Genomic DNA, 96,183 nt, shown 5'->3' on the forward strand with positions numbered 1-96,183 from the left:
GGTCAGCGGCATCACCGACCGCGACTGCAACCGAGATGGCCATGCAGCGCTGCCCGGCGGAACCGAAAGCCGCAGCGGCCAGATGGTCGGCAGCGTTGTCCAGGTCGGCGTCGGGCATCACGATCGCATGGTTCTTCGCCCCTCCCAACGCCTGGACCCGCTTTCCGTGCGCGGTGGCAACTTCGGTGATGTGCCGGGCCACAGGCGTGGATCCAACGAAGGAGATAGCGTCCACGTCCGGGTGGGTGAGCAGTCCGGAGACGACGTCGCGGTCACCATGCAGGACCTGGAAGACGCCGTCGGGGAGGCCTGCTTCCTTCCACAATTCGGCCATCAGCATGGCTGTGGACGGCACTCGATGCGAGGGCTTGAGGATAAACGCGTTACCGGTGGCAATGGCCATCGGAGCCATCCAGAGGGGCACCATAACGGGGAAGTTGAACGGGGTGATGCCGGCAACGACGCCCACCGGCTCCCGGAAGGAGAAGACGTCGATGCCCGTGGAAACCTGGTCGGAATATTCGCCTTTGAGCAACTGTGGGATGCCACAGGCAAACTCAATGACGTCGAGGCCGCGGCCGATCTCGCCCTTGGCATCGTTGAGGACCTTGCCGTGCTCGGACGTGATCAGTTGGGCGAGCTCTTCGACGTGGGACGCCACCAGCTCACGGAATTTGAAGAGCACGGCGGTGCGCTTGGCCAGGGAGATGTCGCCCCAGGACTCGGCTGCCTTTTTTGCTGCTGCCACCGTGGTGTCAAGATCGGCGGCGCTGGCCAGTCGCAGTTCGGCCGTCACGGCTCCGGTGGCCGGGTTGAAGACAGGCTTGGTGGCGGTGCCGCTGCCGGCTGCCTCAGCGCCGCTGATGAAATGGTTGATGATGGTCATTACTGCTCCTGAAGTAGGTGGTGCTGCCCGGCATGGACGTCGTTGACTGTGCGGGGCAGGCCGGTGGCGAGTGATTCCTGGAGGGCCAGGCGGACGGCAAGGTTCTGTTCTGTCAGTTCCCGGTGGATGACTTCGGGGCCGGAGTTGCGCACCCAGGCACTGAACCGTTCGATTTCGGTTCTGAATTGGTCTTCGCCGATGTCAAACGATTCCGTTCGCCCGTCGCGCAAGGAAACGGTGACGCGTGCTATTTCGCCGGGGTCGGGGTCGAAGGCCTTATCGAGAGTGATCTGCCCTTTGGTTCCAACGACTTGGAAGGTGTGGGTTCGTGGCCCTTCGAACCCGCAGTCCAGCGTGCCCAGGACGTCACCGTAATCAAGGATCGCCGCCACAGTGGTTTCCACGGCGTCGGTTCGGCTGGTGCCCTTTCCATAGACGGACTCCGGGGCGCGGCCCATGACCATGTTCATGATGTCGACGGCGTAACAGCCGACGTCGTTAAGCGCACCCCCGTCCATGCCAGGCTGGAGCCGGACCTCACTGTTGGTTCGGTCCATGGCGAAGTGGAAACGCGCGTGCAGGGAGACCAGCTCGCCGATCCTGCCCGAATCGATGAACTCTCGTACTTTCTGGTGCTGCGGATGGAAGCGGTACATGAACGCTTCCATGAGGTTCACGCCATTGCGTTCACACGCTTCGATGACCCTGCGGTAGTCGTGGGTGGTGGCGACCAGCGGTTTCTCGCAGAGAATGTCCTTCCCTGCTTCGGCGGCCGCAACAATCCAGTCAGCGTGCAGCGAGTTCGGGAACGGCAGGTAGACGGCTTCGATGTTTGGATCAGCCAGAAGCTCCTCGTGGGATCCATACGACGATGGAATGTCGAACTGTGCAGCAACCTCCGCAGCTTTGCCGTTGGGGCTGCTGATGGCAGATGCCACGGCATTCCGCGCCCTGCTCATGGATGGCAGGAAACGTCCTTGTGCGATCCGTGCCGTCGTCAGCACTCCCCAGCGGACCGCGCTCACCCTCCGATCTCCGCATCAAGGTGACGCAGGAACTCAACGGACTGGCGGACGTCCCGGACCGGCCCTTCGTCCGTGGGTTCTGAAGTGAGGATGGTGTCCTGTTCCATGGTGAACCAGCCCTGGTAGCCGGCGTCCAGCAGGTCCCGGACGATCCCTGCGATGCCGACGTCACCTTGCCCGAGAGGCACATACATGCCTTCCTTGACTGCGTCCGTGTAAGAGATTTCGCCGGCCTGGACGCGCCGCGCTACCTTCGTCCGCACGTCCTTGAGGTGGGTGTGGCCGATGCGTGCCGCGTAGTCGCGGACCAGCAGTCCGGGATCGGTGCCGCCGATGAGCAGGTGGCCTGTGTCCAGGCAAAGGTTGGCTGCCGTGTCGTTGAGGACGCGGTCCACATCCGAGGTGGTCTCAATCATGGTGCCTACATGCGGGTGGACCACCGCTTGGATTCCCTTGTCCGCAGCGGCCTTGACCACGGCGTCAAGGTTCCGGCCGAACAATTCCCACCCTTCGGCGTCGAGCACGTGGCGCTGATCGTAACCGGCAACACCGGTCTCAGCTGCCAGGACCATGATGCTGGCTCCTGCGGCCTCGTAGGCATCCAGTTCAGCAGCGACCACTTCCAAGGGATTCCTGGACGGATCATGAAGAATGACCGGGAAGAAGCCTCCGATGGCCTGCAGCTTGTGCTGTTTCAAGACCTCGGCGCGCCGGGCTGCTTGTTCGGGCAGGAAGCCGGCTGGCCCAAACTCGGTGGCGCTGATGCCCAGTGTGGTCATTTCGGACAGGACCTTATCCGCGTCGAGTTGGTGGCCCCATCCGGGGACTTCACAGACTCCCCACGAAATGGGTGCTGCGGCGAGGCGGCTGGTGATGGTGCTCAATCTGATCCTCCAAGTACGTTCTGGTCCCAGTCGATGACTGAGCCTGTGACTACACCGCTCCTGTCGGAGAGGAGAAAAACAATGAATTCGGCGATCTCGTCCACTTGTCCGAGCTTTCCCATGGGGACGGATGCGTTGGCCTTCTCCAGCCAGTCATCCCCCGCGCCGTGGAACTTCTTTTGTGTTTCGGCTTCGCCATCTGTGGCGGTCCACCCGATGTCCAGGCCGTTGATGCGGATCTTGTCCCAACGGTGTGCGTGGGCGGCATTTCTGGTAACGCCAGCCAGGCCCGCCTTCGCCGCTACGTACGGCGCCAGATACGGCTGCCCGCCGAGTTCCGCGATGGAAATGACGTTCAGGATGCTTCCTGGAACACCCCTGCTGCGAAGATGCTTGATGGTCTCGGCCATGACGAAAAACGGAGACTTCAGGTTCACCGCCATGTGGGCATCAAACAGCTCTGGCGTGGTGTCCAGCATGGTGCCTCGGGTAGTCAGGCCGGCCGCATTGACGGCGCAGTCGAGCTGCCCGAACGCCGCTACCGTTTCCAGGACAGAGTTCCGGGCTTGTTCAACATCAGCGAGGTCTGTCTTGATGAACCGGGTTTCAACCCCGGTAGCGGTGATTCCGGCAGCGAGCTGCTCGCCCGAGTCGGCGTTCCGTCCGGTGATGGCAATGCCGGCGGCTCCTTCCTCAGCAGCACGTCGTGCGACACCAGCTCCCAGTCCCTGGGTGCCTCCGCTGATGAGGATCACTTTGTCCTTGAGGAGTGCCATTGTTATGCCTGCCCGATTTTCACAACACGCCCGGAGCGCGCCGACTCTTCTGCCGCGTTCGCCAGCAGGAGTGCTTGGAGTCCGTCGTCGAATCCTGGACTGCAGGCCGTGCCGGAACGGACAGCCGATGCGAAGCTGTCCAGCTCGCTGCGGTAGGCCTCGGCGTAGCGCTCCAGGAAGAAGTTCAGGTAGGGGTCGGCTTCTTCCGCGCCGGCCGCGGTGAACTTCCGCACGCTGGTGGGGGTGAGGTTGCCGGCGGTAAGCATGCCTTCGCTGCCGAAGGCTTCGAGGCGCTGGTCATGGCCGAAGGCGCTGTGGCGGGAGTTAATGATGGTGATCTGTTCCCCGTTGCGGCCACGCAAGGTGATGACCACGGAGTCAAAGTCCCCGGCTTCCTCGATGTAGTCGCAGAACAAGTTGGAACCGGTCGCTGAAACTTCGATGATCTCCGGAACGAAGAACCGGGCCATGTCCAGGTCATGGATGCTTTGATCCCGGAAGATACCTCCGGAACTGGCGATATAGGCGGCCGGGGCGGGTGCAGGATCGCGGCTGATGATGGTCAGTTGCTCCAGCTTGCCGATTTCTCCGGCTGCCACGCGGGACTGGACGGCGGCGAAGTTGGGGTCAAAGCGGCGGTTGAAGCCGAGCATGAGCGGCGTTTCGCTGCCGCGAAGGCTGTCCCGGCAGGCCAGGACGCGGTCCAGGTCCAGGTCGATCGGCTTCTCACAGAGTGCTGCCACCCCGTGTGCTGCCGCCCGTGAAATGAGGTCGACGTGGGTGCTGGTGGGCGAGCCGATGATCACAGCATCCAGGCCATCGATGGCGAAGACCTCGTCAGCAGTTGCGACGGCCGCGGCGTTGGTTCCAGCGGCAAGAGCCTGCGCACCGTCGATAAACGGGTCCGCGATGGCAACCAGTTCAAGCCCGGGATTGGCCAGGATGTTGCGGGCATGGACTTGGCCAATGCGGCCTGAACCGAACAGCGCTACCTTGAGGGGACGGTCAGCAGACATTGATGGGGTCCTTTCCAGAGGGGTGCCCGGCGTTGAGCGGGCGTGGTTTATGTTTTTGAGAACTGTCATGGCGTCGCCACAGCTGCTGGTTTCCGGCCGGCGAGGACATCCACTGCGCCCTGGGCGGCGTCCCTGACGGTGTGCGCCATGCCTTGGCGGGTGAAGCCCATCAAGTGCGGGGTAAGCACTGCATTGGGATGGTCAAACAGCGGATGATGCGTGGGTGGTTCGGGGTCGAAGACGTCCAGGCCGAGCCCGGACAACTGCCCGGACTTCAGCGCCTCGTACGCGGCATCGAGATCGATCAAGCCGCCCCTGCTGCAGTTGATAAGGACCGCCCCAGTCTTCATGGCCTTCAGCCGCGAAGCATCCATGAGGTTCTGGTTCTCGGCTGTCAGCGGTACGTGCAGGGTGGTGAAGTCACTGCCGGCCAGCAGTTCCTCCACGCTGTCACAGCGGATCGCGGCCGGGATCTCGGCGTAGGGATCGTAAGCCAGCACTTTCAGGTCAAATGCTTCGGCAATGCGGGCAACACGGCGGCCGATACGGCCATACCCGATGATTCCCAGCGTGAATCCCTCCAGATCACCAACCACGACGTCGGCGCGATGCTCCCAGCGACCCTCGCGAACCAGCGCAGTCAGCGGAGACAGCTTCTTGACCAGGGACAGCAAGTGGGCGAAGACGCCTTCAGCCACTGAGGCCGTATTGCTTCCGGGCGTGATAACTACCGGGATGCCGCGGCGGTGGGCCTCGGCGAGGTCAACGAGATCAGTGCCCACGCCCGTTCTCGCAATGACTTTGAGAGCGGGCATACGGTCCAGCATGTCCCGGTCCACGCGAAAGGCGGCCCGTACGATTGCTGCCTCAGCAGTGGCAAGATCCTCTGCCGTGGGGTGTTGGACGAGTCGCTGGTTTTCCGAGAGCAGCGGTTCAACCAGATCGGGTTGGACGCTGCCAAGAGCGACAAAGATTTGGGGTGTGGTTAAAGGAGCCATCGTCATCCTTGAAGATGTGGGTGTGGGAGCGCTGCTGGATGTAGCCCAGCAGCAGGGAGAGGTGTGGTTAGAGCCCGAGCAGGCTGGACGTGCGGACCACCAGATGTGGCGTTACGGGGTGGTGCGCAAAGCCGTTGCCCTCGCCGTGGATACGTTCCAGGAGGGTTTTGGCCCCGGTGACGCCAATAGTTGAGCTATCCGGGTCCACCGTGGTCAGGCCGAGACGGGGCATGGCGCCCAAGGCAATGTTGTCGTAGCCGGTGATGGCCACGTCAACTCCCAGCTCATCGGCGGCTGTCATGGCGCCGAAAGCGGCGAGGTCGTTGATGCAGGCAAGGGCCGTGGGGCGTTCGTGCTTGGACCGGGTGGAGCCCAGTGCCCGCTGGGCGGCGACGTAGCCGGATTCCTGGAAGAAATCAGTGTCCACCACGGTGATGTGGCGGGACAGGCCGTGTTCTTCCATGGCTGCCGAGTAGCCGTCCACGCGGGCACGGCCCACCGAGCCGCCCAGTCCGCCCAGATGCACAATGTTTTCGTGACCTTGAGCGATCAGGTGCTCAACGACCATCGCCATGCCTTGGGTGTCATCACTGCGGACCACATCAGCGGTGTCGATGTAGTCCGGTCCGCCACCGGCAAACACCACGGCTCCGCCCGATACTGCGCGGTTGAACGGTGCCTTGTCCGGCACCGTTCCCACCACCAGCAACCCTGCCACGCGCAGGTCCCGGAACGCCTGGAGAATGGATTGGTCCACTCCCCTGTCGGCCGCGGTGACAGCACTGAAGAGGACGGTGTGACCAGCCTCTTCCAGCACTGTCCTGGCGGCGTCGGCAACATCGAAAGCCCAGGGGTTGTGCATGTCACTGACCAGAACGCCGATGGTTCCGCTGTCCCGGGTTGCCAGGGAACGGGCGGCGAGGTTCAGCTCGTAGCCCATCTCCTCCACAACCTTCAGCACCCGCTGGCGGCGCTCGTCACTGACACGGGGTGAATCGCGCAGGACGAGCGAGACCAAGGACTTTGAAACACCGGCACGTTCTGCCACGTCCATGATCGTTGGCCGCCGGGCGGATGAAGAGGCCATGGTTATGCCCGCGCTGCCGTTGTGCCGTGGATTTCCTCGATCTTCTGCCACTGACCGGACAGCGACGACGTTTCGGCGGCACTGACAATCGCTGCAGCCGACGCGGCATCGTGGATATTGGAGTTTTCCTGCGCTCCGCCGGCGACGGCTACCAGGAACTTCTTGGCTTCAATGACTTTGAGGTCGTCAAAGCCCATGCTGTTGCCGGGGCCGGGCTGGAAGTAGGAGTAGTCACCGTGGCGGGGGCTCGCGTTAACGGTGGTGTAGCCCTGTTCCTCGTTATTGCGGCCCAGGCAGACTTTGAGTTCGTTCATGCGTTCGAAGTCCCACTTGAGTGAACCTTCGGTTCCGTAGACCTCGATCTGGTAGCCGCACTCGGGTCCGACGGCGACACGGGAGGACTCGATGGTGCCGACGGCTCCAGCGCCGACTGCGGACGGGCCGAATCGGACCAGCGCGGCGGCATAGTCCTCATTTTCGACCTCTCCCATTTCACCGTTCTCTATCACTGCGAAGTGCGTCCCGGATCCCATTGCCAGCTTGGGGCGCTGAGTGTAGACCGTGCTGGTCAGCGCGGTCACCTCGGCGATGGGTCCAACTACATATTGGCACAAGTCCGTTGCGTGGCTGAACAAGTCTGCCAGTACGCCTGTTCCGGCGAGTTTTCGGTCGAATCGCCAGGACAAGGCACCATTGGGTTCGGAGGCGTAGCCCGAGAAGAACACGGCGCGGACATTGGTGATCCGGCCGAGCTTACCTTCAGCTACCAGCTTCCGTGCGTGCTCAACGGCCGGAGCGTGGCGATAGTTGTAGCCGATGGATGTCACGACGCCGGCCTCCAGCGCCGCTTCCTGCACGGCTGCCGTTTCGTCGTAGCCGCGTCCAACGGGCTTTTCGATCCAGAAGTGCTTTCCGGCCTTGGCCGCTGCGATCCCGATTTCGGCATGCAGGAAGTTGGGGGCACAAATGGAGACAACGTCCACATCCGGGTGGTTCAGGACATCGTTGTAGTCCGTGGTGCCTTCGGCGAATCCGAGGACGTCGCGGGCGTAGTCCACCCGGTTCGGGGCCGTATCCGCCGCGATGACGAGCTTGGTTGTCAGGCCAAGGTCTGGGTATGCGTAAGGGACGGTCTGGTAGGCGCGCGAGTGGAGCTTACCCATCCATCCGACGCTGATGAGGCCGACACCGATGGTGCGCGATTCTGGGCTCACGTTCATGCCTTTCTTGTTTGACATCTGTTTGGTTAGTTGCGTGCGGTGTCGAAGGCGTCACGGAACGCCGCCGCCATGATGGTGGAGTCAGAGCCGATGGCTACGAACCGGAAGCCTTGCCGGACGTATTTCGCTGCCCCGTGTCCGTCCACGGCGAGGATGCCTGCCGCTTTGCCATGTGCTTCGGCTGCGGCCACGACCCGTTGCAGCGCCTCCTGGAAGGGATTGCTGTCCAGTTGCAGCGGGACCCCCAAGGCGTAGGACAAGTCCAGCGGACCAACGAACAGGACGTCCACACCGTCCTGGGCTGCGATCTCTTCCACGGTGTCCAGTGACTCCAGGGTTTCGATCTGGATGATCCCCACAGTGCTCTGCTGGGCTGAGCTCAAAGGAGCCCGGTCCATCCCCCAACGGCAAGAACGGTTATAGGTTGCCACGCCACGATCGCCGTGCGGCGGGTACAGCATGTGCCGCACGGCGGCTCCCGCTTCCACCACACTGTTCAGACGCGGCACCATGATCCCGGCCGCACCTTGGTCCAGGACACGTCCGATGCGGATCCGCTCGCCGCTCTCCACCCGAACGATGGTGGGCACTCCGTAGCTTCCGGCGGCCAGGACACCGTCCCGAACGGAGTCTTCGCCGCCCGAGCCGTGTTCAAGGTCCACCAGCACCCAGTCGGCGCCGGAAGCTGCGCAAACCTCAGTGGCAATGGTGGAGGACATTCCGACGAACGTCCCCACGGTGACTTCTCCAGCTGCCAAGCGGCGCCGCAGCTTCCCGCCGTCCAGAGGGCCGCCGTCGAACAGTTCCGCGCTCATCCGAACCACCGTTGGCTGCTGCGTGCTGTCTCGTAATCCGAGCGCAAGGATTGAACCCATTCTTGGTCCGAGACTTCCGCCGGGGCCACGTCCCACCAGACGTCGCCGCCGGGCAGGTCCACGTGGGGAACGGTGGGAACCACAATCACCACGGGGCCCGCGGTGTTGCGGGTGGAGGACAGTGCTTCCCGCACCTCGGCGGCGGTGGTGGCGCGGATGGCCAAGGCGCCGAGTCCTTCGGCGATCTGGCGCAGGTCCACCTTGAGGTAATCGCCGTCCAGCCGGGCCTTTGGGGCGTCGTCGACGGCGACAATTCCGCCGGTGGTGCGGTAGCGGAATTCGTTGCCGAATTCGCGTCCCATGCGGTTCATTTGGAGGCGGTGGATGACTTGGTAACCATGGTTTTCGGAGACAACGATGGTGACGTTGAGTCCTTCCTGGGCCGCGGTGAGGATCTCGGTGGGCGCCATGAGGAACGTGCCGTCGCCGATGAAGGTGACCACACGGTTCTCGTTATTGCCTTCGGCCAGGCGCACGCCCATGCCTGCCGCGATCTCGTAACCCATGCAGGAGAATCCGAATTCCAGGTGGCAGTTACGGTTTCCCGTGGCGTCCCAGACCTTCTGCAAGTCACCGGGCGGGCCTCCGGCTGCCGCGATGATCGTGTCGCCGGAGCGGGCGTGTTCCTGCATGAGGCCAATGAGCTGCGGCTGGGTCAGCACCGCTCCCGTGACCGGAGCGTCCGGGTGATCTTCCGGACGGTAGGCGGTGTCGGCGTCGAGCCACTTGGCACGGATGGGTTCCCATGAGGCCTTTTCGGCGTGGACTGTCTCCTGCCAGGCTTCGCTGGTGGAGTGGCCTTCCAAGGCCTCGGCAAGCGCTTCCAGGCCCAGGCGGGCATCGGCCAGGATGCCTGTGGCGCCTTGTTTACGGGTATCGGCGTCCACGATGTTCAACGCAGCGAACCGGACGTTCGGATCCTGGAAGATCGACTGCGATCCGGTGGCGAAGTCCGTCAACCGTGTACCGACGCTGAGCACGAGGTCCGCCTGCTTCACCAGGGTGTTGGAGGCGAAGTTGCCTTCAAGCCCGACACCACCCACCTGCCACCATTCGTTTTTGGTCACGGCCCCCTTGCCACCGAAGGTTTCCACCACTGGAACGCCAATTTGTCCGGCCAGTGCTTCCAGGGCAGCGTGGGCGTCGGAGTAGTGGATGCCGCCGCCGGCGATGATCACCGGACGCTCGGCGTTGCGGATGAGGCGGGCGACGTCGTCGATCTCTTCCAGGTCCGGCAACGGCCGGCGGATCTTCCAGTCGCGGGGTTCGAAGAATTCCGCCGGGAAATCATAGGCGTGGGACTGGACGTCCTGGGGCAGCGAGATGACCACTGCTCCCGTGTCGGTGGGGCTGGTCAGCACGCGCATGGCCTGCGGGAGTGCAGTCAGGAGCTGTTCCGGACGGTTGATCCGATCAAAGAAGCGCGAGACCGGACGGAAGGCATCGTTGACCGTGGCATCGGCTTCCGTGGGGTGCTCCAACTGCTGGAGCACCGGACCCTGATGGCGCGTGGCATAAGTATCGCCCGGCAGGAGCAGCAGTGGGATCCTGTTGACGGTTGCCAAGCCTGCGGCGGTGACCAGATTCAATGCGCCCGGGCCAATGGAGGCCGTAACGGCGAGTACGGCCTGGCGGCGGCTTGCCTTGGCGTACGCAGTGGAGATGTGGGCCAAGTACTGCTCATGGCGGCCTTGGATGAACGGCATGTCATCGGCGAGTTGGTCCAGTGCCTGGCCCAGCCCGGCCACGTTGCCATGGCCGAAAATCCCCAGCGCGGCGGGAACCAAGCGACGGCGGACACCGTCGGCCAGAGAATACTGCACGGAGAGATACTTGACGACCGCCTGGGCGGTGGTGAGCCTGATGGTTTGAGATGGTGTGGTCATTGCCTTATTTCCGATTCGGGGTTGGTTTACCAGGAGCGTCCGTGCAGGATGATCGTCTTCTCTTCGGTCATCTCCTCGACGGCCGAGCGGACGCCTTCCTTGCCGATGCCGCTGCCTTTCAGGCCGCCGTAGGGCATGAGGTCCGCGCGCCACAGCGGGGTCCAGTTGACGTGGATGTTGCCGGCGTCGATCTGCCGCATGGCCTGCACCGTGGTGGCGACATCCCTTGTGAAGATGCCGGCGCCGAGGCCGTACTCGTTGTCATTGGCCATGGCGATGGCCGATTCCATGTCCTGGGCTGAGGAAACGGCCACGGCGGGGCCGAACAGTTCGTTCCGGCTCAGCTTTGACCGTGGGTCGACTCCGGCCACGACGGCGGGAGTCACCACGGCGCCGTCGCGCTCGCCTCCTGTCAGGACCCGGGCTCCGGAGTGGCGGGCCTCGTTGATGGAGGCGTGAACCCGTGCCGCTTCTTCCTCGGAGATCAACGAACCGATCCGGGTGTCGTCTTCCTTGGGGTTGCCCACGGAGATGGCTTCCACTTTGGGAACCAGCGCGTCCAGGAAATCTGCTTCAACACGGCGATCCACGATGACCCGCTGCACGGAAATACAGACCTGCCCGGAATTGATGAAACCGCCTGCCGCCACAGCGCTGGACGCCAACTCGAGGTCGGCATCGGGCAGGATAATCACCGGGCAGGAAGCACCGAGTTCGAGCGAGAGCTTCTTCACGCCGGCGATGTTGCTGATGCGGGTTCCGGTGGCGGTGGAGCCCGTGAAGGACACCTTGCGCACTCGGGGATCCGTGACAAGAACATCGCCCAGGGTGCTGCCAGGCCCGGTGATGACGGACAGCGCCTCCGGGGGCAGGCCGGCGTCGACGAAGCACTGTGCCAGCTTCAGCGCCGTCAGCGGCGTCGCCCGGGCAGGCTTAAGGACGACGGCGTTTCCGGCTGCCAGCGCGGGTGCAATTTTGTGCAACACCAGCAAGGCGGGGTAGTTGAAGGGGGTAATCGCGACGACGATCCCCACCGGTTGCCGCAGGGTGAAGCCAACTTTGTCCAGCCCCGTTCCTGCGTTGGCGTCCAAGGGGAGCGTGGAACCGTAGAGCTGGCTTCCCTCGTAGGCGGCCAAGCGGATGATGTTGCCTGAACGTGACGCCTCTCCCCTGGCTTCCGTGATGGGTTTTCCGGTTTCAGCGCTAATAGTCTGGGCGATGTCCTCAGCCCGTTCATCGGCCAATGCCGCGGCGCGGAGCAGGATGTCGACCCGAACGTGCGCAGGAGTGGTCCTTTGCAGGTGGGCGCCGATCTCTGCCCGGTCAAGGGCATCTTGGGCGTCTTTGACCGTGGCGACCGGGACGGTGTCGATCGTCCTGCCGTCAAACGGTGAGCGGACCTCCTCCGACCTGCCGTCAGCTGCCTTGCGCCAGTTTCCGGCTATTAGCATTTCCATGGTTGCTCCATCCAGGGGTTGTAAACGTTCGCTGTTACGTCTGCGCTCAGTGGCGCTTGGTGTTGCTTTCCGGTGCGGCGTCGGCCACTCCGGCTACTTCGGCTTTGACTTCGTTGAGTGCCTCGGCGTGACCCCCGAGTTGCTCCAGCTCGTGGGCCAATTCGGCCAGTTCGGCTCCGCCGGCCATCTGGGCCGTCAGTTCTTCCAACGTGATGTCCTTCTTCTCGTAGTAACCGATGGACTTGCCACGTTTAAGCAGCAGGAACCGATCGCCCACGGGGAAGGCGTGATGCGGATTGTGGGTAATGAAGATGACGCCGAGTCCGCGGTCGCGCGCCTGCAGAATGTAGCGGAGCACCACACCGGACTGCTTGACGCCCAGAGCTGCAGTGGGCTCGTCCAGGATCAGCACCTTCGCGCCGAAGTACACCGCCCGGGCGATGGCGACGCATTGGCGTTCACCACCGGAAAGCTGGCCGATTGGCTGTTCCACATCGCGGAGGTCAATGCCCATCTCGGCAAGTTCCTTGAGCGTGATGTCCTTCATCTTCTGGACATCCAGGCGTCGGAAAGGACCCGCGCCGGTGGTCAATTCGGAGCCGAGGAAGAAGTTCCGCCAAATCGGCATGAGTGAAACGACGGCGAGGTCCTGGTACACAGCTGCAATACCGGCGTCGAGCGCTTCGCGCGGCGAGCCGAGCTTGCGGTCCTCGCCCATGATCCTGAAAGAGCCTTCGTCGTGCTGGTGCAGGCCGGCAATGATCTTGATCAGGGTGGACTTGCCGGCACCGTTGTCACCCAGGACGCAGGTGACGCGGCCGTTGTCCACGGCCATGGTCACGTCCCGGAGAGCGATGACATTGCCGTAGTGCTTGCCCACGTTCTCCAGCGAAAGCAGGTGCACCGGTGTGTGCGTCAGCGGGTCCTTTTCATCCTTCAGCAGGGTCTGCTGGTCAATTTGCTGTGAGTTCATGATGGCTACTTGCTTTCGGCTCGACGCTTGACGATGAGGTTCACGATGGTGGCCAGCAGAAGCATCAGGCCAAGGAAGAACTTGAACCAGTCCGGGTTCCACTGCGCGTAAACAATGCCCTTGTTGGCCATGCCGAAGATGAACGCACCGATGGCGCCACCCACTGCTGAGCCGTAGCCGCCGGTCAGGAGGCAGCCGCCGATGACTGCGGCGATGATGTAGAGGAACTCGTTGCCTACGCCTTCGCCGGATTGCACTGTGTTGAAAGCGAAGAGGTTGTGCATTCCCAGGATCCAGCCGCAGAAACCGACAGCCATGAACAGGCCGATTTTGGTCTTGGTCACCGGAACACCCACAGCGCGGGCAGCGTTGGCGTCGCCGCCCACCGCGAAGATCCAGTTGCCCACCCGGGTGCGGAGCAGGACCCAGGAAGCCACTATCACCAGGGCAATCCAGATAAACACCGTGACGTTGACGTCGACTCCGCCGATCTTGACGCTGGACGCGAAGATTGCCCGTGCGGCGTCGAACCCGTCGATGTCCGAGATGGACGGCGTAGCAACGGCGCCGCCGATCAGGCGGGTCAGGCCGAGGTTCAGGCCCGCGAGCATGAGGAAGGTTGCCAGAGTAACGATGAAGCTGGGCAGCTTGGTCTTGACCAGGATCCAGCCATTGATGAACCCGATGCCCAGCGAGACAACCAGGGCAAACAGGACTCCCACCCAGATATTCATGCTGAAGTACCAGCTGAACATGGAGGCGGACAGTGCAGAGGTGATGACGGCGACGCCGGTGGAGAGATCGAACTCGCCGCCGATCATGAGCAGGGCAACGCCCACGGCCATGATGCCGATCGTGGAACTTCCGTAGAGAACGGTTGCCAGTGAACTGGGCTGGAGGAAGACGGGTGCGATTGCGGAAAAGAAGATGAACAGGACGACGGCCCCAACGAGGGCACCGATTTCCGGGCGGACCAACAATTTCTGAAAGGTGTTCCGGGTGCTGACGCGCTCATCCGAAGGGGCGGTTAGGACAGCATTGGCCATGATTTACTTACTCCTTTGGCGTGGGATGCCGGGCAGTTGGGGCCCGGCATCCCGACGGTTTCTTCGTGGTTAGCGGATACCGGCCTGGGCGAATGCGGTGACGTCCCCGGCGTTGCTCTTGTCCACCACGGCAGGGCCGGTGTAAACCTGCTGGCCGCCGCCCACTTTGAAGCCACCAACCTTGCTCAGCCAGATGGCGTCAACGCTGCCGTAACCCTGTAGGTACGGCTGCTGGTCCACCGTGAATTCAACGCTTTCGTCTTCGATTGCCTTAGCCAGTTCGGCGTTGAGGTCGAAGGAAGCAACCTTGATCTTGCTTCCGGTTTCCTTGACAGACTTCACAATGGTGAGCGTGAAGGGAGCTCCGAGGCCGACGATGGCGTCGGCGTCGGGTGTTGATTGGAGCTTGGCAGACACGGTGGACGAAACCGAGGTCATGTCGGCGCCGTTGACGTTGAGGATTTCGGTGCCCGGAACGTTTTCCTTGATACCGGCGCAGCGGTTCTCGAGGCCTACGTGGCCCTGCTCCTGGATGACACAGATCGGGTGCTTGATGCCTTCCTCGGCCAGTCGCTTTCCGACCGTCACACCAGCGAGTTTGTCGCTCTGTCCGAAGTGGGTGAAAGCACCCAAGGCCTTGGATTGGTCCTCTCCGGCGTTCATGCTGACCACTGGAATGCCGGCGTCGACAGCCTTCTTGACGACGTCCTTCAGCGCATCCGGCTTGGCCAAAGTGACCACAATGCCATCCACTTTCTGGTCAATGGCCTGCTGCACAAGCTGCGCCTGGCGGCCGCCCTCTGCGTCCCCGCTGTAGAGAAGTTCCACGTTGTCCTTCTTAGCCGCGGTTTCGGCGCCTTTGCGGACGATGTCCCAGAAAGTGTCTCCTGCCGCAGCGTGGGTGATCATAGCTACCTTGATGCGCGCTGTGTCTACTGCTTGGCCTGCGGATCCGCTGTCCGCCCCGGCTGCCTCAGTCTTGCCCCCGCCTGCAGAACATGCCCCCAACGCCAGGAGCGGTACAACGGCCAGCGCCAGTGCGCCCTTCCGCAAATTGAACTTCGCCACGTGAAATCTCCTTTGATTCGCGTATTTTCACCGTTACCCGCACTGCTGCGCCTTGCGAAGGCATGGTGGGAGAACGGAACAACGTCGATGTGAACGGATGTGATCCACCTCGCTTTGTGGAACGCTCCAACGCTAAATCAAGGCTTGACCAAATGTCAATGGAGCGTTCCAATTGAGTTATGACCTCGCCCAACACACCACAATTGATTGCCTCCTGCTGGACCAGCGCAGGCAATGTTGCCCCGCTCAGCAAGCCCGAGAACAGCCCGGTTCCCATCGAGGAGCGCGTTGACGCCATTGCCACAACAGGATGGGCAGGGCTTGGCCTTGCCCACGACGATCTTTTGACCATCAGGGACACCACAGGCTTCCCGGAACTACGGAGAATCTCAGACCAAGCCGGCCTCGGCCACGTGGAAGTGGAACTGCTGAGCAGCTGGTGGGACGATTCCCGCTCCCATGAATGGAGGCCTCAGTTCGACCTCCTGCTCGACGCCGCCGAAGCCCTGGATGCCAGCTTTATCAAGGTGGGAACCGCCATGGGTGAAGGCCTCGAGGACTACACCCGGTTCGTGGCGCCATTGCAGCAAATCACCAAGGAAGCCGCCAACCGTGGGACCCGCATTGCGTTGGAACCCATGGCCTTTTCCATGGTGGATTCGATCCCCCACGCAGCAGATCTCATGCGCTCCGTGGACATGCCCGAGTGTGGGCTGGTGGTGGACTACTGGCACGTGTTCCGGCACGGGACAACGCACGAAGAACTCGCACAGAAGCTCACGGTGGACCAGATTTTCGGAGTCGAGTTGAACGATGCCGACGCCGAAGTCCGCGGCACACTATTCGAAGACACCAGGGACCACCGTCGGCTTTGCGGCCAAGGCGATCAGGACGTCACGGGGTTTATTACTACTCTGCTGGACATCGGTTTCCATGGTCCGTGGGGCGTGGAAATACTTTCCAATGCCCACCGCGCCCTCCCTGTCCGCGAGGCTCTCGCCGTCGCGCACTCAACGGCGTTATCTTGCTTTCCGAACTGACACGTCCTTCACCTGAAACCGGCAGGCAGGCGCACCTCCACGACGATTGGGGTCAAAGGGTCAGTCACGTGGCGCTGCCGTAACAAGGCGCGACAACTCAGAACCCGGTGCCGCGAGACGGTCCACAGCGTAGAAGACGAACTGCTGCATCGCGGCGGCAGCCGCCGAAGGTCCGACGTCGTTGCGTCGGGCAAGGTTGACGGTGCGCGTCAGTGAGGGACGCACCAAACGTGCGCTACGGAGCCCGGGGCGGTCGATGACCACCATCGCGGGCACCACCGCCACGCCCAGCCCGCGTTCCACGAACCGAAGTACGGCGTCCATTTCCCCACCCTCGACGGCGATCACGGGCTCAAACCCGGCCGCGGAGAACGCAGCATCGGTTGCCCTACGCAGCTCATAACTGCGGTTGAACGCCACCTGCGGCTCGCGGGAGAGTTCCTCGAGAGTGAATTCTTCCGGCGACCCTGATGTGGCAGCTGAAATGACCACCAGTTCTTCGGATAACAGTGGGACCAACTCGGTGCCCGAAACGGAGGGATCTGTTCCCCGCGTGACCACCAGGGCCAAATCCAACGCGCTTTCGTTGAGGGCCTCCACCAGAAAACGCGAACCGCCTTCTGTGATGTGCAATTCCACTCCCGGATGAGCGCTGCGGAAGGCGGCCAGCACATCGGCCACCAGCGAGACGCACAACGTTGGTGGGGCGCCGAGGCGAACGCGGCCGCGGCGCAATCCTGCCAGTTCCTGGATCTGGTCCTCGGCTGCTTTCGCATCGCCGAGCATGCGGCGGGCAATGGGCAGGAGTAGCTCGCCCGCGTTTGTCAGTGTCACCCCTGCGGGCCGACGGTGAAAGAGCGCCGTACCAAGATGGGCCTCAAGTGTGGCGATCTGTCGGCTTAGAGAGGGTTGTGCGAGGTACAGCTCCTCGGCCGCGCGTGAAATGCCCGACGCGGGCAACCATCTCGAAGGAGCGCAACTGTTCCAGCTTCATGATCATAGCATAAACGCATCAGGCCAAGCAGGATAATTCATTGGAGACATCGGGCCTGCCCTCCTACCGTGGTGGGTATGAACTTTTCATCTTCTCCAGAACGTCTCATGTCCACCTCAGTGCTTGTCATCGGCACCGGCGGCGCCGGCCTGCGCGCCTCGATTGAACTCGCCCAGAGAGGGGTTGAGGTGCTGGCCGTGGGTAAGCGGAGAAAGCACGATGCGCACACGAGCCTGGCGGCCGGCGGCATCAACGCCGCTTTGGGCACCATGGACCCGGAAGACAGCTGGGAGCAGCACGCCGCCGACACTTTGCGTGAGTCGTACTTCCTGGCCGACCCGACCATCGTCGAAACTGTCGCTCGGCACGCTGCCCGCGGTATTGAGGACCTCGAGCAATGGGGGATGCCTTTTGCACGCGAAGAGGATGGCCGCATCTCCCAGCGCTTCTTCGGCGCGCACAAATACCGCCGCACTGCCTATGCCGGGGATTACACCGGACTGGAGATCCAGCGCACACTCATGCGCCGGGCGGCAGAGTTGAGGGTTCCCATCATCGACACCGTGTACATCACCCGGCTATTGGTCGCCGACGGGACCATTTTTGGGGCCTATGGATTCGACATCATTGATGGCACGCCAATAGAGATCCACGCCGATGCCGTCGTCCTCGCCGCAGGCGGCCACACGCGCATCTGGCGCCACACCTCCTCACGACGCGACGAGAACACCGGCGACTCCTTCAGGCTGGCGGCGCTGGCGGGTGCCCGGATACGCGACGCCGAACTGGTCCAATTCCACCCCTCGGGCCTGCTTGAGCCGGACGACGCCGCTGGGACATTGGTCTCCGAGGCGGCCCGCGGAGAAGGTGGAATCCTCACGAACGCACTCGGTGAGCGCTTCATGGAACGTTACGACGCCGAGCGAATGGAGCTCTCCACCCGTGACCGGGTTGCACTTGCCGGATTCACCGAGGTCGCCGAAGGCCGTGGGACTGAAAAAGGCGGGGTTTACCTGGACGTCTCCCACCTGCCGCGGGAGACCATCATGGAAAAACTGCCCCGGGTCTACCGCACCCTGATCGACCTTCAAATGCTGGACATCACCACTACCAAGATCGAGATCGCGCCAACCGCCCACTACTCCATGGGCGGGGTATGGGTTGCACCGGAGGACCACGGGACAGGAGTAAAAGGACTGTACGCCATCGGAGAGGCATCCTCGGGCCTGCATGGAGCCAACCGCCTCGGGGGAAACTCGCTGATTGAACTACTCGTCTATGGGCGAATTACCGGTGAGCATGTGGCCGAATATGTACGTTCCCGCACCGACGTCCGTCGGGATCCAACAGCTGTGGGGCTGGCCCGCAACGAAATGCGCGGCCTGCTGAACGGGGAAGGTACAGAGTCAGCGCGCCGTCTGCAGCGTGAACTGCGCAATCTCATGACCGAACACGCCGGTGTGGTCCGCACCGAGCAGGGGCTGCAGGAGGGACTCAGGAAGCTGGCCGATGTGGAGGAACGCGCCCGCTTCGTTACGGCGCACCCGGACATCGCGGGGTTCGACGACCTGGCCCACGCCTACGACCTACTGGGCTCCCTCCTCGCCGCACGAGCTACCCTGGAGTGCGCGCTGGAACGCCGCGAAACACGGGGAGCGCATAACCGGGCAGACTTCCCAGCGCTGGATCCGTCACTGCAGGGCAACTTTGTCTGGTCCCCCGGCGGAGGCGTCACCTTCGAGCCCTTGGCCCCGGCTCCAGACTCCTTCCGGGCCTTGGCCGAGGCCCATGCGGAGGACTCCGTCGCTGGCAAGCTTGTCGAGTGAAGCGCACCCGCCAGGTTCCGTTCCGGGCAGCGACGCCGATTTGCCTTTAGGCTGACTTTTGCGAGTGATCCCAACCATGACGACGGAGGACGACCATGACCGAATCAAATACCCATGCCCGGGCTGAGAAGTTGAAGGCTCTGCATGAGGCACCGGAAATCCTGAGTGTGGTCAACGTGTGGGACGCCATCAGCGCCTCGACCGTTGCAGCCCTTCCCGAGACGAAAGCCATTGCCACCGCCGGGCACTCGATTGCGGCCGCGTATGGCTACGCCGATGGGACCATGCCCCTTGATGTCGCGCTGGATGGCGTGAAGAGGATCGTCAACGCGGTGGACCTTCCGGTCACAGCAGACCTCGACGACGGCTATGAAGACCCAGCCGAAACAATCCGTCGCGCAATTGGCATCGGCGTCGTGGGCGCCAACGTCGAAGACCGCCTGCGTCCCTTCGACGAAGCCGTCGCCCGAGTGAAGGCGATCGTCGACGCCGCCAACGGCGAAGGCATCGCGTTCCAGCTGAACGCACGCACCGACGCCATCGCGAAAGGCGGTGACCGACCAATCAAGGACAGCATTGAAGACGCCATTGCCCGTGGTCGCGCCTTCCTGGATGCAGGCGCAGCACTGGTATTCGTGCCTGGCGCCCTGACACGCGACGTCATCGAGCCGCTCGTCGCAGGCCTGGGACACGGCAAGTTGTCTGTGATCGGCGCCCCCGGAGCGCTTCCCGCAGCCGAGCTCCAGGAACTGGGCGTCGCGCGGGTTTCCTATGGTCCTTTTACCCAGCGGGTCGCCTTGCGTGCGCTCCAGGATCTCGCCGCCGATCTGTATGGTTCCGGCGTCATCCCCAAGGACACTCCGGCCCTGAACTAGAACATGGAAACCGGTCCGGCATCACCCACCGGACCGGTCACGGGCCAGATCGCGTGCCGATCACCGCGGCCGACACAGGAACCGGGTTCGGCGTCGCCGCTCAGTGGTGCAGCCGCATGCGTTGGAGCACGGTGGCCGATATTTCTTCCACGGACATGGACGCGGAGTTGACGTAAGGGATGTTGTTGGCCCGGTACATGTCCTCGGCGTTGCGCAGCTCAAAGGTGCACTGGTTCAGCGAGGCGTAGTTGCTTCCCGGCCGGCGTTCCTGCCGGATTTGGCTGAGGCGGACGGGCTGGGAGGTCAGCCCGAAACATTTGTTCGCGAAGGGCAGCAAGGGTTTCGGGAGGGTCATGGTGTCAAAGTCTTCCTCTACCAGGGGGAAGTTGGCGGCGAGGATGCCGTGCTGCAGGGCCAGGTACATGGTGGTGGGCGTTTTCCCGCACCGCGACGGGGCGATGAGTATCAATTCGGCCCGTTCGAGCGCCCGAAGTGACTGACCGTCGTCGTGCTCTATGGCGTATTCGACGGCGGCCATGCGGGATTGGTAGCGGACGGCGTCGCCCACGCCGTGGGCCTGGCCGGGTTTGCCGTTGGCCTGCGCACCAAGGGTTTGTTCGAGTTGTCCGATGTGGGCTCCGAACAAGTCGAAGAACTGCCCGCGGCTCCGGGAAAGGATCGCCCGGATGTCCTGCCCTACAGCAGTGGAAAAGATGACCGGCAGGGATCCGCTGTCCGCGACCCGATCGATCAGTGCCACTACCTCGCGCGCTTGCTCGACGGTGGTGATGAACGGGATGGTGCGCCGTTCCAGCCGCTGGCCCGGGAACTGCGTCAGCAGCGTATTGCCGAGCGTTTCAGCCGTGATCCCCGTGCTGTCGGAAAGGAAGAACACCGTGGGGGCAGGCGCGGAGCCTGCCCCCACGGTAATGTGGTCTGCCATTTAGGCGGTGGTGCTGGTGGTACGTGTGGTGCGGGCCAGGCGCAGCCAGGTCTCGGTCACGGCATCGGGATTCAGCGAAATCGAACTGATGCCCTGTCCGAGCAGCCACTCAGCGAAGTCCGGGTGGTCGCTGGGACCCTGGCCGCAGATCCCCACATAGCGGCCCTTGGCGCGGCACGCCGTGATCGCCATCTCCAGCAGCTTGGTCACAGCCGGATTCCGCTCATCGAAGCCTTCAGCAACCAGGGCAGAGTCGCGGTCCAGTCCCAGGGTGAGCTGGGTGAGGTCGTTGGAGCCGATGGAGAACCCATCGAAATACTCCAGGAACTCATCGGCCAGAAGTGCGTTGGCCGGAAGTTCGCACATCATCACTATCTCCAGCCCGTCCTCTCCGCGGCGGAGCCCGTTGGCGGCGAGGAGTTCGGTCACGCCGCGGGCCTCGTCCAAGGTCCGTACGAACGGGACCATGAGTTTGATGTTGCTCAGGCCCATCTCGTTGCGGACGTACTTCAAGGCTTCGCATTCGAGTTCGAACGCCTGACGGAACGAGGATGACAGGTACCGGGACGCGCCACGGTACCCGATCATCGGGTTCTCCTCCTCCGGTTCGAAAGCCGGACCACCGATGAGGTTTGCGTACTCATTGGACTTGAAGTCCGAGAGCCGGATGATGACCGGTTCCGGTGCGAACGCCGCGGCAATGGTGGCGATGCCTTCGGCCAGGCGGCGGACATAATAATCGCGGGGACCGTCATAGGCGGCGGTCTTTTCCTGGATCTGCCGGACAGTGTAGTCATCCAAGGCAGCCGGACGCTCGATCTCACCTGCCACCGCCAACAAGGCGTTGGGGTGTACGCCGATCTGCCGGTTGATGATGAACTCCAGGCGGGCCAGGCCCACGCCATGGTTGGGGAGCTTGGAGAAGCTGAACGCCTGTTCCGGGGTTCCCACGTTCATCATGATCTTCACCGGAGCTTCCGGCATGGTCTCCACACTGGTCTCGTGCAAGGAGTACTCGAGCAAACCCTCATAGACCAGCCCGGCCTCGCCCTCCGCGCAGGACACCGTGACCGGGGCCCCGTCTTTGAGGATCTGGGACGCGTACCCGGTACCGACAACGGCGGGGATTCCCAACTCCCGGGCAATGATGGCTGCGTGGCAGGTCCGTCCGCCACGGTCAGTGACAATAGCGGCGGCCTTCTTCATGATCGGTTCCCAGTCCGGATCCGTCATGTTCGCCACCAGGACATCGCCCTCCTGGAAGGATGCCATCTGATCGATCGAGGACAGCACCCGGACCTGTCCGGCACCGATCCGCTGACCGATCGCCCGGCCTTCCACCAGCACCGTGGAACGTTCCGCGAGGGTGTACCGGGACGTGGTACCCGCAGCTTTACGGGACTCGACGGTTTCCGGGCGGGCCTGAAGAATGTACAGCTCACCATCCACACCGTCCTTGCCCCACTCAATATCCATCGGACGGCCATAATGTGCCTCGATGGCTACTGCGTGCCGGGCGAGCTCCTGGACTTCGGCATCGTTCAGGCTGAAACGGCTCCGCAACTCCTGCGCCACCGGAACGAAGTCAACGGTCCGGCCAACTTCCACCGAATCCGTGTAGACCATCTGCACGGCCTTCTCCCCCAGACCGCGCTTGAGCACGGCCGGCCGCCCTGCTGCCAGTGCTGGCTTGTAGACATAGAACTCATCAGGGTTCACAGCACCCTGCACCACGGCCTCCCCCAGCCCATACGAGGACGTGATGAACACAGCGTCAGTGAAGCCAGTTTCGGTGTCCATGGTGAACATCACCCCGGAAGCGCCGACGTCGGAACGCACCATGCGCTGAATACCGGCCGAAAGCGCCACTTCAGAATGGGTGAAGCCGTGATGTACCCGGTAGGCAATGGCCCGGTCGTTATACAAGGAAGCGAAGACGTCCTTGATGGCGAGCAAGATGTTGTCGATGCCGCGGATGTTCAGGAACGTCTCCTGCTGACCGGCGAATGAGGCGTCCGGAAGGTCCTCGGCCGTGGCGCTGGAACGCACGGCCCACGACACGTCCCCGCCGTGCTCCCGCGTGAGGCGCTCATAAGCGGTCCGGATGTCTTCTTCGAATCCGGCCGGGAACGGTGTGTCGCGGATCAGGTGACGGATTTCCTGGCCCACCTTGGCCAAAGCGGTGACATCGCTGCTGTCCAGGCCTTCCAGGATGCCTTCGATCCGGGCATCCAACCCGGACTCCGCCAGAAAGCGCCGGTAAGCGTCCGCCGTCGTCGCGAATCCGCCAGGAACTTTCACACCGGCAGAGGCGAGATTCCGGACCATTTCGCCGAGTGATGCATTTTTGCCGCCAACCTGGTCAAGGTCGGACAAGCCAAGCTCAGAAAACCAAAGAACGTTAGTCATAAATTGTGTCCTCCATTGGGCACGCTCTGACAAGCGCTAAAAAACTAGGTCATGCAAGGATCAAGGCTCAAGCTCAGTGGAAGCAAATAGATGTGACTGGCGCAACATATGCGCGATGTAACGAAAGGTCATCAAGGGCATGGAGCGCAGACCGGGGGTGTATGAGGGGTCAGGGTGGTTCCCCAATATCAGGTTTGCCTGCAGCAGCACTCGGTCCTAGAGGTAGTCTCCGCCATGTTCGCGGGCAATCTCCAGAAGGGTTGAATGGAAGGCTACCTCTGCGGGCGCATACACCTTGTCCTGGCGCTGGGCCAGAAGAACCCGTCGCCGGGGTGCGTCAGCGCCGAGGCTTAGGGTCCTTACATCCGGGTGCTGCAGGGCCACTGCTGTCTTGGGGACCATCGCCACACCCATCCCGACGCTGACCATGGCTTGGGCCTCTTGGTAATCGTTGGCCAGGAAACCTATGTTCGGTTCGAAGCCGGCGTCGTGAGCGGATCGTTGAAGTACCTCAACCACTGGGTGGGCCTCCGCACGGACTATCCATGACTCCTTTCGGAGGTCTTTCATGGAGACTTCATCACGATCTGCCAAGGGGTGCCCCTTGGCCACGAGGATCACCGTGCTCTCCTGGAAGACTTCAGTGATGCGAATGGATTCGTCGTTGAACCGGTTCCACGGGTAGTCCCAGAGCAAGCACAGCCCGGTCACTCCGGATTCCAGGTCCGAGACGAGTTCGTCAAAGCGGGCGCTGCGCACTGACAAGGCAATAGCGGGGTAGCGCTTCTTGAACGCGCGGATCACCAGCGGCAAAAAGGAACCGGCCAGCGTGGGGAACGTCCCCACGGTCAACGAGCCGCGGTTCAAACCGGCGATCTGACCCAGGTCGGACCGGGCCGCACGCATCTGCCCGACGATCTTTCGCGCGTGTCCTGCCAAGACCTGACCGGCCTCAGTGGGAACCACACCGCGGGACCGGCGATTGAGGAGAGGTTGCCCTACCTCCTGCTCCAGCTTTCGGAGCTGCTGGGAGACGGCGGAGGGTGAGTACATCATGATGTCGGCCGCGGCCGTGATGGATCCTTGCTCAACCACCTCCACCAGAAGGGCGAGCCGCCGAATATCAAAAAGATTCAGATTCTCATCGTTAAGCACTGCTACACCCTTCCCTATATTTGGTTCATTCTACGCATCCTCACCACCTTTAGAGCGCTCTGGGGCGTCGCTACCATCAGTTCAGCAATCTGCAACCATATTCCCACCCGCTTTTGGCAATGAATGAAGTATCCCTAAACTCCCCCTCATATTTTGAACATTGTCTTCATATGTGATCCGCATCATCCTCGTAACAGGCACAAGAAATTTGCACGATGCCACGAGAGGCAAGGAAGCACAATGAAGATCGAAGCTGAATGGATGCGCGGAGGCACCAGCAAATGCTGGGTCTTTGAAACTGAAGACCTGAACAGGGCCAGCGTCAATCTGGACGACCTCCTGCCCCGGCTCTTCGGAAGTCCCGATTCCCGGCAGATCGATGGCGTAGGCGGCGCTACTTCAACCACCAGCAAGGCAATGATCCTTCGCCGCCCGGAGGACCATGGCGTGGATGTCGAGTTCACTTTCGCCCAGGTGGGCATCGAAGAAGCCGCGGTTGACTGGGGCAGCAACTGCGGGAACTGCTCTGCGGTTGTGGGTCTCTACGCCATCGAGAAAGGGTGGGTAGTTCCTGACGGCGATTCCACCCGGATCGTCACGCGGAACACCAACACCGGTCAGATCATCATTCAACGGGTTGCAACTCCCGCAGGCGCCCTGCCGATCGCACCGAACGCGCAGATGCCCGGCGTCGTTTTTCCCGGCTATAAAGTGGGGCTCGGCTTCCAGAATCCGGCAGGCAAGACCACCGGGCAGTTGCTGCCCACGGGCGCAGCAACCGACACGATGGTGGCCGGAGGAACACGCTGGACTGTTTCGATGGTGGACGCCGGCGCGCCAGTTGTCATGGTGCGGGCTGAGGAACTTGGACTGGACACTGCCCGCTACGAGACGTGGAAAGCCGGAGTTGAACTGCAACTGGACACCCTGGACGTCATTCGCCGCCAGGCAGCAGTCCGAATGGGTATGGCTGCAACTCCCGCTCAAGCCGCGCGGGCCGTTCCCAAGCTTGCAATCGTCGGCCCGCCCGAAGGGCCCGACGCCGAGGCCGACGTCAACGTCATGATGCTCTCCATGGGTAAACCGCATCCCGCCCTGGCGATCACCGGCAGCATCGCGCTGACGCTGGCTGCCCGCACGCCCGGCACGGTGCTGAACACCATCACTGGCAACACATCCGAAGCAGTCCTGAAGCTCAGGACCCCTGCCGGTGTCATCGAAACCTGGAGCGAAGGACATGAAGGATCCCTACTGGTGGGGGTCGACCGAACAGCGCGCACCATCGCTTCAAGCATCATTCACCTCCCGGAGACTCTCGGCAACGTCGTCGAAGCCTCACTAGCAACAGCCACTCGATGAGGAGAAAACACCATGGCTAAGACTATTTTCAAACCAGCTCCCGAGGCCGAGAGCGAGATCCGGGAACAGGGTTCCCAGCGCACCAACAACCGCCGCCGTATCCTGCTGATAACGGTTGCCGCTTCTGTCATTCTGGGTCTGGTCGCCATCCTGTTCGGGGGTGCCATCTTCAACCCGGCGGCTACCCCGGAATCGGAGCCGACCATGACCGCCACCCAAATCATCCCGCTGGTAATCCTCGTGGTGATGTTCGTCGTCGCCACCAAATGGCCACTGAACATCGGTGTTATGGGACTCGTGGCTTCCTTCGGCGTCGGCTACTTCATGCTCGGCATGACCGATAAGGAAATCCTGGCCGACTTCCCCGCCAACATCGTGATCACGATCATCGGCGTCACCTACTTCTTCAGCATGGCCCAGCGCAACGGGACCATCGACATCATCGTCCAGAACTGTGTCCGGCTGGTGCGGGGCAAGACCCTGCTTCTGCCGTGGGTCTTCTTCCTTCTGGCAGCGTCCCTCACAGCATTGGGCACCTTCTCACCCGCCGCCGTCGCACTGCTGGCACCTGCCGCTATAGGCCTGGCCTACGAATCACGGATCCACCCCGTCCTGATGGGCGCCTTCATCATCAACGGCGCCCACGCCGGAGGCTTCTCCCCGCTCTCCGTGGCTGGAGTCCTGGTACATGACATCGCGGTGAAGAACGGCTTTCCGATCTCCCAGGGCGCACTTTTCGCGGCGAGCTTTGCCCTCAATCTGATCCTGTCGGTGCTCACAGTGGTGCTGTTCGCTCTCCTGGGTAAGCTTCGCGACGGCGCTGGCGGCCAGCACGCCGACCTCGAGACGCGCACCACCCGGCCGCATGGCCAGCAGATCCTCACCCTTGCGCTGATCGTTGCCATGCTGGTTTGCGCCCTGGGATTCCACATGCCCATCGGTTTCGTAGCCCTCTCTGCCGGACTTTTGCTGGCGCTGGTCAACATCAAGGAACACCGGACCTTCATCGGCGGTGTCTCCTGGTCCACCGTGCTGCTTGTGGCCGGCATGATCACGTACGTTTCCCTGCTCCAGCACGTGGGGGTCATCGATACCCTCGCTGAGCAGGCATTGGCACTTGGAGCACCGCTCCTCATCGCCCTTGTGCTCTGCTACGTCATCGGCGTCGGCTCAGCCTTCGCCTCCTCCACCGCACTGCTGACGGCCTTCATCCCGTTGGCCGGTCCTCTCCTGGCAACGAGCTCGCTGAGTGCATCGGGAACAGTGGCTGCCCTCGCCATCGCCGCAACCGTTGTGGATGTATCCCCCTTCTCCACAGACGGTGCCTTGGTGGTAGCCAACGCCCGCGAGGACGACCGGCAGCGTGTCTACAAGCAGTTGATGATGTACGCGGGCGGAGTAGTCCTGGTGGCACCCGCACTCGCCTGGGCCTTGTTGGTACCAACCGGCGTCATGTAAGCCTCACGGCCAAAAAAAACTGCCGGCATCATTGATCGGCCGGCGCGGGGAATGCGCCTTGCACACCTATCGCAACAGGTAGCCCGAGAGACGGGCGCAAAAGCGCAAATCCCACATACCTCCTGCAGGGCAGCCACGCCGGCGGCCCTGCAGGGGGTATTTTCTGGCGGGGGTACGCGTCCTCCGGCCGCGGAGGAGCACTGGCGATTTCGGGAAGCCATGACGCTGACGACGTCGGCTTCCGCCCTTACACCCCGACGGAGCCTTCTTCGAGCAGCTGTGATAAGTGGTTCATTAATCGCCGACCATGCGGGCTGTGGCTTGAGATTATTCGCGAAGAGAATCCCTTGCAGGAATTCAAGACGGCGATGCAAGACCTCAAGGATCAAGGCTGGGAACTGGGAAACTAGGCGGACGCCCGGGATCACAGCAGTTCAGTCGAAATCTGTAAGAAGAGTGTGAAATAGGTCGCGTACTCCGCGTTTCACAACGCAATGGGCGTTCCAGAGTGAGCCGGAAGATTCCCGAAGTGACCGCTTTAAAAGGAGTCCAGAGGCGGCTCTCGCCCGGGGCGAACACCCCCGGATGGCAGTGGCCGGGCACGACACGAACGGCAACCAAGAGCAAGTAGTGCGTTCAATCGAGTCAATGGGCGGCACCGCTATCTCCTTGGCGGGAGACCTCGGCGACCCGGAGGTGCCCGGCAAATTGGTCGACGCCGCGGTGGCTGAGTTCGGGGGGCTGGACGCACTGATCGCCAATGCGGGTATTGCCAATCCTGGAGCGATCTGCGATGTGTCCATCGAGGACTGGGACCACATGTTTTCCGTCAATCTTCGCGGCGCGTGGCTCCTTGCCAAAGCCAGCCACCCGCACCTGCGGCCGAGCCGGGGTGCCGCCTGCTTCACCTCGTCAATGTCAGGTCAGATCCCCCACGCCGGATCAGGCGCCTACAGCCCCAGCAAAGCTGCGTTGACAATGCTTGCCCAAACACTCGCCCTGGAATGGGCGCCTGAAGGAATTCGCGTCAACGTTGTCTCCCCCGGCATGACTCACACCCGAATGACCGAAAAGATGTACGCGGATCCCCACATCAAGAAGGCAAGGGAAAACATTATCCCCTTGGGACGAATTGGAGATCCCATGGACATTGCGAATGTCATTGAGTTCCTTGTAAGCCCGCTGGCCGGCTACGTCACCGGGCAAGACATTTGTGTTGATGGCGGCTTCACAAAGTCCATCCTGAGCCATATTCCGGGACGGCCAAGCTCCAGGTCCTGAGGCATTGGGGCGCCGAGGAGCAGAAGGCTTGCCGATCAAAATCCACTCATCCCCACACAAATGCACTTAAAGGAGGCGCCGTGTAAAGGAGGCGCCGTGTTCATGGCATAGAACATCGTGGATGGCACGGAATGGACCGCCGCTGAGTTTGCGGTTCTTCTTCCACCAGAACAAAAACTGGCCCGGCAGGAACTAGCCTGCCTGTCTTGTGACGGCCCCGCCGTTTTTCGGGCAGGACCGAAGCGTCGGCCGTCGTTCGCCGCGCAGCACCAGCATGGATGCCAATTAAATGCGCCAGCGTGGAGCGCTTTCAAATACTTGGCCGGCCAGGGATACGCCCCAGCCTGAATGCCGGACAGCAATAGATCGAACGTCACCATCGAGTGCAGGAGTTGAGGCAAGGCGCCCTGACGCAGCCGCGTTGACGTGGAACATGCGATCAACGCGGCTGCCGGTGCGATTAGCGCTTCATGAGCTCACGTAGCGCCGTTGTGACGGACTCGGGATCCTCCTCTGCCATGAAATGCCCGGCATCTAGCGTCCGGTGTTCAAGGTCAGACGCCCACTTGCTCCAGAGCGCGGCGGCGTCGTACCCGAGGACTGCGCCCCAGTCTTGTTGTATGACGGTGACGGGCATGCCCAAAGTATGGCCTGATTCCCTGTCTGCGCGGTCGTGCTCGACGTCAATGCCGGCTGATGCCCGGTAGTCGGCAACGATGGAAGGCACGGCATTCGCTGATGCTGACAGGTAGTGGTGCCGGTAGTCGGCGGGAATGGCTTCGGGATTGGAGGTCCATCCGTCCAGGAAGGACGCGAAGAATGTATCGGCGGTCGCTTCAATCATGGGCTCCGCGACGCCGGCCGGCTGGGCCATCAGGTACAGATGCCACGCGACTTTTGCGTCTGCCCCGTGAAGAATGTCCCACATATCCAGCGTCGGCAGGACATCCAATGTCAACAGATGGCTCACATTGTCGGGGTGATCAAGGCCCGCCCGGATTGCGACCAAGGCGCCGCGATCGTGGCCTGCCAAGGCAAATCGTTCGTGGCCGAGTGCTCGGGCAACGGCGACCACATCCGCTGCCATGGTCCTCTTTGAGTAGGTGTGCTCGTTGGATTCTTTCGGTTTGTCACTATCGCCGTAACCGCGCAGGTCGGGAACAATCACCGTGTGGTCTGCTGCCAGCTTCGCGGCAACATGGCGCCACATGTGATGTGTCTGCGGGAAGCCGTGCAGGAGCACTACAGCAGGTCCGCTTCCGACGACGGCGACGTTGAGTTCTACGTGCGGCGCTGCAGGGACGCGGTAGTAGCTTGCTTCAGGGAGCAATTTCAGGGACATGATGTCTCCGTTCCTTGTTGGTGTCTCCACTTTCCCGTGGGCGAATCAGTGCTGAATCAGTGGGGCGCCGCTTCCGCCCGACATGAGGCACGGCGCGCACTTTGATTACGATGAATTCGTGAGCTGCCCTCAATTCCGCGTCCTCGGTCCTATCCAGGTAACTGTTGACGGTGTAGTGCGGCAGTTGTCCAAGCGACGGCACCGGGAGATCGTTGGGATACTTCTTTCTCTCCGGGGCGGGGTAATCTCCACCCAAGACCTCATCGCGGAACTCTGGGATGACGCACCCCCGGCTGGTGCGGTGGGAGCCGTCCGAACGTTTGTCGGTGAGCTTCGCCAAATCATTGAACCGAATCGTCTGCCGCGGACTCCGGCCAAAGTCGTGGTAACTGTCGGCGATGGCTACTCATTGAGGTTGAGTGCCGACGCCGTTGATGCATGGCGCTTCGAAGCTGCCGTGGAATCAGCGGTAACGGCCCCGCCGGAGAAAGCCGATTCGTTGCTTTCGGCCGCGTTGGCTGAATGGCGAGGGGAGGCTTTCGAAGAGTTCGCTGAGCGGCCGTGGTCGCATTCCGTGAGAACAAGATTGGGCGACCTGCGGTGCTCTGCCGTTGAGCGCTGCGCAAACGCACGGCTCGCCGCTGGACGGGCGCACGAGGCCGTGCCACTGCTCGAAGGGCAGGTAACGGCCGCGCCGTGGCGTGAAGAAGGGTGGGCGTTGTTGGCCTTGGCTCTCTACCGCAGCCAGCGGCAAGGGGACGCCTTGGCGGTACTGCGCACTGCGAGGAAGCGCCTCAGACGTGATCTGGGGGTCGATCCCGGCCCGGCGCTTTCAGCTCTGGAGATTCAGATCCTGCGGCGGGACCCGAGCCTGGAGTTGCCCGAACCGACGGGGTTGGGCATGACGGCAGCCGCCTATTCCCGGAGTGGCACCCGGGCTCAACTCGAGGCTTCGAACGCGGTGCTGGGCAGCCTTGCGGTCACGGGTGACGTGGAGACTGCCCAGACACAGCGAATCGCCACGATTCGCGCGGCACAGTCGGCCGACGATGCCGAACTTACTGCCCGGATCATTGGCGGTTATGACATTCCGGGAATATGGACGCGCTCCGACAACCGGGAGGCCGCAGAAGTCGTTGTTGCAGCTGCTGAACATGCACTCGCTTCAGCCGCGCGAATCTCTGACAGGACACGCGCCCGCCTGCTGGCCACCATCGCCATGGAATCACGCGGCACAGCCCACCGGCAGGCCGAAGCCCAAGAAGCAGAATCAATTGCCACGCGCCTCGGCGACGAACAACTTCATTGCTTCGCCCTCAGCGCCCGATTCATGCAGGAGTTCCACAGGACAGGCTTGGCAAAGGAGCGCGCTGACATCGGCGCCCAGCTGACAGCTCTAGCCATAAGCGCCGACTCACCCACCTTCGAAATCAATGGCCGCCTCATCCGCATGCAGGCCCTCTGCGCTCTGGACGACATCCCTGCGGCCAACGCCGAAGCCGACGCCGTGGACGAACTCGCCGCACGACACGAAAGACCGCTCGCAGCAGTATTTACCGGCCGGTTTAGGTCGGCTTTCATCGAAGACACCGACCCTCCACTGCCAGATGCAATGCCCGGCTTCACTCATGGCCTGGCGGCTTTGACCAGATTCACCCGAGAGATGCACCAGGGATCGCACCTAAGTGACGGCGACTTCGGGCCCTATGAGCCATGGGTCCGGCCACTACTCATGCTGCGGGCAAACCGACGTCAGGACGCCATCCAGGCCCTCCGGACTTTGCCCCTTCCTCCCAACGACCTCTTGCTCGAGGTCATGTGGTGCGTTATTGCTCAAACCGCCGTAGAGCTTGGCGACACCGCGACCATTCAGCGGACTTTTTCCGCCCTTGCTCCGGCCGGTGGAGAACGAGCCGCGGGTAGCGGTGTTGTAGACCTCGGCAGCGTAAAGAGGTTCCTGGAACTGCTCGAGGCTGCTCAAACAGACTAGGAGTCCAGCACCTTCCGCGAACCGCTGCTTTACAGAAGGGCTCCGCCGGAGACTTCGATGCGTTCGGCAGTAATCCAACGCATGTCATCGCTGACGAGTGAGGCGATGGCATCCCCGATTTCTTCCGGGTGGCCCACCCGTCCGAGTGCTGTCTGGGAGGCGAGCACCTTCCGAAGCTCGTTGTTGTCCCGCATGGCTCCTCCGTTGAAGTCAGTAGCGCTAGGGCCCGGGGCAACCGCGTTGATGCGGATCTTCCGTGGCCCTAATTCCAGGGCGAGACTCCTAGACAGAGCTTCCACCGCCGCTTTCGAGGCGGAGTAGGCCGACGTTCCCGGGCTGGCATGGCGGGTCAGTGACGTTGAGACGTTGATGATCCGGCCTCCGTCGGACATGAGGGGCACGAGTGTTTTGATCAGGAAGAACGTTCCTTTGAAATTGGTCCCGACAACTGCGTCAAAGCTTTCTTCTGTGGTCTCTTCAAGAGTGCCGAACATTCCGACTCCGGCATTGTTGACGAGTACATCCAACGATTCCCGGTCCCAGCGTGACCGCAGAGTTTCCTGCAACCCATCGGAGAAGCCTGGTAACGTCCCGATGTCCGTTATGTCCAGCGGTACTGCTATGGCGTCGCTTCCCGCGGACCGAATCTCATCGACGACGGCAGCTGCGGCTTCTGACCCGCTACGGTAAGTCACTACGATTTTCGCGCCCTTGGACGCTAGAGCCAGCGCGGTACTGCGGCCCAGTCCCCTGTTTCCACCCGTCACCAGCGCAACAGTGTTCTTCATTGTCTTCATTGTCTTCCTCATTTCAGCTAGACCTCATGCAATAAGTAAGTAAGTAAGTATTTACTTTTATAGTAGAGATGAGATCGTAAGTAGGCAAGCAACAGGAAGGAAAGTCCATGGCACAACGCGACGCGGGGGCAACGAAAGCCCGGATCCTTGAAGCGGCCGTGGAGGAATTTGCCAAGCATGGCCACGCCGGAGGGCGAATTGAGCGAATCTCCGCAAGCTCCGGCACTAACGTCCGCATGATTTACGCATACTTTGGCGGCAAGAGCGGACTGTTTGATGAGGCGTTAGCCGCCTCTCTTGGCGCCATGGCAGCGGCGGTCCCTCCTCGCCCCGAAGACCTTCCCGGGTGGGCCGGCGACCTCTTCGACTATCACCAGCGTGACCCCTCTGCACTTCGCATCAGCTTGTGGGCTCAGCTGGAGCGTCCCGAGGCGGCATCCGAACCCCTGCAGAGTTACTTGGACAAGACCTCGATGCTTTCCGGGACGCCCGTGGGGTCGTTGAATGCCGTCGACCTGCTAGTGGTGATATATGCGGTCGCGCAGGCGTGGCAGCTGGCCCCGGCCGGTCTGCTGAAAGCGATTTACGCAGATCCCAGCAGCGCAGAAGCCGTAGCCTCCCAGCGGCAGGCAGTCATAGACACAGTCAGGCGCATCACCACTCCAGAGTCTGCCGCGCCCGGAAATTCGTCCGGGTAGAGACTTCCACGGCCTCGACGCAGGACGGCCCCCCGCATCTGGGAGGACCGTCCATCGGTTGGCTAAGCCTTAGCTCAGCTACGGCGATACGCATGAGCGAGAGTGCGCCTAGGAGCCCCTCGACATTGTGCCGAGCGTAATCCTGCTCGGAGTTTCCGCCCCGAATATGATGCGCTGGTGGGCTGTTACCGTTTCGGACGAGTCCGCGGCCCGGAGGCCGGTGTTCAGGTTCCTGTCCCAGCGAGGGTGGCAACTCGACGTGACTTGAATCCTGATCCTGTCTCCTGCGTTGAACGTGCAGGCTGTTGACCAGAGGTTGATAACGAACTCTTCAGTCTGGCCCGGGACCAGCGGCTTCCGGCCCGGCCCCGCACGGAAGACTCCGTCGCCGCTGCAAGCGTCCCGCCACGATGCACGGACGATTCCGTCGGACAGTCCAATGGAGAGGCCGTCCGGGGTGACCCGGCATAGGCGGACAACGAAGTCAGTATCCACGGCACTTGAGCTCGCAAACAACGTGGCTGATACTTCCCCGAAAACCGTCACTGGTTCTTCCAGTGGCGACGTCGTAAAGGTCAGCACATCATCGCGGCTCTCCACCGCGGCTTGATCCGCAGGCCCGGCCAGGTCAGCCCCAAGGTGCATGGTCGCTCCCCCGGTGGTCGGAACGGGATCGAGCGGGTCATAGTGGTATGACACTGCTCCAGTCGCTCCTGGCGTCTCCCCAAGCGAACCTTCAGGACCCAGGAACAGGTCAAGCTGAGTGTCGGGTTCAGGCAGTTCATCGAATGCACGCCATCGGTTCTCGCCCATGACGTAGACAAGGACGCCGGGCAGGTGTGGGTCCGGCGCGTCGTTGAGAACGTGGTCGAACCAACGGGCATGAATCGACGACAGGTCTCCCAGTCCATTGACGGCCATTGATGAGGCAAGGGCGCCGAACGCCACGTCGGGGTAGGTGGCCGTGAAGTTGGTGTGACTCCATGGACCCACAATGAGCTGGGGACGCAGAGCCTGTCCTTCACGGGACGCATCCAGTTGCAGCCGGTACTGCTCCAAGGTGTTCGGCAGGAAGATATCGAACCATCCGCCGATGTGGAGCGTTGGCAGCGGGACAGGCCCGGCCGCTGGACTGTCCCAGGCAAGCGAGAGTTCCCCTCCGGGTTCCTCACTTGCCGAGGGAAGGATCACGGACTGCAAGAACCCGTTGGCCCGGGACTTCACATCGTTGATCGGGAGGGCTGCGTATGCCGAGCCGTCCGCGAAACCGGCATCCAACTCCGCCCAAATCTCGAGCTCGCGAGCCAGACGGGCAGGGTCCCCTGCACATTCACGGCGTATCTCCTCGAGGGCGATCGATCCGTGTCCCCACGCTAGCCGGCTCCCTAATTCAAAAGCGCCGCCACGGAAGAGTGCCCCGTTGTCCGCGTTTCCAGCAGCACAGATTCCCGGCGCCAGAGCCGCAAGGCCCCGAGGTCGACGGCGGGCGGCCCGCCACTGCGTTTCGGCGAAATAAGAGCGTCCCCACATCCCCACGCGCCCGGAGGAATATGGCAGGTCCGCGGCCCACTCAACTGTTTGGGCGCCGTCGTCCGCTTCATGCTCTCCCGGCACGAAGGTGCCATCAGAACCATGGCGTCCCCGTACGTCCTGCAGGATGACTGCGAAACCATGGGCTGCGACAGTGGCCGGATTGAAGTATGCGGAGTTCACTGCGAGGTCCCGGCCGTAAGGCGTTCGGGTGAGCAGGACCGGAAACCGGCCCGGGGTGTCCGGGCGGTACACGGTGGAACGGAGAATGACGCCGTCACTTAGTTGGGTCTGGACATCGTTTTCGATAATGACTTGGTGCTTCATGGTTTCAGTCCGCCTTCTTGCCAAGGTCCTCAGTGGCCGTCCGGTAGGTTTCGCGAACAAACACCAGAGCCACTAACGCCGAGACGAGACAGCACGCCGCGGTGAAAACTGCCACGGGGAGCCACCCATCGGGACCGGGCCGGACAATGGCTGCGGCGATAGCCGGGGCAAACCCGGTCAGGATGAGGCCCAACTGGGATGAGATGGCGGCTCCGGAATAGCGGATACGGGTTTCAAACATCTCCGCCACCATGGCGGGCCCCAGCGGGTTGACCATCCCGTAGCCAACTGACATGAGAACGACCCCGCTGACGAAGACCATCGCAATGTTTGAACTGGAGATGGCCCAGAAATAGGCAAAGACAGCTGCTGCGCAGGTAATATTGCCGGCGATGAACACGGGTTTACGGCCAATGCGATCGGCAAGGATGCCGAAGAGCGGCTGGACGCCCACGCTCAACGCAGCGGTGACGATCGTAACAGCGAGCATGACGCTGGATGGCACCAGCTGTTCTTTCGCTGCATAGGAGAGGCTGAAGGCAGAGAAGATCGACGAGACCACTGCCCACACGCCGAAGGCCATGACCTTCAGAACAGTCCGCCAGTGGTCACGAAGGACAACCTTGGCGGGAAGCTCCAAGGCTTTCGAGTTCTCCACTTCGTGTTTGAACACCTCCGCCTCGGGCAGCTTGCGGCGAATAATGAAGCCGGTCACGGCCACGATGATGCTTGCCAGGAACGGGATGCGCCAGCCCCAGGCAAGCAGATCTTCTTCGGGCATCAAGGAGACGAGAAGGAACGCGAGCGAAGCGAGAGTGATTCCTGCCGCTGCTCCGGTGTTGACCCAGCTGGCGAAGAAGGCGCGCCTGTTTGCCGGTGCGTGCTCGAGGGAGATCGTCACCGCGCCCACTGATTCGCCGGCTGCTGAGATTCCCTGCACCACCCGCAGCAATACCAGGAGAACCGGCGCGAGGGCGCCAATTGCCGCCGTCGGTGGAAGGCAGCCAATCAGAAAGGTTGCGATGCCCATGCTGACCAGCGTGAAAACGAGCATTTGTTTACGGCCAACGCGGTCTCCAAAATGGCCGATGACGCCGGCAGCCAGTGGCCGCACTACGTAGCCAATGCCGATGGTCGCCATGGACAGCAACTGACCCAACGCTGGATCGATGCCTGGGAAGAAAATCTTGTTGAAAACAAGCGCGGACGCTGCGCCGTAGATAAAGAAGTCGTAGTACTCAAGCGTGCTGCCAACAAAGCTGGCGACGGCGGCCTTACGGGCATGCTGCCCCGTGGGCGCCGCAACAGTGGCGGCAGTGCTGATGGGACCTGCGGTCATTGCGGATCTCCTCATAGTTGCTCTGGGAAGGGGTGGAGTGCATGTCTGACCGGTGGCGACGTCGATGTCGGCAGCCATTTTAGTGGCGTGCATCACTCCTGAACTATGGTTGCGTTAAAAATCACGTCCGTCAATAAACATGCAAAGTTATGCCGAATGGGTGAGACTGGAGTGTGCGAACTACGGGTGAGAAACCAGGACCAGCGGCGGTGGATTTTCCGCGTCCCCAAAGAGGAAACGCCAGCCAACACGTCCTCGTCACTCTGCTGGCCGAGTTCTGGAGGAAAACGGACCTATGGCTTCCCGCCCGCGTGGTGGTCAGGCTGGCCGAGGATGTGGGCCTGTCCCGGTCGGCGGTGACGACCGCACTCAGCCGCCTCGCCGCGCGCGGGGTCCTTGAAAATGATGGTGGCGGCCGCGCATCGCGTTACCGGTTTACTTCCGCGGCCCGGGAACGGCTGGTGGTTGGGAACCAGCAGGTCACCGAATTTGGGGACCCGTCCGCTGGCTGGGACCACCGCTGGACCGCCGTGGCGTTCACAGTGCCTGAAACCGACCGGGATATCAGGGAAGCGTTCCGGGCAAGGCTGCGGTGGCTGGGTTTCGCCCCGATCTATGGTGCGTTATGGTTTTCGCCCAGGGATCTGGTAGCGCGAGTAACCGAGACCGCTGAAGGGTACAACGTGGACGACTTCATGGCTTTCCGGGTTGAGGACGCCGACCTGGAGGGTCGCCGCCCCACACTCGTCAACAGCGAAGAACTGCCGGCGCGCTATGCCGCCTTCGCCCACACAAACGAACAGCGCTTGAACGCCCTTCGCAAACAGGATGGGGACTCCAAAGAGGTATTCCGCATGCGCATCGAAACCATGGACGAATGGCGCGCCTTCCCATGGGACGACCCCGGCATGCCATACGAACTGCTCCCGCCGGAATGGCCCCTTCGACAGGCCCGCTCCACATTCATAGAGGTCTACAACGGCACCACCGAACGCTCGGAACAGTACCTGCGCCGCGTCCTCACCGAACTGGCACCAGAGGCCGTACCGGGAATCAGCATGTCCGGGATCGCCTGAAGAGCTCGTCCCTGCCCGGATAGAGCCAGTGGAGGTCCACATCGCTGGCCTTAACGACGCCGCTGGCCGAAACGAACTTCTCGACCCGCGCCCGGGCCGAGGCGACGTCGGCAGTTCAGGCAGCGCTCGCGATCGTCGCCAACTCCACGAAGCCGGACCCTTCTCCAGGCGAACGCAGAGCACAACGATCTTGCTCGGAGTCAGCCGGGCAGTTATCGCTCGATCTTTGCCCACTTAACTTTCGTGGGAATATTTCTTGAGCGCGCTCAGTTATGAGCGTAGTCACCAAAGCCAGTCGACCCATCGGCCGGGTGCGGTGATGCCCTGATACACCGAACGCCAAAGGACCAACCCATGACCCTTTCATCTCTGTGGCAACCCCTGACTCTTGGTCGCGTGGACCTCTCCCATCGGCTGGCACTGGCACCCATGACCCGAAACCGTTCCAACCCGGATGGCACGCCGGGCGACCTCGTGGCCGAGTACTACAGGCAGCGCGCTTCCTTGGGATTGATCATTACCGAAGGAACACAGCCCTCACCGGACGGCCAAGGCTACGCCAACACGCCGGGGATTTACTCTCCCGAGCATGTGATGGGCTGGCGTAACGTCACCGAAGCAGTTCATGCCGAGGGCGGAGCCGTGTTTATCCAGCTCATGCATGCGGGTCGGATGTCCCACCCGGACAACACCCCGCACCACCGCCAGCCCGTGGCGCCGTCAGCCATTTCAGCCGGGCAGGACATTTTCACGCCGGCCGGCCCCCAGAAGACGCCGACACCCAGGGCGCTGAGCGCAGAGGACATCCAGGCCACCATTGATGACTTCCGTCACGCGGCGGCCTCGGCCATCGCAGCCGGTGCCGACGGAGTGGAAATCCATGGGGCCAACGGATACCTCCTCCATCAATTCCTATCGCCCAACTCAAACCACCGCACGGACCACTACGGCGGATCAGTGGAAAACAGGTCAAGGTTCGTCATCGACGTGGCACAGGCCCTCTCCGATGAAATCGGGCCAGACAGGGTGGGCATCCGCCTCTCCCCCGCCATGCCATTAGGTGGAATCGACGAAGGTGACACGGACAGCGTGCGGACCCAGTACCGGCACCTGGTCGGCGAGCTCGCATCCCTGAACCTGGCGTACCTGCACCTTCACCATGTTGGAGATGACGAACTGCTCCGCAGCCTCCGGGATATGTGGCCGACGGCGGTGCTCGTGGTCCGCTATGGACGTAACCGCGAGCAGATTGCCGACGACGTCGCGGCCGGCTTGGCGGACATCGCGCCGCTGGGCCGTTTCGCACTGGCCAATCCAGACATCGTTGAACGTCTGCGCTTGAATGCCCCCTTGAATGAGGTAGATCCCAGCACCCTCTACGGCGGCGGCACCAGCGGATACACCGACTACCCAACCCTTGCCCACGCCTGATCCCACACCACCCAAAGACCATCCAGGCCAACCGGCGTGGACGGAAATCCACACAAGGAAGTTCGTGAAATGCAATCACTCAATGGCGCAGTCGTCCTCGTTACCGGAGCAAACGGCGGCATCGGAACCCACTTCGTCCACGCCGCCCTGGCACGCGGCGCCAGTAAGGTATACGCCTCCGCGCGCACCCCCCGCACTTGGGCGGACGAACGGATCGTCCCACTGACCCTCGACATCACGGATCCGGTGTCAATCCAGGCCGCAGTCGCGGCAGCAGGCGACGTCACAGTCCTGATTAACAACGCCGGAGCCTCCGTGGCAACCCTGGGCATCCTTAGCCACACCGACGAGGAAATCCGCACCAACGTAGAGACGAACTTCCTCGGCCCGCTCTTCCTCGCCAGGGCGTTCGCTCCGATCCTGTCCGCCAAGGAACATTCCGCGATCATCGATATCCACTCCGCCATGAGCTGGTACGCCGTCGGCGGCATCTACAGTGCCACGAAGGCCGCCCTCTGGTCAGCCACCAATTCACTGCGCCTGGAGCTCGCCCCCGACGGCGTCCACGTGGTGGGCGTCCATGTGGGCTACGTCGACACAGCGATGGCTGCGCACACCTCCGACCCTAAGATGGACCCGGCCGAGCTGGTTAGCAAGGTGCTGGATGCCGTGGAAGCCGGTGATTACGAGGTTCTCGCCGACGCGACGTCCGTGCAGCTCAAGGCCGGACTCAGCGCCCCCATCGAGGCACTCTACCCCCAACTCGTGTCCAGCAAATCCTAGTATTTACAACCGCGCCGTAGTGATGGCTCAAACCCATCACCACGGCACGTTGTCTTTGCCCTTGATTTTTAAGTTGAGTGCACTCATAATTGAGTGAAGTCAATTTTATTCAAAAGGAGCATCGTCGCATGCGGGCATTCGTTATCACCAAGTACAAGGAACCGCTGCGCGAAGCCGAGGTGGCAGAGCCTACCGTCGGTGAACGGGACGTGCTGGTACAGGTTCACGCCGCCGGCCTGAACCAGCTGGACGAAAAGATCCGCTTGGGCGAGTTCAAGCAGATCCTTCCCTACAAGCTTCAGCTGGTCCTCGGCAACGACGTAGCCGGCACCGTGCTGAGCGTCGGGGAAAAAGTGACGGGGTTCAAGCCCGGTGATGAGGTCTACTCACGTCCCCATCAGGACCGCATGGGAACATTCGCTGAACGCATCGCCATTGCGGAAGAAGACCTCGCGCTCAAGCCTAGATCGGCCAGCATGGAAGAGGCCGGCTCACTGCCCCTCGTGGCTCTTACAGCATGGCAAGCCCTCGTGGAGCAGGGCAAAGTGCGCCAGGGACAGAAAGTTCTCATTCATGCCGGCGCCGGCGGGGTCGGCTCCATCGCCATCCAGCTCGCCAAACATCTCGGCGCAACCGTTGCAACCACCGCCAGCAGCTCCAATGCCGGATTCGTACGCGGCCTGGGCGCCGACGTCGTTATCGACTACGTCACCCAGGACTTCGAACAGCTCCTGAGTGGATACGACCTGGTGCTGGACAGTCTCGGAGGGGACAACCTGCACAAATCACTGCGAATCCTCAAGCCTGGTGGCAAGGTGATTGGCATCGCAGGGCCGCCCGATCCGGCCTTCGCCCGCGCCGCCGGGCTCAACCCCATACTGCGCCTGGCAATCACCGGGCTCAGCAGCAAGGTTAGGAAGCAAGCCAGGAAACTCGGCGTTAGTTATGAGTTCCTCTTCATGCGCGCCAGCGGCGACCAATTGCGCCAGATCAGCGCACTGGTGGACGCCGGCATACTGCGTCCCATTGTGGGGAAAGTTTTCACCTTCGTCGAGGCTCCAGAAGCCTTGCAATCCCTGGCCGCAGGCGGATACCGGGGCAAAGCCGTACTCACTGTCACCAACTGACCGGGCGGCGGCCACATTCACCCAGAGAATCCAGGAGAACCACCATCATGGGCACCACCGACACCCCAGAAGAAGCAGTAGTCACCTCGTACTCAAAGGCACCTGCTAAAACCGTCACCTCCGAAGGTGTCAGATACTCATATCGAGAGCTTGGCCCGAGAGGTGGCATCCCCGTCGTGTTCTTCGTGCACCTCGCTGCCACCCTGGATAACTGGGACCCCCGCATCGTCGACCCCATCGCCAAGAACCGACGCGTGATCGCATTCGATCAGCCGGGAATAGGCGCTTCCACGGGAAAAGTGCCCAACAGCATCGACGCAATGGCCGACGATGCCTACACCTTCATCAACGCTCTGGGGTTCGAAAAGGTAGATGTGTTCTCCTTCTCGCTGGGCGGCATGATCGCACAGGATCTGGCCCTCAAACATCCCGAACTCGTCCGAAAGCTCGTGCTGACGGGAACCGGACCACGAGGAGGCAAAGACATCGACAAAGTGGTCGGCACCACCTATTGGGACATCTTCCGGGCAACGCTCACGAGGTCAGACCCCAAGGAGTTCCTGTTTTTCAACCGCAACACCACCGGCAAACTCGCCGCGAAAGAGTTCATCAAACGCCTTCACGAGCGGACCGGGAACCGTGACAACCCAATCAGAACCCGCGCCTTCCGGACGCAACTTAAGGCAATCCAGAAGTACGGCCGATCGGCCCCGTCCAACCTCTCCGCCCTGACGCAACCCACCCTGATCGCCAACGGCGACAACGACCGCATGGTTCCATCATCCCTCTCCGAGGACCTGCACCAACGCATCAAAGGATCCGAATTGATCATCTACCCTGACTCCGGCCACGGTGGCATCTTCCAATACCACGCAAGGTTCGCACCCGCCGTCGTCGACTTTCTCGGCCCCTGACCACAACGCCGCGACAACTGGAAGGTCCGCTGTACCCTTGTCCACGCTGGCCCACCCAACCCCTCAGGCTCTATAACGCAGCCTCCCCGGCAGAGACCGTCGGGGCAAGAAGGACCATCTACCTCCCCACAGGTTCGATATACAATATTGAGTCCAGTCAGTTTAATTCCGGAGGAATCTATGCCTGTCACGTCCAAGCCCCCAGGGCGGCGGGAGCGGAACAAACAGGAAAAGCTGGACCGCATCACCGCCGCAGCCGCCGAACTCTTCGCCAAATACGGGGTCGAAGACGTCACCACCCAGCAAATCGCCGACAAAGCAGACATCGGCACCGGAACCCTTTTCCTCTATGCCAAAACCAAAGGCGAACTCCTCCTCCTGGTCCAGAACACCAACTATGCCGAAGCCCTCGAACGCGGCCGAGCACATGCAGAAACCATCAAGGATCCCCTGGACGCAGTGATGTCCATCGTGAGACCGATCGTGGAGTGCAACCGAACCCAGATCGACAACGGACGCTACTACTTGCGCGAGATGGTCTTCGGGGACCCCACTGAACCGCACCACAACGCGGCCCTATCTATCGTGGGGCAAACCGAGGAAGCCGTCGCCGCCATACTGGACCGCGAACGACCGCCCGGTACGGGTGACCCCGCCACCACAGCGCGCATTGTCTCGGCGATAATGTTCGTCAGCATGGCGGCAAGTGGGAACGCCGGATTGGACCTCGAAGCGCTGGTGCAGAACATCAGGAAACAAATCAGCCTCCTGATACGCCGCTGAAAGTCCGGTACTAATCCGCTTCAAGGTATCCGCCATGACGTTGACAGCGCGGAGTCTGCAGTGGTGGGTTCCTTGCTCGAAAAATGCGCGCCCCTCACCATGTCCCTTGCAAACTAGTGCCTGGGTGTACCGCTGGATTGACGTGGAATGAGGGTCGGCATGGAGCGCCGGATGAGTGGTTCCTTCCCGGGGTTGACGATGAGGTCGACGGCGGTGGCGGCGATTTGGTCCAGGGGAACGTGGACCGAGCTTAGGGGTGTGGGCAGCCGCGCTGAAAGGGGTGTGTCGTTATACCCGACCAGGGCGAGATCCTCCGGGATGGCGATGCCGTTGCGATGGGCTGCAGCCATGACACCCATGGCAATGTTGTCGTTGGCCGCGAAGATCGCTGTAGGCCGGTGGCTGGCGCCGAGGAGTTCATCACCGGCGGCATAGCCGTTTTCGATGCCGTAACCCGCTGCAATCAGCCAGTTGGCGGGTGCGTTGATGCCGGCTTCTTCCATGGCCCTGCGGGCCCCCGTGAGACGGGCCTTACCGGAAGATGTGAAGTCAGGGCCGGTGACCACTGCTATGTCACGGTGGCCAAGGTCGATGAGGTGGCGCACGGCCAGGTAACCGCCCACTTCGTCGTCTCCGAGCGCTGATGGGCTGATGCCGTCGGTACGCAGTACCAGGGCATGTGCTACCCGGCGTTCACGCAGAAGGAGGGGAAGTTTGTCATCGAGCCGGGCCGTTGCCAGTATCAATCCGTCCACATTGCGGCCCAGCAGGGTTTCCGCTGCGCGGCGTTCCTCGTCAGGGTCATCACCGCTGGTGGCAACCATGGCGAAGTAGCCACGGGAGGCGGCAGCTTTTTCGAGTTCTTCGAACATCAGGGCCATGACGGTGTCGCTCAGGCGAGGGACCAGAACCCCCAAGGTCCGGGTCTCGCCGCGGCGGAGGCTGGACGCGAAAGAGTTCCTGCGGTACCCGAGCTCCTCAGCTACCTTCCGGACGTTCGCCGCGGCCGCGGACCGGGAGGTGGTCCGCTCATCGAGGGCGCGACTGGCCGTGGAGATGCTTACACCACTGGCCGCTGCGACGTCCTTCAGTGTGACAACGTTGCCGGGGGCGTCCGGTTCCATGGCGTTTCTCCTAGTCGGCAAAGGTGTTACAGACACTCTAATCCTCCTGACTTGCAAACGTTCCCTTGACAGTGAGCTGCGACACGTGCAAACTTGAAAACGTTCCCGCAAACGTTCCCACAAATGCGGAACTGCCAACATCAATGAAGACAAGAGGTAGCTGTAATGACACTCGATCTCCGCGGACTCAGCCCCGCACCTGTAACCCCTTTCACCGAAGATGGCGCTGTCGACTTCGCTGCGATCCAGCGTCTGGGTTCGTGGCTGGGATCGATTGAGGGCGTGAAAAGCCTGGTGGTCCTGGGACATGCCGGCGAAGGCACGTTCCTTACCGAAGAGGAACAGCTGGACGTCATCCGAGCCTTCGTGGCATCCACAGACGGCCGCGTGCCGGTGGTAGCCGGTATTACCAAGGAGGGCAATAAGACCGCAGCCCTCGAAGCAAAGAAGGCGGTGGAAGCCGGCGCGTCAGCGGGCCTGGTCTATCCCTCGCATGGGTGGCTGCGTTTCGGATACCAGAACGGTGCGCCGCAATCGCGCTACAAGGAAATCTACGAAGAGTCCGGCCTGCCGCTGATCCTCTTCCAATACCCGGACAACACCAAGGCCACCTACGATCTGGACACCCAATTGGACATCGCGGGCCAGGAAGGCGTCTTCGCCACGAAGAACGGCGTCCGCAACATGCGCCGCTGGTACACCGAAATCCCGGCATTGCGCGCCGCGTACCCCGAGTTGCAGGTGCTCTCCTGCCATGACGAATACCTGCTGCCGACGATGTTCGACGTCGACGGTCTGCTCGTCGGCTACGGCAACATCGCTCCCGAGCTGCTCGTCGAACTGATCGAGGCAGGCAAGGCACAGGACTACCCGCGCGCCCACGCCATCCACGAGCGGCTCCTTCCGGTGACCAGGAACGTCTACCACCGTGGGTCCCACATGGAGGGCACCGTCGCCTTGAAGTGGGGTTTGGTAAACCGGGGCATCCTGGATCACGCCACCGTACGCACCCCGCTGCTGCCCCTGCCTGAAGGCGCCGATGCAGAAATCGCGGAAGCCTTCGCCGCTGCAAACATCAGCAAGGTCACAGCCAACGTCTGAGGACCGCAGGGTGCGTGCAGGGAAAGGTGAAATGCACGCACCCTGGTTCGACTACCGCCCGTGTTGATACGTGGGCAATCGGCCACTTCGGTGGGCCGCCCACCCGACATTGAGGTCGGGATTAATGAAGTCAAAGAAGACTGAGCGGGAGAATAGTCCCGTGGAAGGAGGGCGCGCCGTGATTGAGCATACGAAGACGCCTAGCACCTCGCGTACCCCGGGCGCCGAATTCGGGCATCTACCCCCCAGCAGTGTCCGGACCAGTGCCGAGACCCGAAAGACCCGCCGATCCTTCTGGGGCCAACTTGCCCTGATCGGCCCAGCCTTCGTCGCCGGCGCCTGGCAATTCGGACCCGGCAACCTTGCCACCGCCGTCCAGGCTGGCAGCGGATACCAATACACCCTGATCTGGGTGATCGTCGTGTCCACCATCCTGATGATTTTCCTGACCGACATGAGCGTGCGCCTGGGTATCAAGTCTCCGGTGTCATTGATCCAGTCAATCAAAGACCACCTCGGCAAGAAGGTCGGGGTGATCGCCGGTATCGGTGTCTTCCTGGTCACCCTGTGCTTCTCGGTCGGCAATGCCGTCGGCCTCGGCCTCGGCGCGTCAATGCTCCTTGGCGGATCACCGGTGATGTGGACCATCATCGGCACCGCCATGGTGGCAACCATCCTCCTCTTCCGCAACGTCTACCGGGTCATAGAGAAGGTTCTGGTCTTGATGGTCGGCGTCATGGCGATTGCTTTCGTCACATCGGCCTTCATCGCGAACCCTGACTGGGCCGCGGCAGCATCCGGCTTAATTCCCCGCGTTCCCGGCGATGCCTGGTTGCTGGTCATCGCCCTTGTCGGCACCAACTTCTCCGTGAACGCCGCCTTCTACACCTCCTACGGCACCAAGGAGCGCGCACGCAGCGAGGCAGACTACCGCGACATCACCATGGTGGATACGATTCCGGGAATCGTTGCCCCCGGCATCATGACCTCCCTCGTGATCGTCGTCGCTGCATCCGTACTCGGCGCCACTGGCCAGGCAGCCGCAACCATGGGCCAACTCGGCAGCATCTTCGAACCCCTTGCCGGCCCAATCGGCACCGCGATCTTCGCCATCGGGTTCACCGGCGCCGCCTTCTCCGCCATGACCGCCAACTGCACCGCCGGGGGCACCATGCTCTCCGACGCACTCAACCGGCGCGGCACCAAAGGCATCACTTCCGGCACACAGAAACTGATCAGCGCCATCATCCTCGCGTTCGGCCTCACCATCACCGTCATCTTCCAGACCTCACCGGTGCAGGTCATCGTCATTGCCCAAGCACTGACAATCCTGGTCGCACCCCTGCTGGCCACACTGATCGTGGTCATGGCGAACCGCCGCGAACTGATGGGAGCGCTACGCAACAAGTGGTGGCAGAACCTGCTGGGCGTGTTGGGCCTCCTCGCAGTACTTGCCCTGTCCATCCGGCTGATCCTCAACTTCGTGGCAGGCTAACTCCGGCCAAGCGCGGCAACAACCGGTGCCCCCACCTAAAAGGTGGGGGCACCGTGGCGCTTCAGACCCTCAGTCCACCGACTGCAACCCTGCGTTCGCCAATATCGAATCCCGGCCCACCCGGAACTGAATCAATCAGCCGACGCGTGTAGGGATGCTGGGGGTTCCCGTACACCGAATCAACATCGCCTTGCTCCACCACTTCGCCGTGGAACAGGACCAGTATTTCGTCGCTGACGTGGTGCACAACGTCCAGGTCGTGCGAGATGAAGGCCATGGTGAGGTCCAGTTCCTTACGGAGCCTGCCAATGAGGTTCAAGATCTCAGCTTGTACCGAGAGATCCAAAGCGGAGGTGATCTCGTCCGCGATGATCAGTTTCGGCTGCACAGCCAAAGCACGGGCAATAGCGATGCGTTGGCGCTGACCGCCGGAAAACTCGTGTGGATAGCGTTCGGCCACTTCGGGATCCAGGCGGATGGTTGAGAGCCAGTAGGAGATCTTCTCGCTGTGTTCCTTGGGGTTGGCCCGGAGGGGATCGATTGCCTCCGCGAGGGTTTGCCCAATGGTCCGCCGGGGGTTGAGCGAGGAATACGGATCTTGGGGAACCATCTGCACGGCCCGCCTCATGCGGCGTCGCTCGACTCCGGACATTTTGGTCACGTCGCGCCCGGAGAAAGAGATCACTCCATCACTCGGCTTCACCAGGCCCACAATCGCTTTGGCCATAGTGGACTTTCCCGAGCCCGATTCCCCCACGATGCCCAGCGTCTTGCCTGATTGGATACTGGCGTTCACGCCTTTGAGGACAGTGGCGGCGGAACGTCCGGAACCGAACGTGACCTTGACGTCCTTCAGTTCCAGAACCGGCTGATTCTGAGTTGTAACAGCGCTCATTTGGCGGTCTCCTCGACAGTCCGGCTGGTGGTGACGTGGCCGCCCGTAGCGGGGTCGTCGTCGAAAACTTCATCCAGGGCGAAGTCCTTGGCTGAAACGGTGACGAGCTCGGCCTTACGTTCAGCGATGGATGGTGTCGCGGCAAGAAGTGCTTTGGTGTACGGGTGCTTGACCTTGCCGGCTGCGAGTTCTTCGCCTGTGAGCCGCTCGAGGATCTTGCCGCCGTTCATCACGATGACCTTGTCGCACAGCGCCTGCACCACACCGATGTCGTGGGAAATGAACAGCATTGCCGTGCCCATTTCGCGATTGATGGTCCGGAATTGCCGGAGCACATCGGCTTGGACTGTCACGTCGAGGGCTGTGGTGGGCTCATCGGCGATGATCAGGCGAGGGTCCGTGACCAGGGTCGACGCGATCATGGCTCGTTGCAGCATCCCGCCGGAGAGTTCGTGGGGGTGTTGCTTCATGCGCTTCTCCGGTTGGGTGATCCGAATGTCCGCCAGAGCCTTGATCATCCGTCCGAACGCTGTGCCCCTCGACTGGCCGAGATGTACCCGGCTCACTTCGGTTAGCTGCGATCCAATGCGCAGGGCCGGATTGAAGCTGGTTCCCGGGTCTTGATACACAAGGCCAATCGACGTGGCGAGCTCGCGTGGGTTGTTCTTTTTCAGCAGGTTGAGCTCGCCGAGGCGCATTGTCTTGGCACTGACGCCGAGTTCCTCCGGCAGCAGCCCGGCGATGGACATGGCGGTGAGCGACTTCCCGGAACCGGACTCTCCCACCAGACCCACCACTTCCCCGGCGTGGATGCTCAGGGACACGCCCTTGACCAACGGAAGTCCCGACGGCGTGGTGACGGTCAGATTGTCCACCTCCACCAGCGCTTCGGCATCAGCGCGCAACGAAGCGGGCACTTCGGATGCCTTGCGGAGGCTGCCGAACTTTCGCCCACCGCGGGGATCGGTGGCAGCTGCGAGGCCGTCACCGATCAGCATGGCGCTAAGACCCGTGATGGTGATCATGATCGAAGGCATCACGGCCTGAAGCGGCTGGGAATAGATGTTGACGAGCCCCTCGTTCAAGAGGCGGCCGAAGTCATACTCAGGGTTCTGCACGCCGAGTCCGATGAAGGACAGGCTGGAGAGGTCGATCAACGTGGTGGCGAAGACCGTGGCGGTCAGTACCAAGAGCGGCTCTGCCATATTCGGTAGCAGGTGCCGAGTGATGATGTGGGGTCCGGAGACGCCAAGCAATCGGGCTGTGGACACGTAGTTTCGCTGCGAGATCGAGGCCGCCATGTTGGCAGTGAGCCGGGCGAAGGCCGGAATGCTGGCGATGGAGATGGCCAGCACCGCAGACCAAGTGCCCTGGCCGAGGATGGCGGCGATCAGCAACGAGAAGATGAGACTCGGGTAGGCAACGGCAGCTTCGATGACACGGAGCACGGCGGCGCGGATTCGACGCGGTGCCAGCCATACGGCGGTGCCGATTGCAATGCCTGCGACGACGGCAATTGCCGTGGTCGCCGCCGTCATGAGGAGTGTCAGGCGGGTGGCGACCAAGGACCTGGCCAGGACGTCGCGGCCGAAATCGTCGGTTCCGAGCCAGTGCTCGGGACTTGGTCCTTGCGAGGCCTGCGGGGTGAGTTTTTCCGCAGCTTCTGTGAGGAACATCGGCGCGAGGATGGCGGTGAGGACCATGATGGACATCATCACGATGCCGACAATGAGGCCGGTGGTCCAGCGGAACCTACGGCGTGGACGGGCTATCTCAGCCATTGGACTTTCCTCCGAGCGTACGGGGGTCGATGAGGCCGAGGATGACGTCGACCAAGAGGTTCAGCACGATGGCCAGGAACCCAAGGACCAGGATGATCCCCTGAATGACGGGGTAGTCCTTGTTCACGATTGCTGTGACGATTTCGCGGCCCAGCCCCGGCCAGTTGAAGACGTTCTCCACGATGATTGCGCCACCGAGCATGCCGGCCAAGATGAGCCCGGCCAGGGTGAGGGCCGTCGTCAGCAGATTGGGCAAGGCGTGCCGGGCGTAGAGGCGCACCGATGGCAACCGCCACCCGCGGGCAGTCCTCAAGTAGTCCTGCTCCAACACAGTTGACGTCTCGCGGCGTACTACGCGGGCGATGGAGCAGATGGGAGCAATCGACAGCCCGATTACGGGAAGGATGAGGGCACTCAAGGAAGCCGCACCAGCTGCCGGGAGGACTTTGAGAATGATCGCAAAGACCACCACCAGCATGGTGGAAACCACATACTGCGGAACTGCCTGGAAGAATCCGGTCAGCATGCCGAAGGACACGTCGAGCCACTTCTTACGGCCTCCACGGGTCAGGATGCCCACGAGCATGCCCGCAGGAACAGAGACAAGGAGCACCAGGATGATGCCGAGGACGGCGAGTTCCGCGGTGAAGGGAAGCTTGGTGGCGATGATCTGCGATACCGAGGTGCTGTAGGCAAAGGACTCCCCCAGATCTCCGGTGAAGAGACCGCCCACGTAGCTGATGAACTGCACATAGAGGGGATCATTCAGGCCCAGGCTGTTGCGGATGGCCTCGATTTGTTCCGTCGTGGCGTCCGCTCCGGCCACTGCAACGGCAGGGTCGCCCGGGATGAGCGGAACCATGAAGAAGGTCACGACGACGAGCAGGACGACGGAGAGGAGGACACCGCCGGCGCGGCGAAAAGCGTAGTCGGCCCACGGGGAAAGACTCAGGGCACCGCCCCGGGGGCGCTTGGTGGCCCCCGGGGCTGTGCTCTCAAGGATCTGTACTTCCTTGGAGAGCATGGTTGGTTCAGTCATCGTGAAACCTCTGCTTACTTGGTGATGCGCATGGTGGCGTAGTCGACAATCCCCGACGGCGCCTGGATGGAGAACCCGGAGCGCTGCGCGACGATCTGCGGCTCGCCGACGAACGGAACGATGTCGTTGTCGCTCAGGATGCTCTTCTGCGCTTTGGTGTATGCGTCGCAACGGGCCGATTCGTCGGTGGCGGACTGGGCCGTGGCGATGTCCGCGAGTATGTCCGCGTTCTCCCCGCCGCCAATATTGCGGCCGCCCTTTTCGGTGGGGACGCCGGCGATGCGGGTCAGCGATGCTGCCACGGTACCGACGAAGTTGGCGTCACCTTGGACGGTAAGGTCCCAGGTTTCTGGCTTGGTCTGGGTCATGGTGGCCCAGGTTCCGTTGTCCACGAGCTGTAGTTCCACGGTGGCACCTGCCGCGCGCAGGGCTTCCTGGACGTAGGTGCTGCCTGCGCCGTTCGGCCCGATGCTTGTGGTGCCAACCATCTTGAACGTCTTGCCTGCGAGAACTGCCTTGGCTGCTGCTGCGTCCTCCGGGGTCAGGCTTGAGTTATCCGGGAGCGCACACGGAACGGTAGGGGCGACGATCGAGTTGTAGGTAATGCCCTTGCCTGCGTAAGCAGCGGAGTTGAAGGCCTGCTGGTTCATCAGCTGTGCCACGGCCTTACGCAGAGCGGGATCTGTGAAGGGGCTGCCTTCGCGCTGGTTGAAGAGCAGGAAGATGCCGGCAAACGGGACTGTGGTGACGGCATAGCCCTTGTTGCTTTCGAAGCGCTGGACGTCCGCGGGCGCGATGTCAGAGACGTCCATCTCGCCTGTCAGGAGCTGGTTGGCCACCGTCGTCTTATTGACGCCGGGGAAGAACCGAACGGTCTTGGCTGGAGTTCCCTCCAACGGTTTGGACCATTGGGGCCAGGCCTTGTAGTCCTCACGCAAGGTCATGTCGTAACTGACTCCGTGACTGGACTTCGTCAGTGTGTACGGGCCGGAGAAGGCTCCTTTGACGCTGCCTTTGGCCAGGCCCTCCAGATCAGCGAGTCCTGCCGGGCAGATGATGCCGGTCTGCGCCAAGGTCAATCCGCCGATGAGTTCGGACCACGGCTGCGCAAGCTTGATATCCACGGTGCCAGCGGCGTCATCACCGGTAATGGTGGGCTGGCCGGGACCGAAGACGAGCTTGCCGAAGTTGTTTTTGGTGGCTGGATCGGCGAAGTAGCTCAGTGACCTGGCCACGATACTGGGGGTAATGGCTGTGCCGTCCGCACAGGTGGCATCCTTGCGGATGGTCAGCGTGGCTTCAGAGGCGGTGGACTTCCAATCGGTGGCCAAGCCGCCAATGAACTTCCCGTCGGCGTCCCGGCGAACCACAGTGTCGAACAGGAATCGCGCTACCTCGTAATCGTCCTTCGCGTTGGCCTTGGCTGCATTGAAGGTGGTGGGGTCGGCGTTGAGGGCCGTCCTGATGGTGTCGGTGGACATTGCTCCGCCGGTGCCGCCGGAGGAAGCCTGACCGCCCGTGGTGCAACCGGTCAAAAGGAACGCGGCGGCGGTAACGGTCGCCGCCGCTGCCATAAAAGTGGAACGTCCTTGCATAGGGATGAGCCTCCTGGTCGCCTTCGAGTGCCTGGCCATTGCGGATGCGAGCGCATCTGGCGGGGAAACCGAAAGGATTTTGATCTGCGATAACTTTCGCGAATGAGAAGAGTTTCTCTAATTGGGTGATGGAAGTCAACGGTTTTTTGTGAGTTCACCCACAGGTGACCCCTGCCACGCCGATGTTTTACACACTGGAAACAGAAGGGCCTTGACGCGGTGATGAAAAAACGCGAAACTTTTCTCATATGTGATTGACGTCTCAAGGCGTCCAACTCATCCGGAACCCGGACCAACCAAAGGTGGAAGACATGGCAACGACCCTCGAGCTCACAGTCCGCAAGGCACAGTGGACCCGGCCGCCGCGGGAACTGGTCCGCGCATTTGAGGAATTCCCGGTAGCCAACATCGGCGATGCCATGGAACGCCTCGGTCTGGTGGATGGAAACATCAACCCGGTCTGGGCCGGCGCCAAGTGCGTGGGCTCCGCCCTGACGGTGTTGGGCGCGGCGGGCGACAACGCCGCCGTCATCGAGTCCCTTAACTACATTGAGCCCGGCGACATCCTCGTGATCAACGGCTTCGGCCACGAACACCGCGCATTGGTCGGCGAACAGCTCTCCCAACGGTTTGAGGCCGCAGGCGCAACGGGCGCCGTCATCGACGGCTACATCCGTGACCGCGCAACCATTACCGAGATCAAGTTCCCCGTCTTCGCCCGTGGCACCACCCCCGCAGGACCCTTCAAGAACGGCCCCGGCGTGATCGGCGAACCCGTCGCCATCGGCGGCATTGTTTGCTCCCCCGGTGACATCGTCGCCGCCGACGATGACGGAGTCGTCGTCATCCCCCAGGCCCGCGCTGCCGAAATCCTCGAACTCGTCAGAGCAGTTGCAGTCCACGAGGCAGAAATGACAGCCGAGATCACCCGCGAATACAGCTAGTCCTCCCCTACTCCCCCAACGGGACCCCGCTTAGACTGAGAGAACCCGCAATGACTAACACATCGACGGAATCAGTGACACTGAACACCGCTCAAATCAAGGTCGTCACCGCTGACGGCAAGGTGGTGCGCAAGGCAACCCTGGCCGGCACCATGGGCTCCTTCGTGGAATGGTATGACTACGGAATCTACGGTCTGCTCACCACGTATCTGGCCATCAACATCATGGGTTCCAAGGACCTCGGTTCGCTGCTGCTGACCAACGTCGGCTTCCTGGTGAGCTTCCTGGCCCGCCCCTTTGGCAGCGTCATCGCCGGTTACCTCGGCGACAAGCTGGGACGCAAGAACCTGCTTGCAGTGCTCCTGCTCCTCATCTCCGGCGCCACGGCTTGCATCGGCCTCATCCCGTCGTCCTCAGTGATCGGCTGGGCTGCCCCGGCTCTGCTGATCCTCTTCCGCATCCTCCAGGGTTTCTCGGCGGGCGGTGAAGTGGCAGGCGCCATGGCTTTCGTCGGCGAGTACGCCCACGACAAGCACCGCAACTTCTCCATGAGCTTCATCGCGGTGGGCTCCTTCTGCGCGCTCCTCTTCGGCAGCGGCTTCTCGGCCATGCTCATCACCACGCTGGGCGATGCCACCATGGAGGCCTGGGCTTGGCGCATCCCGTTCCTGTTCGCCCTCCCGCTTGGTTACGTTGGCTTCTATATCCGTTCCAAGATGGAAGACACCCCGCACTTCGCGGCACTGCGTGAACGCAACGTTGTGGAGCACAACCCCTTGCGGGCCGTGTTCACCTCCAAGCGCCACCTCAAGGCCATCGCCCTGACCATCTTCCTGCCCGCAGTGAACGGTCCCGGCTACTACCTGCTCTTCGCCTACATGCCCACGTATTTGAAAACACAGCTAGGCAGCGGCAACAACTTCAGCATGCTGCAGGCCCTCATGGTCACGGCCGTCAGCCTGGTTGCCATCATCATCGCCATCCCCCTCATGGCCCGTTTGTCCGACCGCATCGGCCGCAAGCCCGTCCTGATGCTTTCGGCAGTGCTCATGGCCGTGGTTTCCTACCCGATGTTCGCCATGATCACCACCGGAAACATGGCACTGGCCTGCGTGGCCACCGTCATCATGGCCATCGCTTTCTCCGGCCACGCCGCCGTGGTACACACCGTCCTGACCGAAATGTTCCCCACCACTGTCCGCTACAGCGCCTACAGCATTGGCTTCAGCATCAGCACCATCATCTTTGGCGGCAGCGCTCCACTGGTGATGACCGAGCTGATCAAGAGCACCGGCAACAGCATGGTCCCGGCCTACGCCGCGATCGGAACGGCCGTCATCACTTTGGTCTCCATCTTCTTCCTCAAGGAGACCAAGGGACAGCCGCTGGCCACCCACTAACGAGACACGCACGACGGCGGCCTGCCGCCATTGCCGACCGGCCGCCGTCGTTGGACCATAAAGCACCACAACGAAACCATTGGGAGTCACCTTGGGCATCAACTCAGTCGCTGTCGTCGCAGACCTCGGCGAAAGCTATGGCAACTACACCATCGGAGACGACGACGCCCTGCTGGGCCTGGTCACCGCCTCCAACATCGCCTGCGGCTTCCACGCCGGAGACCCGCGCGTTATGGACACCACCGTCAAGGCCTGCGTCGAGCGCGGAATCGAACTTGGCGCGCACCCCGGCTACCCGGACCTGGTGGGATTCGGACGCCGCCTCATCGAGGCCAGTGAAGAGGAAATCCGCACGGATGTCCTCTACCAGATCGGCGCTCTGGACGCCTTTGCCCGCATCCACGGCGGCAAGATCAGCCACGTCGCCCCGCACGGCCGGATGGGCAGCATCGCCCAGACCGATGCGAAGCACGCCCGCGCTATCACGGACGCCATCAAGGCTTACGACCCGTCGTACATTGTGATCTGCCAAAACGGCCTACTCGCCGACGAATCCCGCAAGCGCGGGCTCGAAGTGGGCTACGTCTTCTTGGCCGACCGCGGCTACGGCGAAGACGGCATGCCTGTTTCCCGCAATACCGAGGGCGCTCTCCTCCACGATCCTGAGGAGATCGGGCGTCGTGTGGTCCAGGTTGTCACCGAAGGAACGGTTCGCGCCGTCACCGGCAAGGTGGTCCCGCTGGGCCACGACGCCGACGTCGTCCTCCTGCACGGTGACCACCCGCAGGTCCTGGAAAACGGCACCGCCCTCCGCGCCGCGCTGGAGAAGGCCGGCGTCAAAGCCACCGGTCTGCAGGAAGTCCTGGCCGAAAAAGCCCGCCTGGCAACGGTCTGATTCAGCCGCGCACCTACTACCGAGCACCCAAGGACACATGAGCACGTACCCAGCTCCCGGACAGCTGATTCCGGCATCGGCCATCCCAGACATCAAAGCAGTTCCGTTCGGGGACTCCGCATTGATGGTCAGCATCGCCTCCGGGACAGTTGAGGAACGCCAGACGGGAAGCCGGAAGCTGCGCGAAATCCTGCTGGAGGTCCGTCCCCATGGCCTGCTCGACGTCGTGGCCGGCATTGATTCCGTCCTCGTGGAATTTGACTGCCTCGCCGTCAGCCACGGCCAGCTGGCACAAACCATCCGGTTGGCCGCGGCAAGCAGGAGCTTCGAGGGCACCGGCCCATCACAAACGGGAAAGCATTTCGTCATCCCCATCGTGATCAACGAAGCCTTTGCCCCGGATCTCAGGGACGTGGCGGAAGAACTAGGCATCAGTAAGGAAGCCGTCCTGCGGCATCTTGAAGCTTCCGAGCTGACCATAAACCTCCTGGCCTCGGCCATGGCCCCCATGATGGGGCGGGTGGAGTTCCCGGGACAAGTCAGCCGATGCAAGGAACCCCGCACCAACGTGGACCCGGGATCCGTAATGGTGGCCGGCACCAACGCCATCATCCAGCCGTTCCCGGGGCCCACTGGCTGGAAGGTCATCGGACGTACTCCCCTGACCATCTGCGACATTCGGGAAGACCCGCCCACCTCCTTTAAGCCCGGCGACACCGTGCAGTTCAAGGTGGTCCCGGAAAGTGAATGGAAACGGCTCGAAGGACGGTTCCTGCGTACCGATTCGTACACCACCAAGGAGGTTCACTGATGCCGGCGTCCGAGCGAAGCGTCACCATCAAAATCCGTGAAGCGGCCTGGCTGGCAACCTTCCAGGATTTGGGCAGGGAACAGTCCGAGGCATTGGGTGTTCCCTGTGGCGGGGCGGCAGACCAGCACTCCGCGTCCGTGGCCAACATCCTGGTGGGCAATCCCCGGAATGCCACCGGCATCGAAATCATGGGTGGCCGGTTTTCCTTCACCACGGCCAGGCCCCTCTTGATCTCGGTCACCGGAGCGCCGGCCGATGTCACCGTCAACGGGAGCAAAGTACAGATGTGGGAACCTGTGTGCGTCCCTGCCAAGGGAAGGGTGGTTATCGCCAACGCCCACGGCGGCATGCGCAACTATCTCGCTATCAGCGGCACGCTGGTCACCGAACACTTCATGGGCAGCGCCGCACCCGAAGCACGGATGGGCTTTCCCCAGCAGATCTCTGTTGGGCAGCACCTGGACCTCGTTACGGCCTACGCCGGCTTCGAGCACCCTTACCTGACACAGCCGTTGTTCCGCCTCCCAGTACCTGTTCCTTCGTTCGATCACCCGGTGTGGAGCATCGACATCGTTGAAGGCCCCCACACTGATGCGGCACACGGAATCAGGGAGTTGCTCGCCGCCCGGGAGTACACGGTGACGGCGAAATCCAACCACGTAGGGCTGCGTCTTGATGGGCCGGTAGTGCATCCGGAAGGGCTCGGTGAGATCGTGTCCCACGGTGTGCCCATCGGCGCCTTCGAAATTCCGCACGGAGACGAACTCATCATCTTGGGCCGTTACCGAACCCTCACCGCCGGCTATCCCATTGTCGCCTTCGCCACCAAGGCCTCGCTTCCCATGTTGGGACAAGCCCGGCCCGGCCAGCGCATGAGATTCCGCTGGGTGGGCCAAGAAGAGGCTGTCGAAAGCCAGCACGAGTCCCAGCGCCGGCTGAGCCTCTTGGAATCGCGAGTGCAGAGCCTTTTCGGCGCCATCGACCTGCCACATCATTCGCGACCGGTCGCGGCGCAGGAAGCGGCCTGAAGCACTTCACGCCCGAGGCACTTGACGCTCACGTAGACTAAATGAGAAACTTTTCGCATATGTGATTCGAATCTCACAACCAACCAGACCCGAGGAACGTAAATCATGGGACTTCTTGAAGGCAAGGTCGCCGTTATCACTGGCGCAGGTACGGGCATGGGCCGCTCCACCGCGGAACTGCTTGCAGCCGAAGGAGCGCACGTGGTGCTTGTGGGGCGCAGGCTGTCGGTCCTGGAAGAAGTCGCCGCAGGAATCAAGGCCGACGGCGGCAACGTCCACGCCCGCGCTGCGGACATCGCATCCAAGGACGACGTTGACACCCTGGTGGCCTGGGTCAGCGAAAACGCTGGTCCGGTAGACATCCTGGTCAACAACGCCGGCAGCGCCAGCAAGGTCCTCAATGTCCGCTGGATCAGCCAGGAAGAATGGAACGAGGTCCTGGACGTCAACCTCAACGCCGTCTACCTCCTCACTCAGGCAGTACTCCCGGGCATGCTCGCCCGGAACACCGGCACCATCATCACAGTTTCGTCCTTGGCTGCAGTCAATCCCAACCTGCTGGGGGGTGCCGCCTATGGCGCTGCCAAGGCAGCGGTCCGCAACTTCATGACGTACCTGCACAACACCTTCCGCAATGAAGGGCTGCGCGCCATCACCATTCTTCCGGGCGAGACAGCCACTCCGATTCTCGACAACCGGGCCCGTCCACCCAAAACTGAAGAGCGCGACGCCATGGTCCAGCCGGAGGACGTGGCCCGCGCCATCCACCTCGTGGCCACGCTGCCGCAGCGCACTGTGGTTCAAGAGCTCGTCATTGCGCCTACGGTGCAACGCGACACCTCCGGGGACATCGAAATCAGCCGCTGGACGGGCGCGCCCGCAGAAGACCTCCCCCGTCCGTGAAACCCCGGCACCTCTACACACCCGGCAAAGCCGCCACCCTCCCGACGACTCGAAGCAGGACTGTCATGACCCTTGAACCAACCACCGCCATCGCAGCGTTCCAGCCTTCCGAGGCCGTGCTGCGGGTCCAGCGCACGTCCTTGCGCGTCCAGCAGCCCCAGTCCAAAGGCGACCTTGTGTCCCTGGCCATGGGCGAGCCGGACTTCGACACCCCCGAACAGGTCCGCGCCGCAGCTGCCCGCGCCCTGGAAGAAGGGCACACCCATTACTCGCCATTGCTCGGCGAGCTGGTGCTTCGCGAGGAGCTGGCTGCCCGTATCGGCCAGCTCCTCGGCGAAGTGGCCAGCCCCAGCGACGTCCTGATCACCCAGGGCGGAACCGCAGGCCTTTCCGCCGCGATCCTCGGCATCGTGAACCCGGGAGACAAGGTGGTCATCCCGGACCCCACCTACTCCCTGTACGCGGACTTGGTCAGCATGGCCGGCGGAACCGTCGTGCCTGTTCCACTCGCTGAGGACCTTCACTGGGACCTTGAAGCCCTGGCCGCAGCACTTGAAGGGGCCAAGATGTTCGTCTTCTGCAACCCTTCCAACCCCACCGGCATCGTCCACTCCCGCCAGGAGCTGGAAGTTTTGGCGGACATGGTGGCCCGTACGGACACCCTGGTTCTGTCCGACGAGGCCTACAGCGATCTCGTTTACACGCCTGAACCCTTTACTTCCGCTTTGGAAATACCGGGCCTGGTGGGCAGGACCATCTACTGCCAGACATTCTCCAAGAGCTATGCCATGACGGGCTGGCGAGTCGGCTACCTCTGGGGCCCCTCGGATGTCATCGCATCTGCCGCGCGCGTCCACAACACCTTCAACGGTTCAATGAACACCGCCGTCCAGCTGGCTGCCCTGACGGCGCTCAAAACCTGCGGCCCCGACATCGAGCGCATGCATGCTTCTTACGCGGTGCGCCGCGAACTGATGTTTGAGGGCCTCAGCAGGATTCCGGGACTCACGGTCAGCTCCCCTGAAGGGGCGTTCTACCTCTTCCCGAAGTACGACGTCGACATGCCGGCAGCGCAGATGGTGACGCACCTGCGCGAGTTCGGCGTAGCAGTGCGCCCGGGCAGCGAGTTTGGTCGGAACGGTGAGCATCACCTGCGTCTGTCCTACGCTGCCAGTGCGGAGGCGATTTCGCTCGGCGTCGAGCGCATCGCCACGGGACTTGCGGCACTCAAGTAGGCACCATGACTGTTCTCGACCCACCGGCCGGGCTGCGCATCGACATGCAGCGGAACCGGAAGCTTTTGGTGGACGCGGCCGGCCGGCTCTTCGGAGCCGGCCGTTCGGCTACCATGTCCGAAATCGCTGCTGAAGCCGGCATCTCGACAGCTACCGCCTACCGCCACTTCGCCTCTGTTGACGACGTGCTTGCCGCCTACCGCTTTGAAGTGGGCCGGGAGCTCTTGGAGTTCAGCCGCGCTGCAGAGGCGGAAGGGCTGGAGCTGTTGAAGGCTGTCTGCCACAAATGGGTTCGTTTGGTGGTCCAGCACGGGGCATCCATGGTCCACACGCGCTCAGCGGAAGGCTACCTCGCGCGGGTCAGGGCAGGCGCCTACTACCTGACAGTACAAGCTGAAGCATTGGAACGTCCTTTGGAGGAGGCCTCCCGGGCCTTGGAAATCCAGCATCCGGGCGATGAAGCACTTTTCCTTTGGAACGGCTTCTTCGACCCCCGGGAAATCTACGATCTCATCGGGAGCCTGGAACTCACTACGGAGCAAGTGTCCGCGCGACTGGTCAGGACTTTCACCGCCGCCCTCACGGGTTGGTCGGCTTCCAGGACCTAAGCTATGAGTTGACGAAAGGGCACCCAATCAATGCGTAGTGACACACAGCGCAACCGCAGGCAACTGGTCAAGGCAGCAGGACAGCTTTTCGCGTCCCGTCGCGGAACCATCAGCATGACCGATGTTGCCAAGCACGCGGAAATCTCAACTGCCACCGCCTACCGGCATTTCGCTTCAGTCGAGGACATCCTGGCAGAATACCGGTTTGGCGTCGGCGAGAAGCTGCGCGACTACAGCCTGAAGCAGCAGGAGATGTCCGGCGTCGAGCTGCTGACGGCGGTCAGCCGCAAGTGGGTTGACCTGGTCACCCGTCATGGCGGAGCCATGCTCTACACCCGTTCCGGCGAGGGATACCTTGCCAGGCTCCGTACTGGCGCCTATTACCTGACGGTTCAGGCGGATGCTTTGGAGCGACCCCTGCGCGAGGCTGTTGAGGAATTGGGGCTGCCGCCCATCGGAGACGAAGCAATGTTCCTCTGGAACATCCTCTTTGATCCACGCGAAATTTTGGACCTCATCAACACTGTCGGCCTGACCAAGGACCACGTCACCGCCAGGCTCATCTCCGCCCTCAAGGGCGCACTGAGAGGCTGGAGCGAGGACCGCGAGCACGCCTAGTCCGGCGCTTTATTGAACGGCCCCCGGCCGCATGAGTTCACGGATCCGCTCGGCCGGGAGTGCAGTCAGGGCTGCGATCCGGAAGATGTCCATCCGGCCTGATTCCAGCCCCTCCAGGATGTCGCACCGGAGTTTCTGCGCAGTCTGCTCTTTGTCTTCCAACGCAGCATCCAGTTGGCGGACCACCGTGAACAACCGCGTGAGGTGCCAATCACGCCGAACTCCCGAAAAGTGCAGGTCCTGGTAGGCGCCAGCGAGCCGCTTTACATCCGCCGCCCTGATCCCCACCACAGTGGAAATCGCAGATAAGGACACTTTGTCCGCCAACGCAGCCGCAATTGCCTCATTCCGCTGGCTCAGCAGTGTACGTACATGGCTATCGATGCGCGCCCGCGTCACCCGGGACTCCGAAAGGCGCAATTCCACGCGGTTCAAACGGGGCGTGGCAGGCGTTGCGCGGCGACGCGGCCGCGCTTCAGCTATGTAGGTCACGACGGGTAAGGCCTTGGACCAGTTGCCAGTCGACGGCCAAGTCGCCGCGCGCGGGCATAATGCTGCCTTCCAGGAGCTGCATGCTTTTCCCTACATCCCCCTCAGGGGCCCACATTCCACTGATCGGGCAATGGCTTCCCGTGCCGGCCGTGAGTCGGTTTCGACCGGAACGGTCTGATTCTGGCTGTCCAACGATGCGCAACATTACTTGCCTCCGGCGTTGTTCTGGTTCTTGCCTTAAGCCTATGGTCCAGCTCACTTAAAAGCAAGAAAAGTTTCTCATTTGATTAAGTAATCTCAGCATCATTGGAGATATCTGAAGACGCCCCACGCTTCCTTCAGAAGCTCGCAGCCATCCTTGTGCTTGGCCCCAAATGCCGGCGTCTTCTTTCGTGACGGAGCGCGGAAGAACGCCGGCGAGCCGCAGCCCAGGCACACGAGCCCCCGCTGGCTGCTCTTGCGCCAGGAGGGGTCACGCTCACTGAACTCACGGGCGTGCCAGTCCCGCCCATCCGTTGTGCTCAGCGCCCATTTCACGCCTGGGCGGCCTTTCTTAGGGTGCCCAGATAGGCAGAAAGTGCTTCAAAGCTGCCCGACGGCGCCGAGTCAACCAACCGCTCCGATTCGTCAAGACGGGCGTGGTGCAGTTGCTCCCACGCGGCAACGCGATCGGCGCCGGGCGTTTCGTCGCCGAGGCCCAGGACGGCGACCGTCAGTTCAGGCACGACGGCGGACGCATCGTCCCGTAGCGACGCCCGGGCCATGGCCTGCCACTTGGTGGACCGTGGCAGGTCATCCACCTTGGCCAGGAGGGATTCAATGCCGAAGCGGTCCCGCACCGCAAAATAGGTAGGCGCTATGTCCTCCAGGCGTCTTCCGGTCAGCTGTTGCACCCGGGCTATGTCCAACAGGGTGAATGCCTCACGAAGCTCCGCCCACGTACGCGCCACGTCGTCCGGCAAACCCCACTCAAGGGCCGACGACAGGAGAGCCGCGACGTCATTCCTGTCCGATCCAACAAGCATCTCCGGCACGCGACTCCGGAGCTTCTGCACCACCGGGCGGTACAGCTTCAGGCAATCCTCAATGGGCAGTTGGTGGTCGTACTGGATGAACCAGCGCATGGCCCGGTCCAGGACGCGCCTGACGTCCAGGTAGATCCGGCTCCACTTCTCGGCCGGCAGGTCCGCGCAGGCATGCACCAGCCCAAGGGACAGATCGCTCAGGCCAAAGAGCTCACTGGCGATGACGAACGACTTGACTGCCAATGCCTCGTCCGCGGACGTTTCCTCCATGAGTCTGAAGATCGAGGTCACGCCACCAATGTTGATGGCATCGTTGGCGAGCACTGTGGCGATGATGTCATCACGCAGGGGATGACGCTCAACCCCCTGCCCCAGCTTGGCCACGACGGGGCTGGGGAAATATCCCTTCAGGAACTTGGCGAGGAAAGGGTCCTTGAGCAGTGGAGCGCTCCGAATGCTGCTCGCCAAGGTGTTCTTGGCGTAAGCGGCCAGGACGGACAATTCCGGCGAAGTGAGTCCCTTGCCACGGGAGATCCGTTCTTCCAAGGTCCGCGTGCTGGGCAGGAATTCCAGCTCGCGGTCCAGTTCACCGCGCCCCTCAAGGAACTGCATCAGCCGTTCATAGTTGGGGAACGACGCCGGCGGGAACCTTCTGTCGGTCAGGAGCAGCACGTTCTGGGCTACGTTGTCGGTCAGCACCAATTCTGCGATCTCGTCCGTGAGACCTGCCAGGAATGCGGTGCGCTCAGCAGCGGGAAGTATCCCTGCCCTGATGGACTGATCCACCAGGATTTTGATATTGACCTCGTGGTCGGAGCAGTCCACGCCCGCCGAGTTGTCGATTGCGTCCGTATTGATCAGAACACCTGACAACGCTGCTTCAACGCGACCCGCCTGGGTGAGACCAAGGTTGCCGCCTTCCACCACCACGCGGGCGCGGAGTTGGCTACCGTTGACCCGGATGGAGTCGTTGGCCCGGTCCCCGGCGTCGGCATGGCTTTCCGTGCTGGACTTGATGTAGGTTCCGATGCCGCCGTTGTAGAGCAGGTCGACCGGAGCTTTCAGGATTGCCTGCAGGAGGGCCGGCGGGCTCATTGATTTGATGGCCGGATCCAGGCCAAGTGCAGCGCGGGCCGCCGGATGGATTGGAATGGCGCGGGCTGTCCGCGGCCACACCCCGCCGCCGTCGCTGATTAATGAGGGGTTGTAGTCTGCCCAGCTGGAGCGCGGCAGCGCATAGAGCCTTTGACGTTCGGCGAAGGACGACGCCGCGTCCGGATCCGGGTCCAGGAAGATGTGCCGGTGGTCGAAGGCAGCGAGCAACTGCACGTGGCGCGACAACAGCATGCCATTGCCGAAGACATCACCGCTCATGTCGCCGATACCAGCAACCGTGAAGTCCGTGGCGCGGGGGTCGATTCCCAGCTCGCTGAAGTGAATCTTCGCCGACTCCCACGCACCGCGCGCCGTGATGCCCATCCGCTTGTGGTCATATCCAACGGAGCCTCCTGAAGCGAACGCATCTCCCAGCCAGTAGCCATAACTACCCGCCAACTCATTGGCAATGTCCGAGAAGGAGGCCGTCCCCTTGTCCGCCGCCACCACAAGGTAGGAATCGTCGCCGTCGTACCTCACCACGCGGGGCGGAGCGACAACCTGCGTCTGTCCGCCCACGAAGTGAATGTTGTCGGTGAGGTCGAGCAGGCCGCGGATGAAGGTCCGGTAGCACTCCTGCCCCTCGGCCAACTGCGCCGCACGGTCCCCCATGTCTGCCGCGAACTTGGCGAAGAAGCCGCCCTTGGCGCCGTCCGGAACAATCACGGCGTTCTTGACCGACTGCGCTTTGACCAGCCCCAGGACTTCGGTGCGGAAATCCTCCTGCCGGTCCGACCAGCGCAGTCCGCCGCGGGCCCTCAGCCCAAAACGAAGGTGGACGCCTTCCACTCGCGGGGAGTAGACCCAGATCTCATGTGCCGGTCGCGGGCTGGGCAGCGTGGCGATACTTGTGGGATCGAATTTGAGACTGATGTGCGCTTTGCCCTGGTAGAAGTTGGTGCGGACCGTCGACTTGACCAGTGAGGCCAGAGCCTCGAGTACGAACGCCGCATCCAGGGTGGCCACGTTGTCCATGGCTTCGGCGACGGCTGCTTGGGCTGCAACCACGGCGTCTGCACGGTCGCCCACATGATCGGGGTCGAACTTCGTGGCGAAGAAACCAACCAGCGACTTCGCCGCCTCCGGGTGCGACTGCAACGTCGAAGCCACAAACTCAAAGGAATGCGACGTCCCGAGCTGCCGGAGGTATTTCACATAACTGCGCAACAACGCCACGGTGCGCCACTGGAATCCCTGCTGCAGGACCAAGGTGTTGAGCTGGTCCGATTCGGTTTCCCCGCCCAGCACGGCGCGGAACGTTCCCGGCACCAGATCCCACGCTTCGGACGAATAAACATCCGCGGGCCTGGCCACCAGGAGGTCATACAGGTAGAAAACCAGGCCGTCGGAATCAACGATTTCGTGTGGACGTTCTTCCAGCACCTCCAGACCCAGATGCTCGAAGTACGGCAGGATGCGGCTGAGGCTCTCAGGACGGCGAAGATAGAGGCGAATGCGTCCAGGCGAGCCTGTCGATGCGTCAGTGACGGGGTCAACATAAAGTCGTGCCGCCGTCGTGCTTTCATCCACGCCGAGTTCATGGAACCGTTCAATGTCCTGACTGGCCTCTTCCACGCTGTACCGGACCTGGTATTCCGGCGGGAACGCCTCGCCCCATCGCTTGGCGAGGACTTCCGCTTCGGCTGCGGAACGACTTGACCTCAGGGCATCTTGGACGCCTTCCGCCCATGACCTCACCGCCCTGTTGACCCGTCCCGCGATCACGGCTTCATCAATCCCGTTTGTGCCGTCCGACGACGTCCACACCGTAAAGAAGATGCGTGCCAGGGCCGACGAACTGACGCGGGCCTCGTGCTCGACGTCAACGGCGCCGAAGGCTGCGCGCAGTTCATGCTCAATCCGAACGCGAACCGACGTGTTGTATCGGTCCCGCGGCAAGTAGACGAGTACCGTCACGAACCTGCCGTAGTTATCACGGCGCAGGAACACTCGTGAATGCCGGCGCTCTTGCATCCGCATAATGCTGCCCGCAATATTGAACAGCTCTTCAACGCCGATCTGGAACAGTTCGTCGCGTGGATAAGTTTCCAGGATGGCCATGAGCTGTCGCCCCGAATGGCTGGACGGGTTCAGGCCACTGCGAGTCATGACCCCGCTGATGGTTTCCGCAACTACGGGGATATTGTCCAGAGGACCGTTGTAGACGCTGGAGGTGAAGAGACCGAGGAAGCGGTGCTCGCCAATCACCTCGCCCGCGACGTTGAACTTCTTGACGCCGATGTAGTCCAAGTGTGAGTCGCGATGGACCGTAGAACGGGAGCGGGCCTTGGTGACGACGGCGGCACTCGGCTCCCGAGCCGAGTCACGGGCGGCGCCGGTCAGGACGCGCGGGAGCTCAGCACCAGCGACGCCGGGGTTCTGGAGGATACCGAGCCCTGTTCCCGCAATGGCCACCAAGCGATCCTCCGATTCACCTCTTTCCAAGGCGTACTCCCTGTAGCCGATAAAGACGAAATGATTGCTGCTGAGCCAGTCCAGGAGGTTGCGGGTCTTGTCGTGGCTGGGGAGCCCGTTGGCTACCTCCCCCAGCTTGTTGCGCATGGAAACCCAGTCACCGATGGCTGCTTTAACATTTGCGAGGACGCGCCGGAGGGATTCCAGCAGGCTGGCTGATTCTTCCTCGGAGAGGAGGTCGCGCAGTTCCACGGCGATCCACGATTCAGCCCGGCTCCCCGGCCTGGCTGAATCGGGGTGGATGTCCGTGATTGCACCGCCTGCGTTCCGAAGCACTGTAAACAGGGGATGCACGACGAGTCGAATGCCCAAACGGCGTCGCGTCAGCTCAGCCAGGACAGAGTCCACTACGAAAGGGGAGTCGTCGCAAACGATACCCAGCACGGTGCTCGTCGAGTCCGGCAGCAGGCCTATCCACGCCTCCTGGCCCGCGCTCCTGACGGCGTTCAGGTGGGCAGCTGCGCGGGCCTCAAGCCGTCCAACGGCGTATGGTTCCGCTTCCTCCGGCGTCAGTTCTGCGTAGTAGTGCGCCAGGAAGTATTCAGGCAGCGCGTGGATTTCCATGTCTTGTTCCGTGGACACGTCTTGCTCCCTTGTGGGTTCGTCTTGGGGTCGGCACTTCGAAAGATATGAGAATCTTTTCTCATATCAAACGCACCGTCAAGGCTTTTTCGAAGCCTTGACGGTGTCGCAGCAATTTGTGAAACTATTCTCACTTGTGAAGATAATCTCACGTCTGTATAAGGCAGTGACGCCAGCCCGGCAGACCCCGAAAGGACCCTCAACATGGGACATGAACCCCTCCCGCCGCTTGTTGTCATGGGAGTCTCCGGCTGTGGCAAATCGACCATGGGCACATTGCTGAGCGATCGCCTGGGTCTGCCTTTCCAGGATGGTGATGACCTTCACCCTGCCGCCAACAAGACGAAAATGGGCGCAGGAATTCCGCTGGATGACAATGACCGGAGGCCTTGGCTTGAGGAAATCGGCCGCTCACTACGCCAGTCACAGGACGCCGGAGAGCCCCTGATCATCGCCTGTTCGGCGCTGAAGCGCAGCTATCGGGACTTGTTGCGGCAGCATGCGCCCGACGTCGTATTCGTCCACCTCACGGGTGACCGCGAAACCCTTCTGGCCCGCATGAACGCCCGCGACCACGAATTTATGCCGAGCAGCCTCCTCGACTCACAACTCGGCACCTTGGAGCCACTGGCGTCGGATGAAAAGCATGTGCTGGCTGATTTCAGTCTCGCCCCTCCCCTGCTGGTGGATGCCATCTGCGGGCAGCTTCAGCATTAGGGCATGTGCCAACTTGGTATGAGGACCGAGGAACCCTCCCGGGTGTCACAGTGGCAACGGCCGGTTATCCACGACATTCTTCATGATCAGAGTAGAACTCAACCGCTGAACGCCAGGCAGGGCTGAGAGTTGCTCGTCGTAGATTCTCTGGAATTCCCGCACGTCTTTAGCGACGACTTGGAGCAAATAGTCGGGGTCCCCAAAGAGACGCTGCGCCCTCAGTACGTTGCGGATCTCAGCGGCAGCTTCTTCGAAGGCCGCCACCGCGGCCCTGTCCCCGTCACGCATGGTCACGAACACCAATGCTTCAAACGTCAGGCCCAGGGCCTCCGCATCCAGCTGTGCACGGTATCCGCTGATGGCATGCGAGTCTTCCAGGGCACGCAATCTACGGTGGCAAGGCGACAGGCTCAAACCCACACGCTCAGCCAAATCCGTCAGGGACAGCCGCCCATCCAGTTGCAGCTCAGCAAGAATCTTCCTGTCAACCTTGTCCATAGGGAAGATTATCCCTGTTTTTGCCTATTGAGCCAAAGAACTTGGAAGCACATTCCAGTCCTCCTTCCGTAAGCTTCTTCGTGGGTCCCGGACACTCGGGATTTTTACACCAAAGGAGTACGGATGCCGCTAGGGACCATGGCCGCTTTTTGGGCGGTGTCTTTCCTGTTCGTGGTGACACCCGGAGCGGATTGGGCCTACGCGATTTCAGCAGGCCTCCGTCACCGGACCGTCATTCCCGCCGTTGCGGGACTGCTCACCGGGCACCTCGCTGCCACCCTGATTGTGGCAGCGGGGGTAGGGGCGCTGCTTGCAGGGTCTCCCGTGGTGTTAAGCGTCCTCACCGTAGCCGGTTCTGCGTACCTGGTGTGGCTTGGACTGGCTATGCTCAGGAACCCATCCGTCCCCCAAGCCGGCGAAAGCATCGATGGCAGCTGGGCCCGCCAGGCCATCAAAGGCGCCGGGATCAGCGGCCTGAACCCCAAGGTCTTCCTCCTGTTCCTGGCCCTCCTCCCCCAGTTCACCAACACCAACAACCCCTGGCCGATGTGGGCCCAAATCATTGTCCTTGGACTGATCCACGTCGCCAGTTGCGCAGTCATCTACATCTGCGTGGGAACCGGAGCACGCGCCGTGCTCAGGACCCGACCCAGCGCAGCCCGTCGGGTCACCCGCATATCGGGGGCCGCGATGATCCTGATCGGAATGTTCCTGCTCATCGAACAAGTCCTCCACTGGAGCCCCTAAACCCTTCGGACAATCACCCACCATGACGAGAAAGCGGAGACCATAGCCTTGGAACCGGAACAGCTTCACCGCACCTATCTGGACCTCACCACCCCGCACGTGGCCGACGCCTGCATGCGCCTCGGAATCGACGTCCGCTGCGCACCAACCGGCACCACCCCGCTCTGGACCGGAACCCACCTTCTGGGCCGCGTCGCGCCCGCCCGCCACACCGGCAGCGTAGACGTCTTCCTGGAGGCCATCGATCGAGCCTCGGCGGGCGATGTCCTGGTAGTGGACAACGAAGGCAGGCAGGATGAGGCGTGTGTCGGCGACCTTGTCACCCTCGAAGCAAGCCGCGCCGGTATGGCCGGCATCGTCATCTGGGGATTGCACCGCGACACCTCCGAACTCAGGACCATCCGGCTCCCCGTCTTCAGCCAAGGGGCCCTCCCCGTCGGGCCTCAACGCCTTGACCCCCGTGATCCCGCGGCCCTCCGCACGGCAAGAAGCGGTCCATACACCGTCTCCCCCGATGACTTCGTACTCGGCGACGACGACGGCGTCCTTTTCATCCCCCTCAACCGCGCCCAAGAGATCGCCGACACAGCCACAACCATCCGCGACACGGAACGAACTCAAGCGGCCCGCATGCTCATGGGCACAACCTTCAGGAACCAAGCCCGGCTCACCGAATACCAGGACACCCGTAACAGCGACCCCACCATAACGTTCCGGCAACACCTGCGTACCTTCGGCGGCGAAATCGAGGAGTAGGCAACCGCTCAGGATAAATGGTCGACACCCCGCCGTCGTGCCTGCCTCGCAAACCCCCGTGCACAACAGAGCCCGATGTTCAGCCCGTCGTGCGACCCAATGCAAGGAATCGGGATTCAGCACGGCGGAGTTCAGACTTTTTTGGGGGCTAACTCAGTTGAGATGGAGGCGAACCCGGCGAAAGCGGACGCGAACTCCAGCAAATGGGCGGGCCATTCCCCTCGATCAACTTCGTGGCTACGGGCGGGATGAACCTGAAAAACGCCGAGGAATTCAAGGCCGCCGGCGCCCGAGGTATAGCGATCGGTAGCGCCGTCGAAGAGCTGTCCCGCCTCACGAACAAATAGACCGAATTATCCGAAGTGGACTGAGGCTCCACGATCAGTCGATTCACTGCAGGAAGACGACCCCGGCAAACACCGTGCCGGGGTCGAGCTGTCGTCTGATGATTTTAGGTCGCGGAGTCGATGACTTCGCTGGCGGCATGTGGCGGTGAAGCCGCTGTCTTCGGCCGGCTTCGCATGTAGACCCAGATCGCTACTGACATCACCGCGCACCCAACGGCACCGATCATCAGCGTTGCCGTGACGCCAAGCACTTCGCAGAGCCACCCCAGCAGGGGCGCGCTCACGGGTGAGGTGCCCCCTATCGCGATGACGAACAAGGCCATGGTGCGGCCACGCATGATCGGGTCTGCTTCAAGTTGTGCCATCGAGGTGGTGATCACCCGGTAGGCCACGCCGGCGGCGCCCAGTAGAAACAACAAGATGAGGGCCGGAATCAGGGTCGGAACAAGGGAGATCGCGAACAACAGGGCGGCGAAGATGAGGCTGGCGAGAATCAGCCTGCCCGGTGTGGCTTGCAGTATCCCGGCAATGGCGAGTACTCCAATGATGGCGCCTGCGCCCATCGCGATAAAGAGTGCACTGACCACTTGCGCGTCGCCGTGAAGGACTTCGCGGGCATATAAAGGTAATGTGACCGTCCACTCCCAAGCTATGAGTCCGGTAACGGTGAGGAGCAGCAGCGGGCCGAGAAGCCTTGGCTGGTTGACCACGTAGATCAGCCCCTCGCGTAACTGGCCCTTCGATCGATCAATGCGGGTCACCTGGTGTAGTTGGTCCGTTCGGACAAGGAAAAGGGCGAGCAACACAACGCAGAATGATGCGGCATTGACGAAGAAGCTGGCGGCCATGCCAACGCCGGTGATCAGCACTCCGGCAATGGCCGGTCCAATAAGTTTCCCTGAGTTGATCGTGATGTTATTCAGTGTGAGTGCGTTGGTGAGCGTCTCACGTGGGACCACTTCAGCGATGAATGTCTGACGGGCAGGTTTGTCGAGCGCCTCGATGATGCCAATGATCACTGCCATAACGAATACTATCCATAGGGTTGCGGTCCCAGTGGCAGTGAGGATCCCCAACGCTGTTGCCGGCGCAATCGAGGCGGCCTGGGTGCAGAGCAGGAGCCGCCGTTTGTCCAGACGGTCAGCTAAGAGTCCGCCCCAAGCGGTGAACAGCAGCGTGGGAAGGGCTTGAAGTGCGAGTGTGATCCCGAGTAGCGTTCCCGAGTCGGTGAGTTCCAACACGAGCCACGCTTGCGTGATCTTTTGGGTCCAGGTGCCGATTTGGGACATTGACTGGCCGAAGAAGTACAGGCGGTAGTTTCGTCCGCCTAGGGAAGCGAACGTCGCGCGGAGATAGCGCTTCATGCCTTGGTCTCCAACAGTTGAACGAGAGCCGGCAGAGCCTCCAATAAAGCGTGTTGGTCCTTCGAGGGCAATGATGAAAATTTGGCTGACAGGTACTGACCGGCCCGCCCGCTCGCCTCAGTCATGAGGCGTTCGCCCATGGGGGTTAGCCTCACCTTCCAGCTTCGTGCATCGGTATCATCGCGTGTCCTGTCCACGAGCCGCATCTGCTGAAGCTTTCCGGTGAGTCTAGTTGCTGTCGGGTTGCTGATCCCCTCGATCTCAGCGAATCTGCCCACCCTCATGGGACCCTCGCACCCGAGGATGTTCAGGGCCGATATCTGCGAAGTCGTCAATCCTGTTCCAGCGTGCCTCCGCAGCTGTCGGGCTAACCGGGTCACGGTGAGCGCCAGTGGATCGAGGTGCGGGTCAACGTCCTGCTGGGTTGTATTCTTGGTTGCGCGGTCTGAAGTACTTGGTGCTGGCATAGTCTCTCCCCAGGCAAATCAGCATGGGCCAGGGCAGCGCCGCATGGAGCTGCCCTGGCCCGTCTGTTGCCTCTGTCGGCACGCCCGTGAGCGTTTCGTGCCCATACCCGGCCCTACGAAGGCCGGTCCAGAATGGTCAGGCTGCCAGATACCTGGCGTGGACCGGATGCACCCTTACAACGACACTGTCACCAGGCCTGGCTGCCAGAACGGCCGACGTAGAGGCCGTGAGTTTCGTTCCGTCTAGGTCGACAACCAGTTCCAGACGGTCTCCCAGGAACTCGGCCCCAATGACGCGCCCGAACATTTCGTTTTGGTCGGCGAGGCCGATTCGGGACGAGGTGGCAGTGTGCACTTCAACGTTCTCTGGCCTGATGCAAACATTGCCGGTTGAAGCTGATGACGGGGTTTCCTGGCCTTGGCTGCCGCAGAGAAACGAACCGATATCGGTCCTGACGAGCAGCCCGTCGGACAGGCGGGTGGTGTTGCGGGCAGGGACGAGGTTGGCGCTGCCAATGAAGTCTGCAACAAATGCGGACTTTGGCTGCTGGTAAAGCCGTTCGGGCGGGTCGATCTGTTCAATCCGTCCGTTGCTCATGACCACGACGATATCGGACAGTGCCAGCGCCTCGGCCTGGTCGTGGGTCACGTAAACAGACGTCACGCCAAATCTTTCCTGGAATTCGCGCAGCTCGACGCGGAGCTTGGATCGAAGTTTTGCGTCCAGGTTCGACAATGGCTCGTCCAACAGAAGCACTTCAGGTTCGGAGAGAAGTGCCCGTGCCAGGGCAAGGCGCTGTTGCTGGCCACCGCTGAGCTGCGTGGACCACCTGTCTGCGAACGGTGCCAGACCTACCTGATCCAGAATTTCCATAGTCCGTTGCTTGATGTTCTGCTGTCCTTTCCTATGGCGGCCGTGCCGGAGCGGGAACGCTGCATTGTCCAGCACAGTCATGTGTGGCCAGATGCCGTAGGACTGGGGCACCATCGCGATGGGGCGGTCTTCGGTGCGTATGTTCTGGGACTTTCCGCCGTCGAAAACCGTTGACCCAGCCATCACAATTTGGCCGCTATCGGGGGTTTCCAGGCCGGCGATGCACCGCAAGGTGGTGGTTTTACCGCAGCCGCTGGGCCCAAGGAGAGTGACGAACTGTCCTTGCGGCACCTCAAAGGAGACGCCATCAATGGCGAACTGCTGGTTGGCTCCGCGGGTGCGGCCGTAGCTCTTGCGCAGCTCGCGGATGCTGATCGAGCTTTCTGTTTCTGTTCGTATCATGTTGCTCACGCTTCCTTCTCTGAGGCCCCGCGTCGGTTCACCAACAGGACCGCAATCATTGAAATCACCAGGATGATTACCGCCAGCGCACTCGCTTGCGGGTAGTTGACGCTCGAAGTGAAGGTGTCCCACACTTCGATGACCAGCGTCCGGTTGTCCGCACTCGTCAGCAGCAGGGCGATGGGCAGTTCACCCAGGGCCTGAGCGAAAACCCACAGCCAGCACTTCCACAAGGCCTGCCGCAAAAGGGGAAGCAGGATCTTGATGGTCACAGTCGCCGGTGATGCCCCTGTGACCCGGGCGGCTTCTATCAAGCCCTCGTCAAGTTGCAACAGCGCGGTCTGGATCATCCGTGATCCACGAGGAAGAAACCGGGTCACCAGCGCAACGATGATGATCCACACTGTGCCGTAGATCGGGATAGGAACATACAGGTAGAGGAACAGCACGGCGGCGCCGAGCACGACGCTCGGGATTCCAAACACCAGGTACGTGGACTCGAACAAAAGGTTGGCACCGCGGAAGGACTTGCGGTGGGCGGCCACTGCGATCCACACCGACATCGCTGTTGCGACCGTAGCGGTCACTAACACCACAATGGCGGTGTTCAGCATGACCACGCCCAACCCTGGATCCGTCAGGATCTTGGCGAAGTGACCGAAAGTGAGGTCGGTCAGACCCTCCCAACTGATCGGTCGGGAATACGGCGACAGGCTGGTCCAGAGGAGGGCGAGGATCGGCAGGATGATGCCAATGACCATGTACAGGGCGACGATGATGAAGATCGGAATCCGCCACTTGCCAAGAGGCGTTCGGTTTTGCCGGTAGGCCTTTCCGACGACTACCTTGAATCGGTTTGCGTCACGGATCCGGCGACGGTAGATCAGCAGCAGGACGAGGGACACCAGGAGCATCAGGACCCCGTAGGTGGTCGCCTGGCCATAGTTGGGGGCGCCTGTCGGCGGTTCCAGCGAGTGCTGAATCAGGCTGCTGAAGACGAAGATCTGGTCGGGCAGGCCGAGGAGGGCCGGGATAGAGAACCCTTCGAGAACTACGACGATCAGCAGCATTGATGCTGCCGAGACTGCAGGGCCGATCAGGGGGAAGACGATGAGTCGAAGTCGGCGCATCAACGGGGCACCTGCGGCGGCGGCGGCCTCTTCCAGTTCCGGGTTGAGCCTGGCAAATGCCGGGGCGATCATCAGATACATGCTCGGGACACCGAAGATACCCATGACGACGATCATTCCGGGCAGGGAGTAAATGTCGATCTGCAGGCCCAGAGTCTGCCGGACCAAGATGGCCAAGGGCCCGTTGGCGGGGTTAGCCACCAATGCCCACGCAATCGCCATGACCACCACGGGAACAGCCATGGGGGCCAGTGTCAGCGGTGCAAGCACCCTGCGGAAGGGGATGTCTGTGCGTTCCAACAGATATGCCAGCGAAACGCTCAGTATCAACGCGACGGTCAGCGAACCTATGACGTAGATGGTGGTGTTGACTGTGACCTCAACGAGCCGGCTTGATCCGAAGACGTGTGCATAGTTGTCCAGGGAGAAGCCCTCGACGTTGAAGGGCAGTTCCGTCGTGGAGGCCTTGAGGCTGCTGTAAAACAGGACTACCAGCGGAACCAAAATCAGGTAACTGACGAGCACGATCATTGCCGCATTCAGTGCTCGGCTACCCAGCCCCCGCCGGTTCCTTAGACTCTTCCGGGGCGGCTCGGACCGCGGGGGCGTTCCCACTTCGGGCGCATCCGTTATTTCAATCGACATTGCAATCCCCTAGCCCAAGTCCGTTCCCAAAGCCTTCTGGGCCTTGGGGAAGAAATCGGCAAGCTCGTTGTACCGCTCGATGGTCGATGTAGAGCGCCATTCGATGTTGGCTGCGCACAGCGATGTGAGTACGGGAATTGCCCCGGCGTTGGAACAGTCGGTTTCCTGGGGGATCCGGGAATTGTACGTTTCGGCGAGGGCCGCCTGTGCGTCATCGGAATTCAGGAACGTGGATAGTAGGACGGCGGCCGCGGGGTGCGGTGCGCCTTTTGGCACGTACAGGAATGTTTCGTTGGTGTTCGTTGGCGATACCGGGGCGACCTCGACTGGGGAGCCCGACGACTTGGCCTGCAGGACCAGGTTGATCAGGCTGGTGCCAGCGGCGACCTGTCCGGTCTCGACCAGGGCTTGGGACTGAGTGGTGTTTGGCGTGTAGTGCGGCTGCTGTCCGGTGAGCTGTTGGGCCCAGGCAAGGGCCTTGTCGTCGCCCAAGGCGGGGTCAAGATGCCAGGCCGTTAGGAAGGACGCCCGTGATTCGACTGCAAGTTGGCCGTTGTCCCACTGCGGTTTCAGGAGATCCTCCCAGGAGCGAGGGAGGTCCGCGGGGCTCACTGTTCCCGTGTTGTACGCCCAGACTTTTGGGGCCGCCCAGATGTAGACAAACTTGTCCTCGAAATAGATGTTCTCGTCAGCGATCCCATACGCCGACCAGTCCACTGTTTCGGCCAGTGGCAGTGACGGCGGAACAGTCAATTCGCCCGCGGCGGCGACGTCAACCGAAACCTTCCTGGCGGCCTGCTCCATTTTGAGTTGGCTGACCTGATCAGGGGCTTTGGTGTTGGTGTAGTTCACCTTGATCCCGGGGTACTTCTTTTCGAACAGGTCGATGGCTGGCTGCATCTGCTCCAGCGGTTTGGGCGCTGACCATGCGACTGTGCCCTCGCTTTCGGCCTGTTTGACGAGTTCCTCCATCGAAGTGGGGAGGGCTTGGACGCCGGTGCCGGCGCTGGCGCCGCATCCGGCAACCGTGCCAGCCAAGACCGCAAGTACGGCCAGTGCCAAGACTTTGCGTTTCAGCCCGCTCGGGCCAGCCGTGACAGCGACGCTGCTGTCAGTTCGATTCTTCATGATTCCTCCTGGGTATTGAGCTGTATCGCTGCAGTGTGCAGGCGGGGCTTATCGCGCGATCACTGCCGCGCTGTAGATACGGACTGCGTTGCCGCCAAGGATTGCAGCTCGTTGTGTGTCGTCCAGTTGAGGCAGGTGAGCTTCAATTGACTCACGCAATTCTGTGAGGGTTCCAGCCGAAGCTGGGAAGTTCGATCCCCACATCAGCCGTTCCGCACCGAAGGTCTTCACGAGTCGGCCGAGAACGGCGGTCGTGTCGACATCCGGTTCTTCATTGAGGCGCTTCAAGGCCGGAGGTGTGATCTTCAGATGCACTCCGGTGAACCGGGACAAGTGGCCGAGCTCAGTTAGGTGCGGGTAGTCAGGTCCGCCGGTGGCGTTGGGGCGGCCCGCATGGTCGAGCAGCACGGTCATGCCGGGGCGGGACTCAAGGACCTGGGCGAGTTTCGGGGCGTCTTTGGAGTGCATCTGGATGCACACCGGAATGTCATTGGCTGCGATGTAGTCCCAAACCGCTTCCATCCTTTCGTCCGAGACGCCGGAGCCGGGCGTCGGCACCTTGGTAGTTCCGTCGGAGACCCTGATACGGACCCCGCTGAAGCCCTGCTCCTCAATCAGCTGCTGCAGGTCATTGACCGCAGAGTCGGCGAGGAAGTTCACCGCGCCCACGGCGACGAGACGGTCGGGGTACCTCGCCAAAGCGGCGGCGGCGTAGCTGTTGTCGAAACCGTAGACGGTGGATGCGTGGACCAAGGCTGCCCTCTCAACCCCGGCTTCGTCGAGGCTCCGGACCAATTCGTCGACGTCGACAGGGCGGGTCTGGGACCATTCCGAGCGGGTTCCGCCCAACGGCTTCGCGGGGTAGGTCTCTGAATCCGCCGAGATGGCGTGGGTGTGGGTATCGAAGTATTGCATCAGTCCTCCTCGGGACGCTGGTGCCGGGTGCGGGGGTGCGGGGCCAAGTCTTGTCCGATCACGACTCCCCCACGTATTTCTCGAAGTCGGCGAAGATTTTTTTGGCAGTTAGGTCGCCCCTGATAACTTCTTGCTCACGGGCGTAGCGGATGGCGGTGTCAAGGGTTGCGAGCAGGCTGTCTGTAACGCCGTACTGGATGACCATCTCCCGGGTCGTACCCCCGGGAATCTCAGGACGGGCGGCGTCAATGCTTTGCTGCAATGCCCGATACACTGCACGGACCCCGTCGGGATTGGTCTCGACGAGTTCGCGTCGAACAACAATCAGGTGGTTGATCGGCACCCAGCCGTGCTCGGCATGGTACTGCGTCTGGCGTTCCTTCCAGTCAGGAAGCAATGGTTCCAGGCCTGGGACGTGATCGGCGGACCGGGATCCCATCACCACGGCGGACAGCTCGCCTGCGGTAAGCAGGTCCACCAGCTTCGCCTCCGTGCGTTCGACGTTGACCGGTTCCCCTGCAGTGGCCACATGGGGGCCTTCGGCGGTGACCCAGGTGACGTCCTGGGAGCGTAGCCCATATGTATCCGAAAGCATTCCGCGGACCCACAGGCCGGTGGTCTGGCTGTGGGCGCGGACACCGATCCTGCGTCCGGCAAGGTCTTCGGGACGAACCTTGGTGTCACCATTCCATACGGAGATCGACCGGTGGTGGAAGTTTCCGTGCAAAACGACCGGCAAGGCCACAACAGGTACGTCGGCTTCGATGGCCTGGAACAGGGTGGCTATCGCCAACTCGCAGAAGTCGTAGCGTCCTTCGCGAACCATGGGAGCGAACGTCCGGTGGATTGGTTCAACCTCGACGAACTCAAGGTCAACGCCCTCCGGGACAACCGTGCCGTCCTTGAGGGGACGGGTATGGTCGTAGTCCCGCAGCGCCACAGTCCAGGGGGCGGTCATCGAAGCTCCTTTGCTAAACCACACTTTGTTGTACAATCCAAAATCAAGCTAACAGTGATTTCTGTCACTTTCAAGGGATATCGGGCTGTCCGTGAGAATTTCTTACTCATTTCGTACAACAATCCCTTGTCCTAGCCGCCCAGTCGCGACGCCGGAACGGCCAGTGCCGCGCAGGTGCGTGCCACGAGCTCGTCGTAGTACACGGGCCGGGGCAGCAGATCTTGCTCCCACGCGTATTGTGCCGCGGCCGTCACGGCCGGGCGGAGGGCCGCGAAGCCGTAGGGTTCCAGAGGCACACCCGTAGCCAGCTCCTTCCGGCTCTCCAGCCGCTCCGCGATTGCGTCGTACATGTCGCACACCGCGCCGCTAAGTTCGCGGGCGGAGCTTTCGCGCACGGCGAAGATGTGGTTGACCGGAACATAGCCAACCCTTTGCGCCCATTCCTCGGACGCTGTCGCAGGGTTGGCAATGACGCTTCTCACGCGAGGGTCGTCAGGGCGGTCGTTGCCCATCACGGCGAAGTCGACGCGACCTTCGAGCAGGTCGTTCGCCAGGCTGGCGCCTTCTTCGGCGCGTTCGACCCAGGAAGGTTCAGCTTGTTCGGGGATGTGGCCGCCTTCGTAGGTGCGCCAGCGTACCGAGCGCAGGTCCATAGTGTATTGGTGGGCCAGGAAGCCGCGCACCCACATACCGGTGGTCTGGCTCCAGGCCCTCACTCCGACGGTTCGACCAGGAAGGTCCTCGACGGCAAGTTGCTGTGTGCTGATCAGCGTCTGGTGCTGGTGCCTGCCCAGGGCTGTGAGGGGTAGGAACAGTACGGGCCGGTCGTGTGCCACTGCCTGGAGCATGGTGACGATGGCGATTTCGCTGACTTCGTAACTTTGGCCGGCGACGAAGGGTTTGAAACCGTTGTGGACCGGGCGCAGCGGTGAGGCGGTCACGCCTGCGATGGAAGAGTGCGACTCCAGGGCGGCAAGGGCGGCTCCTGCGAGCTCCTTGTCGTTGATCAAGAACTCAATTTCGGCGGTCGTCATCGACGTGCCTTCCTTTCTAGTGTGCTAACACGGCACTGCCGTGATTGGTTGGTCCGGGACCGGATGCCGGAAGGAGTCTCATACGTCCTCGGCGTGCCAGAGCCTGCGGTAAGGAACGCTGAGCACCTTGCGGGTGATGCGAACATCGACGACTGTGGGCGAGGGATTGGCCACGAACTCCTGCACAGCGGTCCCGAGTTCGGCGATGGTACGGACCATGGCGCCCTTTCCGCCGAGTGCGATGGCCGCGGCGCCAAGGTCCGGCGAGGGTATGGCCGTCAGTTTGGGGTTTAGCCCGTGCGCTCCGGATTTGTGGAACTCCGCGCCGAGGGCTTCGTCGTTCATGACGATGACCAAGACAGGCCATTGGTAGCGGCACGCTGTGTCGAATTCGGCCAAATGCATGATGAAGCTTGCATCGCCTTCTACGACAAAGGTCGGTTGGGCACGTGCGGCGCTCCAGCCCATGGTCAGGAGCGGCGCCTGTCCGATCGCCCCGAAGAGGCCGTAGTTGGATACGATCTCACGGGGCCTGGTGAAGAGCATGGTGCCGAAATCGGTCTGGTGCCCGCTGCCCATGACGAGCGGCAGCTCAGCAGGGGCCAGCCGGTCAAGGGCGAGGATCACCTCGCGCGGGTCGAGCTTGCCCTCGTCTTGTACGAACGGTTCCGTCAACGTGTCGGCGTCGCGCAGCTGGTCGGCGATTTCGGCGGTGTGATATCCGTTGTGTTCGGCGGTGTCCGGGAGGGCTTTCACCAATGCTTCAAGGGATGGCCGTGCATCTCCGCGGATGTAGCAGTCAGCTGGCTGACCTGTGCCGTTGATGATCTGATTGGCATGATCCAGGTGGATGATCCGGGCCTCAGGGTAGAGATAGCCGTGCTCCGTGGTGTAGTGGTTGAGGCTGGCGCCAACGGCTACCAGGCAATCCGCTTCCTGCAGGAGACCGTGGGCCGTCGATGTGCCGTACAGGCCGGAGATGCCGGCGAAATAGGGTGTCCGGTCGCGCAGCCAGTTCTTCGTTTGGAGCGTGGTGGTGATCAGGGCGTTGGTCTTGCTTTGCAGGGCAAGTACGAGGTCCGAGACGTCGGCGGCCCGTGCGCCCTTACCGACGAGGACCACGACCCGCTCGCTCTCGGCGAGAATCTTGACGGCCTCGTCGATGCGCTGGGGATCCGGCTGTGCGAGGGCGGTGTCGATCAGGTCGGTGGAGGGAACGTAGACGGGTGCTCCGTCGAACTCGGCCTGTTGGATGTTTGTGGGTGCGCTGATCATCACTGGCCGTGAGGTCGTCCGGGCCAGCCAAAAGGCCCGCTGGACGGCCTGCTGGGCGCGGGCGGGTGAGGAGACCTGGATAAAGCCGCATTCGACGCCTTCGGCGAACTTTGCCTGGTCAAGGTACTGCGTTGCGCCCAGATCGCCCAGGGCCACTTCGCCGCTGAAAATGACGAGAGGGGTTCTTGCCCGGCTGGCGCAGACAAGGCTGGTGGCAAGTTGGGTCACGCCAGGGCCGCTGGTGGTCGATGCCACTCCGGGTTGCCCCGCGCCGCGGGCCCAACCATCGGCCATGGCGAGGCCTGATCCCTCATGGCGGGCCTCGAACAGGGTTGCCCCGCGCTCTGCCATGGCGTGCATCCAGTGCATGTTGGCGTCCCCTGTCATGCCGAAGACATGCGATGTGCCCTCGGCGATGAAGGCTTCAGCCAGTGCTTCATAAACTTTTGTCATGGTTCCTCCTGGTCAGTTCGCTGTAGTAGCAATGGCACCCACAGAGGTGCCGGCTACGATTTGGCCGCGTTCCTCAAGCCGCTGACGCAGACGCGGGAACACGTTCAACGCGTTCGTGGCGGCGATCGAATCGCGCTGCGCCGGGTCGGCGAAGTCGAGCGAGTCGAGCAGGAAGCGGGTGTCGTCGTATCGGTGGCCGGAGTCCGGGTCCACACCACGTACGGCGCCGAGCATTTCCGAGGCAAACAGGATGTTCTTGGTGGGCACGGTGTCAACCAGGAGTTGGAGGCCGCGGGCGCCGTACACGCAGGTATCGAAGTACAGGTTCTCGCCGATGATGTCGATCAGATCGCCGCGGCCCTGGTCCTGCATGACGCCTTGGTAGCGTCCCCAGTGGTAGGGCGCTGCCCCGCCTCCGTGCGGCAGGATCAACTTAAGGTCCGGGAAGTCCCGGAAAAGGTCCGACTGGATCAGCTGCATGAAGGCGGTGGTGTCGCCGTTGAGGTAGTGCGCGCAAGTTCCGTGGACGGCAGGGTTGGCTGACATCGAGGAATGCACCATGGCCGGCACTCCAAGCTCCACCATCGCTTCGTACAGCGGGTAGTAGTAGCGGTCAGTGATCGGCGGCGCCCGCCAGTAGCCGTCGGAATGGTCCGGGTTCAGGTTGCAGCCGACGAAGCCAAGCTCCTCGACGCAACGGCGCAGCTCCTCCACGCAGACGTCGATCTCGCCCAGGGGTGACTGCGGTAGCTGGCAGACGTTGGCGAAGCTGTCCGGGAACAGCACCGAGGCACGGTGCACGGTGTCGTTGCTCAACCGGCTCCAGGTCAGGCTGGTCTCCTGGTCACCGTAGTGGTGCGCCATCTTGCCGGCGATAGGGGAAAGCAAGGCAAGGTCGATTCCGTGCTGGGCCTGCAGCGCCAGCTGTCCCTGAGTCAGGGCCTCGGCGATGTCGTCGTCGGAGATTTCCAGGTCGTCGGCGGAAAGATGCCGGCCGTGCTGCTCGATCTCCACAATCTGGAGGTCGCGCCAGGTCTTGAGGGCATCGGGAACGGTGGTGAAGTGTGCGTGAATGTCGATGTACATGATGTTTATTGATCTCCTGGTTATCGGCTGGAGTTGGCTGGAACAGCGGCGGTGAGGTTCCGTCCGCGGACCAGACCCGGGTAGGTCACCACCGGGGCGGTCATCAGGAACTGGTATCCCTTCTCCAACACCTCGTCGATGTTTCGCTCCGTGACGTGCGGGTGGCCGACGGCTACTCCTTTTGCCTCGCAGATTTCCACGACCCGGTCGCGGTGGGCCTGCACGGTGGGGTGCTCGAACTGGCGCGGTACGCCCAGTTCCTGGCTGAGGTCGCCTTCGCCTACGAGGATCAGTCCGACTCCAGGTACTTGGTCGAGGATTGACTCGAGGTTTTCGACGGCCCGGACACTTTCGATCATGAGGCCGACCAGAATTTCCCCTTGGGGAGCCAAAGGCCAGACGTCCGCGCGTTTGTAGTATTCATCCACCGGCACGCCCCAGTAGCGGGCAGCCCAGGCGGGACTGTCGCCGCGCAGGCCGAAAGGTTCGCGGCTCTCGTCCTGATTGATGCTGGGATAGCGGCACGCCGCCACGGCATTGCGGGCATCATCCACAGTGTCGACATGCGGCCACACGATGCCGTACGCGCCGAGATCAAGCGCTTGTTTGGCGTGCCACTGCGAGCGTTCCCCACCGTTGGGCGGAATCCTCACCAGAGGGGTTGTCCGCGCGGCAAGGGTGTCGGCTTCGAACACCTGTCGACGGTCCAGAAGGTATTGCATGGAGTCTTTGAGTTGGGGAACGTCCCAGGGTTTGTGCTCTGCCTCGAATAGGAGTGCGTCGTAGCCGGCGTCCCGGACCGCGACCGCTCCGGCGGGATCAGGTGAGGCAAAGGTAGCGAAGACTCGTTCGCCCTTTTCAAATTTGTCGATGATGCGGTTCAGCCTCATTAGTTGCCCACTCCTTCCGCGGAGCTCTGTGTCCGGGCGCCGGCACCCCTGAAAAGGCCAGCCAGGCGCGGCTTTTTGTCCGACGCGGATCCGGGAGTGTTCTGGCTGTTCGGATCAAGCTGAGCGCAGGTGCTGGTCAGGCTGTCAGTGAACGATTTGGTCATCCGGTCGACGACAATCGACGCTCCGGTAGTGATCAGCGAAGCCAGGGCTCCCCCGATTTCGACGCGCCCTTCAAGGACGACAACTGAACCGTTGGCATCCGGCTCCACGCTGTAGTTCGCGTGGCCCTGGACCCGGGTGGAACCGCGGTTGTCACTGCCTTTCGCTTCAAGACGGCCGGTCCGGGCGTCTTCGTCCAGGACCAGGTTTGCGCGGGCCTTGAAGGAAACCTTGATGGCTGCGAAGCGGACGGCCATGATCGCGTCGAAGCTGCCATCGTCATGGAACTCGCCCAAACGGGATCCATCGATGCAGCCCACCACTTTGTGGGGATCGGACAGGATGCTCCAGACGATGTCTGGCGGGTGGGGAACAGATACGCGCTGGGCGATAGTGATCACGGGAAGCTCCGGTTCATCGGTGGTCATTGTTGGCTGGTAGGCCCGCCGACGTCGGCGGAACCTCAAGCGAAGTGAGGACCTGTAAACATTTTGTACAACAATCCGAAGGTAGCACCGGTTTGACCCAGTTGTGAAGAGGGCCACAAATCTTGGCAGCAAATGACGAAAGACCGGCCACAATGCGGGAATTTCATCGGCTTGGATTGAATAATCCTCAAAGCTTGCACTTGTTCACCCGCGTGCTAACCTGAATGTATTGTCCAACAATCTGAGCATGGAGGTCTCGATGGAGCACCTAACCGTCGCCTTGGGCGACTACCCCCATTCCGCGGCAATCAACGACGGCCGGGCCACTGTGGAGGGTTACGCAGTCAAGCCGGTCGAAGTAAAGCCGATCATCGCCGCCTACCGCAGAATGATCCGGGATCTGGAGTTCGACGTTTGCGAACTGGCCCCGGTTTCCTACCTCATGGCAAGGGAAGCCGGAGTTCCCATTACCGCGATCCCGGTCTTCCTCAACCGACGCTTCCACCACGGCGACCTTCAATGCGCGCCGGGTTCAGGAATCGTACTTCCCACAGACCTGAACGGACGGCACGTGGGCGTTCGCGCCTATTCGGTAAGCACTGGCGTGTGGGGTCGGGGCATTCTTGACGAGGACTACGGTGTGGACCTGAAGTCGATCACGTGGGTCATCGACGATGATGACCACGTAGAAGGAAAGGTACCCGCCAACGCCCACCGGGTCATCGATGGCCGGTCGCTCGGGTCGCTGCTTCTGGCTGGTGAGATCGACGCCGCCTTCACCGGCAACGCAGGCACAGGACGTGCAGGCGCACCGACCGCCGGCTGGGAATCGGCCACACCTGTTACCGACACCGGTGAGACCTACCCCCTGTTCCCTGACAGCGACATCATTGAACGGGATTCATACCTCCGCACCGGGATTTATCCGCTTCACTCCGTAATCGTTGTCCGCAATGAGCTCGTAGAGAAGGATCCGTCCCTGCCCACAAAGCTCTACGACGCGTTCGTACAGAGCAAACAACTGCACCTGGATGAAGACCCCACTTGGTCGTCCCTCCCCCGGCTTGCAAAGCAAAGCCGCATGATCGGCGGAGACCCCATCCCCTACGGACTCGAAAGCAACAAATCCAGCATCGAAGCGCTGCAGCGCTTCAGCCGCGACCAGGGCCTCACAGACGGAATCCCCGGCGACTCCATCTTTGCTGCCGGCACCTACGCAGATCACTAGAAACCCAAAGACAAGGAAAGACATGGACATCGTCGACAGCCACTGCCACATCCTTGCGGCAGACACGGACAAGTACCCAAAAGCGCCGCTGGGCGGCCACCAATCAGTATGGGCAAGCGAACGACCCGTAACCGCCGAACAGCTCCTCCAGCGCATGGACGAGGCCGGCATTGCACAGGCCGTTCTCGTGCAGGCAACCACCGCGTACGGATATGACAACAGCTACGTGCTCGATTCAGCAGCCCGCTGGCCGGACAGGTTCGTAGCCGTCGGTACCTTCGACCCGATGGCCACCGATGCAAGCCGACGCCTACGCGCAGGCATTGAGCGCGGTCTGGCCGGCGTACGCCTCTTCACCACAGGCAGCACCGTCTCCGAGCAGGGCATGTGGTTCGCCGACGAAGCCACCGACGAATTCTGGGCCGCTGCAAGCCACGAGAACATCCCTGTTTGCCTGCAGCTGCGCCTAGGCGACGATACTGCCCCGGTGTTAAAGGACCTCTTGTCTCGACACCCTGACGCCACGATTCTCCTGGACCATTGTGGATACCCGGACGTACGCACTTCCCCCACGAAAGCTGCCGACGACCTCACCGCATTAGCCGGCCACCCCGGACTGCACCTGAAGTTGACCCACCGCACCCTGGAGGGCCTGGATGACATTGGAGAACGGGCCCGCGATTTCCTTGACCCACTGATCGAGGCGTTTGGGGCCGACCGGATCTCCTGGGGTTCCAATTGCCCTGCCGCCGAGCAGACCCTTGAGGAACTTCGTTCCCTTGCAGAGCGGGTACTCAGCGTAATACCCCACAAGACCCGCGAGAGTATCTTCAACGAGACCACACGACGGCTTTACCCCGCCTTGGGAACTACCTGATACATTCACCACGTGTACCACGGAAAGGGGCACAGCACATGAGTGAGCTAACATCGGTCACCGGCGACCTCTCCTCCACCCGTACCATCCAGGCCTACGAGGATCTTCGCAACCTAATAATCTCAGGACGATTCCAACCCAACGTTCGCCTCACAGAGGCGGAATTGACGGGCCTGCTGGATGTCTCTCGCGGAACCGTCCGGTCGGTCACGGCCCGGCTGGTCCAGGAGGGCTACCTCACCAGCGAACCCCACCGTGGCGTGCGGACGCGAATTTTCACCATTGAAGAAGCCGTGGAAATTCTTGAGGCGCGCGAGATCCTCGAATCGGCTTTGGCAGCCAAGGCCGCTGAACGGGCCACCGATGAGGAGCTCGAGGAACTTGCCGTGATCTGCGAGCAGATGGCCACTGCCGAATACGACCGACAAGAGGCGGAATACTCAAGGCTGAACCGCGGCTTCCACAAGCTGGTTCGCGACTCGGCACGACAGCCCACGCTGTCCGGATTCGTGGATCAGCTGTTGTACGCGCTCGTCATGCGGCAATACCGGAGCCTGACCCGGAAGCACCCGCGTCGGGACGCGCTCAGCGAACACCGGGCCATTCTCTACGCGCTCCAGACCCGGAACGCGGAAGCCGCCAGTGCAACCATGCGTCATCACGTCGCATCTGCACGCCGGGCACTGCTCACCAGCACCACAGCGGCGCCGGAGGCTGAGGGACTGACCGCAGTGGACCTCGAAACCGATGCCGAGGTATCGGCCTGACCTGAACAGGCAGATACCTCCTGCGGTTCTGTGGAGGAATAAGTGTAATTCCTTGGGACGGCCTCTCCTCATCACCCTACGATGAGGGAGGCCATCCTTGTGCTCAGTAACCCATTCGGTGGGGTATCCGTGATGGCTCAGGTACCTAGGCCATTCGGCGAGGGACATCTACAGTTGATTCATAAAAAGGGGGCGCCATGCAGTTGCTCGGTGTAGTCATTGCAGCAGGATTATTGATCGTTGCGACGATCGCTCTTTATCTGTTGAAGTGGAAGAAACAGCGGCCAGTCGATTCGGATCCGGAGTCGGAACGTGCACTCCGGGATTTCCGCCATGGAAAGACCCTTGGTCAATCCCACTACGTCGGGCTGGACAACACTGGCCAATGGAGGTAGCGAGCTAAAAACGGCGAACATCACCAAAAGAGCCGGCACTCGAGATTGGGCCGGCTCTTTCATGTTCCTCGGGAAAATATGATCTGAGGTGCAGCGTCGTTGCTGCAGTGTTTTGGATGCTACGGGATTCCTGATCCCAGGAGCTGATGGGCCCGTGCATATGTGGGAATTGAGCAGCGTCAACGGGAGGCGCGACTGATCGGCAAATTGGCCCTTCCGCAATCGCCCATCAGCACTTTCTGGGCGGTCCTTCACTGTTCCGGGGAGCCCGTCAGACATCCACCTGAGATCAGGCGCTCGGCTAAGCGAGCATCATGGTAGCGTCCACCGACGTCGCCGGTTGGTCATCGCGTTCGGATAGTTGCAACCTCAGCCCCAACTTTCAAATGCCGCAGCGACGGCCCGCCATTTTGGTGCGTCCAAAGTTCAGTCCACAAGAGCGGCGGGCATGCAACTCAAAATAGTTCCAACCGCGCCCAAGACCTTCTCCTGCCAACAGACGACGAAGATCCTTACTTCCAGTCCAGGGGTCACCGAGCTGGGACTAGGACGGAATTCCCCGGCTTGGTCGCACTGGGAACTGGCGGAAAAATGCGGAATCCGGGCCACTCCGACGGATTTAAAAAAAGGCGGTCCGAGGCGGAAAGTGCGGACATTGTCCACATCTTGTTCCTGCTTCTACGGCTACCCTGCAGTGCGAATTCCCGGGACCCATTAAGAATGTCGGGTGGGCACTTCTTGCACAGGACCTCGGTCAGCACCGTATCCGGGCTGATCACACAGTACGGTGTCTGCCTAGCATCTCTGACGTGGAGTTCCAGAAAGCCCGGCGTGATGTCCCTTGGCTGGATCGTCATCACCTGCACCAGGCCGGGTAGCGCCACGCCGAACTCAGCGACGACGGCAGCAGTCAGTCGAGCAGCGCCACGCCGAACTCAGCGACGACGGCAGCAGTCAGTCGAGCAGCGCCACGCCGAACTCAGCGACGACGGCCCGCAATTCCCCGAGGTAGCGCTGCGCTTGGTCGGTGAGCGGGATCGAGGCGTGGCCGATCCAGCCGATCTCGATGCGTTCGTCAACTTCGAGCGGGATGGCGACGATCTCAGGGTCGAGCTGACCGCTGATGATGCCCGTCGAGATCGTGTAGCCGTGGAGCCCGATCATGAGGTTGAAGATCGTGGCACGGTCAGAGACCCGGATCTCCTGCTTGCTGGACAAGGTGGAGAGAATCTCCTCGGCGAAGTAAAACGAGTTGTTCGCACCTTGATCGAAGGTTAGCCTCGGCAAGCCGGCGAGATCATCGAGAGTCGCACGCTCTTTTGAGGCGAGCGGGTTCTTCCGTGAAATGAAGATGTGCGGATCGGCGAGGAAGAGTGGAGTGAACGCGAGCCCGGATTCCCGGAGCAGCTTGTCGATGACCTTCCGGTTGAAATCGTTCCGATAGAGGATGCCCAACTCGCTGCGGAGCGTCCGGACATCCTCGATGATGTCCCAGGTACGGGACTCCCGCAGCGAGAACTCGTATTCGGCCACATCAGTGGCCTTGACCATCCGGACGAAGGCGTCCACCGCGAACGAGTAGTGCTGCGTTGACACCCCGAGCAGACGTCGCCGCGGCGGCCTACCAAGATAGCGCTGCTCGAGGAGGGCGAACTGCTCCACGACCTGCCTCGCGTAGCCAAGGAACTCTACCCCGTCGGCGGTGAGCGTGACTCCGCGGGCGGAGCGAAGCAGGAGTGCCCGGCCAACCCGGGCCTCAAGGTCCTTCATCGAGGCGGACATTGTCGGCTGCGCTACGTAGAGAAGATCGGCGGCTGCGGAGATCGACCCCTCAGCTGCAACTTCTATGAAGTAACGGAGCTGCTGCAGGGTCAATCCGCTCGAGATCTGGGGCATAGGGCAATTCTATATGAATGCATAGTAACCACTAGTTACCTGATACCCATGGGAAAGCTGCACCATGGATACATCACCTTCTGAAAGGCCGTCTCCGGCCCATCAACGGATTGGCAGCACATGGCAGACGACTTCACCTTCAGCATCACCACCACCCCCTTCGACGAGGACTACTCCCCGTCAGAAGGCTCCCGGATCACCACGAATTTCGCCAACCTGGCACGGGGCGAGCACCGCCAGGAGAACCTCCGCAACGCCTTGACCATGATTCGGCGCCGCTTCAACGATCTCGCAAGCTGGGACAACCCGGACCGGGACCGTTACACGCTCGAGCTTGAGATTGTCTCCGTGCAGATTGAGTTCACTGCGGAAGGTACGGATCGGCAGTTCCCCCTGTTCGAAGTTCTCGACATCCAGATCGTCGACCAGCTCAACGGGGTCCGCCACCAGGGGATCGTGGGGAACAACTTCTCCTCCTACGTCCGCGACTTCGACTTCAGCGTGGTTCTGCCAGCGGCAGCAGCGGAGTCAGGCAAGCCCACCGTTCCAGAAGACTTCGGCGATCTGCACGGCAAACTGTTCCAGCAATTCCTCGATTCCTCCGCCTGCCAGGAACGCTTCCCGCAGCCGCCAGTGGTGTGCATCAGCGTCTCCACGAGCAAAACGTACCGGCGAACGGAGAACCATCACCCGGTCCTGGGCGTCGAGTACCAACAGGACGACTTCTCGCTGACGGACGCGTACTTCGCCAAGATGGGGCTACAGGTCCGCTACTTCATGCCACGCGGCAGCGTAGCGCCGCTCGCCTTCTATTTCCGCGGCGACCTGCTCAACGACTACTCCAACCTGCAGCTCATCGGCACCATCAGCACCATGGAGACGTTCCAGAAGATCTACCGCCCGGAGGTCTACAACGCGAACTCCGCCGCCGCCGTCGTCTACCAGCCGAGCCTGGGAGAGCAGGATTACTCGCGGACCCAGATCGCTTACGACCGCGTCGAGCGCAGTCAACTCGCGATCACGCAGGCGAAGTACACGGAGGAACACTTCATCACGCCCCACAAGGACCTGCTGGACCAGTGGACCGCCAAATACCCCGCTCTCGTCAACTGACCCACGGAGAATCGTCAATCATGAACACACTTTTGCCCACCACCGTTGTCGGTAGCCTGCCGAAACCATCGTGGCTCGCAGAGCCGGAGACTCTGTGGTCCCCGTGGAAACTGGAGGGAGATGCGCTGCTCGAGGCCAAGCAGGATGCGCTGCGCATCGCCATCCACGAACAGAGCCGACGCGGCATCGACATCGTCAGCGACGGCGAACAAACCCGCCAGCACTTCGTCACCACCTTCATCGAGCACCTCAGCGGGGTGGACTTTGAACAGCGCAAGACCGTGCGCATCCGCGATCGCTACGACGCCAGCGTGCCCACCGTCGTCGGAGCGGTGCGCCGCGAGCAGTCGGTATTCGTCGAAGACGCAAAGTTCCTCCGCGCAACTACCGACCAGCCGATCAAATGGACTCTTCCCGGCCCCATGACCATGGTGGACACCCTCTACGATGACCACTACAAGAGTCGCGAGAAGCTGGCCTGGGAGTTCGCCACCATCTTGAACCAGGAGGCGAAGGAACTCGAGGCGGCCGGCGTGGACATCATCCAGTTCGACGAGCCCGCGTTCAACGTCTTCCTCGACGAGGTCAAGGACTGGGGCGTGGCTGCGCTTGAGCGAGCGGCAGAAGGGCTGCGTGCGGAGACTGCTGTGCATATCTGCTACGGCTACGGGATCAAGGCGAACAATGACTGGAAGGCGACGCTCGGCTCACAGTGGCGGCAGTACGAGGAAACGTTCCCGCTGCTGCAGAGCTCCAGCATCGACATCATCTCGCTGGAATCCCAGAACTCCCACGTGCCCATGGACCTGATCGAGCTCCTCCGAGGCAAGAAAGTCATGCTCGGTGCAATCGACGTCGCAAGCGAGACCATCGAGACCCCGGAGGAGGTAGCGGACACCCTCCGCAAGGCCCTTCAGTTCGTCGATGCGGACAAGCTCATCGCCAGCTCCAACTGCGGCATGGCACCGTTCCCCCGGGACGTCGCCCTGGCCAAGCTGAGTGCTCTCAGTGCAGGGACGGGAATCGTTCGCGAGGAACTTGAACGCTCCGCCCCCAAGGTGTAGCGATGTTTCACGCCTATCCCACAGACACTTGGCTCGGGGCTCCGAAGAAATCTTTCACTCAGTCCCTCCCGGCCGACGACTTCAAAGCACTGTTCCGTGGCCACCCCGGAGGTGTCGCCGTCATCACGGCCGACGCCGGCGAAGGGCCAGTGGCGCTGACGGTATCGTCGGTGGTGTCAGTGAGTGCGGAACCTCCATTGCTGATCTTCTCGGTCTCGGCACTGTCCTCCTCGTCCGAGGTTCTCTCGCGCGCCGAAACCGTCGTGGTGCACCTGCTGGACGCGCACGACGTCGACTTGGCAAAGTTTGGAGCGACCCCCGGCGCCGACCGCTTTGACCAGACGCACCGCTGGTCCGCCCTTGCAACCGGCGAAGCGGTCTATGAAGATGTCCGCGCCTGGGTCCGGTGCGCCGTCATCAATCGCATGGAGGTGGGGACCTCCACCATTATCGCCGTTCACGCCCTGGAGTCGCGCGTGATGCGTGACGTCCAAGCGGGCGAACCCGGCGACGCTCTGGTCTACCACAACCGGTCCTGGCACCGCCTGGGCGAGCATTCCAAGCTTGAGGGCTGAGCGCCGCGCCAACAATGCGAGGCGGCAAGCCGAACGGCTCACGACGGCGGGAGGTAACTTCCGCCGTCGTCCTCGTTTAACATCGGCATCCAGCGACTCCCTGGATGGCTCGGATGCAACCCTGGTCTGCACGCATGCGACCCTGAACCCGCTCCCCCACCACTGAACAGGCCAACCGGGGCCAGGCACATGTGGCGTCATTCTCTCGCGTGAACAAGCAAACAACAGTTATGCTAGTCGTTGGATTTATTGCTTGGTATGGGGGCAGGTATGGGGATTACTTTTGATGACGGCGCGGCCGATGCGCTGATCCGTGCCGCGAACTCCGCCGACGAGGTTATGCGCGCCGAGGGAGGCTTCCTGACCGGCTCTGTGGACCAAGCGCTGCAGCACTTCAAGGGTGGCTACGCGCGCTTGTTCGAGGAGGCATGTGGCATCAGGTCCGATGATCGCGGCAGGCTTGCGGGTGTTCTTACCGCTCTGGCTGATGACGTTCGGGAGGCCAGGCTCCGAGCTCAGCAGGAGAAGGCCCGGCAAAAGGAACTGGCCGCTTGGCGGCAACGCGATGATGTCCGTAAACAGGTGCTGAACCGACGAAGAATCACGGCAACCGTTTTCGCCGCCTGCTCGGTCTTTCTGCTCGTATCCGGATGCTTCCCCACAACACCGGGCAATAGTGACACGGCAAACCCCTCATCTTCACAGTCGAATTCAACAAGCGATCTTCCCATCAGCGGAGAAGGAACGACGATGACGCCAGAAGCAGCCGGCAGCGAATTATTTGGACTCCTAGATGAGATCCAGGCGATGGCGCCGGGTGAATGGACCAATAAGGATGTTCCGGCAGGTGGCTACTGCAACTTCCAGGGAACCGGAGGCGGCAAAGAATTCGGCGGATCCAGGACCAGGGGCCCCCTTGGCGACACCGAGCGCGAGACACTAGGGCAAAAGGTCGAGGAGTTCTATAAGTCCAGCGGGTACGACGTGAAGGTTTTTGATCAGTCGACGGCCACGAACAAGCTCATCATAACCAACGGCTTCGGGCCGGATGGATTGGTTCTTCAGGTGTATACCGGCGATCTCGGCACAACTGTCGCTGGCAATAGCCGTTGCGTTGCTGACCCGCAGGGCAAGTGATAGTCGGGCTGACCACGACGTGCGGGGCCACAGGACGGTGTCGAGCAGCTACTCGGACTATATAGGCCTTCTGCACTCAATTTTCGAATCCTATGGTGGTCCTGTCACCCGGCATAAACCCGACATCGACACTACGTGGGTGCGGACTGCCCCACAGAGGAACCTGGCTGGCTGGGGAAGTCAAGGGGCGGCATAGCTGCGCCCGAGCCACTGCGCCAGCTTTGCGACGCAGGCATCCCTCTTGGTCGGTAACGTCAGGAACAAGAGCATGCTGTTGCTGGTCTGCCAAGGGCAGTTTTGGTCGTCCAATGGCAGGTCATCGCTGGCTGCAGGGTAGACCAGCGCCGAGAGCGGCGCGTCGTGAACAGCAGGTCGCCACCAAGGCGGCCAGCCACCAACGGAATGAGTAGATCAACCAGCCCCGGATTCAGCCCGATGGTCCGCTTGCCAGCACCCGTCTTCGTGGGGCCGATGTAGAACTGGTTTTGCCCATCCAGCTTAAATGCCTTGTTGATCCTGGCGGTGGCCGGCTTTCTCAGCAGGTCGATGTCGGCGACGGTCAGCGCCGTGGCCTCACCGAAACGGGTGCCAGTCATCACCAGGAAGTTGGTGAAGTCGCGGTACCGCACCCCCATGCCATCCATGATCAACCCGAACTCTGCATGAGTGAGGAACATCAATTCGTCCTCGGCCTTCTCAGCGCTGGGCAATTGCACACCCCTGCACGGATTGCGAGTGATGTAACCCAACATCTCCGCGGTGTTCATCGACGCGGAAATCAGGCCGTGCACGTTCTTGATCGTCTGCGGTGAGCATCCCTTGGCCATCATCGACTTCACCCAATACGCGATTATCCGGTAGTCCAGCCTGTCGACGGGGACGTGGCCAATGACCTTCTTCACATGGAGATCAAGCATCGTCTGATACGTCTTCACGGTCCCGCTCGAAGGTCGAATCAGGAGGTCGATGTGCTCCTGAATGACCTCACCCACCGTGGGTATCTTCGCCCTGTTGTCCATCAGTGCCTGCTGGGCGATCTCAAAGGATTGACCGTTTGCATCGAGCAACCGCTTGAGCGTTTCAGCCTCATGCGCGGAGTCGACAGTGAGACCCTGCTGCTTCCGGATCTTGGGGCCACGCCAGACCACCATGAAGGACAAGGAGCCGTCCTTTTTGAAGCGTTTCCGGATACTAGCCACATAAAAATGCTAGTTCCATATCAGACTTGGGGTTTTGTCAACATTCAGGGGCCATATAGGCCCCTGACCTGCAACAACATCGTGCCCGAGGTGGGACTCGAAGGCGATTCTGGGTATTGGAAACACTGGGAAGTGGCGGAAACATGCGGAATCCGGGCCAGTTCGATGGGTGTACGTGGTAGTCCGAGGCGGAGGGTGTGGACATTGTCCACACCGTTTTCTCTCTTCGTAGCGATGGCAGATCGCTCATGTTCTTGGGCGGAAGCGGTGCCACGGAAATAATGGACGACGACGAACTGAACGCATGGCGGAGCCTGAATAGCATGATTTGCCTCGCCGGGACTCCGCCACATGGACCGACAAGCGGGCCCAAATGTTCAGCGGGTCAGTGGTTGCCTGTTGTAGTGCCGTCTTGCACGCCGGTCTCACAGGGACAAGCCCGGACAAGGCTAAGGCTGGACACGAATAGCCCTACGCGGATACCCCCTCATATAACCCACGCACCCGCGGAAGCGAGGACCTTGGACCGTCTACTGTCTGGAAAGTTGTGTGGTGCACGCCCTGATTACGAACCTCCCCTTAGCTTGCATCAACGGTGATCCGGCGCCGGCCCCGGCTGTCGGGTTGCGTGTTGCGATTCCGCGTGCCGGCGCCGGAAAGCTAATTGGGTCCTAAGAGTGGAGAGCAGCGGCAGCGCCGTACTACAAACCAGGCGAGCGTCAGCCTGCCGTCTTGGCAATGTAGACGTCGCAAGGAGCATTGTGGGCCACGCTGCTAGCGACGCTGCCAAGTACACGGCCGAGCCCGTGCATACCCTTGTTGCCGACAACGATCATTCTGGCTTCGACCCTCCTTGCTTCGTCGAGCAGTACCTGAGTCGCGGTTCCGCGGACAGCCGCGTAGGTGACTTTGAGATTGGCCGAGCTCAGTTCGGCAGCAGCCTTCTGCACCGTCTTCTCCGCATTCGCTTCATGGCTGGCCACTCGATGGTCACTTCCGGTACCAAACACTATGGTGCCGTCGTCGTCGTAGGCCGTGACAACATGGAGCGCCGCACCAAGCGATAGGGCCAGGTCCCTGGCGGCATCAGCGGCACTCTTAGCTGTGACGCTGCCGTCTACCCCTACAATGATGGCTCCGGTCATGACTGAATCTCCTTCGTATTTTATGAAACGGCGTGAAAGGTTGGCTGCTATTCGGAGTCGTACCATTTGGATTCGAGGTGATCGGCAACGACCCTGCGAATGGTGCCTGAGTGGGAGCGCAGGACGATGCTGGTGGTTCGAACAAATCCAGGCATACGCCGGACTCCGTCCACGAGTGCGCCGTCGGTGACACCAGTGGCCACAAAATAGCAATTGTCTCCCCGAACCAGATCGTCCTGGTCAAACACGCGATCCAGGTCATGGCCGGCTTCGAGGGCCTTCGCTTGCTCAGAGGCGTCAATAGGCGCCAAACGCGCCTGGATGAGCCCACCCAGCGCCTTCACCGCACAGGCAGTAATTATGCCCTCGGGAGTTCCGCCGACCCCCACACACATATCTATGCGTGAATCGGGCCGAGCGGCATTGATCCCCCCTGCCACATCACCGTCCAGCAGCAGCCTGGTGGAGGCTCCGGTCGCCCGGATATCAGCAATCAACTGCGAGTGCCGTGGGCGATCGAGGACCGCAATCTGCAGGTCGTCAACTGCCACACTCTTGGCTCTGGCGAGGGCACGGATGTTTTCACCGACCGGTCGCCTGAGGTCGATGACCCCGCGGCCTTCCGGGCCGGTGACAATCTTGTCCATGTAGAAGACAGCACTGGCGTCAAACATTGATCCGCGCTCTGAGACGGCGATGACCGAAAGTGCGTTTTGACGTCCGGCGGCCGTGAGGCTGGTGCCATCGATCGGGTCGACAGCAACGTCCCACGAAGGCCCTGTGCCGTTGCCGACGTGCTCTCCGTTGTACAGCATGGGCGCGGCGTCTTTCTCACCTTCACCGATCACCACCACGCCATCAAAGGCGACGGAACCGAGGAAATGCCGCATTGCGTCCACGGCCGCACCGTCGGCGGCGTTCTTGTCACCCTTGCCGATGAAGGGGGCGGCCCGGATCGCCGCGGCTTCGGTGGCTCGCACCAGCTCCATCCCCAGATTGCGGTCAGGAGCATCGAGCGAGGTGATGGATTTTCTGTTCACGTGGTTGATGATACCGAAAATTCGATTAGTGGTCGACCACTCGACCACTTACTTGACTGGTCGACCACTTTAGGTTTACCGTCGAAAGCGTGCCCGACCCAAGAGGTTGAGGGACCGGGTTACCGGCAAGGGACCCAGCACGTCAGAGTTGCCGTCAGGGAGTCAGTCCCTCAACATCAAGGAGTAACGATGCTCGCCGTCGTCGGATTCGCTACGCTCGGATCATTTATGATCGCAGTCATGCGCAGATGGGCCACCGCGTTTGTGGCCATCATTTGCGCTCCAGTCCTGTTCGCTGTAATCGCAGGTTTCGGCCCGGACCTGGGAGACATGGTCATGTCTGGCCTGAAGACGGTCGCTCCGACCGCCGTTCTGCTCCTCTTCGCAGTTCTCTACTTCGGCGTCATGATGGACGCCAAGCTCTTCGATCCCATATCGAAGCTCATTCTTCGACTCTCCAAGGGAGATCCGGTTCGGATTTGCGTCGGCACTGCTGTGCTGTCCATGGCCGTGGCCCTGGATGGTGATGGCACCACGAGCTACATGATCATCTGCTCGGCCTTCCTGCCCATCTACAAGAAGCTCAAGATCAACCCCCTCATCATTGCAACGGTCGCTGCCATGTCACTGGGACTCATCTCCGGGTCCACTCCTTGGGGAGGCGCCGCCACCCGGGCCATCAGCGTGCTGCAGCTGGATGCAACTGAATACTTCGTCAGCCTGATCCCCTCTTTGGCCCTTACCTGTGCGTTCATTCTCGCGGTCGCCTACATCCTTGGCCGGTCGCAGAGGAAGCACGTCGATGCAGCCGCCGTTGCTGAACTGGCGGCGGAGATCAAGAACGGCACTCACCACATCGGCGAACGTCCTACCTGGCGAACCTGGGTAAACGCCGGCCTGACCATCCTGCTGCTGGTTCTCCTGATTGCCGGAGTCGCACCGTTGGTGGTCCTCTTCATTGGCGCCTTCGTTATCGCCTTGCTCGTCAACCACCCGAAGCTGCATGACCAAGGCGAATCCATCAAGCGACACGCAGTGAGCGCCGTACCCGTTGTCATGCTCGTCCTTGCCGCCGGCGTCTTCACTGGGATCCTGTCTGATTCCGGCATGATCCAGGCCATGGCTGATGCGCTGCTAAGCATCGTCCCGACGTCGATGGGTGCTCTGCTTCCGCTCTTTACGGCCGTCATTGCCATCCCGCTCGGATTCTTCATGTCCAATGACGCCTTCTTCTTCGGCATCCTCCCGGTACTCTCCGAGTCCGCGTCGCAGTACGGCATCCACGCCAATGAAATCGCCCGTGCAGGTGTCGTAGGCCAAATTTCCCACATGATCGGACCTGCGTCTGCTCCCCTGTGGGTACTCCTCGGGCTTTTGAAGAAGGACCTCGGAGAGTTCCAGAAGTTCTCGATTCTTTGGGTTGCTGGTGCCTGCCTCGCCTTCATCGGCTTCCAAATCCTCACCGGCGCCATCAGCGTTACCGGCTGATCGCCCCCACTGATTCCTGGTCCGTCAACGAGACCTGGTTATAAAGAAAAGGAAATACCGTGACTACATCCAAGCAGTACCGATTGGCCGTTCTGAACGGCGATGGCA

82 protein-coding genes and 2 pseudogenes (1 of these 84 only partly in view) are annotated in these 96,183 nt (G+C 61.7%); 37 read left to right on the forward strand and 47 right to left on the reverse strand.

Annotated elements, in window-relative coordinates; translation table 11 throughout:
* The 14 genes from BLW08_RS08405 to BLW08_RS08470 form a co-directional block, all read right to left on the reverse strand.
* Positions 1 to 886: the 5' portion of a CoA-acylating methylmalonate-semialdehyde dehydrogenase gene (locus BLW08_RS08405; RefSeq protein WP_091324377.1), read on the reverse strand. It extends 608 nt beyond the left edge of the window; the window shows 886 of its 1,494 coding nt (coding positions 1-886); it begins with the start codon at positions 884 to 886; the stop codon falls past the left edge of the window.
* The gene (locus BLW08_RS08410) at positions 886 to 1,911 is read right to left on the reverse strand and encodes a Gfo/Idh/MocA family protein (protein ID WP_091324379.1); all 1,026 of its coding nucleotides are present in this window, start codon (positions 1,909 to 1,911) and stop codon (positions 886 to 888) included. The genes BLW08_RS08405 and BLW08_RS08410 overlap by 1 nt, the downstream gene beginning before the upstream one ends.
* Positions 1,908 to 2,795 carry a sugar phosphate isomerase/epimerase family protein gene (locus BLW08_RS08415; protein ID WP_091324380.1) on the reverse strand — a complete coding sequence of 296 codons (888 nt, stop codon included), beginning with the start codon at positions 2,793 to 2,795 and terminating at the stop codon, positions 1,908 to 1,910. The genes BLW08_RS08410 and BLW08_RS08415 overlap by 4 nt, the downstream gene beginning before the upstream one ends.
* Positions 2,792 to 3,577: an SDR family oxidoreductase gene (locus BLW08_RS08420; RefSeq protein WP_217639221.1), complete on the reverse strand. Its 786-nt coding sequence runs from the start codon at positions 3,575 to 3,577 to the stop codon at positions 2,792 to 2,794. Before BLW08_RS08420 ends, BLW08_RS08415 begins: the two co-directional genes overlap by 4 nt.
* Positions 3,574 to 4,587 (reverse strand): inositol 2-dehydrogenase, encoded by a 1,014-nt coding sequence (gene iolG, locus BLW08_RS08425; RefSeq protein ID WP_091324383.1) that lies wholly within the window; start codon positions 4,585 to 4,587, stop codon positions 3,574 to 3,576. Before iolG ends, BLW08_RS08420 begins: the two co-directional genes overlap by 4 nt.
* A 65-nt stretch (positions 4,588 to 4,652) precedes the next feature.
* The gene (locus BLW08_RS08430; protein ID WP_091324385.1) at positions 4,653 to 5,585 is read right to left on the reverse strand and encodes a hydroxyacid dehydrogenase; all 933 of its coding nucleotides are present in this window, start codon (positions 5,583 to 5,585) and stop codon (positions 4,653 to 4,655) included.
* A gap of 67 nt (positions 5,586 to 5,652) precedes the next feature.
* Positions 5,653 to 6,639, reverse strand: coding sequence for a LacI family DNA-binding transcriptional regulator (locus BLW08_RS08435; protein ID WP_254779792.1), 987 nt, complete (start codon positions 6,637 to 6,639; stop codon positions 5,653 to 5,655).
* Positions 6,640 to 6,674: 35 nt separating this feature from the next.
* Positions 6,675 to 7,892 carry a Gfo/Idh/MocA family protein gene (locus tag BLW08_RS08440; RefSeq protein WP_254779782.1) on the reverse strand — a complete coding sequence of 406 codons (1,218 nt, stop codon included), beginning with the start codon at positions 7,890 to 7,892 and terminating at the stop codon, positions 6,675 to 6,677.
* Positions 7,893 to 7,918: 26 nt separating this feature from the next.
* The gene (locus tag BLW08_RS08445; protein WP_091324389.1) at positions 7,919 to 8,707 is read right to left on the reverse strand and encodes an HpcH/HpaI aldolase family protein; all 789 of its coding nucleotides are present in this window, start codon (positions 8,705 to 8,707) and stop codon (positions 7,919 to 7,921) included.
* On the reverse strand, positions 8,704 to 10,653 hold the full coding sequence (gene iolD / locus BLW08_RS08450) for a 3D-(3,5/4)-trihydroxycyclohexane-1,2-dione acylhydrolase (decyclizing) (RefSeq protein ID WP_091324391.1): 1,950 nt from the start codon (positions 10,651 to 10,653) through the stop codon (positions 8,704 to 8,706). The genes BLW08_RS08445 and iolD overlap by 4 nt, the downstream gene beginning before the upstream one ends.
* 26 nt (positions 10,654 to 10,679) lie before the next feature.
* On the reverse strand, positions 10,680 to 12,110 hold the full coding sequence (locus BLW08_RS08455) for an aldehyde dehydrogenase family protein (RefSeq protein WP_091324392.1): 1,431 nt from the start codon (positions 12,108 to 12,110) through the stop codon (positions 10,680 to 10,682).
* A 46-nt stretch (positions 12,111 to 12,156) separates the two neighbouring features.
* Positions 12,157 to 13,083 carry an ATP-binding cassette domain-containing protein gene (locus BLW08_RS08460; protein ID WP_090821054.1) on the reverse strand — a complete coding sequence of 309 codons (927 nt, stop codon included), beginning with the start codon at positions 13,081 to 13,083 and terminating at the stop codon, positions 12,157 to 12,159.
* Positions 13,084 to 13,088: 5 nt separating this feature from the next.
* On the reverse strand, positions 13,089 to 14,129 hold the full coding sequence (locus tag BLW08_RS08465; RefSeq protein WP_091324395.1) for an ABC transporter permease: 1,041 nt from the start codon (positions 14,127 to 14,129) through the stop codon (positions 13,089 to 13,091).
* Positions 14,130 to 14,198: 69 nt separating this feature from the next.
* Positions 14,199 to 15,197, reverse strand: coding sequence for a substrate-binding domain-containing protein (locus BLW08_RS08470; protein ID WP_091324396.1), 999 nt, complete (start codon positions 15,195 to 15,197; stop codon positions 14,199 to 14,201).
* Positions 15,198 to 15,376: 179 nt separating this feature from the next.
* On the opposite strand from BLW08_RS08470, the gene BLW08_RS08475 reads away from it, so the two are divergent.
* Positions 15,377 to 16,237, forward strand: a complete 861-nt coding sequence (locus tag BLW08_RS08475; protein ID WP_091324398.1) for a sugar phosphate isomerase/epimerase family protein — start codon at positions 15,377 to 15,379, stop codon at positions 16,235 to 16,237.
* A gap of 60 nt (positions 16,238 to 16,297) precedes the next feature.
* Here the strand turns inward: BLW08_RS08475 and BLW08_RS08480 are convergent.
* Positions 16,298 to 17,237, reverse strand: a pseudogene (locus tag BLW08_RS08480) (LysR family transcriptional regulator).
* Positions 17,238 to 17,308: 71 nt separating this feature from the next.
* Between BLW08_RS08480 and BLW08_RS08485 the strand changes: the two are divergent.
* On the forward strand, positions 17,309 to 19,057 hold the full coding sequence (locus BLW08_RS08485) for an L-aspartate oxidase (RefSeq protein WP_091324400.1): 1,749 nt from the start codon (positions 17,309 to 17,311) through the stop codon (positions 19,055 to 19,057).
* A 95-nt stretch (positions 19,058 to 19,152) separates the two neighbouring features.
* Positions 19,153 to 19,932, forward strand: coding sequence for an isocitrate lyase/PEP mutase family protein (locus BLW08_RS08490; protein ID WP_090821044.1), 780 nt, complete (start codon positions 19,153 to 19,155; stop codon positions 19,930 to 19,932).
* A gap of 100 nt (positions 19,933 to 20,032) precedes the next feature.
* On the opposite strand, the gene BLW08_RS08495 is transcribed toward BLW08_RS08490, so the two are convergent.
* The 3 genes from BLW08_RS08495 to BLW08_RS08505 form a co-directional block, all read right to left on the reverse strand.
* Positions 20,033 to 20,875 (reverse strand): pyruvate, water dikinase regulatory protein, encoded by an 843-nt coding sequence (locus tag BLW08_RS08495; protein WP_091324401.1) that lies wholly within the window; start codon positions 20,873 to 20,875, stop codon positions 20,033 to 20,035.
* Positions 20,876 to 23,284, reverse strand: coding sequence for a phosphoenolpyruvate synthase (gene ppsA / locus BLW08_RS08500; protein WP_091324403.1), 2,409 nt, complete (start codon positions 23,282 to 23,284; stop codon positions 20,876 to 20,878).
* 216 nt (positions 23,285 to 23,500) lie between these two features.
* Complete coding sequence (locus tag BLW08_RS08505) at positions 23,501 to 24,439, reverse strand: LysR family transcriptional regulator (RefSeq protein WP_091324404.1); 939 nt, start codon at positions 24,437 to 24,439, stop codon at positions 23,501 to 23,503.
* Between the two features lie 240 nt (positions 24,440 to 24,679).
* Between BLW08_RS08505 and BLW08_RS08510 the strand changes: the two genes are divergently transcribed.
* The 3 genes from BLW08_RS08510 to BLW08_RS08520 all read left to right on the forward strand — a co-directional run bounded on the left by BLW08_RS08510 (position 24,680) and on the right by BLW08_RS08520 (position 28,537).
* Entirely contained in the window at positions 24,680 to 25,798 is a 1,119-nt protein-coding gene (locus BLW08_RS08510; RefSeq protein ID WP_091324406.1) for a PrpF domain-containing protein, read from the forward strand.
* 12 nt (positions 25,799 to 25,810) lie between these two features.
* Positions 25,811 to 27,256 carry an SLC13 family permease gene (locus BLW08_RS08515; RefSeq protein ID WP_091324407.1) on the forward strand — a complete coding sequence of 482 codons (1,446 nt, stop codon included), beginning with the start codon at positions 25,811 to 25,813 and terminating at the stop codon, positions 27,254 to 27,256.
* A gap of 585 nt (positions 27,257 to 27,841) precedes the next feature.
* Positions 27,842 to 28,537, forward strand: a complete 696-nt coding sequence (locus tag BLW08_RS08520; RefSeq protein WP_091324408.1) for an SDR family NAD(P)-dependent oxidoreductase — start codon at positions 27,842 to 27,844, stop codon at positions 28,535 to 28,537.
* A 460-nt stretch (positions 28,538 to 28,997) separates the two neighbouring features.
* Here BLW08_RS08520 and BLW08_RS08525 read toward each other — a convergent pair whose 3' ends face one another.
* Positions 28,998 to 29,879: an alpha/beta fold hydrolase gene (locus BLW08_RS08525; RefSeq protein WP_091324410.1), complete on the reverse strand. Its 882-nt coding sequence runs from the start codon at positions 29,877 to 29,879 to the stop codon at positions 28,998 to 29,000.
* A gap of 118 nt (positions 29,880 to 29,997) precedes the next feature.
* On the opposite strand from BLW08_RS08525, the gene BLW08_RS08530 reads away from it, so the two are divergent.
* A complete protein-coding gene (locus tag BLW08_RS08530) occupies positions 29,998 to 31,869 on the forward strand; it encodes an AfsR/SARP family transcriptional regulator (RefSeq protein WP_091324521.1) in 1,872 nt (623 codons plus the stop codon).
* A 29-nt stretch (positions 31,870 to 31,898) separates the two neighbouring features.
* Here the strand turns inward: BLW08_RS08530 and BLW08_RS08535 are convergent, their stop codons facing one another.
* Positions 31,899 to 32,666, reverse strand: a complete 768-nt coding sequence (locus tag BLW08_RS08535; protein WP_091324412.1) for an SDR family NAD(P)-dependent oxidoreductase — start codon at positions 32,664 to 32,666, stop codon at positions 31,899 to 31,901.
* A 107-nt stretch (positions 32,667 to 32,773) separates the two neighbouring features.
* Between BLW08_RS08535 and BLW08_RS08540 the strand changes: the two genes are divergently transcribed.
* On the forward strand, positions 32,774 to 33,364 hold the full coding sequence (locus BLW08_RS08540; RefSeq protein WP_091324414.1) for a TetR/AcrR family transcriptional regulator: 591 nt from the start codon (positions 32,774 to 32,776) through the stop codon (positions 33,362 to 33,364).
* Positions 33,365 to 33,472: 108 nt separating this feature from the next.
* On the opposite strand, the gene BLW08_RS08545 is transcribed toward BLW08_RS08540, so the two are convergent.
* Both BLW08_RS08545 and BLW08_RS08550 read right to left on the reverse strand, forming a co-directional pair.
* A complete protein-coding gene (locus BLW08_RS08545; protein ID WP_091324415.1) occupies positions 33,473 to 35,221 on the reverse strand; it encodes a CocE/NonD family hydrolase in 1,749 nt (582 codons plus the stop codon).
* Between the two features lie 4 nt (positions 35,222 to 35,225).
* Positions 35,226 to 36,560, reverse strand: coding sequence for an MFS transporter (locus BLW08_RS08550; RefSeq protein WP_091324417.1), 1,335 nt, complete (start codon positions 36,558 to 36,560; stop codon positions 35,226 to 35,228).
* Positions 36,561 to 36,769: 209 nt separating this feature from the next.
* Here BLW08_RS08550 and BLW08_RS08555 point away from each other — a divergent pair, with 209 nt between their 5' ends.
* The gene (locus BLW08_RS08555; protein WP_175538620.1) at positions 36,770 to 37,636 is read left to right on the forward strand and encodes a PaaX family transcriptional regulator; all 867 of its coding nucleotides are present in this window, start codon (positions 36,770 to 36,772) and stop codon (positions 37,634 to 37,636) included.
* Positions 37,637 to 37,643: 7 nt separating this feature from the next.
* On the opposite strand, the pseudogene BLW08_RS24100 reads toward BLW08_RS08555, so the two are convergent.
* Positions 37,644 to 37,745, reverse strand: a pseudogene (locus BLW08_RS24100) (carbohydrate kinase); the annotation flags it as partial.
* Positions 37,746 to 37,990: 245 nt separating this feature from the next.
* Here BLW08_RS24100 and BLW08_RS08560 point away from each other — a divergent pair.
* The 5 genes from BLW08_RS08560 to BLW08_RS08580 all read left to right on the forward strand — a co-directional run bounded on the left by BLW08_RS08560 (position 37,991) and on the right by BLW08_RS08580 (position 42,674).
* Positions 37,991 to 39,067, forward strand: coding sequence for an alkene reductase (locus BLW08_RS08560; protein WP_091324420.1), 1,077 nt, complete (start codon positions 37,991 to 37,993; stop codon positions 39,065 to 39,067).
* A gap of 69 nt (positions 39,068 to 39,136) precedes the next feature.
* Positions 39,137 to 39,850 (forward strand): SDR family oxidoreductase, encoded by a 714-nt coding sequence (locus BLW08_RS08565; protein ID WP_091324421.1) that lies wholly within the window; start codon positions 39,137 to 39,139, stop codon positions 39,848 to 39,850.
* A gap of 128 nt (positions 39,851 to 39,978) precedes the next feature.
* Positions 39,979 to 40,977 (forward strand): NADP-dependent oxidoreductase, encoded by a 999-nt coding sequence (locus tag BLW08_RS08570; protein ID WP_091324423.1) that lies wholly within the window; start codon positions 39,979 to 39,981, stop codon positions 40,975 to 40,977.
* 47 nt (positions 40,978 to 41,024) lie between these two features.
* Positions 41,025 to 41,891, forward strand: coding sequence for an alpha/beta fold hydrolase (locus BLW08_RS08575; protein ID WP_091324425.1), 867 nt, complete (start codon positions 41,025 to 41,027; stop codon positions 41,889 to 41,891).
* 180 nt (positions 41,892 to 42,071) lie between these two features.
* Positions 42,072 to 42,674, forward strand: coding sequence for a TetR/AcrR family transcriptional regulator (locus BLW08_RS08580; protein WP_091324426.1), 603 nt, complete (start codon positions 42,072 to 42,074; stop codon positions 42,672 to 42,674).
* A gap of 113 nt (positions 42,675 to 42,787) precedes the next feature.
* Here BLW08_RS08580 and BLW08_RS08585 read toward each other — a convergent pair whose 3' ends face one another.
* The gene (locus tag BLW08_RS08585; protein ID WP_091324427.1) at positions 42,788 to 43,798 is read right to left on the reverse strand and encodes a LacI family DNA-binding transcriptional regulator; all 1,011 of its coding nucleotides are present in this window, start codon (positions 43,796 to 43,798) and stop codon (positions 42,788 to 42,790) included.
* Positions 43,799 to 43,963: 165 nt separating this feature from the next.
* On the opposite strand from BLW08_RS08585, the gene BLW08_RS08590 reads away from it, so the two are divergent.
* A complete protein-coding gene (locus BLW08_RS08590) occupies positions 43,964 to 44,899 on the forward strand; it encodes a dihydrodipicolinate synthase family protein (RefSeq protein ID WP_091324429.1) in 936 nt (311 codons plus the stop codon).
* Positions 44,900 to 45,077: 178 nt separating this feature from the next.
* A complete protein-coding gene (locus BLW08_RS08595) occupies positions 45,078 to 46,394 on the forward strand; it encodes an Nramp family divalent metal transporter (protein ID WP_217639215.1) in 1,317 nt (438 codons plus the stop codon).
* Between the two features lie 61 nt (positions 46,395 to 46,455).
* Here BLW08_RS08595 and BLW08_RS08600 read toward each other — a convergent pair whose 3' ends face one another.
* Genes BLW08_RS08600 through BLW08_RS08615 form a run of 4 tightly spaced genes read right to left on the reverse strand, consistent with a single transcriptional unit; the run spans position 46,456 to position 51,683 of the window.
* Positions 46,456 to 47,289, reverse strand: a complete 834-nt coding sequence (locus tag BLW08_RS08600) for an ABC transporter ATP-binding protein (protein WP_090821027.1) — start codon at positions 47,287 to 47,289, stop codon at positions 46,456 to 46,458.
* The gene (locus tag BLW08_RS08605) at positions 47,286 to 49,070 is read right to left on the reverse strand and encodes a dipeptide/oligopeptide/nickel ABC transporter permease/ATP-binding protein (RefSeq protein WP_091324431.1); all 1,785 of its coding nucleotides are present in this window, start codon (positions 49,068 to 49,070) and stop codon (positions 47,286 to 47,288) included. The genes BLW08_RS08600 and BLW08_RS08605 overlap by 4 nt, the downstream gene beginning before the upstream one ends.
* Entirely contained in the window at positions 49,063 to 50,109 is a 1,047-nt protein-coding gene (locus BLW08_RS08610; RefSeq protein WP_254779783.1) for an ABC transporter permease, read from the reverse strand. The genes BLW08_RS08605 and BLW08_RS08610 overlap by 8 nt, the downstream gene beginning before the upstream one ends.
* A gap of 14 nt (positions 50,110 to 50,123) precedes the next feature.
* A complete protein-coding gene (locus BLW08_RS08615) occupies positions 50,124 to 51,683 on the reverse strand; it encodes an ABC transporter substrate-binding protein (protein WP_175538621.1) in 1,560 nt (519 codons plus the stop codon).
* 332 nt (positions 51,684 to 52,015) lie between these two features.
* Between BLW08_RS08615 and BLW08_RS08620 the strand changes: the two genes are divergently transcribed.
* The 9 genes from BLW08_RS08620 (at position 52,016) to BLW08_RS08660 (ending at position 60,146) form a co-directional block, all read left to right on the forward strand.
* Positions 52,016 to 52,648 (forward strand): RraA family protein, encoded by a 633-nt coding sequence (locus tag BLW08_RS08620; protein ID WP_090821019.1) that lies wholly within the window; start codon positions 52,016 to 52,018, stop codon positions 52,646 to 52,648.
* A gap of 50 nt (positions 52,649 to 52,698) precedes the next feature.
* The gene (locus BLW08_RS08625) at positions 52,699 to 54,048 is read left to right on the forward strand and encodes an MFS transporter (protein ID WP_090821017.1); all 1,350 of its coding nucleotides are present in this window, start codon (positions 52,699 to 52,701) and stop codon (positions 54,046 to 54,048) included.
* 91 nt (positions 54,049 to 54,139) lie between these two features.
* The gene (locus tag BLW08_RS08630; protein WP_090821016.1) at positions 54,140 to 54,943 is read left to right on the forward strand and encodes a LamB/YcsF family protein; all 804 of its coding nucleotides are present in this window, start codon (positions 54,140 to 54,142) and stop codon (positions 54,941 to 54,943) included.
* A 37-nt stretch (positions 54,944 to 54,980) separates the two neighbouring features.
* Positions 54,981 to 55,754, forward strand: coding sequence for a 5-oxoprolinase subunit B family protein (locus BLW08_RS08635; protein WP_091324437.1), 774 nt, complete (start codon positions 54,981 to 54,983; stop codon positions 55,752 to 55,754).
* Positions 55,754 to 56,782: a 5-oxoprolinase subunit C family protein gene (locus BLW08_RS08640; protein WP_090821012.1), complete on the forward strand. Its 1,029-nt coding sequence runs from the start codon at positions 55,754 to 55,756 to the stop codon at positions 56,780 to 56,782. Before BLW08_RS08635 ends, BLW08_RS08640 begins: the two co-directional genes overlap by 1 nt.
* A gap of 105 nt (positions 56,783 to 56,887) precedes the next feature.
* Positions 56,888 to 57,685, forward strand: a complete 798-nt coding sequence (locus BLW08_RS08645) for an SDR family oxidoreductase (protein WP_090821010.1) — start codon at positions 56,888 to 56,890, stop codon at positions 57,683 to 57,685.
* A gap of 65 nt (positions 57,686 to 57,750) precedes the next feature.
* Positions 57,751 to 58,920: a pyridoxal phosphate-dependent aminotransferase gene (locus BLW08_RS08650; protein ID WP_091324440.1), complete on the forward strand. Its 1,170-nt coding sequence runs from the start codon at positions 57,751 to 57,753 to the stop codon at positions 58,918 to 58,920.
* A gap of 5 nt (positions 58,921 to 58,925) precedes the next feature.
* The gene (locus BLW08_RS08655; RefSeq protein WP_091324442.1) at positions 58,926 to 59,528 is read left to right on the forward strand and encodes a TetR/AcrR family transcriptional regulator; all 603 of its coding nucleotides are present in this window, start codon (positions 58,926 to 58,928) and stop codon (positions 59,526 to 59,528) included.
* 30 nt (positions 59,529 to 59,558) lie between these two features.
* On the forward strand, positions 59,559 to 60,146 hold the full coding sequence (locus tag BLW08_RS08660) for a TetR/AcrR family transcriptional regulator (protein ID WP_090821004.1): 588 nt from the start codon (positions 59,559 to 59,561) through the stop codon (positions 60,144 to 60,146).
* Positions 60,147 to 60,155: 9 nt separating this feature from the next.
* Here the strand turns inward: BLW08_RS08660 and BLW08_RS08665 are convergent, their stop codons facing one another.
* Both BLW08_RS08665 and BLW08_RS08675 read right to left on the reverse strand, forming a co-directional pair.
* The gene (locus BLW08_RS08665; RefSeq protein ID WP_139244863.1) at positions 60,156 to 60,638 is read right to left on the reverse strand and encodes a hypothetical protein; all 483 of its coding nucleotides are present in this window, start codon (positions 60,636 to 60,638) and stop codon (positions 60,156 to 60,158) included.
* Between the two features lie 533 nt (positions 60,639 to 61,171).
* The gene (locus tag BLW08_RS08675; RefSeq protein ID WP_139244864.1) at positions 61,172 to 65,875 is read right to left on the reverse strand and encodes an NAD-glutamate dehydrogenase; all 4,704 of its coding nucleotides are present in this window, start codon (positions 65,873 to 65,875) and stop codon (positions 61,172 to 61,174) included.
* Positions 65,876 to 66,079: 204 nt separating this feature from the next.
* Between BLW08_RS08675 and BLW08_RS08680 the strand changes: the two genes are divergently transcribed.
* On the forward strand, positions 66,080 to 66,592 hold the full coding sequence (locus BLW08_RS08680; protein ID WP_091324448.1) for a gluconokinase: 513 nt from the start codon (positions 66,080 to 66,082) through the stop codon (positions 66,590 to 66,592).
* Between the two features lie 45 nt (positions 66,593 to 66,637).
* Here the strand turns inward: BLW08_RS08680 and BLW08_RS08685 are convergent, their stop codons facing one another.
* Positions 66,638 to 67,090 (reverse strand): Lrp/AsnC family transcriptional regulator, encoded by a 453-nt coding sequence (locus BLW08_RS08685; protein ID WP_091324450.1) that lies wholly within the window; start codon positions 67,088 to 67,090, stop codon positions 66,638 to 66,640.
* 123 nt (positions 67,091 to 67,213) lie between these two features.
* Here BLW08_RS08685 and BLW08_RS08690 point away from each other — a divergent pair, with 123 nt between their 5' ends.
* The 3 genes from BLW08_RS08690 to BLW08_RS23625 all read left to right on the forward strand — a co-directional run bounded on the left by BLW08_RS08690 (position 67,214) and on the right by BLW08_RS23625 (position 68,940).
* Positions 67,214 to 67,837: a LysE family translocator gene (locus BLW08_RS08690; RefSeq protein WP_091324451.1), complete on the forward strand. Its 624-nt coding sequence runs from the start codon at positions 67,214 to 67,216 to the stop codon at positions 67,835 to 67,837.
* A gap of 48 nt (positions 67,838 to 67,885) precedes the next feature.
* Positions 67,886 to 68,593 (forward strand): RraA family protein, encoded by a 708-nt coding sequence (locus tag BLW08_RS08695; RefSeq protein ID WP_091324453.1) that lies wholly within the window; start codon positions 67,886 to 67,888, stop codon positions 68,591 to 68,593.
* 203 nt (positions 68,594 to 68,796) lie between these two features.
* The gene (locus BLW08_RS23625) at positions 68,797 to 68,940 is read left to right on the forward strand and encodes a thiamine phosphate synthase (protein ID WP_139244865.1); all 144 of its coding nucleotides are present in this window, start codon (positions 68,797 to 68,799) and stop codon (positions 68,938 to 68,940) included.
* Between the two features lie 104 nt (positions 68,941 to 69,044).
* Here the strand turns inward: BLW08_RS23625 and BLW08_RS08700 are convergent, their stop codons facing one another.
* From BLW08_RS08700 to BLW08_RS08755, 12 genes are all read right to left on the reverse strand, one after another.
* Positions 69,045 to 70,304 carry an MFS transporter gene (locus BLW08_RS08700; RefSeq protein WP_091324454.1) on the reverse strand — a complete coding sequence of 420 codons (1,260 nt, stop codon included), beginning with the start codon at positions 70,302 to 70,304 and terminating at the stop codon, positions 69,045 to 69,047.
* A complete protein-coding gene (locus BLW08_RS24310; protein WP_091324456.1) occupies positions 70,301 to 70,771 on the reverse strand; it encodes a MarR family winged helix-turn-helix transcriptional regulator in 471 nt (156 codons plus the stop codon). The genes BLW08_RS08700 and BLW08_RS24310 overlap by 4 nt, the downstream gene beginning before the upstream one ends.
* A 136-nt stretch (positions 70,772 to 70,907) precedes the next feature.
* Positions 70,908 to 72,047: an ABC transporter ATP-binding protein gene (locus tag BLW08_RS08710; protein WP_091324526.1), complete on the reverse strand. Its 1,140-nt coding sequence runs from the start codon at positions 72,045 to 72,047 to the stop codon at positions 70,908 to 70,910.
* Positions 72,048 to 72,052: 5 nt separating this feature from the next.
* On the reverse strand, positions 72,053 to 73,708 hold the full coding sequence (locus tag BLW08_RS08715; RefSeq protein ID WP_217639217.1) for an ABC transporter permease: 1,656 nt from the start codon (positions 73,706 to 73,708) through the stop codon (positions 72,053 to 72,055).
* 123 nt (positions 73,709 to 73,831) lie between these two features.
* Positions 73,832 to 74,950: an ABC transporter substrate-binding protein gene (locus tag BLW08_RS08720; RefSeq protein WP_091324459.1), complete on the reverse strand. Its 1,119-nt coding sequence runs from the start codon at positions 74,948 to 74,950 to the stop codon at positions 73,832 to 73,834.
* 48 nt (positions 74,951 to 74,998) lie between these two features.
* Positions 74,999 to 75,865: an amidohydrolase family protein gene (locus BLW08_RS08725; protein ID WP_091324461.1), complete on the reverse strand. Its 867-nt coding sequence runs from the start codon at positions 75,863 to 75,865 to the stop codon at positions 74,999 to 75,001.
* A gap of 58 nt (positions 75,866 to 75,923) precedes the next feature.
* Positions 75,924 to 76,823, reverse strand: coding sequence for an ABC transporter substrate-binding protein (locus BLW08_RS08730; protein WP_091324463.1), 900 nt, complete (start codon positions 76,821 to 76,823; stop codon positions 75,924 to 75,926).
* Positions 76,824 to 76,954: 131 nt separating this feature from the next.
* A complete protein-coding gene (locus tag BLW08_RS08735) occupies positions 76,955 to 77,857 on the reverse strand; it encodes a hypothetical protein (RefSeq protein WP_217639218.1) in 903 nt (300 codons plus the stop codon).
* A gap of 78 nt (positions 77,858 to 77,935) precedes the next feature.
* On the reverse strand, positions 77,936 to 79,585 hold the full coding sequence (locus BLW08_RS08740; protein WP_091324464.1) for a thiamine pyrophosphate-binding protein: 1,650 nt from the start codon (positions 79,583 to 79,585) through the stop codon (positions 77,936 to 77,938).
* Positions 79,586 to 79,597: 12 nt separating this feature from the next.
* On the reverse strand, positions 79,598 to 80,671 hold the full coding sequence (locus tag BLW08_RS08745; protein ID WP_091324466.1) for an amidohydrolase family protein: 1,074 nt from the start codon (positions 80,669 to 80,671) through the stop codon (positions 79,598 to 79,600).
* A gap of 20 nt (positions 80,672 to 80,691) precedes the next feature.
* The gene (locus BLW08_RS08750; RefSeq protein ID WP_091324468.1) at positions 80,692 to 81,561 is read right to left on the reverse strand and encodes an HpcH/HpaI aldolase family protein; all 870 of its coding nucleotides are present in this window, start codon (positions 81,559 to 81,561) and stop codon (positions 80,692 to 80,694) included.
* Positions 81,561 to 82,151, reverse strand: a complete 591-nt coding sequence (locus BLW08_RS08755) for an SRPBCC family protein (protein WP_091324469.1) — start codon at positions 82,149 to 82,151, stop codon at positions 81,561 to 81,563. The genes BLW08_RS08750 and BLW08_RS08755 overlap by 1 nt, the downstream gene beginning before the upstream one ends.
* Positions 82,152 to 82,410: 259 nt before the next feature.
* Between BLW08_RS08755 and BLW08_RS08760 the strand changes: the two genes are divergently transcribed.
* From BLW08_RS08760 to BLW08_RS08770, 3 genes are read left to right on the forward strand one after another with little or no spacing between them, the layout of a single operon-like run.
* Positions 82,411 to 83,379, forward strand: a complete 969-nt coding sequence (locus BLW08_RS08760; protein ID WP_091324471.1) for a substrate-binding domain-containing protein — start codon at positions 82,411 to 82,413, stop codon at positions 83,377 to 83,379.
* A 22-nt stretch (positions 83,380 to 83,401) separates the two neighbouring features.
* On the forward strand, positions 83,402 to 84,256 hold the full coding sequence (locus BLW08_RS08765; RefSeq protein WP_091324472.1) for an amidohydrolase family protein: 855 nt from the start codon (positions 83,402 to 83,404) through the stop codon (positions 84,254 to 84,256).
* 38 nt (positions 84,257 to 84,294) lie between these two features.
* A complete protein-coding gene (locus BLW08_RS08770) occupies positions 84,295 to 85,023 on the forward strand; it encodes a GntR family transcriptional regulator (protein WP_091324474.1) in 729 nt (242 codons plus the stop codon).
* A 1,349-nt stretch (positions 85,024 to 86,372) separates the two neighbouring features.
* On the opposite strand, the gene BLW08_RS08780 is transcribed toward BLW08_RS08770, so the two are convergent.
* Positions 86,373 to 87,314 carry a LysR family transcriptional regulator gene (locus tag BLW08_RS08780; protein WP_091324476.1) on the reverse strand — a complete coding sequence of 314 codons (942 nt, stop codon included), beginning with the start codon at positions 87,312 to 87,314 and terminating at the stop codon, positions 86,373 to 86,375.
* 120 nt (positions 87,315 to 87,434) lie between these two features.
* Here BLW08_RS08780 and BLW08_RS08785 point away from each other — a divergent pair, with 120 nt between their 5' ends.
* The 4 genes from BLW08_RS08785 to BLW08_RS08800 all read left to right on the forward strand — a co-directional run bounded on the left by BLW08_RS08785 (position 87,435) and on the right by BLW08_RS08800 (position 91,203).
* Positions 87,435 to 88,427, forward strand: coding sequence for a DUF1852 domain-containing protein (locus tag BLW08_RS08785; protein WP_091324477.1), 993 nt, complete (start codon positions 87,435 to 87,437; stop codon positions 88,425 to 88,427).
* Positions 88,428 to 88,447: 20 nt separating this feature from the next.
* Entirely contained in the window at positions 88,448 to 89,491 is a 1,044-nt protein-coding gene (locus BLW08_RS08790) for a methionine synthase (RefSeq protein ID WP_091324478.1), read from the forward strand.
* 2 nt (positions 89,492 to 89,493) lie between these two features.
* The gene (locus BLW08_RS08795) at positions 89,494 to 90,066 is read left to right on the forward strand and encodes a flavin reductase family protein (RefSeq protein ID WP_090820981.1); all 573 of its coding nucleotides are present in this window, start codon (positions 89,494 to 89,496) and stop codon (positions 90,064 to 90,066) included.
* A 270-nt stretch (positions 90,067 to 90,336) separates the two neighbouring features.
* Complete coding sequence (locus BLW08_RS08800; RefSeq protein WP_091324480.1) at positions 90,337 to 91,203, forward strand: hypothetical protein; 867 nt, start codon at positions 90,337 to 90,339, stop codon at positions 91,201 to 91,203.
* Between the two features lie 254 nt (positions 91,204 to 91,457).
* On the opposite strand, the gene BLW08_RS08805 is transcribed toward BLW08_RS08800, so the two are convergent.
* From BLW08_RS08805 to glpX, 3 genes are all read right to left on the reverse strand, one after another.
* Positions 91,458 to 92,354, reverse strand: a complete 897-nt coding sequence (locus BLW08_RS08805; protein WP_254779793.1) for a tyrosine-type recombinase/integrase — start codon at positions 92,352 to 92,354, stop codon at positions 91,458 to 91,460.
* Between the two features lie 767 nt (positions 92,355 to 93,121).
* A complete protein-coding gene (locus BLW08_RS08810; protein WP_091324481.1) occupies positions 93,122 to 93,547 on the reverse strand; it encodes a universal stress protein in 426 nt (141 codons plus the stop codon).
* Positions 93,548 to 93,594: 47 nt separating this feature from the next.
* The gene (gene glpX / locus BLW08_RS08815; RefSeq protein WP_091324530.1) at positions 93,595 to 94,536 is read right to left on the reverse strand and encodes a class II fructose-bisphosphatase; all 942 of its coding nucleotides are present in this window, start codon (positions 94,534 to 94,536) and stop codon (positions 93,595 to 93,597) included.
* A gap of 240 nt (positions 94,537 to 94,776) precedes the next feature.
* Between glpX and BLW08_RS08820 the strand changes: the two genes are divergently transcribed.
* Positions 94,777 to 96,075: a CitMHS family transporter gene (locus tag BLW08_RS08820; RefSeq protein WP_090820733.1), complete on the forward strand. Its 1,299-nt coding sequence runs from the start codon at positions 94,777 to 94,779 to the stop codon at positions 96,073 to 96,075.
* The last annotated feature ends 108 nt before the right edge of the window (positions 96,076 to 96,183 follow it).

The organism is Arthrobacter sp. cf158, assembly GCF_900106835.1.
Taxonomy (GTDB): domain Bacteria; phylum Actinomycetota; class Actinomycetes; order Actinomycetales; family Micrococcaceae; genus Arthrobacter.

What these genes read in the sequence shown, in the direction of transcription:
- iolG (WP_091324383.1), bottom strand. Translation starts at nt 4,587, where the DNA reads ATGTCTGCTGACCGTCCCCTCAAGGTAGCGCTGTTCGGTTCAGGCCGC.
- BLW08_RS08430 (WP_091324385.1), bottom strand. Translation starts at nt 5,585, where the DNA reads ATGGCTCCTTTAACCACACCCCAAATCTTTGTCGCTCTTGGCAGCGTC.
- BLW08_RS08435 (WP_254779792.1), bottom strand. Translation starts at nt 6,639, where the DNA reads ATGGACGTGGCAGAACGTGCCGGTGTTTCAAAGTCCTTGGTCTCGCTC.
- BLW08_RS08440 (WP_254779782.1), bottom strand. Translation starts at nt 7,892, where the DNA reads ATGAACGTGAGCCCAGAATCGCGCACCATCGGTGTCGGCCTCATCAGC.
- BLW08_RS08445 (WP_091324389.1), bottom strand. Translation starts at nt 8,707, where the DNA reads ATGAGCGCGGAACTGTTCGACGGCGGCCCTCTGGACGGCGGGAAGCTG.
- iolD (WP_091324391.1), bottom strand. Translation starts at nt 10,653, where the DNA reads ATGACCACACCATCTCAAACCATCAGGCTCACCACCGCCCAGGCGGTC.
- BLW08_RS08455 (WP_091324392.1), bottom strand. Translation starts at nt 12,110, where the DNA reads ATGGAAATGCTAATAGCCGGAAACTGGCGCAAGGCAGCTGACGGCAGG.
- BLW08_RS08460 (WP_090821054.1), bottom strand. Translation starts at nt 13,083, where the DNA reads ATGAACTCACAGCAAATTGACCAGCAGACCCTGCTGAAGGATGAAAAG.
- BLW08_RS08465 (WP_091324395.1), bottom strand. Translation starts at nt 14,129, where the DNA reads ATGGCCAATGCTGTCCTAACCGCCCCTTCGGATGAGCGCGTCAGCACC.
- BLW08_RS08475 (WP_091324398.1), top strand. Translation starts at nt 15,377, where the DNA reads ATGACCTCGCCCAACACACCACAATTGATTGCCTCCTGCTGGACCAGC.
- BLW08_RS08485 (WP_091324400.1), top strand. Translation starts at nt 17,309, where the DNA reads ATGAACTTTTCATCTTCTCCAGAACGTCTCATGTCCACCTCAGTGCTT.
- BLW08_RS08490 (WP_090821044.1), top strand. Translation starts at nt 19,153, where the DNA reads ATGACCGAATCAAATACCCATGCCCGGGCTGAGAAGTTGAAGGCTCTG.
- BLW08_RS08495 (WP_091324401.1), bottom strand. Translation starts at nt 20,875, where the DNA reads ATGGCAGACCACATTACCGTGGGGGCAGGCTCCGCGCCTGCCCCCACG.
- ppsA (WP_091324403.1), bottom strand. Translation starts at nt 23,284, where the DNA reads ATGACTAACGTTCTTTGGTTTTCTGAGCTTGGCTTGTCCGACCTTGAC.
- BLW08_RS08510 (WP_091324406.1), top strand. Translation starts at nt 24,680, where the DNA reads ATGAAGATCGAAGCTGAATGGATGCGCGGAGGCACCAGCAAATGCTGG.
- BLW08_RS08515 (WP_091324407.1), top strand. Translation starts at nt 25,811, where the DNA reads ATGGCTAAGACTATTTTCAAACCAGCTCCCGAGGCCGAGAGCGAGATC.
- BLW08_RS08520 (WP_091324408.1), top strand. Translation starts at nt 27,842, where the DNA reads ATGGCAGTGGCCGGGCACGACACGAACGGCAACCAAGAGCAAGTAGTG.
- BLW08_RS08525 (WP_091324410.1), bottom strand. Translation starts at nt 29,879, where the DNA reads ATGTCCCTGAAATTGCTCCCTGAAGCAAGCTACTACCGCGTCCCTGCA.
- BLW08_RS08535 (WP_091324412.1), bottom strand. Translation starts at nt 32,666, where the DNA reads ATGAAGACAATGAAGAACACTGTTGCGCTGGTGACGGGTGGAAACAGG.
- BLW08_RS08540 (WP_091324414.1), top strand. Translation starts at nt 32,774, where the DNA reads ATGGCACAACGCGACGCGGGGGCAACGAAAGCCCGGATCCTTGAAGCG.
- BLW08_RS08545 (WP_091324415.1), bottom strand. Translation starts at nt 35,221, where the DNA reads ATGAAGCACCAAGTCATTATCGAAAACGATGTCCAGACCCAACTAAGT.
- BLW08_RS08550 (WP_091324417.1), bottom strand. Translation starts at nt 36,560, where the DNA reads ATGACCGCAGGTCCCATCAGCACTGCCGCCACTGTTGCGGCGCCCACG.
- BLW08_RS08560 (WP_091324420.1), top strand. Translation starts at nt 37,991, where the DNA reads ATGACCCTTTCATCTCTGTGGCAACCCCTGACTCTTGGTCGCGTGGAC.
- BLW08_RS08565 (WP_091324421.1), top strand. Translation starts at nt 39,137, where the DNA reads ATGCAATCACTCAATGGCGCAGTCGTCCTCGTTACCGGAGCAAACGGC.
- BLW08_RS08570 (WP_091324423.1), top strand. Translation starts at nt 39,979, where the DNA reads ATGCGGGCATTCGTTATCACCAAGTACAAGGAACCGCTGCGCGAAGCC.
- BLW08_RS08575 (WP_091324425.1), top strand. Translation starts at nt 41,025, where the DNA reads ATGGGCACCACCGACACCCCAGAAGAAGCAGTAGTCACCTCGTACTCA.
- BLW08_RS08580 (WP_091324426.1), top strand. Translation starts at nt 42,072, where the DNA reads ATGCCTGTCACGTCCAAGCCCCCAGGGCGGCGGGAGCGGAACAAACAG.
- BLW08_RS08585 (WP_091324427.1), bottom strand. Translation starts at nt 43,798, where the DNA reads ATGGAACCGGACGCCCCCGGCAACGTTGTCACACTGAAGGACGTCGCA.
- BLW08_RS08590 (WP_091324429.1), top strand. Translation starts at nt 43,964, where the DNA reads ATGACACTCGATCTCCGCGGACTCAGCCCCGCACCTGTAACCCCTTTC.
- BLW08_RS08600 (WP_090821027.1), bottom strand. Translation starts at nt 47,289, where the DNA reads ATGAGCGCTGTTACAACTCAGAATCAGCCGGTTCTGGAACTGAAGGAC.
- BLW08_RS08605 (WP_091324431.1), bottom strand. Translation starts at nt 49,070, where the DNA reads ATGGCTGAGATAGCCCGTCCACGCCGTAGGTTCCGCTGGACCACCGGC.
- BLW08_RS08610 (WP_254779783.1), bottom strand. Translation starts at nt 50,109, where the DNA reads ATGACTGAACCAACCATGCTCTCCAAGGAAGTACAGATCCTTGAGAGC.
- BLW08_RS08615 (WP_175538621.1), bottom strand. Translation starts at nt 51,683, where the DNA reads ATGGCAGCGGCGGCGACCGTTACCGCCGCCGCGTTCCTTTTGACCGGT.
- BLW08_RS08620 (WP_090821019.1), top strand. Translation starts at nt 52,016, where the DNA reads ATGGCAACGACCCTCGAGCTCACAGTCCGCAAGGCACAGTGGACCCGG.
- BLW08_RS08625 (WP_090821017.1), top strand. Translation starts at nt 52,699, where the DNA reads ATGACTAACACATCGACGGAATCAGTGACACTGAACACCGCTCAAATC.
- BLW08_RS08635 (WP_091324437.1), top strand. Translation starts at nt 54,981, where the DNA reads ATGAGCACGTACCCAGCTCCCGGACAGCTGATTCCGGCATCGGCCATC.
- BLW08_RS08640 (WP_090821012.1), top strand. Translation starts at nt 55,754, where the DNA reads ATGCCGGCGTCCGAGCGAAGCGTCACCATCAAAATCCGTGAAGCGGCC.
- BLW08_RS08645 (WP_090821010.1), top strand. Translation starts at nt 56,888, where the DNA reads ATGGGACTTCTTGAAGGCAAGGTCGCCGTTATCACTGGCGCAGGTACG.
- BLW08_RS08650 (WP_091324440.1), top strand. Translation starts at nt 57,751, where the DNA reads ATGACCCTTGAACCAACCACCGCCATCGCAGCGTTCCAGCCTTCCGAG.
- BLW08_RS08655 (WP_091324442.1), top strand. Translation starts at nt 58,926, where the DNA reads ATGACTGTTCTCGACCCACCGGCCGGGCTGCGCATCGACATGCAGCGG.
- BLW08_RS08660 (WP_090821004.1), top strand. Translation starts at nt 59,559, where the DNA reads ATGCGTAGTGACACACAGCGCAACCGCAGGCAACTGGTCAAGGCAGCA.
- BLW08_RS08680 (WP_091324448.1), top strand. Translation starts at nt 66,080, where the DNA reads ATGGGACATGAACCCCTCCCGCCGCTTGTTGTCATGGGAGTCTCCGGC.
- BLW08_RS08685 (WP_091324450.1), bottom strand. Translation starts at nt 67,090, where the DNA reads ATGGACAAGGTTGACAGGAAGATTCTTGCTGAGCTGCAACTGGATGGG.
- BLW08_RS08690 (WP_091324451.1), top strand. Translation starts at nt 67,214, where the DNA reads ATGCCGCTAGGGACCATGGCCGCTTTTTGGGCGGTGTCTTTCCTGTTC.
- BLW08_RS23625 (WP_139244865.1), top strand. Translation starts at nt 68,797, where the DNA reads ATGGGCGGGCCATTCCCCTCGATCAACTTCGTGGCTACGGGCGGGATG.
- BLW08_RS08700 (WP_091324454.1), bottom strand. Translation starts at nt 70,304, where the DNA reads ATGAAGCGCTATCTCCGCGCGACGTTCGCTTCCCTAGGCGGACGAAAC.
- BLW08_RS24310 (WP_091324456.1), bottom strand. Translation starts at nt 70,771, where the DNA reads ATGCCAGCACCAAGTACTTCAGACCGCGCAACCAAGAATACAACCCAG.
- BLW08_RS08710 (WP_091324526.1), bottom strand. Translation starts at nt 72,047, where the DNA reads ATGATACGAACAGAAACAGAAAGCTCGATCAGCATCCGCGAGCTGCGC.
- BLW08_RS08715 (WP_217639217.1), bottom strand. Translation starts at nt 73,708, where the DNA reads ATGATCGTGCTCGTCAGTTACCTGATTTTGGTTCCGCTGGTAGTCCTG.
- BLW08_RS08720 (WP_091324459.1), bottom strand. Translation starts at nt 74,950, where the DNA reads ATGAAGAATCGAACTGACAGCAGCGTCGCTGTCACGGCTGGCCCGAGC.
- BLW08_RS08725 (WP_091324461.1), bottom strand. Translation starts at nt 75,865, where the DNA reads ATGCAATACTTCGATACCCACACCCACGCCATCTCGGCGGATTCAGAG.
- BLW08_RS08730 (WP_091324463.1), bottom strand. Translation starts at nt 76,823, where the DNA reads ATGACCGCCCCCTGGACTGTGGCGCTGCGGGACTACGACCATACCCGT.
- BLW08_RS08735 (WP_217639218.1), bottom strand. Translation starts at nt 77,857, where the DNA reads ATGACGACCGCCGAAATTGAGTTCTTGATCAACGACAAGGAGCTCGCA.
- BLW08_RS08740 (WP_091324464.1), bottom strand. Translation starts at nt 79,585, where the DNA reads ATGACAAAAGTTTATGAAGCACTGGCTGAAGCCTTCATCGCCGAGGGC.
- BLW08_RS08745 (WP_091324466.1), bottom strand. Translation starts at nt 80,671, where the DNA reads ATGTACATCGACATTCACGCACACTTCACCACCGTTCCCGATGCCCTC.
- BLW08_RS08750 (WP_091324468.1), bottom strand. Translation starts at nt 81,561, where the DNA reads ATGAGGCTGAACCGCATCATCGACAAATTTGAAAAGGGCGAACGAGTC.
- BLW08_RS08755 (WP_091324469.1), bottom strand. Translation starts at nt 82,151, where the DNA reads ATGACCACCGATGAACCGGAGCTTCCCGTGATCACTATCGCCCAGCGC.
- BLW08_RS08760 (WP_091324471.1), top strand. Translation starts at nt 82,411, where the DNA reads ATGGAGCACCTAACCGTCGCCTTGGGCGACTACCCCCATTCCGCGGCA.
- BLW08_RS08765 (WP_091324472.1), top strand. Translation starts at nt 83,402, where the DNA reads ATGGACATCGTCGACAGCCACTGCCACATCCTTGCGGCAGACACGGAC.
- BLW08_RS08770 (WP_091324474.1), top strand. Translation starts at nt 84,295, where the DNA reads ATGAGTGAGCTAACATCGGTCACCGGCGACCTCTCCTCCACCCGTACC.
- BLW08_RS08780 (WP_091324476.1), bottom strand. Translation starts at nt 87,314, where the DNA reads ATGCCCCAGATCTCGAGCGGATTGACCCTGCAGCAGCTCCGTTACTTC.
- BLW08_RS08785 (WP_091324477.1), top strand. Translation starts at nt 87,435, where the DNA reads ATGGCAGACGACTTCACCTTCAGCATCACCACCACCCCCTTCGACGAG.
- BLW08_RS08790 (WP_091324478.1), top strand. Translation starts at nt 88,448, where the DNA reads ATGAACACACTTTTGCCCACCACCGTTGTCGGTAGCCTGCCGAAACCA.
- BLW08_RS08795 (WP_090820981.1), top strand. Translation starts at nt 89,494, where the DNA reads ATGTTTCACGCCTATCCCACAGACACTTGGCTCGGGGCTCCGAAGAAA.
- BLW08_RS08800 (WP_091324480.1), top strand. Translation starts at nt 90,337, where the DNA reads ATGGGGATTACTTTTGATGACGGCGCGGCCGATGCGCTGATCCGTGCC.
- BLW08_RS08805 (WP_254779793.1), bottom strand. Translation starts at nt 92,354, where the DNA reads ATGGTGGTCTGGCGTGGCCCCAAGATCCGGAAGCAGCAGGGTCTCACT.
- BLW08_RS08810 (WP_091324481.1), bottom strand. Translation starts at nt 93,547, where the DNA reads ATGACCGGAGCCATCATTGTAGGGGTAGACGGCAGCGTCACAGCTAAG.
- glpX (WP_091324530.1), bottom strand. Translation starts at nt 94,536, where the DNA reads ATGGAGCTGGTGCGAGCCACCGAAGCCGCGGCGATCCGGGCCGCCCCC.
- BLW08_RS08820 (WP_090820733.1), top strand. Translation starts at nt 94,777, where the DNA reads ATGCTCGCCGTCGTCGGATTCGCTACGCTCGGATCATTTATGATCGCA.